The organism is Paraburkholderia pallida (assembly GCF_004524855.1).
In the GTDB taxonomy this organism is placed as follows: Bacteria; Pseudomonadota; Gammaproteobacteria; order Burkholderiales; family Burkholderiaceae; genus Paraburkholderia; species Paraburkholderia oxyphila.
This window is the reverse complement of record NZ_CP038151.1, coordinates 1153433-1267598: the sequence shown is the minus strand read 5'-3', so window position 1 is coordinate 1267598 and position 114166 is coordinate 1153433. Positions and strand designations below refer to the sequence as shown.

The window sequence follows — 114166 nt, the reverse complement described above, 5'->3', positions numbered from 1 at the left end:
ATATGACGAGCGCGGATATCCGGAAGTCGTTTTCGGGCGGATTCATCGGCCGGCTATAGCGAGAAAAACTCAGCCGCGTTGCGGTAGCAAATCTTGCGGATCATCTCCCCAACCAGGCCGAAGTCCTGCGGAACCTCGCCATTTTCCATCCAGCTCCCCACCATATCGCAGAGCAGGCGCCGGAAGTATTCATGACGCGAGTACGAGAGCAGGCTGCGCGAATCGGTGATCATGCCGACGAACGTACCAAGAATGCCCAACTGCGAGAGCTGGGTCAGTTGGCGACGCATGCCATCGAGCTGATCGTTGAACCACCAGGCGGCCCCAAACTGGATCTTGCCTCGCGTGTTGCCGCCCTGAAAACAGGCGCATAACGTCGCGATAACCTCGTTCTGGCTCGGATTGATGGTATGGATAACTAACCTTGGCAGACCGCTGTTCGAGTTCATCGCGTCGAGGAGACCGGCGAGGCCTTCAGATATAGGGCGATCGCGAATCGCATCGAACCCGGTATTCGGCCCGAGCTGGTTCAGCATGGCCGTGTTGTTGTTGAGTTGCGCACCAATGTGCAACTGCATCGCCCAGCCCCGCTCGGCATATTGCCCCGCCAGCCACACCTGGATGGCAGTCGCATACTGCGCGATTTCCTCTTCGCTCAGGCGTTGGCCGGACAGACGCTTCTGGACAATCTGATCGATTACCGATTCGGAAGCGAGCGGTGCATAGCGCAACACCGGGATACCGTGATCGGCAGCAATGCAACCATGCGCACAGAAGTGATCCAGTCGCCTGAGAAGCGCCGCCTTCAGAGACTGGAAATCGTCTATCGCGGTCTCGCTGGCATGTGCCAGCTTGTCGATATACGCAGCGAAGCCGTCGACCTCGATCTTGACGAGGTTGTCGGCCCGCCAGTTTGGACGCACCGCGATATCGCCCATCGACGGATCGCGCGCAATTTGCGCATGAAACTCGAGCGTATCGGTCGGGTCGTCAGTCGAGCCAACGAGGCGGACATTGAACTTGCGCAGCAACCCGCGCGCGCTCATCCCGGGCTGACGCAATTGGCGGCTGGTTTCATTCCAGATCCGCTCCGCGGTCCTGCCACTGATCGGATCGTCGATGCCGAATCCGGCGCGCAACTCGAGATGCGACCAGTGATAAAGCGGGTTGCCCAGGCAGCTCGGCAGGTCGTTGGCCCAGACATCGAATTTCTCGCGATCGCTTGCGTCACCCGTGATGTACCGCTCGTCATTGCCCAGTGCCCGCATCGCACGCCATTTGTAATGGTCGCCCTTGAGCCAGATTTCGGTGATGTTGTTGAAGCGGCGATCGTCAGCGATATCCTTGACGCTCAGGTGGCAATGATAGTCAAAGATGGGTTCCGGCCTGGCATACTCGTGGTACAGCTTGCGCGCGCAGTCGCTGGACAAGAGGAAGTTGTCGCCCATGAATGGGTTCATCAGTCAGTCTCCCGGTTTTAGCGCAGCCGGCTCACTGGCCGGCTGGCGCATGGGGGTTCAAGGTCGTGTCAGGACGATTGCGATTGCAGCTCTTTGCCTGGCACGGCCACCGGATTCGCGCTGCGACACATCAGTGCGCCCAGCACAAGAATCGCAAGTGCGCAGCACAGGAACAGCAGGCGCCCCCACAGCGGATTCGGAATGGCCAGCATCGCGAACAGCCCTGCGCCCATCATCAGCGTGATCCGGCCGAGCTTGTGGCGCTGCAGGCGATCGAATTCCGACTGCGACGCGTCACTCACGACTTCCCTCGCGAAATCGTGGTAGAAGCTGTCCAGCTGCTCGCGGCGCGTTTGCTCCGGCTCCCGGTAGAACAGCATGGTCAGACAGAAGAATCCGCCGGTCAGGAATACATGCGCGGCAATCGCCAGAACCGTATTCGCAGCGGACAACTCACTGGCGCTCAGTGCAATGTGGAAATAGCCGGCGATCTCATGAGCCGTCACCACATTGCTGACGAAATACGACACCACCAGGCCGAATACCACCGTGGCCCAGGACGCCCAGTCCGGCACCTTGCGGATCAACGCACCGAGAAACAGCGGCACCAGAATCGGCACCTGTGCGAGCGTGCTGACGCGCATCATCAGATCGAACAGGCTCATCTGGTTGAGTTGCGAATAAAACTGCGCGGTGAGAATGATCAGCAGACCATTGGTCGCGTTGACGATCTTGCCCGCGACCAGTGCCTCACGATCGCTGACCTGTTTGCCGCGACGGATAACCGGCTGATAGAAACTCCGCACGAAAATGCCGGCATTGTGATTGAGCGCACCATCGGCAGCGGCCATCGTCGCGGAAAAGAGGCCCGCCATGAGCAGGCCTACCGTACCCAGCGGCATCGCGCGCTCGGCGAACACCAGATAGACCGCGTCGCTGGCCTTTTTCCCGAGTTGTGCCGAGTGGGCAATACCCGCGTCAGGAAAGAGGATCGCCGAGGCCCACGGCGGGATCATCCATATCATTGCCCCCGCGAGCATCAGCAGGAATGCGAACAGGGCGCCTTTCTTGGCATCGAACGAATCTTTTGCGCCGAGAAAGCGATACGAGTCTTTCATGTTGTTGATGGTCAGTATCTGCTTGACGACCAGAAACAGAAACAGGCCCGTGAGCAACATGGGGGATTGCGTGTCCGGACCATAAAAGAAGTTCCCCGGAAACCTGTGGACGATTTCGCCGACCCCGCCGACCTTGAACAGCGCAACGGCCGCGCAGGCGATGGACATGACGGCGACCACCATCGACTGGACAAAGTCGGATGCCGCCACGCCCCACGCGCCCCCGATCATCGAGAAGGACAGGACGGCCAGGCCTGTGATCCACAGTGTCGTGCCCAGCTTGATGCCCATCACGGCACTGAAAAAGACCGACAAGCTATTGAGCCACACGCCGCCCTGAATGATCGACAACGGAATGATGGCCCATGTGAAGAACAGCTCCGACGATTCGCCGAAACGACGGCGTACGGCTTCGGTCGGGGTATCGACGCGCATCTGACGAAACTTCTTCGCGAAAAACGCCCAGGCGAGCAGGAACGCAAGCACGTTGCCGATGAACACATAAACGGCGGGGAAGCCGTTTCTGAAAGCCTCACCGGCCGCACCGGTGAAGGTCCATGCGGAGAACTGGATCATGAAGGCCGAGCTTCCGACCATCCACCAGAGCATGCGTCCACCACCGCGGAAGTAGTCGGTGCTGGATTTGGACGCCATGCGCCTGAAAGAAAAGTTGATTATCCCGATCAAAACAAAATAACCCACCACTACGGCTGTATTGAAGTTCACTTGATTTGTCTCCGTGCCCGCGGGCCGGAGCGACAAGCGTCCGCCTACGGAATAATCTATCAGGAAGGCCGTCGACGCCGGCCGCTTCCTTGAGTGATCGACGCGCGCGCCCGGATCGGCTGGGCAATGCGGTGCGGAAAATCCACTATCGCGTACGCGCTTCAAGCAGAGGCGCCTACCACCACGCGTGTTGTCGCGCTGCGTTCAGCGCTTCTTCGAGCGTCGGCAGTTGCGGGTGCCAATGGCGTTCCCATTCGAGGCTCAACACGCCGTCGTACCCGTCCGCGCACAGCGCCGACATGAGCTCGCGCATCGGGAACTGGCCATCGCCTGGGAGAACGTAGCGATATCCGGCCGGAGCCTCGCGGTCGCCGACGCTGTCCTTTACGTGAATGTGGCGCACCCGTTCGCGGATCCGCCACCAGGTATCGATGGGGTGGGTTCCACCCTTGCGCCATGTGTGGTGGGCATCCCACAGGATCTGGCAATCGGGAAGGGCTTCAATGAGACGCAGCAGCGGTGCCTCATTGGCGCAGGCGTCGTGCGTCTCGATCGCGAGATCGACCTGCCAGCCCTCGCCGTCGCGCCGTTCGCGCCACCAGTCCAGCGTCGCACGCGCCTGCGCGATCTCTTCCCGGTCGCCGGTGGTCCCGCCGTCGAACACGCGTAGCGTCGACGCGCCGCAAGCCTCGGCCCAGGGGACGTACTGCAGCAGGGCGTTGCGGCTTTCCCCGGTGTTGCCGACGAGGCGCAATGAAGTGCCGAGGCTCACGACGCGCAAGGGTGACGATGCCATGAACCGGGCAAGCCGGTCGGGACTGCCATAGCTCGCGGCGAGGTAGCGGGGCAGGTCCACGGTCCCGCCCAGCGTGCGCAATTCGGCACACGGGATGCTGTGGCGCGCGGCAAGCGCCACCAGCTCGTGTAGCTCGTTGTGGCCGCATCCGAGCGACGAGAATGCCCGTTTGCCCTTGAAGGGCACTGCCGGTTCGCGACCGGTCAAATCCGTTTCTGCCATGAAGGGTTTCCCAAGACATTGAGGCGCGCGCGCCGGCGCGCGTGGCGACGTGCAGCTGCGCGCGTGCGTACCGCATGGCCTTCTCGAATTGCTGAGGAGGCCGGGATACTAAAACGTGTGTTGAATCCCAACCGCGAACACAAGCTGCTTGGGCCCGTTGGACGGCGTGCCATTCTGGCCGTCGCCGACAGATGCCACGGCATTTTCGATCATGGGTGTTGCAGGCACGGCCGAGCTTGACGGCGGCGCATACAAGGTTTTCCCGGTCGCCAGCTGATAGGCCTGCACGGCATAGAATCTCGTGCGCTTCGAGAGGGAGTAGAGCTCGCCGATAGAAAACTGCTTATAGGTGGCGGAATCCTTGATGCCGTTTGCCTCGCTCGCATGCGTGTAGGCGAAGCCGGCGCCCAGCACCCAGAAGTCTGTCTGGTAGGCCGCGAACGCTGCTGCGGTATTGAATACCTCTTCGTCCTTGAACAATGACTGGCCACCCGGCAGGAACGCGACATTCGACGCACTCACGCCAAGAATCAGTTTGTTGAGGTTGTAGCGAGCCGAGCCGCCAAACATCCGGACGCTATTTGCGCTGAGATATCCGCCGTTGATTGCACTGGTCGAATAATTGCCGAGCGTCGGGCTGTTTGAAATATTTACGCCGCTATTTTTCAGCTCATTGAAACCGATCGCGCCTTGAAAGGGGCCGTGGGTGTACATCAAGGCGGCGCTGAACACGCTGCCCGAAGTGACGTTGCCGGCGATACCCCCCAGCGCATACATCGCCCTGAGCGAAAGACCCGCCATGTCGGGCGATTCATACATGATGGAGTTGTTGATTCTCAGCCCGGTATCCATGGCGTCGATATCGCCTGGGTGCGCCCCCGTCCAGCCGGTGAGCGGGGTGCCGATTCCGAGGCCGGACAGTGCGCCCACCGTATAGAACCACGGCGTGTATTGACGGCCCAACGTGATGGTGCCGTAGTGGCTATTCTTCAATCCCACGAATGCCTGACGGTTGAACATGTAACCCGAGGCGCCTGCCGCACCGCTCAGGCTATTGAAGCCCGATTCCAGGGTAAAGATCGTGGAATAGCCGCCGCCCAGGTCTTCATTGCCCGTCAAGCCCCACCGGTTGCCATTCTTGACGCCCTGCACCATCTCCAGGTTGGATTTGCCCCCTTGATTGTTGACATAAGCCATGCCGGTATCAAGCAGTCCATAGAGTGTGACGCTTGACTGAGCCATTGCACCCGATGAAATAAGGCCTGCCGTGCATAACAGGCATCCCCTGATTGCCTTGAGCTTCATATAGCTTCTTCCTGAGTAGATTGGAAAAGAATCAATGACGGGTCGTGCTATCGACGAATTCGCCCGGATTGGCTCGTGGTGGCGTCTCACGCGTTAAAGGCATCGTCGATCCGGTGGTCAACTCGATGTCGTACGCATCGCGTGAGCTGGAGCGGGACCCAGTCGCATTGGCGGAAAACGTTTTCCAATGATCGTTTCATCGTTCGCGGCAGTCAATCGTTTTCTTTGCTTTCGTGGTAAGTGAAAACCCGTGCTGGACGCGGAGTTGATGCCAGGCTGGGCACCGTGCACGGAAATGCCCTGACCAGCTGGCGCGCCTGTGGACTCGTCAGCGTGACGCGGTGGCTGGCTTCGGCGTGGTCAATCACGGCGCGCGCCCGCGCCGGCTTCGCAGAACCGCGAGAAGGTATCGCCGGGCTATGCGCTGGGTTGCGGGTCGAGGTGAAAGCCCAGTCCCAGTGGCATGGGGCGTTCGGACTCGTTCACCGCGACGAGGGTGCTTGGGCGGAGCGAAGGGATAGCGGTTTCCAATGATAGTGAATGCAGGAGACCTGGCTAACGTTGTTTTCTAGTCGATTGGCCGGAATCGGCCAAATTTTGCGGGTATCCCCTGGAGGAAACAGGAAGGAAAACGTTTGACTTTGACGCGCGAAATGCCTAAAGTTTGCGATGAAAAACGTTTTCCAATCGGTGTGGCTTCAGCGCGAACTTAACTGGCACAACGATGCAGACTCAATTCAATTTCGGCAACAAGGTCGTGGTGGTGACGGGCGCAAGCGGCGCGATTGGCATGGAGATCGCCCGAGCCTTTCATCGTGCCGGCGCCCATGTGATTGCAACGGGCCGGCGCGCTGACGCGCTGGAGGCGTTGGCGGCGGAACTGGGCGAGCGGTGCGAGACCGTCGCAGGCGACCTCGCCGATGCCGTGCACCGGCAGGACATCGTCCGCTGTGCAGAGCAGTGCGGCGGGCTCGACATCCTCGTCAACAACGCTGGGCTGACCCAGACGAAGACGCCTACGCTCGAAACGAGCCTGGACGACTTCGACCGGATTCTCGACGTCAACCTGCGCGCGACCTGGGCGCTAAGCCTCGACGCGATCCGGGGCTGGGTGGCGCGCGAGCACAAGGGCGTGATCGTGAACGTGTCGTCGCCCGGCGCCCAGCGTGCGCATCGCAACAATGCCCTTTACGACGTGAGCAAGGGCGGCATCGATGCGCTGACCCGCTGCCTTGCGACCGATTTCGGACATTACGGGATCCGCGTGAACGCGATCGCTCCTGCACAGATTCCGCACTCGCATACGAGGGCGGTCGATCCGGCTGCGGCGCGCGGCTTGCCTCTACCGCGGCACGGTACACCCGATGAAGCCGCGGGTCCGGTGCTGTTCCTCGCCTCGGACTGCGCATCGTTCATCACAGGACACGTATTGCCCGTCGACGGCGGTCTGCTTGCGCAACTGCGCACCGCAGCCTGAGGCCGACGGCGACCCGCGAGGCCTTCGGCGTCCGCCACAATTTTTTGATCCTGCAAGGGAGCCAGTTATGCAGCCCAACCTGTTCAAGAGACGGTTGATTGCCCGTAGTCAGCAGCTCGGTATCTGGAGCATGCTCGCATCGGGGAACGTCGTGGAAGTGCTGACCCAGTCGGACTACGACTGGATCATGATCGACACGGAGCATGCAGCCAACGAAGTGCCGATGGTGCAGGAGCAGTTGCGCAGCGCCGCGCAATCGCTCATGAGCGCCGTCGTGCGGCCCAGCACGAACGATCCGGTCCAGATCAAGCGGCTGCTCGACATTGGCGCCCAGACGCTGCTGGTGCCGATGGTCAATACACCGGACGAAGCACAGCGGGCGGCCTCGGCGATGCGCTATCCGCCGGCGGGCATACGCGGCGTGTCGGCGGCGACGCGCGCCAACCGATATGGCCGCGACTCGGACTATCTGCACGGCGCCAATGACGAGGTCTGCCTGCTCGTGCAACTGGAAACCGCGCAGGCGCTGGCCAATCTGGAGGCGATCGCGGCCGTGGACGGCTTGTTCATCGGGCCGTCCGATCTTGCCGCCGCGCTCGGTCATCTCGGCGACTTTCGGCATCCCGATGTGCAGGCGGCGATTGTCGACGCACTCGGCCGGGCCCATCGCTGCGGCAAACCGATCGGCATCCTGATGACCGATCCGCTGTTGTCGGCGGCGTACCTGCGCGACGGCTTCGACTACGTCGCGCTGGCCACCGACATCGGCATCCTGCGCAGCGGCAGCGAGTCTGCGCTGAAGCAGGGCCGTTCCGACTCTTCCCACTCCCGCAAAGAATCAGCATGAGCGATATGAACAGCAAGCCCGCTTCATCCGTGCGGCCGTTTCGACGGTTGCTGCTGACCGGGGCGGCAGGCAATCTCGGGCGTCAGTTGCGCGGCGCGCTGGCCGCATGGGCCGACGTCGTGCGCGTGAGCGATATCGCGCCGCTCGGCGAACTGGCGCCTCACGAAGAAGCCGTCGTGGCCGATCTGGCGGACCGCGCCGCGGTGCACGCGTTGCTCGAAGGCGTGGATGCCGTCATCCACCTGGGCGGCATTTCGGTGGAGGCGCCGTTCGACGCGCTGCTCGAGAGCAACATCCGCGGTCTCTATAACCTCTACTCGGCCGCGCAGCATCACGGCGTGCGGCGCGTGATCTACGCCAGCTCCAATCACGCGGTGGGGTTCCATCCGGTGACCTCGGTGCTGGACGTGGAGGCGCCGCTGCGCCCCGACTGCCTGTACGGCGTGACGAAATGCTTCGGCGAGGCGCTGTCGCGCTACTACTTCGACCGCTTCGGGCTGGAGACGGTGTGCCTGCGCATCGGCTCGTCGTTCGAGGCGCCGAGGAATGCGCGCATGCTCGTGACGTATCTGAGCTACCGCGATTTCATCGAACTGGTGCGCTGCGCGCTGTTCACGAACCGGGTGGGGCACGCGATCGTGTACGGCGTGTCGGATAACCGGATCAAATGGGTGGACAACACCAAGGCGGCGTTCCTGGGCTTCCGGCCGCAGGACAGTTCGCTGGAGTTCGAGCCGCAGTTCCCGCCCGGTGCGCCGGACCCCGACTTCGACGACCCGACGCAGCGCTACCAGGGCGGACCGTTCGTGCTGGCGGGCCCGATGGAGCCCCGGTCGTGAGCGGTGTCGCGAGCGCACGCGCTGAGCGCGTTGCGGCGGCGGGCGGCGAGTGTCCCGTGTGGCGGGCCGCGCAAGGCGCGCTGCACTGGGTCGATATCCCGAATTCGCAGGTGCGCTATGACGCCGCGCGAGTCTGAAAAGCGGAGGCCGCGTCGCCGCTTCCTGGGGGCGCTCGCCGCGTTGTGTGCCTGCGGCGCGTTCGCACCGTTTGACCGTGCGCGCGCGCAGAGCGCGCAAGCGACCTTCGTGCTCTCGTCGCCGGCACGCGCCGCCCAGATTCGCCGCCGCGTGCCGGCGCCGCTGGCTGCGGCGCTCAGGGCGCAAGCCGATGCCAGCATGGCGCGCGTGCCGCATCCGCGCGCCGTCGTGCATACCCAGGGCCTGCTGCCGCACGAGCAGGACCGCGACGCGAGCGTGCAGGCGCAGGAGGACTGGCGCCAGACCCTGCTGCAGGGGCTCGCATGGTGCGTGACGGGCGAAGACGCGTACGCGGCGAAGGCCGAAACGTATATCGAGGCATGGATACCCCATTACGTTTCGTCTTCGAATCCGATCGACGAGGCGGATCTCGTCGATCTGCTATTCGGCTTCGACTTCGTGCGCTCGCGGCTGCCCGCTGCGACGATCGAGAAGGCACGCGCGCTTGGCTGCCAGATGGCGCGGGGCTACCTGGGCGAGCGGCGCGTGGGCGACCCGAGCACCGGCTTGAACAACTGGCAGAGCCACCGCGTCAAGCTCGCGACGGCCGGCGCGTTCCTCGCTGGAGATGCCGCGCTGATTTCGGCCGCGCGCGAAGCCTTTTTCGCCCACGTGGCGCGCAACGTCGACGCAGGCGGCCTGACCTATGACTTTGGCCAGCGCGATGCGATCCACTATGTCGTGTACGACCTCGAACCGCTGATGCTGGCGGCGTCGATCGCGGCGGCGCACGGGCAGGACTGGTATGGGGCGCCGCAGATTCAGGGGCGCCTTGCCGCCGCGCTGGGCTGGCTGGCACCCTATGCGAAAGGCGAGCGGGCGCACGAGGAGTTCGTGCACAGCACGGTGCGCTTCGACGCCCGGCGGGCGGCTGCGCACGTCGAGGGGTATTCGGGATGGTGGCAACGCGAGGAGGCGTCCGGCTTGTACGGGATTGCCGCTCGTCTCGATCCGCACTTCGCGCCCGTTGCCGCCGCACTCGATCCGCAACCCGTGGTTCGCGCGCTCTTTGTCTGAGGCGGCATGAGATCGAAGCGATAACTACGCGAAAAAGCAGACACACAAGGAGACAAGGAAATGATCAAGGTAAGAGGGCTGCGCTGGTGGATGATCGGCCTGCTGACGCTCGGCACGATCACCAACTACCTCGCGCGGAGTTCGTTGAGCGTGGCCGCCCCGACCGTGCTGCAACACCTGCACATTTCCACGCATGAGTACGGCTGGATTACGGGGGCATTCCTCGTGATGTACCCCATTGGCGCCCCTCTCACGGGCTACCTGATGGACCGCATCGGCCTGCGGATGGGTTTTCTGCTGTGCGGGGTCGCATGGTCGTTCATCTGCATGGCCCACGGCTTCGTGCAGGGCTGGGTTGGCCTGTTCGTGCTGCGCGGCCTGCTGGGCCTCGTGGAGGCGTCCTTCATTCCCGGCGGCATGCGGGCGGCGGCCTACTGGTTTCCGCCCCACGAGCGCGGCACGGCCGCCGGGGTCTTCAATCTCGGCACCTCGACGGGCGCGATCCTCGCGCCGCCGCTGATCGCCTGGTCGATCCTGCACTACAGCTGGCAGACGGCGTTCATGATCGTGGGCTGCATCGGACTCGTGTGGGCCCTCCTGTGGCTCGCGCTCTACCGCCATCCCAACCGCCACAAGGCGCTGTCGCAGGCCGAGGCCGCGTATATCGGCGTCACTCGAGAACCGGGCCGGAGCATGGCCGACGGACCGGCGCCGAAGGTGCTCGAGATACTCCGGCAGCGCAACTTCTGGGGCATCGCGCTGCCGCGTTCCTTCGCCGACCCGGTGTGGAGCACGCTCGTCTACTGGATGCCGCTCTACCTCTACCAGGCGCGCGGCTTCGACCTGAAGGCGATTGCGCTAACGGCATGGCTGCCCTTCGTCGCCGCCGATCTGGGGTGCATGGTCGGCGGTCCGCTTTCGGCATGGCTCAAGCGCCGCTTCGACATTCCCATTGTCAACGGCAAGCGCATGGTCTTCACGATGGCTGCCGTCCTGATGATCGGCATGACTGGGGTCGGGCTCGTGAGCAATCCGGCGATGGCGGTCGCCCTGCTGTGCCTCGGCGGCTTCGCGCACCAGACGCTGTCGATTACGGTGATCTCGATGTCGGCCGACCTGTTTCCCCGCCGCGAAGTCGGCACCGTCACGGGGCTCGCTTCGCTAGTGGCCGGGATCGGCAATTTCTGCTTCACGATGACCATGGGCTGGTTCGTGAGCCGGATCGGCTACACGCCGTTCTTTGTGGCGCTCGGGCTGGGCGATCTGATTGGCGCGACCCTCTTGTGGACACTCGTCAGGCCATCGAACACCGCTGCGTCCGGGGCCGCTTGCGAGGAAGCGCGGGCCTGAGGCACGGACCGAAAAGCCGCTGAGCGATCAGTGAAATAAAGAGGATAACGAATCAAGGAGGTGCCATGCCGCATATCGTGTTCGAGGCAACGAAGGCCATGGCGAATGCAGTCGATTTTCCCGCTTTGCTGCGGACGATCCACGACCGCTTTCACGAACGGGGCTACGCGCCGGTTGCGGCGATCAGGAGTCGCGTCGTGGTGCTGGACGCGGCCTTGTCCGGAATGGACGCGGACGAACAGTTCGTGATCGCGGCGATGAGGACCACCGTAGCTCGCCAGCCTGAGATGGAGGAGGCGATGGCGCAGGCTATTCATGACGCGCTTTGCGCGGCGATTGCCGAAAGCGGATACGCCGGCCCCTGGCAGTGCGGCGTGTTCCGCGAGTATGTACCGGTCGAGCGGTATATCAAATCGAGCGGAGGCAGGCCACAGGACTTGCCGGCGTAGCACAGGCGGACGGACATCATGCCTTGCGGGAATCACTGCCCCGCCTCCAGTCGCAGTCATGATCCGGAGGGCTCAGTGGATCGAGGTAACGCGCCGCTTGAATCAGGTATTCGCGTCACCTACGCTTGACTTGCGCTGCCGCACCGGCCTTCTTTTCAGTCGGTTGTTCCTCAAGCGGCTTTCTGTGGCCCTTTCATGTCGAGAAACGATCATGCCTGAGTTCATCCTGATGACACGCCTTTCGCCTGAGGCGCTCCGGTCCCCCGTGAACGCAGAGGCCCATGAGGAACGTGCGCTCGAGCGGATCGCGCGCGCGTGCCCCGGCGTCGAGTGGAAGCACAGCTACGCAATGCTCGGACAATACGATTTCCTCGATATATTTTCGGCTCCCGACCTGCAGACAGCCATGCGGGTGTCAGCCTTGATGCGAACCTTGGGGCGGGCCCACTCCGAGGTCTGGCCAGCGATCCCGCGAAAGGACTTCCACACGATCATTGCGGCGATGAGCTGACGGTGCGCAAGCCGGAGGCGGGGCCCGGCGCGGTGCCGGGCGATTGCGTACTTGAAACGTGAGCGCGGGCGGCGCGCCCGCTCGCCCGGCGTGACTGGCTCGAACTGCGCGTGCGGCTAGCTTCGCCCAGGGCGAACATCGCCTGCAGCACCGGATGCACGTCGTCGCGCCAGCGCTCGCCCGTGAACAGGCCGTAATGATCGCAGCCGGCCACGTCGAGGCGCTGCCGTGCGTCCGGCGCGATGCCGCTGCACATCTCCTGAGCCGCATGCGTCTGCCCGGCGCCGGTGACGGCATCGTGCGTGCCCTCCACGGTCAGCAGCACGGTATCGCGCAGCGCAGCCGGCTCGACGAGCGTGCCGCTGCCGCCTGCACCGCTCAATGCCCCTACGCGCCATGTGCCGTGCGCGAGCAGGGCGCGCTGGAACACGATATCCACGGTGTCGAGGAAGTACTCGCCGGGCATGTCGAGCAGCGCGGTGTACTCGAGCAACGCGCGGCGCGCAGCGGCGAGCGCGTTGGCGTCGCCGCGCGAGCTCGCTTGCGCGTAGCGCTCGATCAGCGACACGTAGCGATGCGGGTAGACGATCGCGATCTCGGCCTGCTGCAGCCAGGTTGGAAACACCCGCCGGCCATGCCCCGCAAAACCGGGCGGCACGGTGTCGATCAGATGGCGGCGGCACCAGTCGAGCGAATGCGTTGCGGCGGCGAGACCGAGCGTGCTCGGATTGATGCGTGCATCGAGCGGGCCGCCGATCAGCGTGACGCTCGCGGGCGGCGCGAGAGCGCGCTGCGCGCGCAGCGCGAGCACCCCGAGCGCGGGAAGCGTGGACTGGCAAACGGCCACGATGTGCAGCGGCCGGTCGTCCTGCGTGATCGAGTCGATGAAGCCGTCGAGCATCGTCACATATTCGTCGAGGCCAAAGCGCCCCGCGTCGAGCGGCACGTCGCGCGCGTTGATCCAGTCTGTGAGATAGACGTCGCCGTCGGCGAGCAGCGCCTCGACCGTCTCGCGCATCATCACGGCCGCATGGCCGGCAAGCGGCGTGCACAGCGACACAGCGCGCGTGGTGTTGGGGCGGGAGAAGCGGCGCAGGTCGCAGAACGGCGTATGCGCGACCACGCGTTCCTCGACTTTGCAGCGGCGCCCATCGAGCGCGATGGCTTCAAGCGCGAACGGCGGCTGCTCGGCCTCGAGGCCGAGCAGCGGCTCGTACAGGTCGGCGTAGCAGGACGCCGCGGCGCAGGCCAGCGTTGACGCGGGCCACGCCGCGCAAGCATGGCCTGCGTACTGCGCCGCCGCGCGCCATGCGCGCAGCCATTGACGCTGTTGTTCGACCAGGGCGTACCACATCATGAACCTCGTGGGACAGGTGCGGCGTTGGCTGCCCGCGCCACCGGTGAAAGGCGCGTGCGCGCAAGCATCGTGCGCGCACGCACCGGTCGCGGCCTCGCGAGCGGGCGCGTTCCACACGTCCGCCTTTTCGAAGCACCCCCGGCGCCTGATTCACGCCGTCGCGCAAATTGCTGCGCTCGGCCACGCTGTGCGCGCCGCAATGGGTTCAGACTAGCACGCCGTAATGCCTGGCCATACCGCAGGCGGCGCCGGTCGGCACGATTGCGAACATCGGCGTGCATGGCGCGAGCGCGTCGATCTTTCTCGACGAGCTCTGGCATCGCAACATGGCGATCACGACAAATGTGATGCGAACCCGTTCAAACCGCTTCGATCGCGAGGGCAGTCGCTTCGCCGCCGCCGATACAGAGGCTCGCCATGCCGCGCTTGAGCCCGCGAGCGTGCAATGCGTGTATCAGCGTCACGATGATGCGCGCGCCCGATGCGCCGATCGGGTGGCCGAGCGCGCATGCGCCGCCATTCACGTTGACCTTCTCGTGCGGCAGGTCGAGCTCGCGCATGGCCGCCATCGCGACCACCGCGAACGCTTCGTTGATCTCGAAGAGGTCGACGTCGCGCAGGGCCCAGCCGGTTTTCTCAGCGAGCTTGCGCATCGCGCCGATCGGGGCGGTGGGAAAGAGGCTCGGCTTGTCGGCATGGGTCGCGTGCCCGACGATCACGGCCATCGGCTTCAGGCCGCGCCGCTCGGCCTCCGAGCGGCGCATCAGCACGAGCGCTGCCGCACCGTCCGAAATCGACGACGAATTCGCCGCCGTCACCGTTCCGCCCTCGCGGAACGCCGGCTTGAGCGTCGCGATCTTGTCGAGCCTGGCCTTGCCGGGCTGTTCGTCGATGGCGACCAGCGTTTCGGTTTTGCCCGCGCGCACGGTGACAGGCGCGATCTCCTCCTTGAAGCCACCGCTCGCAATCGCGTGTTGCGCGCGCGTGAGCGAAGCGATCGCGAACGCGTCCTGGGACTCGCGCGTGAACTGGAATGCCTGCGCGCAGTCCTCGGCGAAGGTGCCCATCAGCCGGCCTTTGTCGTAGGCATCCTCGAGCCCGTCGAGGAACATGTGGTCGAGCACCTGGCCGTGGCCCATCCGCATGCCGCCGCGCGCCTTGGGCAGCAGATACGGGGCCTGCGTCATGCTCTCCATGCCGCCCGCGACCATCACGCTCCCCGCGCCCGCGAACAGCAGATCGTGCGCCAGCATCGCGGCCTTCATGCCCGAGCCGCACATCTTGTTGATCGTCGTGGCGCCCGTCGAGAACGGCAGCCCCGCCTTCAGCGCGGCCTGCCGCGCCGGCGCCTGCCCCTGGCCCGCCGGCAGCACGCAGCCGAAGAGGATCTCGTCGATCTGCTCCGCCGCCACGCCGGCGCGCTCGAGCGCGGCGCGAATCGCCACGGCGCCCAGCTCGCTCGCGCTCGCTGCGGCCAGGTCGCCCTGAAAGCCGCCCATCGGCGTACGCGCCGCCCCAACGATGACTATCGGATCGTATGTCGTCATGGTTCCTGTTCCTCCTGTTTTCGCAGTGTTCGCGGGTTTTCCGTGCGCCGGTGCGCTCAACGCGGCGCCATGCGCAGCGCGCCATCGAGGCGAATCACTTCGCCGTTCAACATCGTGTTCTCGGCGATATGACGCACCAGCGCCGCGAATTCCTCGGGCCGCCCGAGACGCGACGGAAACGGCACGCTCTTGCCGAGCGAATCCTGCACGTCCTGCGGCATGGCCGACATCATCGGCGTCGCGAAGATGCCCGGCGCGATGGTCACGACGCGGATGCCGAAGCGCGCAAGCTCGCGCGCCACCGGCAGCGTCAACCCGACCACGCCGCTCTTCGAAGCCGCGTAGGCGGCCTGGCCGATCTGTCCATCGAATGCCGCGACCGACGCGGTGTTGATGATCACGCCGCGCTCGCCCTCGGCATCGGCGTCCTGCTTCTGCATGGCTTCGGCCGCGAGGCGGATCATGTTGAAGGTGCCGATCAGGTTGATCGAGACCGCGCGCGCGAAGCTCGCGAGGCGATGCGGGCCTTCGCGGCCGATCACTTTCTCGCCGGGCGCGACGCCCGCGCAGTTGACGAGGCCGTCGATGCGCCCGAACGCGTCGAGTGCAGCGGCGATGCCCGCCTGACCGTCGGTTTCGCTGGTGACGTCGGCGGCCTGGAAGCGGGCCGAGGCGCCCAGCTCGCGCGCGAGCGCGGCGCCCGCTTCGGCGTTGACGTCGAGCAGCACGGCCTTGCCCTGCTGCGCCACGACCATGCGCGCCACGGCGGCGCCGAGGCCCGAACCGGCGCCGGTGATGACAAAGACTCGATTGGTGATGTTCATTCGTTGTATCCGTTTAAGTATTCGACGTAAGCGACGCCTTTTCGGCTTCCATCTTGCGCAGCATGAAGCGCTGGATCTTGCCGCTCGGCGTCTTCGGCAATGCCTCGACGAATTCGATCGCGCGAGGATAGGCGTGCGCGGAGAGCCGCCGCTTGACGTGCTGGCACAGCTCGTCGGCCAGCGCGGGACTGGCTTCGTCGGCCCGCGACAGCACCACGAAAGCCTTGACGATCTCGGTGCGCTCGGGATCGGGCACGCCCACGACCGCCGCCTCGCACACGGCCGGATGCTCGATCAGCGCGCTTTCCACGTCGAATGGGCCGATGCGGTAGCCCGATGACGTGATGACGTCGTCCGCGCGGCCGATGAAGCTGATGCTGCCGTCGGGCTCCAGTTCGACGTTGTCGCCCGTGCGGTAATAGCCGCCCGCGATGGCCGGCGTGTCCTGACGCCAGTAGCCCGTGAACCAGAGCAGCGGCGAGCGGGCGATGTCGATCGCGAGCTGGCCGGGTTGGTTCGGGGCGAGCTCCTGGCTCGCGTCGTCGAGCACCGCAACGCGGTAGCCGGGCAGGGCGAAGCCCGCGGAACCGGGCTGGACCGGATGCGCGAGGCCGTGATGGTTGTTCACCACCATGCCGAGCTCGGTCTGACCGTACTGGTCGCGGATCGGCGCGGCGAGCGCGGCGTCGAACCAGCGCACGACCTCGGGATTCAGCGGCTCGCCCGCGCTGCTAACGACACGCAGCTTGCCCTTGATGCGCGCGGCGGCGTCGCTGCCGGCCGCCATCAGCAGCCGGTACGCGGTGGGCGAGCCGGCGAGGCTCGTGACGCCGAAGCGCTCGATCAGGTCGTAGGTGCTTTCGACGCTGAAGCTGCCTTCGTAGAGTGTGGTGGCGTGGCCGAGCAGCAGCGGCCCGGTGATCGCGTAGTAGAGCCCATAGGCCCAGCCCGGATCGGCGATGTTCCAGAAGCGGTCTTCGGGGCGCAGATCCACGGCGTCGCGCATGTAGGCGCCGAACGCCAGCAAGGCCCGCAGCGGCACCGGCACGCCCTTGGGCAGCCCCGTCGTGCCCGACGTGGACATCATCATGAACAGGTCCGTGCCCCGGCGCATGACCGGCTCGAACGCCTCGGGCTGCGTGTCGAGCGCGGCGTGCCAGTCGATGTCGCCATCGGCCAGCGGCTGGCCGGGCTCGCGCACCGTGGCGACCGGCGGGCAGCCGGCGACTTCGTCGAGCTTGCCGCGGTTCGCGCTGTTGGTGACGACGAGCTTCGCCTCGCTCATGCGCAGCCGATGCTCGATCGCCTTGGGTCCGAAGGCGGTGAACAGCGGTTGATAGACCGCTCCCGCGCGCCACGTGCCGAGTATCGTCGCGACGAGCTCGGGCGTGCGCGGCAGCAGGCCGGCCACCACGTCGCCGGGCTTCACGCCTTGCGCGACCAGCAGATGGGCGACGCGCGCCGAAAGCGCGCGCATCTGCGCGAAGCTGTAGCGGTGGTGCTGGCCGTTGACGTCGAACCAGTCGAGCGCCGTAGCGTCGCCGGCTGCATGGCGGTCGCAGCATTCGATGCACGCGTTCAGGCCGCGCTCGAGATCGCCGTGCAAGTGGGCGGCTTCCGTTTCGATGCGGAACCGCGCTACGGCCTCTTCGTAAGCCGGTATCGACCGGGTGATGGCTCCGGCTGGCATGGCTGTCTCCTCGTTGGCATGTCCGCCTGCATGCGAATGGGCGCGGCGGATTTGTCCTCGATGGTAGGCAGCTCAAACATTGCAATCAATGACAAAGGGAATCTAGAATTTTGATTGGTTTTGCCATACGAGGAGGCGCTTACGTGGAGCGGCAAACAATTTCACCGGGTTTTGTCGAGGACGCGCTGGCCTGCCTGCGCCGGCAAGGCTTCGCGCCGGAGCCGGTATTGCAGGCGGCGGGGCTGCCGGCCGAGGTGCGCGAGGGTGTGACCGCGCAGGAATACGGCCGGCTCTGGCTCGCCATCGCCAAAGCGACCGACGACGAATTCTTCGGCTTGTCCGCGCACCCGATGCGGCACGGCAGTTTCGCGCTGCTGTCTCACGCGGTGCTGCACGCGGGCACGCTTGCCAAGGCGTTGCGCCGCGCATTGCGATTCCTGCGCGTGGTGCTGGATGAGCCGCACGGCGAGCTGATCGTCGCCGACGGCCAGGCGCAGATCGTCCTGACCGGTGCGTCCGCTTTTTACCCGGCCTTCGCATACCGGACGTACTCGCTGATCGTGCTGGGCCTGGCCTGCTGGTTGACCGGCCGGCGCATCGCGCTGCAACGCGTCGATTTCGCTTGCCCGTGCCCCGAGCAGCGCGCCGACTACCAGCAGTTCTTTGGCGTGCCGGTGCATTTCGACCAGCCGCAGTGCCGCATCGCCTTCGATGCCGCGTGGCTCGATCTGCCCACGATTCGCTCCGAACAGGCGCTGAAGGTTTTTCTGCGCGGGGCCCCCGGCAATTTGCTCGTGCGCTATCGTCACGACGCCGGATGGGTGGCGAAAATCCGCAGCCAGTTGAAGACGGTGCCCGCCGCAAGCTGGCCGGACTTCGACACACTGGCCCGGCAGATGTGCACGACACCGGCAACGTTGCGCCGCCGCCTGCGCAGCGAAGGGCAGAGCTTTGCCGCCATCAAGGACGAGATGCGCAGCGCGCACGCCCAGTCATTGCTGCGCAAGGGCAGCCTCAGCGTGGCCGAGATTGCCATCGAACTGGGCTTCACGGAGCCGAGCGCGTTTCATCGCGCTTTCCGCAAATGGACCGGCGCGAGCCCGGGCGCATTTCGCCGCGATCTGCGCGAAGCAGGGCCTGCGCGCGGCGCGCCCGAATAGCTCCGGCGTCGCCGCATGGAAGGTCACCCAATGTCCCATTGATATTCCATGGATGAAACGCTAACTCGCATTTGAATCTTGCGGTGCGGCGATTCATCGGCATGGAAAGGTGTAATGGCCCGATATTCAAGGACATTGGGCAAAACCTGTAATTTTCGGGCATCGCGCTTCAGGCTAATCGAAAGAGACGATCAGCAACTTTATTGGGCCGTCGCGCCATTGCCGGACAATTTGTCCACCCCAAGAATCTCACTCATCGCCAACCGCTTTCAGGCGTCAGCAAACGGCGACTTCTGGGGAGACAAGCGCATGCAATTCACACTGAACGGCCAGCCATTCGAGTTCGATGGCGATCCGGACACGCCCCTGCTGTGGGTGATCCGCGAAGCCGCGGGACTGAGCGGCACCAAGTACGGCTGCGGCATCGGCGCGTGCGGCGCCTGTACCGTGCACCTCGAAGGCGAGGCCACGCGCTCGTGCGTGCTGCCGGTCTCGGCAGTCGCGGGGCGCGCGATCACCACCATCGAAGGGCTCGCGCCCGGCGCATCGCATCCGGTGCAGCAGGCGTGGATCAGGCAGGACGTGCCGCAATGCGGCTATTGCCAGTCGGGCATGGTGATGGCCGTGGCCGCGCTGCTCAAGCAGCACCCGCATCCCACCGACGCGCAAATCGATCAGGGCGTAACGAACCTGTGCCGCTGCGCGACCTATCACCGTATTCGCGAGGCCATCCATGTCGCAGCGAACGCCTGAGCGCATGCGCGACGTCCATGGCGCATATGGTGCGCAGGGTCCTCATGGCGCCGAAGCCGCGAGTGCACGCGCCCCGCAACGCGAGAGCCGCCGCGCCTTCCTCAAGACCGGTCTTGCGATGGCTGGCAGCCTCGTGCTGCCGCTCGCCTTCAGCGATTACGTGGAGGCCGCCGCGGACGGCACGCGCTTTCGCGAGATCAACGACTGGGTCCGTGTCGATCCCGATGGCCGCACGATCATCGGACTCTCGCAGGCCGAAGTGGGGCAGGGCGTCTACACCGGCCTGCCGCAATTGCTGGCCGACGAGATGGATGCCGACTGGCGTCGCGTGAGCGTGGAATTCGTCACGGGGCGCGACGCCTATCGCATTGCAGCGGCGAACGAGCATCCGCAGCAATTCGTGGGCGCCTCGATGTCGGTCACGATGTTCCAGCAGCGTTTGCGCATCGCGGGCGCCCAGGCGCGCGAGGCGTTTCTCGCGGCCGGCGCGCGGCGCCTGGGCGTGCGGCCCACGCAGTGCGCGACGAAGAGCGGCCGCGTGATTCATCTGCAAACGGGGCGCTCGCTGGGGTATGGCGAGCTGCTCGCGGATGCGGCGCAACTGCCGCTCGATCCGCAGCCGCGTCTGAAGGCACAGTCCGCGCGCACGCTCATCGGCCAGCCGCTGCACAAGCTCGACGCGCCCGCGAAGGTGAACGGCAGCGCCGTGTTCGGCATCGACGTGAAGGTGCCCGGCCTGCTCGCGGGCGCCGTGAAAATGGCGCCCACGCTCAACGGCAAGCCCGTGGCCGTGCGCAACCGCGACACGGTGCGGGCGTTGCCGGGCGTGGTCGAGGTGGTGCCGGCAAAGGACGCCGTGATCGTGGTGGCGAACACCTGGTGGCAGGCGAAGCAGGCGTGCGACGCGCTCGACGTGCAATGGGAAGACAGCGGGCCGCCCGCGGACAGCGCCGCGATTCTCGCGCAACGCAAGGCCGCGCTGATGGCGGAGCATGCGGTGGCGGCCACGCGCATTGGCGACGCGCCGGCGCAGTTCGAAGCCGCCGCGCAAAGCAGAACGGGCTCGCCGGGCACGCACGACGCGCCTGCCGGCGCAAAGGTGATCGAAGCCGACTACCACACGCCGTACATCGTCCACGCGACGATGGAGCCCGTGAACGCGACGGTGCACGTGCGCGAACACGAGATCGAAGTGTGGGGCCCGATTCAAGGCCAGGACAAGGTGCGCTGGACGCTCGGCGCCATCTTCAAACTGCCACCTGAGAAAGTGATTGTGAACACAACTTTCCTGGGCGGCAGCTTCGGACGCAAGTACGTGCCCGATTTCGTGATTCACGCCGCCGTTGCCTCGAAGGCCGTGGGCCGCCCGGTGAAGGTGGTCCGCTCGCGCGAGGACGATATCCGCCACGGCTTCTACCGCCCCGGCGTTTCGGCGCGCATGCGCGCCGTGCTCGGCGCCGATGGCTACCCGAGCGCGATGCATTTGCGCGTGGTGGGGCAGTCGCTGTACTGGTCGATCAAGCGCGACTACTTCGAAAAGGCGGGCGGCTGGGACGAGACCATGCTCGACGGTCTGTATGACCTTGGCTATGCGGTGCCGAACTTGCTCGTCGACTCGGTGAGCGTCGACCAGCCTATTCCCGTGAGCTTCATGCGCAGCGTGGGGAGCACGTCCAGCATCTTCTTCCTCGAGAGCTTCGTGAACGAGCTCGCGCACGCCGCGCGCATCGACCCGCTCGAGTACCGGCGCACGCTGCTGCGCGACGACCCGCTCGCGCTGCGCGTGCTCGAACGCACGGCCGCCAGGGCGAACTGGGCGCGCAGGCCCGCGCCAGGCCTGTATCGAGGTCTCGCGTACTGCCTCTACACGGGGCGCGGCGGCGCATTCACGACGTATGTCGCGATCGTGGCCGAGCTGCGCATGGTGGACGGCAAGGCGAAGCTCGAACGCGTCGTGTGCGGCATCGACTGTGGCCAGGCGATCAATCCGATGCTGATACGCGAGATGGTGGAGGGCGGCATCGGCTTCGCGCTCACCAACACCTTCAAGAGCGAAATCACCTTCAAGGACGGCGCGGTCGTGCAGGAGAACTTCTCCGACTACCCACTGCTGACCCTCTCGCAGATGCCGAAGATCGAAGTCGAGATCGTCGAGAGCGACCGCACGCCGCAAGGCTGCGGCGAGGTGGTGCTGCCGCCCGTTGCGCCCGCCGTGGCCGCTGCGTTGTTCGAGGCGAGCGGCACGCGCCTGCGGACCATGCCGCTCGAACAGGCGCTGGCCTGAGCGTCAAAGCGTATTTTCCCCACAAAAAGACTATCGATCATGATACGGATTCCTTATTTAGTCATCGCGCTCGCGGGCGCGCTGTTTGCCGCCGGCGCACGCGCGGAGCCCCCAGTCGATGTGGCTCGCGCGCGCCAGATCGCCACCCAGCACGCGTGCTTCGGCTGTCACGCGGTGGACAAGAAACTCGTGGGCCCGGCCTGGCGCGACGTGGCCGCGCGCTACGCGGGCAAGCCGGGCGCCGCGGCCACGCTCGTCGCGCATATCCAGAACGGCAGTTCGGGAAGCTGGGGCGCCGTGCCGATGCCGCCCAACGCCATCAGCGCGGGCGACGCGCAAACCGTCGTGCAATGGATTCTTGCGGGCAACAAGACTGAATGACGAAAGTGGCCGCGCGAGCAGTCACGCACGCACACATAGCAATAAGCATTGCTGATCAATATAGGAGACACGTCATGAAAAAGGCCATTGCGGCAGTATTGCTCGCCGGCACGTCGGCGCTCGCGTGGGGACAAAGCAGCGTCGCGCTCTACGGCATCGTCGACACGGGCATCGAGTACTACAACAACGCGGCGAAGGGCGGCTCGTTCGTGGGCATGCCCTCGCTCACGGGCGAGGTGCCGTCGCGCTTCGGCCTGCGTGGCCAGGAGGATCTGGGCGGCGGCTACAAGGCCTTCTTCGTGCTGGAGAGCGGCTTCGCGCCCAACAGCGGCGCGCTCAATTACGGCGGCCGCCTGTTCGGGCGCCAGGCGAATCTGGGCGTGACGAGCGACTACGGCACGCTCACCCTCGGCCGCCAGATGAACATGTCGATGTACGTGCTGTTCAACGCGGACGTGATCGGCCCCTCGATTCATTCCATGGCGAGCTTCGACAGCTATCTGCCGAACGCGCGCAGCGACAACGCCGTGGGCTACCTCGGCAAATTCCACGGCGTGACGGTCGGCGGCACCTATAGCTTCGGGCGCGATGCGGCGGGTCCGGCCGGGCCTTCGGCAACCAACTGCGCGGGGCAGATTCCCGGCGACGCCGTGGCTTGCCGCCAGTACACGATGATGCTCGCCTACGACAACGCATGGGGCGGCGCGGCGGCGTCGTACGACGTGATGTATGGCGGGCCGGGCGCATCGGCGCCGCTCGTGAGCAGCGCCGACACCGACAAGCGCGCGATCGTCGACGCCTATGTGAAGTTCGGCGCGACCAAGGTGGGCGGCGGCTGGATACGCCGCAACACCGCGGCGGCGGAACACGCCCAGTCGGACATCTTCTTTCTCGGCGCGGAGTACTACGTGACGCCGATGTTCGCGCTCGATGCGCAGGCATTGCGCTACATCTTGCGCGATCATTCGAATTCGACGCTGCTGGTCGGGCGCGCAAACTATTTCATCTCGAAGCGCACGACGCTTTATGCTTCGCTGGGTTACATGATGAACAGTGCGCTCGCGGCGAACGCCGTGGCCGCGGCCGGCACGGTGACGCCGGGCGCGAACCAGTTCGGCGCGATGATGGGCATCCAGCAGCGCTTTTGATGCCGCGCGCGCTGAACCCCGCACGCCGCGTGCGGATAGAAAACACCGGAAGGGGAACGGAGAGGGGCAGATGGCGACAGACCTGTTGAGCGCCGCGCTGGCGGATCTGCGCGCCGACGCCGTGGTGACCGGGCACTTCTCGCTCGCGGCGCCGTGGGCGTTCGTGAAGCCGGCGGTCGAGGGCGCGGCGTTCAGGACTGCCTTCGGCGGCCCGTACACCATCATCGTGGAGGGCATGGAGCCGTTGCGCGTCGAGGCGGGCGACTTCGTGCTGCTGCCGCACGGGCATGAGCACGTGCTCGCCTCGGCGCCCGGCGTCGCGCCGGTGCCCTTCGACGATCTCGTCGCGCGCGAGGGCATCCGCCCGAGCTTCGACACGCCCTTGCGGCTCACGGCGGGCGGCGGCGGCGAGGTCTGCGACCTCTATACGGGCATCGTGTTTTACCGCGAGGCGGTGCGCAATCCGCTGTTTTCGGTCCTGCCGCCGCTCATTCACGTGCGCGCCAACGATCCCGCGGTCGGCCCCTGGCTCGCCGATACGCTGATGGCCTTCATCCGCGAATCGATGGCGTGCCAGCCGGGCTGGGCGGTCGCGGCGGCGCGCCTCGCCGACGTGCTGTTCGTGCAGTTGCTGCGCGCGCATCTCGCCTCGGCGATCAGCCACACGGGCTGGCTGCGCGGCCTGATGGACCCGCAGATCGGCCGCGCGATCGCGCAGTTGCACCGCTACCCGGAGCGCGACTGGACCGTCGAATCGCTGGCAGCCACGGCGGGCATGTCGCGCTCGCGCTTTAGCGCGCGTTTCGTCGAGCTCGTCGAAGAAACGCCGATCGGGCATCTCACCGCCTATCGCATGTATGTCGCGAGCGGCGCGCTGCGCGATTCGCGGCGGCGCCTGATCGAGATTGCGACGAGCGTGGGCTATGCGTCGGAGAAGGCGTTCATTCGCGCGTTCCGGCGCTGGTCGGGCATGGCACCCAAGCAGTACGCGCGCAGCATGCGCGATCCGCATGACGCGCCCTATGCGGCTGGCGCGCCTTATGGCGCGTGAGCCGGCATGAACGAGAACGAGGGCGTGGGCACGAACTTGTCCGCGGTTTCGCCGGAATACATCTGGCCGGCGTCGATCGTGAGCTTCATCACCGGTGCACCGGGCTTCAGGTTCAGCTTGTGCAGCGAGACCCAGAACGTATCGGGGCGCGTGGCCGAATCGAAGTAATAGACAAGGTTGGTCTGATCCGAGACCGTGCGCCAGATCGTGGAAGACAGATTGGGCATCTCGGGCGTGCGGATGCCCAGCGGCACGCTCACCGAACGCATCACGCTCATCACGCTCGCGACCTGCTGATACGCGCCGTTCTGCATCGGCACGCCGGCCATGTAGTTCGGATCGGCGCGCTTCGGAATGGCGTCGAGCAGGAACGACGCGCGCACGAAGCGGTCGGCGGCGCGGTTCGTGCCCGGCAGGAAGCTCAGCCCGCCAATGCCCTTCCAGTACGCGTCGAGCGCGAGCTGCTCGCTGTAGATCGGCGAGTTCGTCATGATCCGGTAGGCCTTGCCGTGATGGATCACGAGCTTGCCGTCGAGATATTCGAGGATCGCGGAGTCGCCGCTCGCATCGGAGAGCGAGAGATGGATCGTGACGGGTTTGCCGTCGGGCAGCGGCGGCGCGATGATCTGGAACGGCTCCTTGCCGAGCGCCTCAACCGCCTCGCCCACGTTCGCGTAATTGTCGAGCACATATTGCGCCCACAGACTGATCGCCATGGGCGGACGGCCCGAGCCGGGCTTGCCGTAGTCGGTCTCCGCGAGGTAGAGCGCATTGGCCACGAGGCCGCGCTCGTTCATGCCGTCCACGCTGCCGATGTCGTAGCCCGAGACCACCACGCTGCCGTACTTCGAGCGCCAGCGCGGTGAATGGGGGCCGGCCTCGCCGTCGCGGTCGATGCCGGCGGGGAAGACCCAGAGGTTCGAGCGCATGTCTTCGGACCAGTCCATCGAGCGGCCCGTGATGACGAGACCGTTCTCGCCCACGTAGAGCGCGCGTGTGCAGGCCGGCGCGATGCAGGCCCAGAGCAGCGTGCCCGCGGCGAGGATCGACGCGGCGGCGAAGGTAGCGCCGCGCTGCGGAGAGCGTGCGAGTTTCGGCGTGAAGCGGGGCCTAAAGCGGGACGTCAGGCGGGATGCGACGCGGGGCGCAAAGCGGAACGTGAAGCGGGGCGCAAGGCGGGATGCGACGCGGGGCGCAAAGCGCGACATGAGGCGGCATGCGAAGCGGAATGTGAAGCGGGACATGATTGCGCGCTCCAGAGGCGGGATTGGCCGGGCAGGGCAGCGCCGATCATGCCACGGAAGTAGCGGCGCACGCGTCGTGGGTGGCCACGCAGGCCAGCACGTGCCGCGCTTCACGCAGGGTTCCGCGCGTGACGTCGCGCCGTGCCCGGCATCGGGCCGTTCAGGCCTGGCGCGCCTTGAGCTCGAGCGCGAGGAAATCGACGAACGCGCGAATGCGCGTGGACATCTGATGACGCTGCAGATAGACGGCGTAGATGTCCGCGTTGGGCGTCTCGTACTCGGGCAGCACCTGCACGAGCCGGCCGTCGGCCAGATAATCGGCGATGTCCCATTCGGCGCGCATCAGGATGCCGTGCCCCTCCAGCGCCCAGCGCACGGCGATCTCGCCGTCGTTGGTGGTGAGGTTGCCGTTGATGCGCACCGCCTCGGTCTTGTGCGCCGCGCCGCGCCCCGACGTGAGGCGCCAGACGCCGTAGGCCTCGTCGCCCTGGCGTATGCCGATGCAATTGTGGCGCGCAAGCTCCTGGGGCGTCGCGGGCAGGCCATGCCGCGCGAGATACGCGGGCGCCGCGCACAAAAGGCGCCGGTTGGCCGCGAGGCGGCGCGCCACCACGCGCGTGTCGGGCGGTTCGCCGAAGCGGATGCAGACGTCGAAGGTGTCGTCGGTGAGCGGCGGCGGCGCCACCGAGAGCTGCAACTGCACCGTGACCTGCGGATGCTTCGCCACGAAGCGCGAGATGGCCGGGCCCACGTGGCTGCGCCCGAAGCCGAGCGTCGCGTTCACGCGCAGGAGGCCCTTGGGGCTCTTCTTCGCGCTGCCGAGCAGCTCGGCCAGCTCGTCGATCTCGTCGAGAATGCGCCGCGCGCGCTCGAGGTATAGCTCGCCCTCGGGCGTGAGCATCATGCGCCGCGTGGTGCGGTTCACGAGCGGCACGCCCGCGCGCTGCTCCATCTGAGTGAGCCGCTTGCTCACGGCGGCGGCCGTGAGGCCCAGCTCGCGCGCCGCCGCGCTCAGGCTGCCGGCCGCCGAAAGCGTGGAGAAGAACGAGAGATCGGCGGGATGCACGGCGTCCGTCATGATCCGCACTTGTGAATTTAAGTTAAGAATGCTTTGAGTCTAGCACCGGTTGCGGCGCTTCAGGTTCGGTAAAGTCGGTCCCACAGTCAATCGAAGGACGTGGAGACAGACACCATGAAGACGTATCGCATCGCAACCATTCCCGGCGACGGCATCGGCAAGGAGGTCGTGCCGGCAGGCAAGGCCGTGCTGGAGGCGCTCGCGCGCACGAACCGCTCGTTCGCCTTCGAGTTCGAGAACTTCGACTGGGGCGCCGACTACTACCGCGCCAATGGCGTGATGATGCCCGCCGACGGCCTGGACCAGATCCGCGACAAGGATGCGATCCTGTTCGGCTCCGCGGGCGACCCCGACGTGCCCGATCACATCACGCTCTGGGGCCTGCGCCTGAAGATCTGCCAGGGGTTCGACCAGTACGCGAACGTGCGCCCGACGCGCATCCTGCCCGGCATCGACGCGCCGCTCAAGCGCTGCGGCCCGGACGACCTGAACTGGGTGATCGTGCGCGAGAACTCCGAGGGCGAATACGCGGGCGTGGGCGGGCGCGTGCACCAGGGCCACCCGATCGAGGCGGCCACCGACGTCTCGATCCTCACGCGCGCCGGCGTCGAGCGCATCATGCGCTTCGCGTTCCGTCTGGCGCAGTCGCGTCCGCGCAAGCTGCTCACCGTCATCACGAAGAGCAACGCGCAGCGTCACGCGATGGTGATGTGGGACGAGATCGCCAACCAGATCGCCGCCGAATTCCCGGATGTGAAGTGGGACAAGGAGCTCGTCGATGCCGCGACCGCGCGCATGGTGAACCGGCCCGCCACGCTCGACACCATCGTCGCGACCAACCTGCACGCGGACATCCTCAGCGATCTCGCCGCCGCGCTCGCGGGCAGCCTCGGCATCGCACCCACGGGCAACATCGACCCCGAGCGCCGCTATCCGTCGATGTTCGAGCCGATCCACGGTTCGGCGTTCGACATCATGGGCAAGGGCCTCGCGAATCCGGTGGGCACGTTCTGGTCGGTGGTGATGATGCTCGAGCATCTGGGCGAGCAGGCGGCCGCGCAGCAGGTGATGGCCGCGATCGAGCGCGTAACGGCCGACCCGGCGCTGCACACGGGCGACCTCGGCGGCAAGGCCACCACGGCGCAGGTGACCGAGGCCGTGTGCGCGCTGATCGAAAAGGTAGCCGTGGCGGCCTGAGCCATCGGCCATCGCTGCTGGATTGACTGCCTGACGGCGCGTGCATACACACACACGAATTCACTACGACACACGCACGCGCCGCTTTGAAACCGTGGCCCGCGCCTCGCGCGCGGCACGGCCTCCAAGGAGGAGACACATGCATCCCGAACTCGAAACCCGGGTCTCGAAGAAACTCATGTGGCGCATCATTCCGTTTGTGATGCTGCTGTATTTCGTGAGCTTTCTCGATCGCGTCAACGTCGGCTTTGCCGCGATGTCGATGAACAAGGCCATTGGCCTTTCGTCGGCGGCGTTCGGCCTGGGCGGCGGATTGTTCTTTATCGGCTATTTCATCTTCGAAGTGCCGTCCAATCTCATCTTGCATCGCGTGGGCGCACGCGTCTGGATCGCGCGCGTGATGGTCACGTGGGGCATCGTGAGCGCGGCTTCGGCATTCGTTAGCGGTCCTGCGAGTTTCTATGCGCTGCGCTTCTTGCTGGGCGTCGCGGAAGCGGGCTTCTTTCCTGGCATCATCCTGTATCTGAGCCAGTGGTTCCCGACGCGCCAGCGCGCCGTGGCCGCCGCGTGGTTCATGGCCGCCGCGCCCATCTCGACGGCCATCGGCTCGCCGCTCTCGGGCGCGATCATGCAGATGAAGCCGATGTTCGGTCTCGCTGACTGGCAGATGCTCTACGTGCTCGAAGCGATTCCGGCGGTCGTGCTGGGCTTCGCGGTGCTGCGCTTCCTGACCGACGCGCCGGCCAGGGCGAAATGGCTCGCCGCCGACGAAAAGGCCTGGCTCACGGCCAAGCTCGACGAAGAGGCGAGCGCACGGAGTGCACAGCACGGCCATACGGGCGCGGTGCTCGCGGCGCTGTGCAATCCGCGTGTGCTTGCGCTGGCGCTGATCTACTTCGGCACCTCGGCGGGTCTCTATACGCTCGGCATCTGGGCGCCGCTGATCGTCAGGCAGTTCGGCTACAGCCCGCTCCAGACGGGTTTGCTCACGGGCATTCCGAGCGTGGCGGCGGTGGTGGCGATGGTGGTGTGGGCGCGCCATTCGGACCGCACGCAGGAGCGTACGTGGCACGTGGTGGTGCCGTGCCTGCTTGCATGCGCCGGGTTCGTGCTGGCGGCCGGCGCGAACGGCACGGTTGCCATCGTGGGCGCGCTCGTGCTGGCCAATGTGGGCATCAGCGCGGCCAAGGCCCCGCTATGGGCGATGCCGAGTGCGTTCCTTTCCGGCGCGGGCGCTGCCGCGGGGATCGCGATGATCAACTCCCTCGGCAATTTGGGCGGCTTCGTCGGGCCTTCGGCGATCGGCTGGCTCAAGCACACGACCGGCGGCTATGGCGCGGGCCTGTATGTGGTGGCGGGGACGCTCGCGGTGTCCGCGGTGGTGACGCTGCTGCTGGGGCGCAAGGCTGGCGGCGGAGAGCGTGAGTCGCTGGTTCAGGCGCATCGCTGAAGGCGGGCGCGGCGCGGCCTCGCAGGCGGCGCCGCTGTGCGCAGCATGACGGCCGCCCCATTGAAGCATTGCGTGAACACCGGCTGCCAGGCGAATAAAGCCATCCCGTGCGACGCGCGTCTATATGAAATGACGCATGCTCGAGCCAAGCGACGTGCTTGCAAAACTCCCCGCGCCATAATGCAGTTCTCCTGCAACGGCATCGTGAGCGGATGAATGCCATGCGGCGTCGCTGCCGGGGCTTGTGGCTGCATCAGGCGTCCGGGCGCCCGCTCCCGGACCGCGCGTTCTGCCCAACCGGACGCTGGCTTGCGCCGTTTCCCTCGATGGCAGGTCGACGATCTCCGCCGGCGGGTCTTCCACACTCAATCGAACGCGTTCGCCCAGCCCGCTTTCCGGCGTCGCGGCCGAAGCGCCGGTGCCGACAGTGACGACCAGAAGAAGCGCTCGCAGGAACCGCAAAACGGACCGGCGCGGGGAATCGATTTTTTCGGACTTCATACCATCCCATTCAATCAGTCGTCGGCATCGTGCGACCGGGCTATTGTACTGGTGCCGCAACGCGATCGAGCACCTAAAAGGTGTTGCGCGAAATTTCGATTCATTGTCTTTCGATATCGGGGTAAAGATTCGCCTGTCCCGGTCGATATACCGACGCAGGCATCGCCCACGAAGCGCCAGTTGGCTCTGTCGCTTACACCTGGCTTTCCGTGGTATTCCCGAAGACCATGATTCGATTTGCAAGCTCACTGTTCGCCAGGCCGGCGCTGTTCATTTACGCGGGAATCGGAATCACGCTCGCGACCACGGGAGTCACGGTCGCCTCGCTATACGAAATGAGGCTCGACGCGATGGCGCAGGCACGCGATGCCGCCCAGAACCTCACGATTTCGCTGCAAAAGGAGATCGAGCGCAATCTCGACATCTACCAGCTCGCCATGTGCGACGCCGCGAGGAGTATCGAAACGCCCGGCATCGCAGGGCTTCCCCCGGAGGTCCGGCAGCTCGTCGCGTTCAGTACGGCCACCAATGCGAAGGAACTGGGTGCGCTGTTTGCGACCGACGCAACAGGCAAGCTAGTGCTCGACTCGCGTTCGACTCAGCCGCGCAAGCTCAGTGTAAGCGATCGCGATTACTTCCAGATTCAGCGCCAGCAGAAAAACGCCGGCCTCTACATCAGCGCGCCCTTTCTGCCGTACGCCGCTGGCCCCAGGCTGCCGCAGATCGCGCTGAGCCGCCGGCTCGAGGACAGGAACGGCCAGTTCACGGGCATCGTCGCCGGCACGCTGCGGCTCGGCTATTTCCGGCAACTTTTCGAAGACTCGATACTCGGCCGGCACGACACGATTACCTTGCTGCGCACGGACGGAACGGTCCTCATGCGGCTGCCGTTTCACGCGGGCGACATCGGCAAGTCGCTCGCGGGCGGCCACTCGTTCCCGCCGCTCGTGCAATCCGCTCACGGAACCTTCGTCGATATCGCCGTGCTCGACCATATCGAGCGCCTGTATAGCTTTCGGCGGATCGGCAGCTATCCGCTCGTCGTCGTCGTGGGCTTTGCGACCGACGACATCTTCGCAGGATGGCGCAAGCGCGCGATGGCATTGGGTGTCGTCAGCGTCATTCTCGATGTGCTTCTCATTCTGTTGTCACTGATGTTCAGCAGACAGTTGCGCAAGAGACTCGCCATGGAGCGCCGCTTGAAGCGACTCGCGTGGTTCGACTCGCTAACGGGCCTGCCCAACCGGGTGCAGCTTCAAAAAGAAGCCTTCCGGATTCTGACGAACGCCAACCGGAATGCGTCGACGTTCGCAGTGCTGTTCATCGATCTCGACCGTTTCAAACGCGTGAACGACACCCAGGGTCATGCAGCCGGAGATGAGGTCCTGAGCGAAATCGCACGGCGCCTCCAGAACCAGATCCAGACGGAGGACGTGATCGGCCGCCTGGGCGGAGACGAATTTCTCGCCATTCTGCAAGATTGCGACGTGCTCAAAGCCACGCATGTCGCCGGGCGCATTCTGCAGGCCGTGTACCAGCCCATCCTCATCAACTCGAAGCAAGATACCCGCATCACGATCAGCGCCAGCATCGGCATCGCGCTCTCTCCGCACGACGGAGAAGAAACCGACATCCTGCTGCGCAACGCCGATCTGGCGATGTACCAGGCCAAGAGTGCGGGGCGCAACCAGGTGCGGTTCTATGCGCCAGCGTTCGAGCGTCAGGCGAAGGAGCAACTCGAGCTGGAAATCGCGCTGCAGCGTGCATTGCGAAGCAACGGCCTGAGTGTCGCCTACCAGCCCAAGGTCGACGCCACAGGCGTGCTTCGGGGTGTCGAGGCGCTCGTGCGCTGGGACGACGCCGGGCAAAGCAGCATTGCGCCCGATCGCTTCATCGCTATCGCGGAGGAAAGCGGTCTGATCGTGGAGATCGATGCCTGGGTGATGGGCGAGGCCTGCAGGCAACTTGCCGAGTGGCGAGCCGAGGGCCTTGACGTACCCAACATGTCGGTGAACGTCTGCGCCGCCGACTTCAAGCGTCCAGATTACCCAGGCTTCATCACCCAGACGCTTCAGTCACACGGTCTGGTTGCTGCAGATCTGACGCTCGAAATGACCGAGCGAGTGCTGTTCGATGAATCGGTCGACGACATTCGCAAGTCGCTCGATGCCATCCATCGCCTTGGCATCGCACTATCGATCGACGATTTCGGCACGGGCTACTCGTCCCTGAGCTACCTCCACCGGTTCGCCGTCAAGGAACTCAAAATCGACAGGAGCTTCGTGCAGGGCATCGGCAACGACGAAATGGCAGAGTCGCTGGCGCAATCGCTGATCCACATCGGCAAGATCCTGAAACTGACCGTGACTGCCGAAGGCGTGGAAACGCCTGCCCAGCGTGACTTTCTGGGCAGGCACGGCTGCCATCTGTATCAAGGGTTTCTGTTCTCGCGGCCGCTCGCACCTCGCGACTTCGCGCGCTGGGTGCGTGCGCATCGGCTGTGCCCGTCGTCTGGCGATGCGCACGCTCAAGCCCTCCAACTCGGCACTACCCTCGCGTAAGTGCGCTTGACGTACTCGTGGCTTCGATGGCGGATTGCGAGCCGTAACCGGAGCGCGTGAATCCGCCGCGGTTACGGCTTCGAGAACACGAAATCGCAGCGTCGCGCCGTTAGCCGCGCCCCCGTGCCGGACGTGGCGTCGAAGTGCGTCTCTACCTCATACGAATACGGCATGAGCCGGTCCTTTTAGCGCGAGCGCTTGCGCGTTGCCTTCTTCGCGCCTTCCTTCGCCACGCCCGCGCGCGGCGTTTCCTTTGGCGCCGGCGCCGCGGCGGCGTTCAGGTCTTCGAGCCACGACAACGCGTCGGCATACGCGAGGAACTGGCGCAGATACCCCGGCGAGAGTTCGCGCATGAGCAGGAGCGCGCGGTGCACGAGGCTGCTCGAATTGAGCGGCCCCGCATTCTTCGGTACTTGGTCGAGCGATTGCTGCACCTGCTGATCGGCACTCAGCTTCGACCAGACTTCGCGGAAGTAATCGAGGAGTTCCTCTGGCGGTCCGCTGCGTGCAAGATGGTCCGCATTGCCGATGTGCGCGGCGAGGCTGCCGTGCGTGCTTGTGCCTTGCTGTGATGCGCTATCGACGTGCGTTTGCGGATTCGATGTCGCGCGCTCGATTGCGGTGGCGTAGGAGGCGAGCAACGTGTCGATGCGCGCATCGAGTACACGCCGCGCCGCGCCGGCATGCGCGCTCGCACGCCGGTCCAATGCGTCGATCAGCGCGAAGCGCACGGGATCGAGCCGGTCGGCGCCTTGCGCGCGCCAGGCGTCGAGCGTGACGCGGGCGCGGGTGGCGTCGTGCTCGCCCATGCTCACGGCCACGCTGATGGGCTCGCTGTCGCCCAGGATGTCGCTACCGCTGGGGTTTTCGCTGTCGCTCTCGCTCTTGCGCCGATCCTCGCGTGCATTCCCGGCCTCGCAGGCCACGCCGCCTTGCGCGGCGTCCGCCTCATCGATGCTGACCACCTGCGCAGCCGCGTTGCTAGCGCCGTTACTCATGGCCGTCCTGCGCCCCGGTTTGCGCACGCGCGCTGCTCGCGGGCCGCGGCACCGCCGCGATTTCCACGCGGCGATTCTTCGCGCGGCCGGTTTCGTCGGCGTTCGAGCTCACGGGCTGCTCCGAGCCGAACGCCGCCGCGAACACCGACTGCGCCGGCACGCCCGCATCGATGAACGCGCGCGTCACGGTGAGCGCGCGCTCGGCGGAAAGCTCCCAGTTGTCGGCGAAGCGGCGGTTGCCTGCGTGGACCTGCTGGTCGTCGGCGAAACCGCTCACCATCAGGATCTGGTCGCGGTCGCGCAGATACGCGGTCAGCGGCCCCGCGAGGCTCTTGAGCAGCTCGCGCCCCTGCGGCTGGAGCTGGTCGGAGTTCAGCGCGAACAGCACATTGCCGCTGATGCCGATGCGTCCGTTCACGAGCGTCACGCGCCCGGCCGCGAGCGGCCCGGCCAGCGCCTGCTCGAGCGTCTTGCGGCGCTGCGTTTCGATCTGCCGCTGCTTGACCTCGTTGGCGAGGCGCGTGGACGCTTCGAGCTGCATGCCGATCACGCCGACGAGGATCAGCACGAACGCGCCCAGCAGCGCCGCCATCAGGTCGCCGAAGGCGGCCCAGACCGGCGCGGTGGGTTCTACGCCGCCGTCGATTTCGTCGTTCATGCGGCTTCAGCTCCCGCTTGAGCGCTGAAGCGCTGCAGGTTCTCGACGATCTGCTTCTGCGAGAGCAGGCTCAGGTCGATCACTTCCTTGGCCTGGGCGACGTAGTAGGCGAGCTGGTCGTCGCTGCGCGCGAGCGACTTGTCGAGCGCGGTTTCGATGCGTTGCAGTTGCGTCAGGAGCTTGTCGTTCGACTCGCCGAAGTGCTGTACGGCCGCGCCGAACGCATCGCCGAGGCTCGCCATTTCGACGGCGCTGCCCGTGACCTGGGCCGCCGCGCCTTCGAGCGTGTGCGCGCCGGCTTCGACCTGTTGGTCGAAGCGCGCGCCCACGCGCTCCATGAGGCCCGCCGAGGTCTGCACCAGCGCGTCGATGGCGGTGCGCTGCTCGGTGCTGGCGTGATTCACGGCGTCGAGCAGCGTGGTGACGGTGGAGAGCAGGCGGCTGCGTTCCTCGAGCATCGCGGTGTCCTGGACCATGCTCTCGGAGAGTTTCTGGCGCAGCTCGGCGACCACTTCCGCGGCCACGCGCGGCGCTTCCGATGCGGCATCGACGAGGCGCGCGAGTTCAGCGATGGTGCCGTTGGCGTGCGCTTCCGTTTGCGTGGCGATGTCGTTTGCGGTTTGCGCGAGCGCGTCGCAGGTTGCCTGGTGGCGTTCGGCGGCGTGGGTGCTTGCGGCTTGCCAGGCGCTTGCGTTGGTTTCGGCGGCACGTGCGATTTCGGCGATGGTGCCGCTGGCGTGCGCTTCGGTTTGCGTGGCGATGTCGCTGGCGGTTTTCGCGAGCGCGTCGCAAATGACCTGCTGGCGTTCCGCCGCGTGTGCGCTTGCTGCTTGCCAGGCCGTTGCATTGGCTTCTGCCGCGCGTGCGATTTCCGCAATCGTGCCGCTGGCATGCGCTTCGGTTTGCGCAGCGATGTCGTTTGCAGTTTTCGCGAGCGCGTCGCAAATGACTTGCTGGCGTTCCGCCGCTTGTGCGCTTGCCGCTTGCCATGCCATTGCATTGGCCTCTGCCGCGCGGGCGATCTCGGCGATGGTGCCGCTGGCGTGCGCCTCGGTCTGTGCAGAGATGTCGCTTGCGGTCTTCGTCAGTGCATCGCAAATCGTCTGTTGGCGTTCGGCTGCCTGCGTGCTTGCCACTTGCCATGCAACTGCATTGGTCTCAGCCGCGCGCGCGATTTCCGCGATCGTGCCGCTTGCGTGGGCTTCGGTCTGCGTGGCGATGTCGTTTGCGGTTTTCGCGAGCGCGTCGCAGATCGCCTGCTGGCGTTCGGCAGCCTGTGTACTCGCCGCTTGCCATGCCGCTGCATTAGCCTCTGCCGCGCGGGCGATTTCGGCAATGGTGCCGCTTGCGTGCGCCTCGGTTTGCGCAGAAATATCGTTCGCTGTCTTCGCCAGCGCATCGCAAATGATCTGCTGGCGTTCCGCAGCCTGTGTGCTCGCCGCTTGCCATGCCGCCGATGAGGCTTCGGCCACGCGCGTGATCTCCGCGATCGTGCTGGTCGTGTGCGTGCCGGCGTGCGCGGCGATATCGCTCGCGGTTTTGGCCAGCGTCTCGCACACGGCCTGCTGACGCTCGGCCGCCTCGGTGCTTGCCGTCTGCCAGGCAGCCGTTGCCGCAACGGCTGCACGCGAGATTTCCGCGAGCATGCCGTTCGCGTGCGTTTCGGTCTGGGCGGCGATCGTTTCGGCGGTTTGCGCGAGCGTCGCGCAAACCGTCTGCTGATGCTCCGCCGCCTGCGCGCTGGTCGTGCGCCATTCGTCGCGCAGCGTGTTGCCCATCGCGCCGAGCGTTTCGCTCCACGTCGCGAGACGCGCCTCGTCACGCGCGACGAGCTGCGTCTGCAGATCCGCCTGCGCCGCGCTCACGGCGCGCAGCAGCGCCGCCGAATGCTGCTCGAAGGTCGCGGCAGCCGAGGAGAGCGCCTGCTGGTTATCGTTCGCGAGCTTTTCACCGGCGCGCTCGTGGCGCGCGAGCGCTTCCTGCCACGCCAGCGAAACACCGGAAGCCGAGGCTGCGAGACGCGCGTCGACGTCCTGGACCAGCGTGGCCGAGCGTGCCTCGAAGGTCGCGGTGAAACGCTCCAGCGCGCCCTGCAGGTCGCGCGCGAGCGCCTCGCCCGAGCGGCGCTGGTCCGCGAGGGCCTCGTTCCAGATCCCGGCCACGCGCGTGGTGTTGGCTTCGAAGCCCGCGGCAAGGCCGTCGAGCTGGCGCTCCACGGCCTGCGTGAGCGTGCCGTGCAGGGCCGCGCTTTCGCGCGCGAGGCCCGCCATCGTCGCCTCCACGACCGGCGCGAAGGCCGCGCCGGCGGCGCGCGCGCTTTCGGCGGCGCTCGCCTTGAGCGATTCGCCCACCGACGACGCGAGCCGCGCATAAGCCGCTTCGGCGTTGCCGAGGAAGGCCTGCTGGCTCGCGAGCTGGCGCTCGCCGAGCGCGGCGCCCTGGCGCTCGATGGCCGTCATCATCGCCTCGAGGCGCTCGACCAGCTTGGGCATCGCGTCGGCCTGGCGCTGCATCAGCGCGAAGCTCGTCTCGCGCTGATGCGCATGCGAGAACGGGCGCAGCGAGGTGCCGATCTGCGCGTCGAGGCGCTGGGCGGCCTCGATACGCTCGCGGCGGCACAGCGCCGAAAGCAGGCCCAGCATCGCCGAGCTGGCGACGCCCGCGATCGAGGTGCCGAACGCGAAGCCGAGCCCGCGGATCGGACCGGCGAGCGCGGCGCGGATGCCGTCGAGATCGGTGGCGCCGTCGAGCGCCACGCCGGTGCCGCGCAGCGTCGTCACCATGCCGAGCAGCGTGCCCAGCATGCCGAGCAACACGAGCAGCCCGACCAGATAGGGCGTGAGCGACGGGCCGGGCAGCGCGACGCGCTCGCCTTCGATGCGCGCGCGCACGGCGCTGCGCAGGCTCGGGTGCAAGTGGTCGAGCCACGCGCTGAGCGAAGCGGTGGGCTTGGGCGTCGTGGCCACGGCACGCGTGAGCGTGGCGGTGGCCTGGGTGTAGCGATAGAGCTCGAACGCGCCGGCCACATAGCAGGCGCCGATCAGCACGGTCACGGCCAATGCGAGCGGATTCGAGCCGGCATAGCCGGCGGCGATCCAGCACACTGCTGCAAGACCGGCGAGGAAAACAACGAGATCGATACGAAGTCTGGACATAGCGTTTGGGTTAGCAGGCGCTAGCGGGCACGAAGCGCTGCGAGCAGCCCTTCGACCGGTTGAAACCGAACATCGAGTTCGGCGAGCAAAACGCTCTGGACATCTTTGCGGAACACGTCGAGCCAGGCGCCGGGCGCGGCCGCGCCGGTGAGGCTGGCCCGTGCCGTTGGCGCGGCGGCCGCTGCCGCGGTGGTCGGTACCGCGGCGCCATCGGCTTGTTCGGCGCTTGCGGCGCCGGGCGTGCTATCGGCAGCAGCCTGCGCATCGCGGGCCGCAGCTTCACGGGCCGCTTTGCGCAGACGCTCGAAATGCGCGCCCAGCAAGCCGGGCACCGTGCCGAGCAGACTGCGCTCGCGCGCGGCCAACGAGCGCTCCATGGCGGCGTCGAGCGTCGCGAGCTTCGCCATGGCGGGCGACACCGCCGCGAGCCGGCTGCGCAGACGGCCGCGCACGTCGCCGATATCGGTCTCCATCTTCTGCTGCAGCGCGATGTAGCACTGACGAAAGACCGCGTAGTCGGCGTCCGTATCGGGCGCGTCCGGCACGGGCGCGGGCGGCTGCAACGCGCGCGCGTGACCATAGCCGCCGCCAGCGCGGCGCGCTTTCGCGGGCGCGAGCACGCCATCCAGCGCAATCGCCTTCGAAAGCGTGGAGCGCAGGCTCAGGCAGCGTTGCGCCTCGTCGTCGCCGTTCGCGCGCGCGCCGCCCGCCGTGGCGGGCGTTGGCGCCGGAGCGGCCAGCACCGTCGAGAGCGCGATCGCGTCGGTCCAGCCGAGCCACTGGCTCAGCCGGTCCGCGAGCGGCTGCGGCGAGGCTTGCACCTCGGTCTCGCCGAGACGCGCCAGCAAGCGAACGAGGGCCGGACCGCTCAGGGACGTGCGTTGCGGGGGATGGACCATACCACAAGAGGCAAAAAAGCCAGCAGTTTACACGGCGGCGCGGGGTGGCTCGCGGTTTTGCGTCTCGGGCGAGGGTTTATCAGGGCCGGCCGTGCGGGTGAGTGGGCGGCTGGGCGGGCGATTCAGGGCGATCCAGACCGCTATCGCGCTTGAGTCGCGGGGCTTCTTGCCGTGCTCGCCGTGTTGGGTAATCGTCAGGCGGAACCCACCGCGCGTTAAACTGTGTCTCCCGCGCGGGCGCTGCCGTCCGAGCAACAGGAGATCCCCATGGCGTTTTCCAGTCTGAGCGCATTTGCACTGGCACTTTTGGTGGTGGCCGGCATGCCGGGGCCGAGCGTCGCGGCGCTGGTGGCCCGCGTGCTGACCAGCGGCTTTCGCGACGTGCTGCCATTCCTCGCCGCCATGTGGATCGGCGAGGCGGTCTGGCTGACCTGCGCCGTCGCGGGGCTCGCGGCGCTCGCGCATACCTTTGCGCTCGGGTTTCTCGTGCTCAAGTTTCTGGGCGTCGCGTATCTGATGTTTCTCGCGTGGAAGATGTGGTTTGCGCCCGCCGAGTTGCAGGCGGAGAGTCTGCCGGGCAAGCGCTCGCCGGTGCGCATGTTTATCGCCGGGATCGCCGTTACGCTGGGCAACCCGAAGATCATGATCTTCTATATGGCCTTGCTGCCGACGATGGTCGATCTCTCGCGCGTGGGCGTGCTCGCCTGGTCGGAGCTCGTGCTCACGATGTTCGCGGTGCTGATCGCCATCGATCTCGCCTGGGCACTGTTCGCCACGCGCGCGCGGCGCCTGCTCACGAGCCGCCGCATGGTGCGTGCCGCGAACCGCAGCAGCGCAATCGCCATGGCCGGGGCGGCCGTGACGATTGCGGCGAGGTAGCGAGGTCGGGGCGGTGCATCGTCAGGATCACTGACCATTCGCTTTAACGGCGTCGATACGAACCTGGCGTACTGCCCGTCCATAGCTTGAACGCGCGGTTAAATGCCGTGGCATCCGCAAAACCTAATTCGACCGCCAATTGCGCGACCGGCACTTTGCTGGTGGCCAGTCGCTCGATGGCGAGATCGCGCCGCAATTCGTCTTTCAACGACTGGAACGACGTCCCTTCCAGCGCAAGACGCCGCTGCAAGGTGCTCGTAGAAACGTGGATGCATTTGGCTACCGCATCCAGGTCGAGCCAGTCCGGTTCGCTTTGCCTCAGAATGATCTTCACGCGATCACTGCACGCGTGCTCACCGGGCCGGGGCAGGATGACGTTGCCCGGAGCGTGTCGCAGAGCGGCCCGCAGTTCTTCCTCGGTCCGACGCACGGGTGCCTGAAGAGCGGCGGCATCGAACCAGACCGCGGTAACGGGCTGATTGAACTGCAGGGGCGCAGGGAATATTGCGGAATACGACGCGGCATAGGCAGGCTGCGCGAAGCTGAAGTCGATACGCCGGATCGGCAGCCGGCCCCGGTTCAGCCAGGCCAGCATCTGCCAGAACACCCTTGCCAGCATCTCGAGCAGAAAGGCCTCGCTGCCAGTCCCCGTATGCCTGGCTTCGAGCGCGAATCCGGATAGTTCACCGTCCCTGACGCAGTGCATGGCGAGATCGTGCTGCAGCAGCCGGAACGTATGCGCCCCACGCCGTAGTGCCAGCTCCAGCGAGGGCGCGCTCAGCATGGAGCGGCTGATCAACGCAAAGCTGCCCCGTTGCAGCGGGCGGGAGAGAAAGCCAATGCATTCATCATCGAGTTGCTCGATGAGCAGAGCATAAAGCGCCGCATATTGCCTGGCGGTGATTCTTGCACCGCTTTCCGCCAGCAGCACCGGCGGGATGCCTGCCGCGTTGACCAGCGAAGAGATCGCTTCGTCCGACATGGCGCCATGCTTGCGCGCGCCCGCCAGCGTCCGATGGGCGAGCAGGATGGGCAAGGTGTGGGGCGTGGTCGGCATGGCGGATATTAGAGCCGATCCGCCGCGGTCTGTCGATCCGGACCGTCGTCACGCAATGCGGTATTGCGCAAAGAATCTGACCTGTTTCGCTCTCGTGGCGCGTGTCCCCTTTGGCCTAACATCGGGCAAAAGATCAAACCCATGAGTGGAGACGGACGTGTACTTGACCCAATACCTGCATCGCGCGCTGCAGCAGCATCCCGAGAAGGTCGCGGTGTGCTTTGGTTCGCGCCAGCGCACCTTTCGTGAGTTCGCGGACCGTGTAGCGCGCCTCGCCGGGGCGCTCCAGCGCATTGGCATGGGAGACGGAGACCGCGTGGCCATGCTGGCCCTGAACTCGGACCGCTACCTCGAATACCAGATGGCGGTGCCCTGGGGCGGCGGCGTGCTCAATCCGTGCAATACCCGCTGGTCGGTGCCTGAACTGGTCTACGCGCTCGAAGACTCGGGCACCGCCATCCTGCTGGTCGACGATGCTTTTATTGCCGCCGCGGGACAACTGCTGCGCGATGCGGCGTGCCTGCGCCAGGTCGTTTACTGTGGAGAAGGCGAGGCGCCTGCCGGCATGCTCGACTACGAAACGCTGGTGCGCGAAACCGCACCCGTGGACGACGCGGCCCGGCGCGGCGAAGACCTGTTGGGCATTTTCTACACGGGCGGCACGACGGGGTTTCCCAAGGGGGTCATGCGCAGCCATATCGGTAGTGGAATCGCTGCCTTGTCGCTGCTGTCGATGGGGCTGGCCGAAACCGGCGAAACGTACCTGCACGCCGCGCCGATGTTCCATGTGGCGGATTTCGGCGCCGCGCTGCCTCACTGGATCGTCGGCAACACGCATGCGATCATCCCCGGCTTTCAGCCGCAAGCCGTGCTCAAGGCCATTGAGGCGCATCGCGTAACCAGCACGCTGCTGGTGCCGACCATGATCCAGATGGTGGTCGATCACCCGGCAATCCAGGACGGCTATGACCTGCGCAGCCTGAAAACGATTGCTTACGGCGCTTCTCCTGTTTCGGAGTCCGTACTGGAGCGCACGCAGAAGGTCTTGCCCGGCGTCGGGCTCGTGCAGCTCTATGGCATGACCGAGATCGGGCCGCTGACCGTGAACCCGCCCGATTACCGGCCCGGGATGCTTCCGCTTGCCGGGAAGTTGACCGCGGCGGGACGTACCAGCAACTGCGTGGAGCTCAAGATCGTGGACGCGCATGGTCAGGAGGTTCCCCGTGGCACCGTGGGCGAGATCGTCGTGCGCGGCGATACGCTGATGCAGGGCTACTGGAACAAGCCAGAGCAGACGGCTGAAGCAATTCGCAATGGCTGGTACTACACCGGCGACGGCGGATATTTTGATGAGGATGGCTATCTTTTCATCGCCGACCGTGTGAAGGACATGATCGTCAGCGGCGGAGAGAACGTCTATTCGGCCGAAGTCGAGAATGCAATTTTGAAGCACCGGGCCGTGGCTGCCTGCGCGGTGATCGCGATTCCACATGCGCAATGGGGAGAAGCGGTGCACGCGGAGGTGGTGCTCGCGCCGGGTCAGACGCTCTCGGCCGCGGAGCTCATCGCACACTGCAAAACGCTGATTGCGGGTTACAAATGCCCGGTCAGCGTGGCCTTCGTCGATGATCTGCCCATCTCGGGCGCAGGCAAAGTGCTGAAAAACCGGCTGCGGGAACCGTACTGGAAAGACGTGAAGCGCTGCATTGCGTGAGATTTCGCCGGTTGCTGTGCGGGTGCTCGCGTACTTCAAGCTGCCGGCCCGGGACACGCTCAAACGCGGCGCGTAGATATAAGCTATTTCCAGAAGCGCTGCACGCTGCGGTTCAGCCGGAGAGGCAAGCGCCGTCGAGAGCGCGATTGCATCGGTTCAGCCGAGCCACTAGATCAGCCGGTCCGCTTTAGGGCGACCCGGACCGCTATGGCGCGCGACTTGCGGGGGCTTCTTTCCGTGCTCGCCGTGTTGGACAATCGTCAGTCGGAGTCAACCGCGCGTTAAACTGTCTCTCCCGTGCGGGCGCTGCCGCTCGCTTAACATTCGAATCAACGAGGCGATTTGTACGAACGTCGATTCTGTTCAACAGGAGTAGCCATGCCAATGGTCGACATTCATGAGGCTCAGGACCATCTCTCACGATTGGTCGACGTTGCGGCCGGCGGGGGCGAAATTGTGATTGCCAAGGGCGGCAAGCCGGTTGCCCGTCTGGTTCCCATGGGGACGACAAGAACGTCTCGACGAATAGGCGGCTTGCGAGGCAAGGTTCGTATGGCTGATGACTTTGACGCCTTACTACCTTGCGAGGTCGTCGACACGTTCAACGGCGGTTGACGTGTGTGCTGACTGAAACGCGTATCTATTGCGCGCGCTCGAGAACGATGCGGCCATGGCGTGCTCCCCGTAGGTACATCGCTGCGAGTCCCGCCCTTCGTTCTACGCTGTCGCGCCACCGATTACGCCACTCATCGCCGCCCGCATAACCGCGCTTGCCCGCTCGATCGGAACGAAGCGTCAATAGGAGATCAGGATGCCTTATCGAGTATCGTCATCCGCTCGATCTGCCGCACGACCTCATCGCGCATTGCGTCCGACATGTCCTGATACCCGAGCAGATCCGAGATCCACAGACCATCGGCCGCGAGCCGGCAGATCATGAGCCGCGCCGCCTGTTCGAGCGGCAACGGATCGGGGCGCGTCCATTTGCGCATGGGCGCGGAATAACGCTCGCGTATCTCCGGGTCTGTCATCATCGCGGCCACCAGCACGCGCAGCACATTGGGGCTCGCGGCAGGATTCGTTTCGTCGATGGTCGCGTGCAGATACGCGCGCGCGTTGGCGCCGTGCGGGTCCTCGCGATCCGCCGCCATCCGCGCTTCGATCTGCGATTCGAAGTGCTCGAGCGCCTGATCGAACAGGGCGTCAAGGAGTCCTTGCTTGTTGGCGAAGTGATACTGGAGCGCGCCCTTGGTCACGCCGGCGCGTTCGGCAACGGCGTCGAGCGTCACCGCCTGCACGCTATGGTCGGTGGCGATATCGGAGGCGGCTTGCAGCAGCTGGGCGCGCACTTGCACCGGCGCTTTCTTGCGGCGCGAGCCCGAAGTGGGGGTGCCGGGAGCCTCAGCAGATTTTGCCTCCGGCTGCGGGGCGGGCGTGGCGCTGGGTGCCGCCGGCCGCTGGGCCTCTTCGGGCGCCTGCGCGACGTGGGATGCAGGCTGCCGCGCCGGATTCGCAGCGCCCCCTGGGGCATGTCCTGCGGCGCCAGCTGAGGCTTTGACGGGGGATTTCTTCATGGCTTGATCTTACCACCGCGGGCGTCGATGCAAAACATTCCGTCTGGATGGTATTATTCGCGCCATGAAGAATTCCGACCTGCCAACCAACGTGCAACAGGCGGCGCTGCTCGACGCCGCCATCGTCCGGGGGCGCGATGCGCTCGCGCGCCGGCAACAGCCCGACGGGAGCTGGTGCTTCGAGCTCGAATCGGACGCGACGATCACCGCCGAATACATTCTCATGATGCATTTCATGGGCAAGATCGACACGGTGCGTCAGGAGAAAATGGCGCGCTATCTGCGTGCGATCCAGCGCCTCGAAACGCATGGCGCGTGGGATCTCTACGTGGACGGCGCAGCCGACGTCTCGGCGAGCGTGAAGGCCTATTTCGCGCTCAAGGCGGCGGGCGACGCGCAAAGCGCGCCGCATATGGTGCGCGCGCGCGAAGCCATCCTGAAGCTCGGCGGGGCGGCGAAGTCCAATGTCTTCACGCGCATCCTGCTGGCCACTTTCGGCCAGGTGCCGTGGCGCGCGACCCCCTTCCTGCCCATCGAGTTCGTGCTGTTCCCCAAGTGGGTGCCAATCTCGATGTACAAGGTCGCCTACTGGGCGCGCACGACCATGGTGCCGCTGCTCGCGCTCTGTTCGCTGAAGGCGCAGGCGCGCAATCCGCACAACGTGTCGATCGCCGAGTTGTTCGTCACGCCGGCGGAGGAGGAGCGCGAGTATTTCCCGCGCGGCAAGGGCGTGCGCAAGCTTTTCCTTGCGCTGGACCGCGCGGTTCGCCACCTCGAGCCGCTGATCCCGCGAGCCTTGCGCGCGCGTGCGATGAAGCACGCAGAAGCCTGGTGCGCGGAGCGCATGAACGGCGAGGACGGCATGGGCGGCATTTTCCCGCCTATCGTCTACAGCTACCAGATGATGGAAGTGCTCGGCTATCACGAGAACCATCCGCTGCGGCGCGATTGCGAGAATGCGCTGGAGAAGCTGCTCGTCGAGCGCCCCGACGGCAGCATGTACTGCCAGCCGTGCTTGTCGCCGGTATGGGACACCGCGTGGAGCACGATGGCGCTCGAACAGGCCGTTGCGGTGCCCGATCAGTCGGGCGTCGCTACGTCGGGCGTCGATGCGTCGGGCGTCGCTACGTCGGGTGTTGCATCGACGCCCATCGCGGAACTGCAGCAGAAGATCGCGCGCGCCTACGACTGGCTCGCGACGCGCCAGGTGGACGACCTCAAGGGCGACTGGATCGAGAACGTGAGCCCCGACGTGCCGCCGGGCGGCTGGGCGTTCCAGTATGCGAACCCTTATTACCCCGATATCGACGACAGCGCGGTCGTGGCCGCGATGCTGCATCGCCGCGGCCGTTCGATCCAGCGCGCCACGGGCACGGACCCGTACGCCGCGCGCGTGACGCTTGCGCTCGACTGGATGCGCGGACTGCAGTCGCGCAACGGCGGCTTCGCGGCGTTCGATGCGGATTGCGATCGCCTCTATCTGAATGCGATTCCGTTCGCGGACCACGGCGCGCTGCTCGATCCACCCACCGAGGACGTGTCGGGCCGTGTGCTGCTGTGCCTCGGCGTGACGGGCCGCGCGGAAGACAAGGCGGCGCTCGCGCGCACGATCGACTACATCAAGGCGACCCAGCAGGCCGATGGCAGCTGGTGGGGCCGCTGGGGCACGAACTACATCTACGGGACGTGGAGCGTGCTGGCGGGCCTCGCGCTAGCCGGCGAGGACCCGTCGCAGCCGTATATCGCGCGTGCGCTCGCCTGGCTCAGGTCGCGCCAGCACGCGGACGGCGGCTGGGGCGAGACCAACGACAGCTACGTCGACCCGCGCCTCGCGGGCACGAATGGCGGCGAGAGCACGTCGAACTTCACGGCGTGGGCGCTGCTCGCGCAGATGGCGTTCGGCGACCATGAGTCGGAATCGGTGCGGCGCGGGATTGCGTATCTGCTTTCGGTGCAGGACAGCGAGGGCTTCTGGTGGCACCGCTCGCACAATGCGCCGGGTTTTCCGCGTATCTACTATCTGAAGTATCACGGCTATACGGCGTACTTTCCGCTTTGGGCGCTGGCGCGTTATCGCAGGCTCGCTGCGGATGGGGCGCGGGTGAGTGCGGTGAAGGCGGACGAGGCGGTTATGCTGGCTTGAGCGTCATGCGCGTGCGAAAAACGCCACCTTTCGGGGTGGCGTTTTTTTGTGCGGTATCCGTGATAACTATCGCCGTGATAGTTATTGGCAACTTCAAAACGACGGACGGACGACGGATAGCGAGTAACGACCCAAGTTGACTTCCGCTGTCTGACGGTTCCGCACGCCATTCCGATTGGCGTTATTGATTGCAGCCTGCTGCTTGTCGCTGGCATCCAAAGACCGGTACGTCGTCTCTTCTTGAGCGACTTGCGACCTTACGGCTTCATTGACGGCCACCGGCGTCGATTGGGCGAACGAAGACACCGCCGGGACCAAAATAGATGCAGCAACGATGAGTTGAACGAGTTTCATAACCTTGTCTCCAGGGAGAGTTCCGCGCGCATTTTTTTGCGGATCGTGTTGAGACAGTGTAGGTCGGCAATGGCTCAGAATTGAGCGTAAGGAGAGCAACTCACTGTTGTCGGCGTATGAACAACATTCGCTCAACATTCATTGGGTAGCAGGCTACCTCTCCCGCATGAGCGCGTGGAGATTGGGGAAGCGTGGTCGACCCGGTTATCGCGCAGCAACGAGACATCTCGCGGGGCCAGAGAGCCCCGCGGGCTGACAGCATCATTACCGCCGGTGACGGGGTCGCTAACAACCGGACGGACCCCGTCTTTCACGATTGGGCGGGGTGCTCAGTAGTCGTATAGCTGACTCTCGGAGGAAGAGGGCGAGGCGGTCGCGGGCGAACCCGATGCCGATGACCCGCTCACTACGCCGCCGTACCCGGTTGAGCCGTTATGGGCCGTCACGCGCGCTTCTGCTGCCTGAACGTCTTGCGGGTAGTTGACGTCCTCGCCCCTGGAGGGCGTGTAGCCAGCCTGCTCGAGTTGCTGGAGTTCGGCGCGCACCTGGGCGCGTGTGATGGGCGCCTGCGTGTCCGACTGGGCGACTGCCGCGAGCGATACGGCGAGGGCGGATGCGGCGGTGACTGCGAGGATGACCGATTTCACGATGACCTCCTTTTGCGCGTTGCACGCACGTGGTGCATTGAAATTTCCAACGCGGCACGCCGGCATTGATGACTGTATTCGCCGACCCAATGCGCATGAATAAGGCAAGTGTCCTAAAAGGCGCTCGGGGATTGCCCTATTCCGTGAGCCGTTCCGCCCGATGGGTTCTCGATCCATGAAGTCGTGAGTAGATCGGCAGAAGCCCACGGGTCGTGTCGCGCTGGCACCCATGCCCCTCGGGGTGCAATCAGCGCGGCAACCGGTAGAATTGCGGTTTTAGCCCGGAATATGCCCCATGTCTTTTGCCTCGCTTGGCCTGATCGATCCCTTGCTGCGTAATGTGCAGGAGCTCAATTACCAGACACCTACGCCGGTGCAGGCCAAGGCGATTCCTGCGGTGCTCAGCGGCAAGGACGTCATGGCTGGCGCGCAGACCGGCACGGGCAAAACGGCGGGCTTTGCGCTGCCGCTGTTGCAACGGCTGGTGCAACACGGCCCGGCGGTGTCCAGCAACCGCGCGCGTGTTCTGGTGCTGGTGCCCACGCGTGAACTGGCTGAACAAGTGCTGCAAAGCTTTGTCGCTTACGGCAAAGGTCTCGACTTGCGTTTCCTGGCGGCCTACGGCGGCGTGAGCATCAACCCGCAGATGATGAAGTTGCGCAAGGGCGTGGACGTGCTCGTTGCCACGCCGGGCCGATTGCTGGATCTCAATCGCCAGAACGCCGTGCAGTTCGATCAAGTCCAGACGCTGGTGCTCGACGAAGCGGACCGCATGCTGGACCTGGGCTTTGCGCGCGAGCTCAACGCCGTTTTTGCGGCGTTGCCGGCTCAGCGCCAGACCTTGCTGTTCTCCGCCACGTTTACCGATGACATCCGCGCCATGGCGGCGAGCATTCTGCGCAGCCCGGTCAATATCAGCGTCAGCCCGCCCAATGCCACGGCCAGCAAGATCAAGCAGTGGGTGGTGACGGTGGATAAGCGGAACAAGCCCGAGCTCTTCATGCACCTTGTGGCTGAAAACAAGTGGAAGCACGCGCTGGTGTTCGTCAAAACCCGCAGCGGCGTGGATTTCCTGGCGGCCATGCTGGATGACGCGGGCTATGCGATCGACACCATCCACGGCGACAAGCCGCAACCCGCGCGCCTGCGTGCGCTGGAGCGCTTCAAGACGGGCGAGATCCAGATGCTGGTCGCCACCGATGTCGCTGCGCGTGGGCTGGATATCGACGACTTGCCGCTCGTGATCAACGTCGATCTGCCGATCGTGGCGCAAGACTATGTGCACCGTATTGGCCGAACCGGTCGCGCGGGCGCCAGCGGCGTGGCGGTGTCCCTCGTGTGTGCCGATGAAGCGCCGCAACTGGCCGCGATTGAAGCGCTGATCCGGCAGACGCTGCCTCGTGAAGAGGAGCCGGGTTTCGAAGCCGAACACCGCGTGCCGGAAACCAGCGCAACGGGCCAGATCATCAAGAAACCGAAAAAGCCCAAGAAGCCCAAAGTGCCGCAAGCCGCACCGGCCGCCGTGCAGGTGCCCGGCAAAAAACCGCACCCGCAAAGTGGCGAAAGCAAACGCAAGCCTGCGGCGCCGCACGCCGTGGCTGCCGGTAAAGACGCAAGCTTGATCAGCGGTAGCCCATTCAGCGTACAAAAGCCACGCAGCAAACCCGCCGGCAAGCCGGCTGCAGGTTCACGCAAGCCGGCTGGCAAACCCGCCGGTGGCCGCGGCAAACGCCAACCCTGATCCGGGGATTTGTGCGCCGCTCAGCCGGCAAACCGCGAATGGCAGTTACACTGGACGCCCCCTCTTCATGTGCGTGGAGTCCCTATGAGCAAGCCTACTCTTGTATCGACCGCCGCCACGTTGCTGTGCGTGGGCGCCCTGGCGGGCTTGAGCGCCACTCCGGCTCAGGCAGGCAGCGCGCCGGTGAAATGCCGTCTGACCTTCAGCATGTCCGGATGGTCGGCGATTTATCAGCATGCCGAAGGGCGCGGCCATGTCACTTGCAGCAACGGGCAAAAGGCCGCCGTCAAGATCAGCGTGCACGGCGGCGGCCTGACGGCCGGCAAATTCCGCGTCAGCGGCCACGGCGATATCACCCATGTCTACAGCATCAAGGAGGTGTACGGCAGCTATGCGCAGGCCGGCGCCTCGGCCGGGGCGGGTAACGGCGGTACTGCCCAGGTGCTGACCAAGGGAACGACGTCGATGACGTTGAGCGGCACCGGTGAAGGCGTGGACCTTGGCCTGGCGGTCGATGACTTCAAGATCGAACCGGTGCACTGAGACACCCGGGACGCGCCGATCTACTCCCTGCGCCACGTAACGCGCGTTCGAATGAAGCCGTGCGCCCTTGCCCTGCTGCTTAAGCAGCAGGGCAAGGGCGCACGTTAGTCATGCCGTAAGGGTCTGTCGCGCGCTGGCGTCAGCTCTTCGGGGCCTTGTCGAGAACCAGGCCCGTCTGCGGGTCGAGGAACAGCTTGTGTTCGTAGCGGCCTTCGCCGCGGCGGTTGAAATCGAACATGCCCATGATGCTGCCCGCCGTAGCGTCGAACGAACCGCCACCCAGACGCTTCCCATCAAGCCAGTTGTCTTCGATGAAGCGCACCACCGATGCCTGGTCGATCTGCGTGTGGTCGACGTAGTTCTCCTTCGCCCACGGCGAGATCACGACAAACGGAATGCGCGTGCCCGGACCGCAGCGGCCGTTCACAGGCTTGCCGCTCAGGCCATTGGGCGCCGAGCCGGTGCCGCAGGTTCCGGGGCCGTTCAGCTGGTCGGCAACCGGGTCGAACGAAGCGCTGGTCGGCTGCGCGTAAGCGTGGTCGTACCAGCCATCCGAGTCATCCCATGCCACGACAACGGCGGTGTCCTTCCAGTCCTTCTGCTCCTGCAGGAAGTTCACGACCTTCGTGACGAAAGCCTGCTCGTCGAGCGGGTCCGAATAGCCTGCGTGACCATCCTGGTAGGCCGGGGCCTTCAGGAAGCTCACGGCCGGGAAATTGCCGGCGCTCACTGCGTCGTAGAAGTCGTCGACGTCGTATTCGTGATTGGCCGGGTCGGGGGTGTGGCTATGCCGCTCCATCGTGTGCCCGATCGCCTCGATCGAGCTCGGGCGCAAATGGTTCGGATTCGACGTCGACGCGTAGTACTGGAACCAGTTGTGGTGCGGAATATAGTCGGCCGTGGCTGCACCGACGACCGGCGACACCGTGCTGCGCAGGCACCCGGTCGTGCCATTGCTGTTCTTCGTGGCGAGATTGAAGCCGCCCATGAAGCCGCCCCACGTAATGTTGCGGGCGTTCAGCAGGTCGCCGATATTCTTGCCGGTCATCATCGAGGTGTTGGTCTTGCTCGAGCAGAGGTCGTTGCCCGGGTCCACGTCGTTGATCATCGTGTACCCGCCCTGACCGTCTTTCACGTAGTACGAGGCGGGCGTCGCAGGCGCCGGCGACGGCAGCACAACCGTCATGCCGTTGGTTTGCCCCGAGACCACTTCGAGCGCACCCGGCGTGGACGGTCCGTAGGTCGCCGTGTAGGCGTTATCGCTCATCGCGAAGCGCTGTGCGTAGTTCCACAGCGCCGTGACCGTGTTGCCGTCGTAATAGCCCATCACCTGGCCCGTGGTGCCGAAGGCGCCGGCCCCGCCGCTCGTGCCCTTACCCGTGTACTTCGGGAAGAGGTCGGCCTTGCCGTCGTCGTACGCTTCCTGCTCGGGCGTGTACGCGTGGTTCTGGTCGGCCGTGGCGGCCTGCGTGCGGTCCAGACGGAAGGGATTGGACGCGCCCGCGCCGTTGGCCGGATTCAAGTTCGGGTTGCTGGTGAGCAGCGCGCCCGAAAGACCGTTCACCTCGGGCGTGCCCGCCTGCGCGTTGAATGCGGGCTCGCCTGACGGGTTGGTCGCGTGCGGATAGGTGCCGAAGTAATGATCGAACGAAACGTTCTCGCCGTAGATCACGACCAGATGCTTGATCGGCGTGGCCGTGTGAACTTCGTCTGGATGATTCCAGTCGTGATCGTCGCCAGCGCTCCATGCGACTGTCGATGCGAATGCTGCGACGGTGAGCGATCCAAGTGCTACGTGACGCCATTGCATATCGGGCTCCTGGTTGAATTCGTTTTGCCGGATTAACCGCGGAGCCGAGGCGTGGCGATGATCAGATTCGCATCATGTGCTTGTGCCAAATTTGGGGGCCACGCGGCAGTGCGATTAGAGCATCGACGCATGAATGCTGAGCGTCAGATTCCTTACGGAATATTTTCATCCGAATGAATCGGTCATCGGATGATGCGCGATTTTATTCGGAGGCGCGTGCGCAGCGCGTCACGCGCAACGCATGGGCCCTGAAAGGTGGAGGCGGTAGTATGCGGCGATTGACTGATGCGCGTGCCGCCGGGCTTCGCCGGCAAGCGCTCGGGCGTCATTAGCGCAACAGTATTCAGGAAACGAAATGGAAACGTACGTGTTGATTGGCGGTGTGTTTGGACTGGGTTTGCTGATTGCTGTCTTCGGGCTCTGGAAGCTCAGGTGAGTCGCGCGCACCGTCACGGGAGGTGTCGCAACCCGGGCGTCCCTGACCGGGCGTCGCTAACCGGCCGTCCCTAACCGGGCGTCCCTAACCGGGCGTCCCTGACCTACACTGGTTCGACAGTTGCCAAATTTTTCCACGTCGGGGAGACCGCAATGACTGTCGAAAACAAAGGCTCGAACGAGCCAATCCAGCTTGGGCTATTGACCGTGCGGTATCTGATCGATGGGTCCGCAACCGGCGGTATGGGCGTATTCGAGTTGACGGTCCCGCCGGGCTCGCGTGTTCCGCCGCCCCATAGCCACACAGGCAACGAAGAATGCGTCTATGTGCTGGAGGGCGTGCTTCGGTATGGCGTCGATGGCGTCATCCGGGATCTGGCGCCAGGCGACTGGCTGCACACCCCCAAGGGATCGGTCCATCAGTTCAGCAATCCTCACGATGAGGTGGCCCGTGCCCTTGTTGTCCTTTCACCCGACATCGGCGCGCAGTATTTCCTCGACGTCGCGGCCATCATCAATGCCGGCGACGGCGCCGATCGCGCCAGGCTTGGCGCGGTCATGTCCAGGTACGGTCTGGTGCCCGCGCAACCTCAGTGATCGCGCAGGGTTCTCCGCTAGCGAAGGAATTGCCCTGTATCGGCAACGATGACGACTACGCTGCACGGCCCGCCGGAGAGCGGCGGGCCTGCACGAGCGATCAGAGTCCGCTTACCGTCTTCACCGTCACCCACTGGCCGTTCTTCACCTGATAGACGGTGGACGAGCCGTTCTTCAGCGAGCCGTTCGCGTTGAACGAGATATGGCCGGTGATGCCGTCGAAGCTGATGCCTTGCAGTTTCGCGCGATAGTCGTCGGGCTTCGTCGAATTGGCGGCCTGCATCGCCTTGATGGCGGCCCATGCCGCGTCATAGCCGAACGGCGCGTACGAGAGCACGTCCTCGCCGTACTTCTGCTTGAAGCGTTCGGCGAACTTCGCGCCTACCGGCGTGCTGTCGAGCGGACGGCCGTATTCCCATGCCATCGCGCCTTCGGACACGTCGCCCGCGAGCTTGATGAAGTCGACGTCCTTCACGCCGCCGCCGCCCACGTACTGCGCCTTGATGCCGAGCTGGCTCATCTGCTTCATGATGCCGGCCGCCTGCGGATTGAGCGCGCCCACGAAAATCAGATCGGGGTTCTTGCTCTTGATGGTCGTGAGCTGGGTCTTGAAGTCGGTCGCCTGGTTCGTCGTGTACTCGCGATCGACGATGTCGCCGCCGTGCGCCTTGACCGCCTTCACGAACTCGTCGGCTTCGCCCTGGCCGAATGCCGTGCGGTCGTCGATAACGGCGATGCGCTTGGCCTTCGTGGTCGTGACCGCGTAGGCGCCCGCGGTGCCCGCGTTTTGCGCGTCGCTCGAGATCACCATGAAGATGTTCTTGAAGCCGCGGCCGCTGATGACCGGGTTCGTGGCGGCCGGATCGATGTCGGGCAGGCCGGCCTTTTCGTAGAGCTCGGAAGCGGGGATGGTCGTGCCCGAGTTGAAGTGGCCGACAACGACGGAGACGCCTTCGTCCACGAGCTTTTGCGCGACTTGCACGCCGACGCGCGGGTCGGCCTGATCGTCTTCGGCGACGAGTTCGAACGAGACGGGCTGGCCGTTGATCTTCACGCCTTGGGCCTTGGCATCGTCGAGGGCCATCTTGACGCCGTTCTCCAGATCCTTGCCGTAATTGGCGTTGGGTCCGGTGAGCGGCGCGGCAAAACCGATTTTAACGACGGTATCCGCGTGGGAGGCGAGCGGCGCAACGGCGAGAAGTGCTCCAACTGCAACTGCGACAGGGGTGAGAGTCTTCGCAAAGCGCATGTTGTTTCCTTTGTCGGCAAAGTAGGCGTGGTATCGATCGAACCGCTCCGAATGAGGAACGCCGCGGCAATCGCAGGAAGCGACTATATGAAGCCAATATCGATCCGTCTTGACCGTTTGCGACGTTCCATATGCGCATTTCGGCACAGCCGGCCGAATCGAAGCAATTAGGGCAAGTACGCCCGCCCGTGCGCGATGCCACGTTCAGTCTTGCTCAATTGTGCGATTGATAGCAAACGTTTAGTGCAGCATGCTCTGCGCGATCCCGGTCGCGACGCAGAAACCCACTACAACAAGCGGCGGCATTTTCCAGCGCACCAGCAGAATGAAGCCGATACAGGCGATGGCGAAATCGGCTTGCGTCTGGACCGCGCTCGTCCAGACCGGCGAGTAGAGCGCGGCGGCCAGCAGGCCGACGACGGCGGCGTTGACGCCGGCAAGGGCCGCCGCCATGGCCGGCCGGCTGCGCAACGCGTGCCACCACGGCAGCGCGGCCAGCACGAGCAGCAGGCCCGGCAGAAAGATCCCCACCGTGGCGAGCAGCGCGCCGCTCCAGTGGTTGGGGGGCGTCGCCATCATCCAGCCGAGAAAAGCCGCAAACGTAAACAGCGGCCCCGGCACGGCCTGCGCCGCGCCGTAGCCGGCAAGGAAGTCGTTGGGCGCGACCCAGCCGGTTGCGACCGTCGCGTGCTGGAGCAAGGGGAGCACCACGTGTCCGCCGCCGAACACGAGCGCGCCGGACCGATAGAACGCTTCGAACACGCGCACGCCCTGCGCGGCCGCGCCAAGCAGCGGAAGTCCGAACAGCAGCACGCAAAAGACGACCAGCGCGGCGATGCCCGCCTTGCGCGACACGGGAAACTCGCCGGAATGCCCGGGTGCGGCGCGTGTATCGTCCGCGGTTTTCGTGCGGCACAGCGCGAGGCCGAGCAGGGCGCCCGCGGCGATCGCGATGAGTTGCGCATAGGCCGAGGTCAGCAGGCTGAGCAAGGCGAGCGAGGTCAGCGCGATGGCCGCGCGGCGACGGTCGGGGCACAGACGCCGCGCCATGTCCCAGACGGCCTGGGCCACCACGGCCACCGCGACGAGCTTCAGGCCATGCACCACGCCTGCGCCGACCGGCCCGCCCAGATCCGGCGCGATGGCCGCGAAGACCAGCATCGCGAACACCGAGGGCAGCGTGAAGCCGCACCAGGCCGCGAGCCCGCCGGCCCAGCCGGCCCGCAGCAAGCCGATCGAAAAGCCGGTCTGGCTGCTCGCGGGTCCTGGCAGGAACTGGCACAGCCCGACCAGATCGGTGAAGGCCTCGTCGTCGAGCCAGCGGCGGCGCTCGACGAACTCGCGGCGGAAGTAGCCAAGATGCGCAATCGGGCCGCCAAAGCTCGTCACACCGAGCCTGAGAAAGACCAGCAGCACTTCAAGCGCGCGGCCTGTGGAGGACGAGCGCGGCGATGACATATCCGTGTGCATGGAAGACGGGCAAGGTTCGAAAGCTCTCGATCTTAGCTGCGGATGCCGGGTGTTGCGAGGCGCGTCATCCTGCGCAACTGGCGCGGCAGGACGATATACATGCTCCAGAGCACGACGAGCAGGGCCCGGCACACGGTAGAGACATGATGGGGAAGCGGCGCTGCCACGTCGGCAATCGCGAGGCTGCCCGGAATGGACCACACGTAGGTCGTCCAGCCAAGCAGCGTTGCGTGCCAGAGGCCGAGCCGCGCGGGCGCGGGCATTGCGTGCGCAACCAGTCCGCCGCGTACCATGTAGCCCGCGAGCGGCAGGCTCAGCAGCGCATACAGCACGAGGGCCACGATGACGGGCAGCAGGTTGGCCACGACGCCCGACAGGACATCGAGCGCCACGAGCCACGTGGACGACACACCCGCCGGGCGCGGCCTGCTCAGTTCGGCTGTCCAGTGCGCGAGCGGCAGGCCGGCCTGCGCCATCAGAAAATGAAAGGCGAACAGGCCAGCGATGAAGAGCAGCGTGTTCGCGAGCCATTGCCGCCAGGCACAGGACCACCAGACGTACAGGCGCCGGCCGAAGCTCATGCCCCGGTCGAGCCTGAAGAGCGCCCGACGGTCGGTGAGCGCGGCGCACAACACGAGCACGGCAAAGAGGACGGCCGCGAGGATGAGGGCCTCGAAGTTCCACGGGAAGAACCCAGCATGCTGCCCGGTGACAGTCATGGGCTCGTGGGGCGTGGAGAAGTTCTGCAGATGGTGGGCGATATAGTCCGAGGGGGAGGTCAACTGCGAAGCATTGCTTGCTGTCATGTCGTCTCCGTATTGCGCGACACCCCGTCGAATGCATGGTTTTTTGCCGCCATTCTAGACTCGATCGCCTGAGCGGGCTCCCGCGCTGCTATTTCGGTATGCTTTTCGAGCCTGAACTACGCGCTCACTGCCACCGCAGCAGAACTCATGCCCTCACGCAACGATCATCGCAAGCCGCCCCCTGTCTCGTCGCCCGCGCCACGCAGCGCCGAGGCGCTGGAAGACCCGGCCCTGCTGCGCCGCCTCCTGCGCGCGCGCGACCGCATGGACGCCGCCTCGCACGAAGCGTGGCCCGTCAAGCGTCTGGCCGAAGTCAGCGGCGTGTCCGAGGCGCATTTCGCCCGTTCCTTCAAGCGGGCCTTCGGCGTGCCGCCGCACCGCTACCTGCTGACCCGGCGCATCGAGCAGGCGACCACGCTGCTGCGCGACACGGAGCTCGGCATCACGGATATCGCGTTCGCCACGGGCTGGGAGAGTCTGGGCACGTTTGGGCGCATCTTTCGCGACATCACCGGCATGAGCCCGAGCGCGATGCGCCGCGAGGCGCGCGCGAGCATGTCCGAGCTCGACCGTGTGCCCGCCTGCGTCCTGAAGGCCGCGCAGCGCCCCGACCTCACGATGGCAGTTTTGGAGAAGCGCCGCCGGGTGGTCCACGATACAGTGCGGCCATCAACCAAGGAGGTCAAATGAACAACGGGATCAATGTAGTGGGCCTGTACGTCGACGATCAGGATGCGGCGCTCGCGTTTTACGTCGACAAACTCGGATTCCGCGTCCATACGGACGTGCGTAATGGCACTTACCGCTGGCTTACGGTCCAGCATCCGGACCAGCCGTCGTTTCAGCTCGGCCTGTTCGCGCCCGGGCCGCCCGTGCACGACGAAGCGACCGCGCAAACGCTGCGGGCCATGGTCGCCAAGGGAGCCATGCCGCCGCTCGTGCTCTCCGTGGCCGACTGCCGCGCGAGCTATGCCGCGCTCAAGGCGAAGGGCGTGGAATTCACGCAGGAGCCGGTCGACCGCTATGGCAGTATCGACGCGGGCTTCCGTGACCCGGCCGGCAATGGCTGGAAGATGATCCAGGCGCCGCAGAACGGCAAGTGAACGGCAGCTGAGCGCCTCATGCCGGAAGCGCCCGATTGCATCGGACATCGGATGAACGGCAAGCCGGTCCGTCGACATTGACGGACCAAGCTGGGCGACGCGCGCTGTCTGGCGCGCGTCGCTGCCTTAGAATGACCTCCGCGAACTTGTTCTTGCGCCTGGCGATGGAAGTCGCGAGGCGTCAGCCCGTTACCGGAGTGACCCGATGTCCGTCGATCTGAAAACAAGCGCCGCGTCTGGCGAAGTCTGGCTGATTCGCCACGGCGAAACCGAGTGGAGCCGCAGCGGCCAGCACACGGGGCGCACCGATATCGCGCTCACCGAGCATGGCCGCGATCAGGCGCGTGCGCTCGCGAGGCCGCTCGCCGCGCAGCACTTCGATGCGGTGCTCGCGAGCCCGATGTCGCGCGCCATCGAGACCTGCCGGCTGGCGGGCCTCGGCGACGAGATGATCGTGTCGGGCGATCTGCACGAATGGGATTACGGCATCTACGAGGGCCGCACCACGGCCGACATCCGCAAGACGGAGCCGGACTGGAATGTCTGGCACTCGCTGATCCCGCACGGCGAGAGCCTCTCGCAGATCGAAGTGCGCGCTCGCGGCGTGGTCGAGAGTCTGCTGGCGATGCTCGCGCAGAGTGGATCGAGCGGCGCGGCCCGCCGCATCGCCGTTTTCTCGCACGCCCATTTTCTGCGCGTGCTCGCGGGGTGCTGGATCGGCAATTCGGCGGCGCTGGGCGCGCATCTCTACCTGGATACGGCAACGATCAGCATGCTCGGCTTCGACCGCGAGAATCGCGCGATCCGGCGCTGGAACGCGCGGCCCGAAGGGTGTGAGTAGGGGGCGAGTCGGGTGCGCGCTCATCATTGAGCGGGCTTGGCCGACGTCCCGTTGGTCCGGAACCGAAACGCCCGATTCAATCAGAACTGCAAACTATTTTTGCATCGAGCCGATCCGGTGTTTGCTCGTCGATCTCGGCCATGGTCAGCGTGGCCGTCTCCTTCAGCGCATACGAGCAGAACGCCACCAGCGCGAGCGCCAGCGCGCCATAGAGCGCAACGGCAAGCGCGTTGTGATGCGTGGCGATCAGGATGGCGGTGGCCGCGCTCGATGCGGTGCCGCCGCCCAGTGCCGCGCCGATCTGGTAGCTCGCGGAAATACCCGAGTAACGCATCGCCTGCGGAAACTGCTCGCCGAGGAAGGCCGGAATCGGGCCTTGCGTCATGCCCATGAACGCGCCCACGAGCACGTAGGCGAGGAACGCGAGCGGCACGCTTTTCATGCCCACGAGCGCGAAGAACGCGAACATGCCGGCGGTCATGACCGCCGCGCCGCAAATCATGACGGTGCGCCGCCCGAGCTTGTCCGAGAGATGGCCGAAGAGCGGCGCGGACAGCACGATGGCAACGGAGAGCGCGAGGTCGAAGACGAGCGCCTGGGTGCTGCTATAGCCGATATCGGTGGCGTAGGCGAGGAAGAAGGTGCTGCCGATATAGGCGATCGTGATGTAGCCGAACGCGATGCCCGTGCACAGCAGCAACTCGCGCGGGCGCTGGCGGATGGCTTCGAGCAGCGGCATCTTCGCGTCGTGCGCGTGGCTGGCGGCGGCATGCGCCCCGCTTTGCATGCGCGCATAGAGGCCGACCAGCACGAGCAGCCCGCCGAGCCAGAACGGAATGCGCCACGCGAAACTGGCGAGGTCGCCGTGCGCGCCCGCGCTCACGGCGCCGAACACGATGTCGCCGATGATCCCGCCCACGCCAATCCCCATGCTCGTGAAACTGCCCCACAGGCCGCGCCGGCCGGCGGGCGCGTGCTCGATGCCGAAGAGCGCCGCGCCGCCCCATTCGCCGCCGGCCGCGAAGCCCTGGATCAGCCGCAACAGGATCAGCAGGACCGGCGCCGCCGCGCCGATCGACGCGTAGCCGGGCAGGCAGCCGATCAGGAACGAGCTGGCGCCCATGAGGAGCAGCGTCGTGACGAGCACCTTCTGGCGCCCGACCTTGTCGCCGAAGTGACCGAACAGGACGCCGCCGAGCGGCCGCGCGAGGAAGCCCGCGCCAAACGCGCCGAACGCGACCAGCGTCGCGGTCAGTCGGTCGAGCGAGGGAAAGAACACCTGCGGGAACACCAGTGCGGCGGCCATCCCGTAGATCACGAAATCGTAGAACTCGAGCGCCGTGCCCATGCCGGACACGCAAAATGCCCTGAGCGCCGCCCTCGCGGAGAGGGCGCGCGAAGTGTCTCCAACCATTGTTTTTTCCTTGATTTTTTCTTGCCTCGGCGCGCGGATTCGGTGGCCCGCGCCGCGCGTATCAGAAGCGCGCGCTGCCCATCTTCAGGAGAACTTGCGGATTGCCAGCGGCATAGTCGAGCGCGCCGGCTTCGGTATCGATGCCGATCGTGAGGAGCGTCTCCCAGTGCTCCGTATCGGGCCGGCTGGGGTCCGGGCGCACGCAGACCGGCGCGTTCGCGCCCGCGCTGCCGCACATCGCTTCGGCGCGGCTGCGCAGGTCGCTGGCGGTCATGCCGGCCACGGCCGCCTTCAGATGGTCGAGCCGCACCCAGGTGGTGGACGTCTCCGGGGCGCGCTCGCCCATGGTGAGCCCGTCGTCGAGGAAATGGTTCGTGTGCAGCAGCCAGCCGTCCTCACGCGGCGGCACGACCGCGACGCCGCTCGGGCTCAACTCGATGCTCGCGGCGCGCAGGCCCGAAGCCGCGGAGGCGTCGCGCGCGAACACGTTCAATACCGTCGATGCGCTTAGTGGCGCGGAGCGCGCAAGGTCGATGGCCTCGTCGACGCTGGCCGCCTCTTCGAGCAGCCGCCGCGCGATGGCGTGCACCGGCACGCCGCCCGCAGCGTTGTCGCTCGCGTGGTGGAGGATGTTGAAATGCATGCCCAGCCCCGCGCTGTTCACGCCGATCTTGCCCAGCATGCCGAATTCGGTGAACTGCTTCACCGTGATGCCGCGCCGGGTCGTGAGCTGAAGCATCAGGCCATGCGGCGCGAGCGCCTCGTGCCAGTCCCAGGTCTGGATCGAGCGCGGCACGCGTGTGTCCGGCGCTGCGTACACGGCGGTCGAGCACTCGCCTTCTGGCGCCGGCGGCTTGATCGCGAGGATCTCCGTGCGGGCGCTCACGCAAGCGAGCTGCCACAGTGGCAGCCGCGCGCCTTCGGCCATTGCCGCGACTTCGGCTGCCAGGTCGGGGCACCAGGTTTCCAGCCGGCTCTGGCACGCCTCGCCGATGGCGCGCGCCTGCTCGGCGGGGACCCCCATACGCGGGAAAAAGCCGAGGTAGCGCGCAGCCGTTTGCTGGATTTCCCGCGCCCATCGTTCTCCGATCTGCCGCCCGCGAAGCTCGGGATTTGCGGTTTCGGTCACGAAGGTATGAATTTTCACGTCGAATGCTCCCAGTATTTGCTGCGGCGGCCAGGTTTTTCACCCTGGCCGTTTCCCATGAGGCACAAATTCGCAAGGCGGCGTGTGGGATGCCGAAATCCCGCTAGACTCGCCACCTCACATTTTTCCGCCGGATTTCGTAGATTAGCGGATGTTCGCCACGCGCATCGTGGCCCGTTTTGACACAAGTTTTGTGCCTGCCAGGAACAGATCCATGGACAAGATGACCGCGCTCACCATGTTCGTCGCGACCGCCGACTTCGGCGGCTTCAGCCGCGCGGCCGAGCAACTGGGCAAGACGCCCTCGGCCGTCACCAAGGGCGTGATGCAGCTGGAGGCCGAGCTGGGCGCGCGCCTGTTCGAGCGCACCACGCGCCGCATGACGCTGACCGAGGCGGGCCAGCTCTACCTCGAGGGGGCGCGCCAGGCGCTCACGCAATTGCAACTGGCCGCCGAGGCCGTCGACGATCTGCAGCACGCGCTGCGCGGCAGTTTGCGCATCGTCGCGCTGCCGCCGTTCGGGCCGGCGTTCCTGAACGGCGCATGTTGCAGCTTCCTGCGCGAGCATCCCGAGTTGCGGCTGGAAGTCGATCTGAACGACAGCATGAACGACGAGGCCTACGATCTCTCGTTGCGCGACGGGCCGATCGACCTGCCCGGCCTGATTGCGCAGCCCCTGCTCGAGAATTGCCTGATGCTCTGCGCGAGCCCGGCCTATATCGCGCGCAAGGGCGCGTCCGTGACGCTGGAGAACTATCAGTCGCATGACTGGCTGATTCTTCATCATCCGCTGCTCAACCGAAACTTCTGGTGGGTGGAGCACGGCGGCGAGCGCATGCGTCTGAAGCAGCCGGTGCCGCGCCTCACGAGCGACAACTTCGACTTCCTGCTGGCCTGCCTGCTCGACGGACAGGGCCTGCAATTCTTGCCGAAGTGGAGCGCCGCGCCCCATATCTCGCGAGGCGAGCTCGTCGAACTCGACTCCGACTACTGGCGCGAGCAGACGGCGCTCGGCCCCTCCGTTTACGTCCTCTACCAACCGCACCGGCGCAACACGCGCAAGGTGCGCGTCTTCATCGAACACCTGCGACGGCACCTCGACGGACTCGGGATCGGCGTGCAGGCCATCGCCTGAACGTCGCGGTTTTCTCTCCTCATCGCACCTGCCCCCCTGAAGGGGGGGCATACCGCCGCAAATCGAACAGTTAACGTTGTCGCCGGTTTGGACGAGTGGCCGTTACATCGATGCAACCCGGCGTAAACATCACTCGTTAGTCATGCAAAGCAAATGAACGCTGTGTGAAATCCTGCATGTAGGCCGCGCAGGCCGCGCAGGCCGCGCGAAAAACACAAGGAGACACGCGCGCCGGGCAGGGCGCGCACGACCGGCGATGGGCGGGGCCGCCTTGCGGCGCCTCGGCTGCCTCTTCTCGCCAGCACGACTGCGCATGCGTCGGCCTTTGCGCGCCGTGCGCGCGGTAATCGATTCTTCCGAACACGACGTGACGCCGGTGCCGATGGCGGTCTTTCAGTACTACCAGGTCAAGGAAATGGAGGGCCGCAAATGATCAAACCCAATCGCACGCTTTCCACTGCCGTGCTCACGTTCGGCTTTGTGTTCCTGTATATCCCGATCGTCAGCCTCGTCGTTTATTCGTTCAACGAGTCGAAGCTCGTGACCGTGTGGTCTGGCTTCTCGCAGGCACGCGAGCGCAGGCGTCTTGCCGAGATCCAGCGGGCCTTCGCGCCGGCGGAAGCGGCCGGCGTGGCCCCGCAAAGCACCGGAAGAAAGACGCAAAAGGCATTCGACCCCGCCAGTGTCTGAACGACTTCAACGCAAATAAAACGCTTCGCAATATGACCAATCAGGAGAACGTAGAATGAGAAAGAAGCTTGTCTGCCTCATGGTGGCGGGAGCGCTGCCTGGCCTCGCCGCAGCGGACACCACGAGCGATCAGATCAAGGCGCTGCAGGCGCAACTTCACGCGCTGCAAAACGAGGTGAAGACATTGCGCGAGCAGCAGGGCGCGGCGAAACCCGTAGCTGCGGCGGCTCCGTCTACGCAGGCGCAGGCGGTGGACGCGTCCTCGCCCGACTACGGCAAGGCGCCGGCCCATCTGACCAACGACGAAGTCGACCAGATGAAGCAGCAGCTCGCCAATCAGCAGATGAAGGTGGACACGCTCACCGACGCGGCTACCACAGGCCCGATCGCGGGCCTTTCGGTGACGGGCTATCTTGACCCAACCTATATTTACAACCGCGACCTGGGGACTTCGTCGTTCCTGTTCGCGAACCACGAGAACGTTTACCAGTACTTCAACAGCTCGTTCGGCGACTTGTACCTCGACATCAAGAAGACGTTCGGCGTGGGCCCGACGGCGCCATCGGCGGAAATCTCGCTGATGCCCAACCGCGGCAACGGCATCACGCAGTTGATGAACGAGCACGGCAGCAGCACCTCGAATATCCTGAACACGGCTTTCTTCACGGTGCCGCTCTCGATGACGACGTCCGTCACGGCGGGCTTGATGCCGAGCTTCGGTGGCTATGAGGTGCAGCAGTCCAACTTGATGCTGACGCTTACGCACGGGCTGCTCTATGACTTCTCCGATCCCGGCAGCTATGTTGGGGTGGGGGTGAACTACATGGGCGAGGGGAGCAACTGGATCTGGAAGTTCATGCTTGGCAATGAGCAGTTCCGCACGGCGGGCGCGCAGTTGCAGACCGGTACCAATGCGTTGGGTGATCCGGTCACGACTAGCAACCGTGTGCCGACCTTTACGGCGCGTGTTGATTACACGTGGTCTAGCGCGCTTGACATCGGCGGCTCGTTCAACATTGGCCGGCAGTCGCTCATGCAGGGTCTTGATGCGAACGGCAACACGTTGCCTGGCGTCTATGGCGTGGGTGGTCAGGCGTCCAGTCCGTTCGGGGCGTTCTTCTTTGGGGAAGCGGATCTCACCTATACGACCGCCGATATTCAGTACAACGCGGAGGTCGACTATGGCCAGCAGCAGCACGCGGCCTACAACGGCGGTCAGGCGCAGTGGTATGGTCTATCGTTGCTGGCGAATCGTAAATTCCGCTTGCCTTATGTCGGCCGTATGGGGGTGACCGCGCGATACGATGTGCTTGCCAATCAGAAGAATGGCGGTGGTGCGAGCAGCATCGTGCTTAACGGCAATGGTATGGATCCGTATAACGGATTTGGGATTGGCGCGAGTTGTCTCGCGGCTTCGAAGGCGGCCGGTGGATATGGCTTCGAATGCAAGGGCGCGGTGCGCCAGGATGTGACGCTCGATTTGCTGTTTTATGCGACGCAGCAGCTTACCGTTAAGGTCGAGTATCGGCATGACTGGTCGACGCAGGATACCTTCCTGCGGAGCGATGGGTCTTATAGCAAGTCTAATGACTTGTTTGGTACGCAGCTTATTTACTCGTTCTGATGGGGTGTATGCCGGGCTCCGCGTCCGGCTTTTTTATGGCTGTGTTGGCCTTAACTTGTATTCGCGGCGGGCCGCAGGCGTTGCCCCTGTGCGGGGCGGCACCTACTTTTCTTTGCCGCGGCAAAGAAAAGTAGGCAAAAGAAAGCCGCTCAAACCGCCAGTGTGACGCCGTTCACCACTGCCCTGTATTTCGGAGCGGCTCCGGAGCGTCTGTCACCACTCGACGTCACCCGGAGTGACTAAGGGCTCATTCATCCGGCGGCGCTGCGCGCGCCGTTGGGTATAACAAAAACCAATGGGATACACGCGTTTAGTAGGACTCCAACGTATTCGATCGGCGCCCGCCCACGCATTCGCCAGCCAGCACGCCCGTGCGTTCGCCGGTTAGCACCCCAACGAATTCACCGAATAATACCCCCAGTGCATTCGACGGTTAGCACTGCCGCGCATTTTCCGGGTGGCATCCATAACGCAATCGCCGGCCTGCCGCTGGTTTTCCTTGCATACCCTTCCGCCCGCGCGCAGCGCGTGGCGGGAAGAATGAGTCCTTTGTCACTGAGGCGGAGTGTGCGAGGAGACGGATGCCCCGGAGCCGCTCCGAAGGACAGGGCAGTGGGGGACGGCGTCACACTGGCGGTGTGAGCCGCTTTCTTTTGCCTACTTTTCTTTGCGGCTGCAAAGAAAAGTAGGTGCCGCCCCGCACAGGGGCAACGCCTGCGGCCCGCCGCGAAACCAAGTTAAGGCCAACGCCTGATCAGGAACCGGCAACTGAGATACCAACGACCGATTGTCGTCCGAAGAAGCCACCGAGAGACACACAGAACGCGTAAAGCGAGAGAATTCAGCCAGTGCTCGGCACGCGATGCTGAAACGGGCTGCGAGAATTGCAGGGAGCAGCAAAACCCGCCCCCTAAATCAGGGGGCGCCCCACCGCCCCCTCCCTTCTCACTTATTCAGTCTTAAGCTTAGCCCAAAGACGATTCTGCAACCGCGTCAGTTCCGCCGTCATAGGCGTACTAATAAACAGCTTCCGATAAACCTCCGGCGGCGGAAACACGGCCGGATCAGCCATCACTTCGGGCCGCACCAGCGCCCTCGAAGCCGGAACCGTCGACGGATACGACGTATAGTTAGTCAGCGCCGCGGCCTCCTTCTCCGAGATCACGAAGTTGATGAACTTCATGGCCGCCTCGGGATGCGGGGCATCCTTGGGAATCGCCATCATATCGAACCAGATAGCCGTGCCGACATCAGGAATCAAGTACTTGATGTGATACGACTTCTTCGCATCCAGCGCGGCCACGCGAGCCGAGTTCACATCGCCCGACCAGCCAAGCGCAATACAAATGTCACCACCCGCCAGATCGTTGATATAGCTGGTGCTATTGAACTGCGTAATATAAGGCCGGATGCCCTTGAGCACCTGATAAGCAGCTTCGTAATCGGCAGGATTATTGGTGTTAGGGTCCTTCTTCAGATAGACAAGCGCCATACCGAACGCATCAACCGGCGAATCGAGCACGGAAATCCCGCAGCTCTTGAGCTTCTGCGCATTCTTGGGATCGAACAGCAGCGACCAGCTATTGAGCTGGACATCATTGCCAAGCGCCGCCTTGACCTTCTCCACGTTCACGCCGATTCCGTCCGTGCCCCACGACCACGGCACGCCATACCGGTTGCCCGGGTCTTCTTGCGCGACGATCTTCATGATCTCCGGATCGAGGCCGGCCATGTTCGGCACTTTCGAATGGTCGATCTTCTGGAAGATGCCGGCCTGCACCTGGCGGGCCCAGTACATGTCGGACGGCACCACCACGTCGTAGCCCGAGTTGCCCGAGAGCAGCTTGGCCTGCAGCGTATCGTTCGAATCGAACTCCTGATAAACGACCTTGATGCCCGTCGCCTTCTCGAAGTTCGCGATCGTGTCCTTGCCGATCGAGTTGCCCCAGTTGTAGACGTTGACCACCTGATCGTCGGCGTGTGCCGCGGGCATGGTCTGCCATGCGGCGCCCGCGAGCGCCAGCGCCGCGCAAATCGCCTTCAGCGTGCCTGAAAATCTCCGTGCCACTTGTCGTTCCTCCATAGTTGAGTGGTGCCGTCCTCGTCGGGACGTATCGTTTCGATTGCTTCAATGTAGCCGGGCGCAAGCAGCCGGTCTGCCCCCCCAGCGGCACGGCATCGCGCGATTGATTCAGGCCGCTATGCCGTGCCGGTGCTTGTGTGTCGCGATCAGGTTTTCTCCTGTCGCCTCGCTCAACCGCCGAGATGGCGTGCGATGGCCCTGAACGCGGCGAGCACGATGTTGTCCATCGGCTCGTCCACGGGCAAATGCTGGGACGAGAGCTTCACGATCACCACCGCCGCGCGCGGATCGACGTAGATCCACTGGCCATGAATCCCGATCGCGATAAACGGCGCGCCCGCCGCGCCCGTGAGATACCACTTGCTGCGGTAGCAGCCGCCCGGCAGGAAGTCGGCCCATGTCGAGCGCTGCCACGCTTCGCGGCTGCCGTTGTTCATGATGTCGTCGATCCACCAGCCCGGCACGATCTGCTTGCTGTTCGCGACGCCGCGGCAACGCACCATCTCCGCGCAACGCGCGAGGTCGCCGAGCGTCGCGCAGAGTCCGGCCGCCGCGCGCGGGGCGCCAAGGCGGTCGAGCGTGATGCAGGCCTCGTGCTGCGCGCCGAGCGGCATCCAGAGGTGCTGCGAGAGCAGCGCGTCGAGCGGTCTTGCCGCCGCGCGTTCGATCACCCAGCCGAGCACGTCCGTCGTCGGCGAGTTGTAGTGAAAGACCTCGCCGTGCGCGCGTTCGCCGGGGCGCAGCTCCGTGAGGAAGCGGCGCAGGTCCACCGGGTCGTCGGGCAGGGGCGGGTTCCAGCCCATCGCGCGGCGGTAGCGCAGGAAGGCGCCGCGCGTGTCGAGATAGTCTTCCGCGAACGTCACGCTCGCGGTCATATCGAGCAGGTGGCGCACCGTCGCGCCATGATCGTATGCGCTGCCGCGCAGCTCGGGGAGATACTCGACGACGGGGGCGTCGACATCGAGCACGCCTTGGTCGGCCAGCACGCCGCACAGCAGTCCAACCAGCGACTTGGTGATCGAGAACACCAGGTGCGGAGTCTCGGGCGTGAGGCCGTGGCCGTACCACTGCGTCACGATCTGGCCGTGTTTCATGACGAGGAAGCCATCCGCGTTGGACATCGCGAGCATGCGGTCGATGCTCGCGGTCTCCCCGGCGGGTGTCGTGAAGGCGAGGGTGCCCAGGTCGTCGCAGCGCTGCGGCAGCGGCGTCGCCGCGCGCGGATCGTGTGCGATCGCCGCCGTGGGCAGCAGGCGGCGCACGTTGCGAAACGACCACTGGCTGTAGGGCTTCGTGCGCCAGTTCTCGAGCGTGACCTGGTGTTCGGAGGCAACCGGCGCGCCGGTCATGATGCGTGACATTATCGGTGTTCCTTGTTTCGGTATCCTGACTGGATGAGACGGGTCAGGCAAGCTTTGAAGCCGCTTCCAATACGAATTGCGGCGGCCGGCGCGAGGCGGCCGCCGCCGTGCTCAGACCGTCGCTTCCAGATCGAACGCTGTGCGCATCGTACCGGCCGCATGCGTGACGCCGCCATTCATCATCGTGAGCGCGATGTCGATTTTGCCGATCTGGTACTTGTTCACCTCGAAGAGGTTGCTCTCGAGGACGATGAGGTCGGCGCGCTTGCCTACGGTGACCGAGCCAATCTCGTGCTCCAGCCCGAGCTGCCACGCTCCGTTGATCGTATAGGCGGCGATGAGCTGCGGAACGCCCAGGCGCTCGTTGATGTCGGGCAGCGCCGGCGCGTCGGGCTCGCCCGCTAGCTGGCGCGTATGGCCGGACTCGATATGCTCGACGGGGCGGTGCTGGCAGCGGCACTGGCAGGCGAGGCCGTCCATGCCGATCGACACCGTCACGCCCTGCTCGATGAACGTGCGGAACTTGTACATGTTGCTCCAGCGTTCTGTGCCGTAGTGCTCGCGCAGCAGTTCGGTGTACAGATCGACTACACCCCACTGGAGCTGCGTATTGGCCATCACGCCCAGCTCGCGAAAGCGCGGGATGTCGTCGGGATGCGTGAGGAACGCGTGCGTGATGACGTGGCGGCGGTCGCGCTGCGGGTTCGTGCGGTTCACGCGCTCGAAACCGTCCAGCGCCGCGCGCACGGCGGCGTCGCCCACGCAATGCACCATCACGTTGAAGCCCGCCTTGTCGGCCTCCAGCAAGTGCTGGTCGAATTCGCCGACGGGCATGGTGGGCGCGCCGCAGGTATCGGCGCGATCGGCGTAGGGCTCGAGCAGCCACGCCGTGTGGTTCGCTTCGGTGCCGTCGAGAAACAGCTTGAGCGCGCGCGCCTTGACGAGCGGCGAGTCATAGCGCGTGCGGAACTCGCTCAGCATCTCCACGGGTTTCTCGACCTCGCCCACCACGGCCACGCTGCCGACCACGCGCAGCTTGAGGTCCGCGCGCCGCTCCATGTGCTGGAGCGTTTCATAGAGCAGCGACTGGTCGCCGCTCGGGTCCATGAAGCCCGCGTCGAACACGGTCGTGATGCCGGCGGCCGCGAGCTTGTCCTGCCACGCCGTGAAGGAGCGCAGGTACAGCTCCATGCCCTTGGGCAGATAGCCGGCGTCGCTGATTCGCTTGAGCAGCAGCGAGTAGGCCGCGCCGTCGACGATCACGCCGGTCGGCTCGCCCGAGACGGGGTCCTTCTCGAACCAGCTCGCGCCGGGCTGGACGGGCGGCGTGGCGGCGTCGATGCCGGCGATCTCCAGCGCCTTCGAATTGGCCCACGCCGTGTGGAAGTCGGTGGACAGCAGGCACACCGGGCGATCGGGGCAAATGGCGTCGAGCGTTTCCTTGCACAGCAGTTCGGGCGGAATCGTCGCCTGAATCCAGCCCATGCCGGTGATGGCCTTTTCTTCGGGATGCGTCTCGACGTAGGCGCGCAGCGCGCTGAGCACCTTCTGCGGATCTTCGTAGTTCACGAAGGCCTGAAAGGCCGCCGCCGTCGTTTCGAAGTGCCAGTGCGACTCGACAAAGCCTGGCAGCATCAGCCGGCCGCCGGCGTCGATGATGCGCGTGTGCTCGCCGGCCCAGGCTCGGGCCGCGCGTTCGTCGCCGACGAAGACGATGCGCTCGCCTTTCACCGCGACGGCCTGCGCCCAGGGTTTGTGTGGATCGACCGTATAGACTTTTGCGTTCGTGAACAGCACGTCCGCTGCTGCGTTGCCTGTTTCCTGTGTGCTCATCGCTGCCTCTTGGTGCGCAAGTGTGACTGATCGCGGGTCACTATAGTGAGCGCCTGGAGGCGGGTCTGCCCCCCCTTGCAGGGGGCAAGGGTGCTTTGCGCCCGCAACCGGCGGGCGCGGGGGGATTTACGCGTCGGCCCGCGGCGGCTCGGCCGGTGTCGTGCCAGCCTGGGGCGAGGACGATGCAGCGGGCGATGCATCGGACGATGAAGCGGGCGATACGGCGGGCGCGGGATTAGGCACCGCAACCGCAGCGGGCGCTTCGAGCGCCCATTTGGCCAGATCGCGCTTGGTCCGCACGCCGAGCTTGGCGAACGCCCGCTGGATATAGGACTCGGCGGACGACTGCCGTACGCCCAGAATGGCCGCCGTCTCGGGCACGGTCCGGCCGACGATCAGGTGCTTGCAGCTTTCGTATTCGCGCTTGGAGAGCGTGATGCCTTCGTGCGCGACGCGGGCGTCGAACAGCGCGAGCGGGTCCGTGCTGGTGGCAGTATTGGCGACCTTTCTGGCGGCCGACATCGACGAATGCAATTCGAGCAGCGGAAACAGGAAGTCGCCCAGATGGCGCAACTGGCTCAGTTCGCTCAGCGAGAAAGCGGGCAAATGCTTGCGGCGCACGATGGCGAGCGAGTATTGCGCGTGGCTCGCGTCCTTCGTGAGCACGCATTCATGGGCGATTTGCCGTTCGTCGAAGATACGCTTGCGAAATTCGCCGTCGGGAATGGTGCTCATGTCGCGCACCACGAGGTGCGTGCCGGTCGTGCCCCGAATCGCGGCGAACAGCGGGTCGGCGGCCTGATAGCGCTCGTAGTAGAGCCCCATGACGTGATCGAGCTCGGCCTGCTCGTCGTCCACGGCGCCGCTGCCGAGCCATTCGCAGCTATAGCCAGGCGGCGCGGCGCCGCCAAAGCGCGAGCGCTCCACGTGAACGACATCGAGCGGAATGATCCCGTTCATGAACGACGTGAGCCGGTGAACGAAATGCGGTGTGCCGACCGACTCGATGATGTCGCCGAGCGCCTTGATGGGCACGTCGATATGGCGGCTTTGATGATTGAAGGGGTCGACGTTGAGCAACATGGTGCACCCTGATCAGGAACGGGTAGGGGTTCTGCGTGGGCCTGGCAAGCGCTTTTGTGTGGGCGCGCTGCGCGTTTGCCCGGCAAAAAAGCATAACAGAAGCGCTCCGGCGTTCAAACGCGCGGCCTGACGGGACGATAGCGACGCGGCGGCGCTGTGCCAATGGCGAAACAGGAAACTCGCGGTGCCCCCCATTGCAGGGGCATACCGGAGACAGCGGTCAACGCGGTGCGCGTGTTCCCGAACGACATCGACCAGGTGGAGCAGTTCGGCCAGCGCAACCTGGACGGCTTCGAGGCCACGCTCAAGCGCTATGGCATTGATGCGGACATCGAATGGAATGGCGAAATGACCGTGGCCGTCGACCCGGACCATCTCGCCCATCTGCGCGCCGACTACGATCACCACCGCAGCCACGGCCACGACGTGGTGCTGCTGGGCGAGCAGGCCACGCGCGAGCAGTTGAACTCGCCGCTGTTCGCGGGCGCGCGCTGGTCGCGCAACCGCAGCGGCATCGTGCATCCGGCCAAGCTCGCATGGGGGCTCAAGCGCGCGGCGCTCTCGCTGGGCGTGCGGCTCTACGAACATACGCCCCTCGTGAGCGTGAAGGACGAAGGCGACACGGTCCGATGTGCGTTTTTCGCATGCGTGGGGCGGGCCGATCGACTATTGCTCGCGCGGCTCGGTGTTCGCGAAGCGCTACCTCGGCGGCAAGGGCGTGTTCGTTGCGGGCTATACGGGCTTCGGTGTGGCCGCGAGCCGCTTCGGCGCGTTCATGGGCCTGAACATCCTGTTCGATCGCGACAGCCCCGAGCGCGGGCTCGACATCGCGAATCAAAGCCCGATCTATATCCCGCCCGAGCCGTTTCGCTGGATAGGCGCAAAGATCACGTTCCACGCCTTCGACGGCACCGATGCCCAGGGCGGCTGGAAGCGCGCCTGGATCAACGGCCTCAAGTCGATGGGTTTTCCGATGTGACCACAACAGCGGCCTTGCCCGGCCGCCGGGGCATGCATGAGGAGACCACGCGCACGCCATGCCAGGAGGAGACGAAACCATGTTCAAGCAATCAGACTCCCGCAAGATGTGCAACTTCTTCGAACGTGTTCATCGAGCAAGCCGTATGGCATGCCGCGAACTGATGTCCATACTGCAGTTACGCGATTGTTCAAGTTCAACTTTTCCGACTGGAGGGCATCATGAATCGCTTCGAAGGCAAGACCGTTCTGATCACGGGCGGCAATAGCGGCATCGGTCTCGCGGCCGCCCAGGCATTCGCAACGGAAGGTGCGCGTGTGGTGATTACGGGCCGCGATGCCGCGGCGCTCGAGACCGCTCGCGCCACCCTCGGCAATAGCGCTGTAGCCATCCGCAACGAAACGGGCACCGTGCAGGCCGCGCGCGATCTGGCTCGCGAGCTGGCCGAAGCCGGCATTCGCCTGGACGCCGTCTTCATCAACGCTGGCACCGCGAAGTTTGCTCCACTTTCCGATGTGGACGAGGCGCTGTGGGATGCCACCTTCAATGCCAACGTCAAGGGCGCTTACTTCCAGATCCAGGCGCTGGTGCCGCTGATGAACAAAGGCACCTCTATCGTTCTGAACGGTTCGATCAACGCGCGCATCGGCATGCCGGCATCGTCGGTTTATGCCGCCAGCAAGGCCGCGCTGATCTCTCTGGCCAAGACGCTGTCGAGCGAGCTGATTGGCTCGGGCATTCGCGTGAACGTGGTGAGCCCCGGTCCGGTGACGACGCCGCTGTACGGCAAGCTGGGCCTCGATGCCGACACCTTGTCGGCCACCGCCGCGCAAATCCAGAGCCAGATTCCGCTGGGCCGCTTTGGCCTGACAACCGAGATTGCCTCGACGGTACTGCATTTGTCGGCACCGGAATCGGCCTTCATCGTCGGCACCGAAATTATCGCCGACGGTGGCATGAGCCAGCTATGAGGCAAACGTTGCGAGCCAGAGCGCTCGCACGCTGAACCCGAGCGGCGTCGTGCCGCTTGGGCCGATGCCCGATTTCAATGTCCCGCAGGGGCTCGTCCGTATGACCTCCACGTCGCCATCATTGCCCACTTGAGGAGTCCGCATCATGCCCGCAACCCAAATTCCTGCTGCGCCGGCGCTCCGGTTGAATAACGTGGCGCTGGCCGTGGCCGATCTCGACCCCATGATCGGCTGGTATCAGAACGTGCTAGGCCTGCGCGTCGAGGAACGCGGCCATTTCGATCCTGTCGATGCCGATTTCGCGATGCTGACCGGCGACGGCTTCCGGCTGGAGCTCGTCTCGCGCAAAGGCGGCGAGCACCGGCCGGCCGACCGGTCGGCGCCGCCGCAGCACCTGCATGCGTTAGGCTGGAAGGCCATCGTGCTCGAATCCAGCGACCTGGCCTCGACCACTGCAGCGCTAGTGGCACACGGCGTCGAGATTGTCTGGGCTGAACAGCGGCTCACCCCAACGCTAGCCTCCACGATGGTCCGCGATCCTGAGGGCAATCTCATCAACATCTTCGGCAAGCTCGCATAGCGACGCCCAAGGAGCTCGCCTCGCGCTCGCCTGTATAGAGGTGGTTCGAGGCCGTTTTCAGGCAATGCCGTCGCTCGCGAGATGCGTGCGGTTGGTCGGCGCGAGAAAGTCGAGCGCCGGCCCGACCGGCACGATGCCGGTTGGATTGATGGTGCGGTGGCTCTCGTAATAATGTCGCTTGATATGCTGGAAATTGACCGTCTCCGCGACTCCCGGCCATTGGTAGATATCCCGCGTGTACGCGGAGAGGTTCGGGTAGTCGCCGATACGCCGCAGGTTGCACTTGAAGTGACCGACGTACACGGCGTCGAATCGCACGAGCGTAGTGAAGAGACGAATGTCCGCTTCGGTCAGCGTATTGCCAACGAGGAAGCGTTGCTGCGCGAGCCGCGCTTCGAGCCAGTCGAGCGTGTCGAATAGCGGGCGGACTGCTTCGAGGTACGCCTCTTCGGTGGTCGCGAAGCCGGACTTGTAGACCCCGTTGTTGACGGTGTCGTACACACGGGCGTTGACCTCATCGATCTCGGCGCGCAGCGCAGCGGGGTAGTAGTCGCCAGGCGTTGCACCGAGGTCGTCAAAGGCCGTGTTGAACATCCGGATGATCTCGGACGATTCATTGTTCACGATGGTTTTTTCCTGCTTGTCCCAGAGCACCGGCACGGTCACGCGCCCGGTGTAACCGGAATCGGCGCACGTGTAGACGTTGTGCATGAACCGCGCACCGTTGATGGTGTCAGGCACCACTCCGGGGCCCGGTTCGAACGTCCAGCCGTTTTCGAGCATCAGCCAGTGGACCGACGAAACACTGATCATCGCTTCGAGGCCCTTCAGCGCGCGCACGATCAGCGTGCGATGCGCCCAGGGGCAGGCGAGGCTCACATAGAGGTGATAGCGGCCCGCTTCGGCCTTGAAGCCGCTACGCCCGCTGGGGCCGGCGGACCCGTCCGCCGTGATCCAGTTGCGGAACGCCGCATCCTTGCGCACAAATCGGCCGTTGGTCGATTTGGTTTCATACCAGCGGTCTACCCACTGGCCGTTGACGAGAAGACCCATTGTGATGCTCCTCAGTGAGAACCTGCGGTATTGGTGAAGTTGACGATCAGCGGAATCGTCTGGTCCGGCGCCTCGGACAGGAGCCAGTGACCCGAGCCTTTGATGATGTGCCCCTGGACATGGGTGTCGACGAGACGTGCCTGATCGATCAGGAACGTGCCCGACGCTTTTTCGCCGGTAAGGACGAGCATCGGCATCGTGAGCGGCGTCTTCGCGAACTCGGAGAAGTCTTGCGCGTCCTGCGTGAATGCATGGAAGTATTCGAAGCCCGCGCGCATCCGGCCAGGTTGGGCGTACGCGTGCGTATAGTATTCGCGGTCTGCCTCACTGAGCGAATGTTTCGGGTCCGCTGCGAAATCGTTCCAGAAATGCTCGAAGTAAATCCGTTCACGGCCTTGCACGAGCTTCAGCGGCGTTTCTCCGTAGAAGTTGTAGTGCCATTTGTCGCGCAACAGCCAGACTTTCTGCCAGTCGCCCACCCCGGGAAGGAAGGCATCCATGAGCGTGACGGTGTCCACTTCGTCGGGATATTGCGCCGCATAAGCGTAGCTCACCATCAAGCCGATGTCATGGCCGACGATCTTCACCTTGTGGTAGCCGAGCTGCTGGACCATGGCATGAATGTCCTGCGCCATCGCCTTCTTTTCATAGCCGCTTGCGGGGATCGACGAGGTGCCGGCGCCGGGCAGATCGGGCGCGATGACGACACGTCGGTCGGCAAGCTGCTCCATCAAAGGCACCCACATGTGGCTGGTTTCGGTGTAGCCGTGCAGCAGGATGACCGGCATGCCATCGCCGTGTCCGGCTTGCAGATAGTGCAGCTTCAGGCCGTTGACGGTAACCGTATGATCTTCGATGGGAATGGGCGTCGCGCTATGAGCCACGCCGGGCAGTGCGCCCGCCAGTATCAAAGCAGCGGCCGCCTTGCCGGCTGTACGTTGAAACAGGTTCATCTCGTTCTCCAGTATCAGTAAGGACGTGCTGCGACGGGTGCCGATGACCGGGCGTGAGCGTCGCAATGACGTGACCCTATGGTGGACGAACGACACGCTTTTGCCGTTCGATCTGGCCGATGAACTCGTTCGAAGGGATTGCACATTCAGGCGGTTGGGGGACCGACCGGCCGCCGCCCGTACGAGGATGTTTCCCGGGTTGCGTGTGCTAGCGAGGCCCGTGCGCTCGGGCGGAGAGGGGGCAGCGCGTACGTCACGCAAACCGGTCGATGCCTCGCACGAGTCGCTTCGCCAGCCGCGGCTGCTTCAACTGCTCGATCCACCATTGCAGCGCACGGCCCTCCTGTTCGCCGCGCCACGCGACATACAGCACGTTGGGTTCGCGCGGATCGAGCGTGTCTTTCGCGACCAGTTCGCCGCGCGCGAGCAGTGACGCTATCCGATGCCGCGGCAACCAGCCGACGCCCAGGCCGTCGCGCTGGGCGAGAATCTTCGCGTGCATGGTGGGCAAGGCCAGCGAGTCCTGCCCGCCGACGATGCCATAGGCGCGCCCTGCGGACATGCGCGCCGAATCTCCTACCACGACCGAGCGGTACGCAGCGATGCGCTCGCGCCGAAGGGCCGCTTTTTCGGCGGCCAGCGGATGCCGCGGCGCCACCGCGAACACCCATTCGACGACACCCAGTTCGAACCAGCGCAATCCGGGAATGGCGGGCGGCTCATTGGTGGCGCCGACGATCAGGTCCGCTCTGCCGTCGCGCAGCGCCTCCCACGTTCCGCTCAGCACCTCGTGCGTCAAACGCAGTCTGACGCCCGATTGCAGGCCGTCGAACGCGCGAATCACGGGCATCATGGTTTCGAACTCGAGCAGTTCGTCGGCGACCACCCAAAGGCGATCCTCCCAGCCGCTCGCGACCTGTTTGACGCGCCGTGTCATGCGGGCCATGTCCAGCATGAGCCGGCTTGCTTCCTCGGCGAGCAGATGCCCGGCGGGCGTCAGTTGCAGACGATAGCGACGCCGGTCGAACAGCAGCGCATCGAAGCGCGTTTCCAGTTGCCGGGCTGCGTGGGAGACGGTGGAGGGGGCTTTGCCGAGCCGCGCCGCGGCGCGCGAGAGGCTGCCGGTTTCCCGAATCGCGTCGAGCAACGCGAGTTCTTCCTCTGACAACATATTCGACTCCATCGAACAAGTGCGTCGGTCAAATCGTACGGCAATCGGCCGGCGATCGTCCACTATGCCGCTATCGCGCTGGCGTGCGCTTTCTGGCGGCCCGCGCGGTTCCATACGACACCTGTTTCCCTGTTGAAGGAATTGTCATGCTCCAGATTGATTTCCATCCTTCGCCCAATCCGCTGAAGGCCGCGCTGCTGCTCGAAGAGCTGCAAACGCCGTTCGAACTCATCGCGGTCGATACCTTCGAGGGTGAGCAGCACCTGCCGTCGTTCCTGAAGATCAACCCGAACGCCAAGGTGCCGGCGACGCGCCGGCCTTCAGGCAGAGGCTTGCACTACCGCTGTTTGCTCAGGTGGACGAAATTGCGGGAATGGTTGCCTGGCTCGCGAGTCCCGAAGCCGCATTGGCTACGGGCGCCAGCCTGACGATTGACGGCGGGTTTAATGGATAGGATGCCTATGTGATCAAGGTGCGCTTCCCCCTCGCTACCCCCTTTACCAGCTCGTATTGGAAGACGTATGAGGCCGAGATTGCGGATGCTTTGCGCGAGGAGCGGTCAATCGAAGCTCTCGACTACGTTCAGCGCTACCAAGTTTTCGAACTGCCATCGAGAGATTCATGCTGAGTTGCTTCGCGCGGGCGAGTTCACGCGTTCGCTGATAAGGCGATACGAACAGGCACACAATACCGGCGCGACGATCCCACAGGCTCCCGCCAGGATCAGCGGAGGATCAAAGCGCCATGCCACCGTCGATGGTGAGGCTGGAGCCGGTCATGTAGCCTGACTCCTTGCGGGCGAGGTAGGCGACCAGACCGGCAATCTCATCCGGATCGGCAGCGCGCTTAAGTGGAATGTGCGGCTTGATCGCGTCGATATGAGCGGCCGTCATATCCGTTACAGTTGGCCCAGGTTGAATGTTGTTGACCGTAATGCCCCGTCCTGCCAGATCGATGGCGACGCCTTTGACCATTACCGCAACGGCAGCCTTCGTCATCGAGTAAACGCTCGACCCCGGATGGCCGCTTCGCACCGCGTGTTGCTGCCAATCGTGATGATCCGGCCGCCGTCAGTGAGGCGCGCGGCGGCGGCCTGGATGGCAAGAAAGACGCCACGCACATTGACGTCCAGCATACGGTCAAGATCTTCCACGCTCACCGTCGCGACGTCACCGAGCATCAAGATGCCAGCGTTGACAATCGCGATATCCAGCTTTCCGAAATGATCTACCGTCTGCGCGACAGCTGCCTTAATCGCTGCTGGATCCGCGCTGTCGGCCTTGATGGCAAGACCGGATCGCCCGATAGTCTCAATCGCCCTGACCGTTTCGGCGGCGCGCTCCGGCGCCGAAACGTAGGTAATCGCCACATCGGCGCCTTCGCTTGCGAGGCGTCTCGCTGCGGCCGCGCCAATGCCTCGCGAGCCACCGAAGACAATGGCAACCTTTCCAGTAACTCCGCAGTGTTCGTTCATCAGTAGCTCCATTTTTGATAGATCAGTCCATAATAGGGCGAACGTCAACCACGCCAGGCTTCTGCTGCCTAGCGAGGTCTCATACGGCTGATTGCAAATCTCACCTGGCTGAGCAAGCTCCTGGCGTCGTGACCTGCTCGTGCGCCGAGCTGAATACCCTGCATCGTCATCTGCAGAAAGGCGGCGGCTTCGCGAGCGTCGATGCCTGCGTCAATTTCGCCGCATGCCTGTCCTTCACGAATGCGCTCGACCAGACGCCTGAAGAGCTTCGGGCCCACTTTGCTTCTCAGCATCACCAGCTCAGGATCGGAAGCGCCAAATTCACTGACCGCGCCGACACCCATGCATCCGAGTGCGCGCACACAGTCATCTTCGGCAATGAGGCCAAGCAAAAGTGCTTCGATGCCGGCTATAGGTGATGGACGGCTATTCAGACGCTCCAGGTGGCCGGCGGTCGTTTCCTGTTGATATCGTTCCAGCGCTTCAAGGTAGAGCTTTCGTTTGTCGCCGAACGCGTTGTAGAGACTCTGCCGCCCGATGTTCATGGCCTTGAGCAGGTCCTCGGTTGAAGTCGAGGCATAGCCTTTCTCCCAGAACACGCGTGTAGCGCGCTCTAGTGCCTCGTCACGATCGAACTCTCTGGGTCTAACCATGGCTGCAGAATATTCATTCTGGACTGACATGTCAATAACGATTCATGCTGTTGCCATTGCAGATGCCGCAGAATCGGACATGGCTCGTCAAAGGGGACACAACCAGGCGATAATTTCTCTTGACCTGGAGTGCACTCGAAGTCCCACCATCACGCATGTCGTTGAGGGAAAGCACATGAAGATTGGCGATCTGGCAAGCGTGACGGGGCTCTCCGTCCATACGATCCGTTATTACGAGCGCATCGGACTGATTCCGTTCGCGCTGCGCGACGCGTCTGGGCAGCGTGCCTACGACCGGTCGATTCTCGACTGGCTCGCGTTTCTGGGCCGCCTGAAGAAAACCGGCATGCCGATCCAGGGCATGTTGCGCTACGCACAGTTGCGCGCGCAAGGCGCCGCCACCGAAGGCGAGCGCTGCGAGCTGCTGGTGGCGCACCGCGAAGCCGTGCGTGCGCATATTGCCGAGCTTCAATCGTGTCTTCTCGCTCTCGACGCCAAGATCGAAGGCTATTCGACCGTCCGATCATCTTCGCGAGGCAAGACACATGCAGAACCACACGAATCGGCAGAACCGGGTCAACCCACAGAACGAAGCGCCCGCGCACGACGCGGCACAGGAAAGCCGGCTCGCGCGCGGTCAGCGCATGCTCGCGGCGATTGACGGCAGCGCGGGCGAGCACGTCGTCGCCGCGCTCGCGGACATTGCGCCCGACTTCGCGCGCTATTTGCTGGAGTTTCCGTTCGGCGATATCTACGCGCGGCCTGGGCTCGACCTGCGCTCGCGCGAGATCGCGACCATCGCGGCGCTGACAGCGCTCGGCCATGCGCAGCCGCAGCTCAAGGTGCATGTCGCCGCCGGGCTGAACGTGGGCTTGAGCGAGGAGGAGATCGTCGAGACCATCATGCAGATGGCCGTTTATGCGGGCTTTCCTGCGGCGCTGAACGGCTTGTTTTCGGCGCGTGAAGTGTTCGAGGCGCGGCGTGCGGGTGCTGGGGAAGGCGCGCCGCCGGTGGCATCCGCTCATGAAGAGGCGATGAGCGCGTCTTGAGCCTGTGTGAATTGCGTGGGCTGGGTGCCGGCGGCATGCGCCACTGCGTTCGCGCGCGTGCAGGCGGCACGGAAAGCGGGCTCAGACAGTCGCCGCAATCTGCTCGCGCAGCCACTGATGAGCCGGGTCGCGATGCACGCGCTCGTGCCACAGCATGCACACCTCATAGCCCGGTACTTCGACCGGCGCCTCGACCACCTTGAGCGCGGGGTTGTCGCGCACGAGCCGCCACGGCAGCATCGCCACGAGATCGGACTGCGCGAGCGCCGACATCACGAAAAGGAAATGCGGCACGGAGAGCACGACGCGGCGCGCGAGCCCGGCCTCGGCGAGCGTCTCGTCGGTCACGCCGCGAAAGCCGCCGCCGTCCGGCGAGACGATCACGTGCTCGAGCTCGCAGAACTGCTTCGCGTTGGGGCGACGCTTGAGCCGTGGATGCCCCGTACGTCCCGCGAGCACATACCGCTCCTTGAACAGCACGCGCTGGCGCAGGCCCTCGGGCGCGTCGCTGGTGATGTGGAACGCGAGGTCGATCTCGCCTTGCTCTGTCGCCTTCGCGATGCGCGGCGGGACGAGCTCGACAATCGCGAGGCGCGTATGCGGCGCCGCCGTGCGCAGGGCGCGCAGCATCGGCAGGACGACGGTCGATTCGCCATAGTCGGTGGCGGCTATGCGCCAGGTGTGCTGCGCGGCGGCCGGATCGAAAGGGCTGGCGGGGGCCACCGCGCGCTCCAACGCTTCGAGCGCTTCGCGCAAGGGCTCGCGCAGCGCCTGCGCGCGCGTCGTGGGCCGCATGCCGCGCGGGCCCGGCAGCAGGAGCGGGTCGCCCAGCAGCTCGCGCAGCTTTGCCAGGTGCACGCTCACCGCCGGCTGCGAGAAGTTCAGGCGCTCGGCGGCGCGCGTGACGTTGAGCTCGGCGAGCAGCACGTCGAGCGTGACCAGCAGATTGAGATCGAGGCGACGTAGATTAAGCATCGTAATACCTGTCATTGCCGATATTCATTTCAAATATAGCAGACGGGTCCTTATGCTGAGAGCCATTCACCCGATCGATTCAACCACCGGAGCTTCAGCATGAACGTACTTATCGTCTACGCCCATCCCGAGCCGCGCTCGCTCAACGGGGCGCTCAAGGATTTCGCGCACGACCGTCTCACGCAGGCGGGCCATACGGTCCGGGTTTCGGACCTCTACGCAATGAACTGGAAGGCGGTCCTGGACGCGCAGGATGCGCCCGGTCGCGACGCCGCCGCGCCGTTCAATCCGTCGCTCGAATCGAAGCACGCTTTCGCGAGCGGCACGCAAAGCGCGGACATCGAGCGCGAGCAGGACAAGCTGCGATGGGCCGACGCGGTCATTCTGCAGTTTCCGCTCTGGTGGTTTTCGATGCCCGCGATCCTCAAGGGCTGGATCGAGCGCGTCTATGCCTACGGGTTTGGGTATGGAGTGGGAGAGCATTCCGACCGGCGCTGGGGCAGTCGCTACGGCGAAGGCACGCTCGCGGGCAAGCGCGCGATGCTGGTCGTGACGACGGGCGGCTGGGAGTCGCACTACAGTGCGCGCGGCGTCAACGGGCCGATCGACGACATCCTGTTTCCGATCCAGCATGGCGTGCTCTATTACCCCGGCTTCGACGTGCTGCCGCCGTTCCTCGTCTATCGCACCGGCCGCATGGACGAAGCACGCTTCGCGGCCACGCGCGAGGCATTGGGCGAGCGGCTCGATACGCTATGGAGCACCGCGCCGATTGCGTTTCGTCCGCAGAATGCGGGGGCGTACGAGATTCCGGCGCTCACGTTGCGCGACGAGATCGCACCGGGCAGCACCGGCTTTGCCGCGCATATCGAGCAGGCGGTTACGGCCGGCGCGCTATCGGACGCGTGATGGTGGTGGCGGGCGGGTGCTTCAGTGCCCCGGCCCGTTTTCGCGCACGCAGCTCAGCACGAGCGTGTCGCCGGGCGACGCGCCTGCGCTGAGCGATGCGTCATGAAACTCGCGGCTGCCGCATCGCCATTGCGCGCGATAGTCCACGCGGCACGTCTCGAAGGACGTCATCTTGCGGCCGGAGAGCAGCGGCTTCGGCGCGGGAGTCGATGGGGAGCCCGGCGCGTGCGCGCCGAGCACATACCCACAGGTGAGCAAGCCATTGCAGTGCCGCGCGAGATCGCGCGTGGCATTGCCGCGTGGCGCGCCGCAATTGGCACCCCAGGTGCCGGAAACGATGGCGATCGTCGGTGTGGCTGCGGCTTGCGCGACCGGCATGCCAGTCGAGGACGAGGCCGCAACGGGCTTCGCGCTGTTCGCTGCGACGCTTTCCGACCACACGGCGAATGCGACGAAGGCCAGCGTGCCCAGCAAGATCCATCCAGCGGGTCTCATGATGCGCCTCCAGTGCGAGGCAGAGCACTTCGCTCGCTTCAATAATAGGTCGCCGCGCGGGCGGCACCTGCGCCCGGCTCTGGTGCGCGGCTACGCTGCAGTGCACCAGCAGCTTTCGTGAACCGCACATCAACGGTGTGTCGCACGGATCGATGCGCGTCCCGGATGTTCCGTCACGAAAACGCAGCCGCCCGCGAGCGGCCCGTCACACAAGCCGTTGCGGCGATCACATTTCATTTCCCCCGCCGCTGGCATACGTATTGCTAAATAATCCGCGAGGCCAACGACGGCCTCGACGATTTCAGTTCGTCACGCACACGCGGGACGATGGCGACGAACAAGGCGGGGCAACGGCGTCCCGAGGTGGCATCCCATGGAGCGGAACAGCTTCATGCGGATGCGCTTCGGGACGCTTTTTTATTTGCGCACTTGAATCGGACTACGAAATAACGGAACCGGGGCGCCGTTGGCGTGCCGAGACTCATTACCTGGAGAGAGCCTCGTGAAAGCACTTTTGAGTTCGCTAAAGAGCGGCAACTGGCGCGCGCTGGTCGCGTGTTTCCTGTATTTCGACACCGGTTTCACGGTGTGGGTGATGTTCGGCCCGCTCGCGCCGTTTATCCAGAAGGACATCAAGATGACGCCGGCCGAGCTCGGCCTGCTCGTCGCGGTGCCGGTGCTGGGCGCGGCCATTCTGCGCGTGACGCTCGGCAACCTCTACCAGGCCTGCGATGGCCGCAAGGTCGCGCTGATGGGCATCGCGCTTTCGGCGATTCCCGCGCTCGTGCTGCTGCTGATGCCGGGTGCGCCGTCCTATACGCTGCTGCTCGTGCTCGGCGTGCTGCTGGGCGTGGGCGGCGCGAGCTTCGCGGTGGCGCTGCCGATGGCGGGCAGCAACTATCCGCCGAAGGTGCAGGGCCTCGTGCTCGGGCTCGCCGCCGCCGGCAATATCGGCGCGGTGCTCGACGGCTTCCTGTTTCCGGGGCTCGCCAACAGCCACGGCTGGATGCATGCCACGGGCGCGGCGCTGCCGCTGCTCGGTCTCGCCGCGACGGCCGTGTGCTTCTGGGCTCGCGATCTCGGCCAAAAGTCGGGCAGCACGGCGCAGGCGCTGCGCGCGTTCTTCGTCACGCTCGCGGGTCTGATCGCGCTCGTGCTCGCCGTGCATGCGGGCGTGTTCGGCGCCGGCAAGACCGGCGTGCTGCTGCTGCCCGTGATGGGCGCGCTGCTCGCGATTGCCGTGCTGCCGCGCCACTATCGCGGCGTGCTCGGCGAAGGCGACACCTGGGTCATCATGCTCGTGTACAGCATCACGTTCGGCGGCTTCGTGGGCATGTCGTCGTACGTGACGACGCTGCTCGTCTCGCTCTATCAGGTGCCCAAGCTCGAGGCCGGCGTGATCATGTCGCTGCTCGCGCTCGCGCTCGCGCTCACGGGCGCGATGGTGCGCCCCATCGGCGGTCTGGTCGCCGACCGCATCTCGGGCGTGCGCGCGCTCGTGCTGCTGCTCGCGGCCATCTCGCTGTGCGATTTCGCGTTCGCCGCGTGGATGCCGCCGCTTGGCGCCGGCATCGCGCTGCTCGCACTCACCTACGTGTGCTTCGGTCTCGGCAACGGCGCGACGTTCCAGCTCGTGCCGCGCCGCTGGCATGGCCGCACGGGCCTGATGTCGGGTATCGTGGGCGCGGCGGGCGGCATCGGCGGGTTCTATCTGCCGGTGATCATGGGTATCGCGCGAGAAAGCACGGGCAGCTATCAGATGGGTTTTGCGACGTTCGGCGCGCTCGCGGCGCTGGCGTTCATGCTGGTGCTCGCGCATCGTGCGCGCTGGCTCGGCTGGGCGCTGCCGCAGGAGGGTGCCGTGGCGCATCCGGCCGTGCAGACCGTGGAGGCGAGTGCGGGGAATTGAGCGGGAGGGGGCTGCTGAGGTTTGCGGACGCTTCGGGACCGGCCGGGGCGTCCGTTTTGTTTTGTGGCGCTGCGAAACCGGCAGCGTGCGGAACTGCAGACGCAATCTCGACTCTCTCGCCGCGTGGGTCCAGCCGGTCACCGATGTGCGTCTGACTCAAGTTGCCGACACACCCGTCCCGTACCCAGTCGTTGCTGTCGAACGATTCTCTTGATCTCGCGAGCCCGGAGGCGGACCGGAGTTCTGTTACGCTGCCCCCCACCTTGCTCGCTCGTGGTCGATGGATATTCCCTCCAACTAGCGTGGTGCGCCGCCCACGCGCGCTGTCGGTCATGGACCACGTGTTTCTGCTGCACGACGCGGCCGATCTGCGTGTTGTCACGATCCGCAAAAATTTGCCCTTCCGCACCGAGTAAAGGAGATGCGCATTGACGCACCGTTCCATTATCTTGCTTGGCGACGTGACCGATCACGCCGGACAAGTCATCACCGGCGCGCCTGCGACAAAGTACGCTGGCCATCCGGTCGCCCGTGTCGGCGATCTCGTTTCCTGCCCACTGCACGGCAACAACGCGATCGTGGGCTCGTCCACGTTCAACGTCGACGGGCAGCCGGTGGCGCTGGAGGGCATGCATAGCGCATGCGGCAGCACGCTGATCGCCAGTCAACATATGTTCAGCACGATGGAGTCGCCACGGGATAAAGACGGACGATTCACACCGCAGTGGTATCGTGAGAACCGAGGCCAGCCCGTCATTCCTGGTACCGAGGATTCCGGCACCACGGCCTGGCCAGGCTTGTCGCCACAGCCGCCCGACAACAGCGCCGTTTGATGCGCGTCCTGCGCCGTCGGGGATTACGTTTTTGGTGATTTCTGCGCGCAGGCTGCTGCCTATGCTGCACGCCTGGTCCTATTAGCAGCTGCGTGCCATATGGCGCTGCGTTGGCGTGAATTTGGGGCGCGATGGCGGCTGTCCACCCGATATCCACTCCCTGCCTGACCGGCGCTGGAGTGCGACGCGTGCGACGAGGCTTCGCTGTGTCAAACCACGCTGCCTCGAAACGAGGCCAGAGCGGGGCAGGCCTGACCCGATTTGCCTAAAATCCCGCCCAAAAAGCGCCTTTCCAACACGATTTCTGTCGGACCCAGGGGGCCAGCCCCCGCGCATCGGGTAAACTATGCGCCTGGTCTATGTCCTCCATTCAACGGGTTTTGTCGATGAGTACGATTCTTGAAAGTGTTCCGGTTGGTCAAAAAGTAGGTATTGCGTTCTCGGGCGGCCTCGACACCAGCGCCGCGCTGCACTGGATGCGCAAGAAGGGCGCCGTGCCGTACGCGTACACCGCCAATCTCGGCCAGCCCGACGAAGACGACTACGATTCGATCCCGCGCCGCGCGACGGAATACGGCGCCGAAGGCGCCCGCCTGATCGACTGCCGTGCGCAGCTTGTGGCCGAAGGCATCGCGGCGCTGCAAAGCAGCGCGTTCCATGTCTCCACGGGCGGCGTCACCTACTTCAACACCACGCCGCTCGGGCGCGCCGTGACGGGCACGATGCTCGTCGCCGCGATGAAGGAAGACGGCGTCAACATCTGGGGCGACGGCTCGACCTACAAGGGCAACGACATCGAGCGCTTCTACCGCTACGGTCTGCTCGTCAATCCGGATCTGAAGATCTACAAGCCGTGGCTCGACCAGCTGTTCATCGACGAACTCGGCGGCCGCTCGGAAATGTCGGAGTTCATGCGCCAGTCGGGCTTCGCGTACAAGATGTCGGCGGAAAAGGCCTACTCGACGGACTCGAACCTGCTCGGCGCCACGCACGAGGCGAAGGATCTGGAAAGCCTCGAGTCGGGCATCAAGATCGTCAACCCGATCATGGGCGTGGCGTTCTGGCGCGACGACGTCAAGGTCGAGCGCGAGGAAGTCACGATCCGCTTCGAGGAAGGCCAGCCGGTCGCGCTGAACGGCAAGACGTTCACGGACGCAGTCGAGCTGCTGCTCGAGGCGAACCGCATCGGCGGACGCCACGGTCTGGGCATGAGCGACCAGATCGAGAACCGCATTATCGAGGCGAAGAGCCGCGGCATCTACGAGGCCCCGGGTCTCGCCCTGCTGCACATCGCCTATGAGCGCCTCGTCACCGGCATCCACAACGAAGACACCATCGAGCAGTACCGCGAGAACGGCCGCCGTCTCGGCCGCCTGTTGTACCAGGGCCGCTGGTTCGACCCGCAGGCGATCATGCTGCGCGAAACGGCCCAGCGCTGGGTTGCGCGCGCGATCACGGGCGAAGTGACGCTCGAGCTGCGCCGCGGCAATGACTACTCGATCCTGAGCACGAAGTCGCCGAACCTGACGTACCAGCCGGAACGTCTCTCGATGGAGAAGGTGGCTTCGACGTTCTCGCCGCGCGACCGTATCGGCCAGCTGACGATGCGCAATCTCGACATCACCGATACGCGCGACAAGCTGCGCGTCTACGCGCAAGTCGGTCTGCTCACGCCGGGCGAGGCGTCGGCGCTGCCGCAGATCAAGGACGAAAAGAAGTAAATCGGCTGGCGGATTGAACGGCGCCTGGCGCCGTTGCGGTCTGCGAGTCGAACATCCCCGCGTTGCCGGCCGTTCGCCATGAACGGCCTGGTGCGCGGGGATTTTTGTATCTGGCACCGTCCCGCGTGGTCCAGCCGCTCGCCGTGAGCGGCGTTCGCGTGGCGCGCGTGGGGCGTTCAGCCAGCCATCAGCTTCAAGCCCGCCGGCAGCGCTTCGCCGAACACGCGGCCCGTATCGGCGCCATCGAGCGTCACGACTTCGCGCACCATCTCGATCCACGTCTGCGGGGCGTTCGCGCCTTCGAGCCGCCGCAGGACCGTCTCCCGCACGGCGGGATCCAGATCGCGCGAGCGGTCGCCGGTCATGCGCGCGATCTGCGCAGCGGCGAACATGGCCGGCTCGACCTTCTTCCAGTCGAGCGCGAGGATCGCGTCGAGCCAGCGCGTGGCCACCTCGGGCGCCACGACGCCGTGCGCGCTGCCGTAAAAGGGCAGGCGCGCGCCGATGCGGCCCACGGCCCACCAGCTCTGATGATTCTCCGCGGGCTTTTGCAGGCGCGTCAAAAGCTGCTCGCCGATCTCGATCTTCCGTTCGGCCGAGATCCGTTCGAGCGAAGCGTAGAGGCGCACCATGTCCTGATGTCCGAGCTTCGCGGGATCGAAGGGCAGCTTGTGCTGCTTCGAGCTCGCCGCTTCTTCGAGCCAGCGCATCGCCTCGAGCACCTGCTCCTGCGCGGCGTCGTCGAGACCGCCCGCCGTGCGCCGCCACAGCGTCCACCACTCGGACCACACCTGGCCTTCGTTGACGTGCTGGATGCCGTCGTCGAAGAGGGTCCAGAGCTGCTCGACGCGCCACTCGTCGAGCGGATAGCCGAAGCCGGGCCGCACGCAGAAGCCCGCGAGGTTCAGCCACAGGCGCTCGTGGTCGGGCGAGCGGCGGCGGCGTGCCGCGCGCTCCCACAGCGCGCCGAACAGCTCGCGCAGCAGCGGGCCGTCCCAGTTCTGGCGTGGCCCGAGGCCGTGTTCGAGCTGCGCGCGCAGGCGCTTGACCTCCTTGGGGTCGACCTTCGCCGACTTCGGGCCGAACACGCGGTCGATCAGGGCGATGGCTTCGTCGAGCCCGGCGTGGCGCGCGCCCTGGCTCGCCTCGGTGCCTGAGGCCTCGTCGCGGCGCAGCTGGAATTCGAGCAGCCAGCGTTGGGCGTCGTCATCGGTGGCGAGGCAGCCGACTTCCAGTGTGCCCACCTCGGTCAGTTGCGCTGTGAGCTTCACCGGCCGTTCCTGTTCCGCGCGAGCAGCCTGAGCGCCTTGGGCGCCTTGTGTGCCCTGGGCAGCCTGGCGCTGCACCACAGTGGATAGCGGCGGCAGCCGCACGAAGTCCGCCGACGAAATCTCGGCGATCTCGCCAGGCCGCCAGGCCGTATCGGCGACCGTCGAGACCAGGTGGAATTGCACGGGATGGCCCAGACGCAACGCGAACACGCGGTCGTCGAGGCGCACTTCGTGGCCTTCCTCGGTGCCGCGCGGCAGCAGGCAGACGCCGCGCGTTCTTGCATCGTCGTCCGCGCTTTTGCCGTTCTCATTGTCGAGCACGAGGAAGTAGCTGCGCGGCGAGCCGCCGCCGATGCGCGGCGCACGCCCCGAGCGCGCCAGCGCGAAGGCGACCGCGCCGCGCGCGACCGCCACGTCGGGCTGGTCGTTTTGCAGCACGGTGAGGGGCGCTTCGCGCCACGCGCTCATCGTCTCGTGCAGTCGCCCGGCCAGCGCTTGCGCGCGGAATACGCCGCCGTTGAGCAGCAGCGTGTCGGGCACGGGCAGGGGCGTTGCCCCGCTGTTCGCCACGCCCAGTGCCTCGCGCGACTGCGCGGCGAAGCGATGCAGGAACGCCGCGATATGGCGTGTGACCGCCGCGTCGGCGGCATAGGGCAGGCCGAACTCGACGATCGCCGCGCGCGAGCGGCGAGGCAGGTCGTCGGGGCCGCCTGCGGGGAAAAAGCCGTCCACGACGATGCGCTCGGCCTCGTCGCGCGTGAGCTGCGTCGTGCGCGCGCCGCCGATCAGCCGTGAGCCCGCGCCGAGCAGCGTCACGCCGACCGCGTCGGGCGCGGCGTCGCCCAGCAATTGCTCTTTCGCGACACGGCAGCGCTCGACGAGCTGCGAGAGGCTCGCGGCGGAGAGGCGCGCGTTCTCGCCCGCGAGCCGGCTCTCGGCCAGATGCGCGAGCGCGAGGTCCATGTTGTCGCCGCCCAGCATCAGGTGGTTGCCCACGCCGATGCGGCTCAGCTGCGGCTCGCCGTTCTCGACCTGGACCTTGATGAGCGTGAGGTCGGTGGTGCCGCCGCCCACGTCGCAGACGAGCACGAGGCGCGTTTGCGCAAGCTCGGCCTGCAAGGTTTCGCGATGGTGGAACAGCCAATCGTAGAACGCGGCCTGCGGCTCTTCGAGCAGGCGCAGCGCGGGCAGCCGCGCGCGCCGCGCCGCTTCGAGCGTGAGCGCGCGCGCGCCGTCGTCGAACGAGGCGGGCACGGTGAGCACCACGTCCTGGTCCTCGAGCGGCGCGTGCGGGAAGCGGTGGTTCCACGCGGCGCGCACGTGCGCGAGATAGCTCGCGCTCGCGTCCACCGGCGAAACCTTGCCGACGTCGTCGGGTGCGCCCCACGGCAGGATGGGCGCGAGCCGGTCCACCGAGGCGTGCGAGAGCCAGCTCTTCGCGCTGGCGACGAGCAGGCCCGGCACCTGGGCGCCGAGCGTGCGCGCGAGACGGCCGACGACAGGCGGCACCGCACCTGCCACGGCTTCCGGCGCCGCAGCCGTGGGCCAGGGCAGTTGCACGGCGCCCGGCGCGAGTTCGCCCGGCGCCGGCTGGTAGCGCGCCGAGGGCAGGAGCGGCTGCGCGCTCACCTCGCCGGGCGCGGTGAGCTGCTCGATATCGAAGACGCGGATCTCGTCCGCGCCCGCTTCGGCGTAGGCAACGACGGTGTTGCTCGTTCCGAGGTCTATGCCTACGACGTATCGCTTCATCGTGCTCAAGTGACGGTTGGGCCGCTTCAGGCGCTAGCGCCGCCGCGCACGTCGAATTCGACCTTCCAGCGCTCGTTGCTGCCGCTCGGCACGGCTTCGAGCTCGAGCGTCCCGGCTTCGGTCACACGCGCGTGCAGCTTGACGGGCACGACTTCGCCGGGCGTACGGCCCTCGCTTGGCAGCGTGGCCTGGATCTCTTCGAGCTCCTGAAGCTCTTCCGCCGACCAGTAGTCGAGCAGCGTGCCCACCTGGTCCTGGCGGCGCACCGAAGAGCCGAAGAAGCGGAAGTGCACCGGCTCGCCCACCACGAGGCCGAATTCCTGCGGCGGCAGCGCCGCGTCCGTGCCTTCCTCCATGCCGAAGGGCGCGACGCACAGCGCCGAGACCGGCGGCTCGAGGCCCGGCACCGCGGGCATGGCCGATTCGATCGCCACGTAGTACGCGCGCGCCGTGCCTCCGCGGATGCGCACGCCCTTGCCGCGCTTCACATAGCCGTAGTACGCCGCGCCGCGCGCGACCGCGAGGTCGAGGTCCGCGCCGCCCAGCAGACGGGCGGCCGGTGCGCCTTCGGCCGCGAGCCAGCCATTGAGGATCTCGAGCACGCGCTCCGAAAGCAGCGACGACTTGAACACGCCGCCGTTGAACAGCACCGCCGTGGGATGCAGGAAGCTCGCGCCCTGGGCACTCGCCACGGGCGCGCCGAGGCCTTCGAGTTCCGCGAGCGCGCCCACCTGGCGGCCGAGGAACGCCGCGAGGTGGCGCGTCACGCCGGCGTCCTGCGCGTAGGGCAGGCCGAGCTGCGTGAGGCCGGCGCGGGCGCGCGTGACGGGCCGCGCCGCCGCATCCACTTGAGGGAAGAAGCCTTCGAGGATGATCTGCGTGAGCTCGGTGCGCGTGAGTTCGGTGCGGATCGAGCCGCCGATCAGCTTCGAGCCGCGGCTCGGCACGACGAGCGGCACGGTCTCCACGCTCGGGTCGGAGAGCAGCGTCTCCTTGGCCGAGCGGCACGCATAGGTGAGCGCGCGCAGCTGCCACGGGTCGGCCTGGGTGCCCTGCGCCGCGAGCTTGCGCGCGACCACGTGGGCGAGCGCGAGATCCATGTTGTCGCCGCCGAGCAGGATGTGCTCGCCCACGGCCACGCGGTGCAGCTCAAGGTTGCCCTCGCGCTCGACCACGGCGATCAGCGAGAGGTCGGTCGTGCCGCCGCCCACGTCCACCACGAGGATGATGTCGCCGACCTTGACTTCCTTGCGCCATGCGCCGCCGCTCTTCTGGATCCAGCTATAGAGCGCCGCCTGGGGTTCCTCCAGCAGCGTCATGCGCGTGTAGCCGGCGGCCTGCGCGGCTTCGGCGGTGAGCTCGCGCGCGGCCGGATCGAACGAGGCCGGGATCGTGACGGTGACGTCCTGCTCGGCGAACGGCGTGTTGGGGTGTGCGTGATCCCACGCCTCGCGCAGGTGCGTGAGGTAACGGATCGAGCTTTCGAGCGGCGAGACGCGCGCGACTTCGGGCGGCGCGTCGTTGGGCAGGATCGCGGCGCGGCGGTCCACACCGGGATGGCAGAGCCAGCTCTTCGCGCTCGACACGAGGCGGATGGGCGTGCCGGCGCCGCGGCTGCGCGCCATTTCGCCCACGGCGTAATCGCGCGTGGCGGTCCAGGGCAGCGTGAGGTCGCCCGGCGTCAGCTCGCCCGCGTTGGGCAGGTACAGGAACGAGGGCAGCAGCTCGGGCGACTCGATCGCGCCGGGCGCGGTCAGTTGCGTAACGGCGAGCACGCCCTGGGTGGCCTTTTCGCCGTCACTGCCGGCGAGGTCCACGTAGGACAGGGCGCAATGCGTCGTGCCGAGGTCGACGCCAATGGAATAACGCGCTTCGCTCACAGTTCCACCTCCGCCGGTGCGAGGACCTTGGCGTCGTGCGACTTCACGAGCTTGGGCAGCTTGACGTCGTCGACGCGCCAGCCGCGGTGGCTGATCGTGCCGTTGTACGGCGCCGCGCCGACCACGTTGCCGGTCAGGCGGATGGCCGTGGCGTCGAAGCCTTCGGCGATGGTCACGCGGCTGCCTTCGGCCTCCGTGCGCACCGGGCGGATCGTGAAGTGCTCGCGCAGCGTCGCGCGGCAGCCCTCGTGCACGAGGCGCGCGGCCGCGCCGATGTCGGCGTCGCCATAGTTGGCGATGTCTTCCTCGACGAAGTCGACGAAGCGGGCGTTGCGCTGGAGCAGGCCCAGCAGCTGCAGCGCCGACTGCGGACTGGCTTCTTCGATGGCGGGCGCGGGGGCCGGGGCGGCTGCGGGCGCGGGTTTGGCGACGGGCGCGGCGGCCGGAGCCGGAGTGCGCGGCGCGGCAGCGGGTGCGATGGTTTCGCCGTTGCGCAGGCGGCGCACGCCGGCGGCCAGCTCGGCATTGCCGAGGATCGCGAAGAACGATCCGAAGGCAAGCGCGAGCCTGCCTGCGAAGGAAATCTTGGTTTCGGTCATCAAAACAGCTCCAGTGGGCTCGCTCGCTTGGGCGAGCGGTCCAGCCGGCCTCGCGTCGAGGCGCTTACGGTACGTCATGGGGACGTCCAGCGTGTGACGGCGGGGAGCGCGTTCGAGCCCCCGCGAGCGGCAGCCGGCAGGAAAAACATGAGCCCGGCGCGGGCTCAAAACCCGTATTTTGCCTTGTCGCGGGCGCAAGACGGGAAAATTGGCCGTTCGGGGGAGGGAATTAGCGGGTTTGAGGCGGGGTTGAAGGCCGCTGGCGGGGCGTCAGGCGTGCCATCACGGCATCAAGTCTCGGTCTTTCCCGATTCCCGGCTGCTTTCGTCCTTGTGGAACACGCGCTTCGTGGTGCGCTTGGTGGCGTCCCAGCCCTCGCGCGAGGCGTTCGCGATGCCGTGGCCGACCGTCTTCGCCGCGTGCGCGGTGGCGTGGCCGAAGTCGCGCGCGGCGTGGCCGGTCTTCGCTGCGGCCTCTTTCGAATCGCGCTTGATGTCCTCTTTTACCTCGTGGAGGTCGGCGTAGGCGGCCGAACTCATCGTGCCGAGCAGCAGCGCGGCCAGCACGAATTGACGTGCGGATTGACGTATTTTCATGTCGTTTCTCCCTTGAGACTGTTATCGGTGGCCCTGGCGAGCGCGCCGGACGCGTCGAGCATCACGGCGGCGCGCCCGGTCAGCAGCACCGCGTCGCCGCAGCGAAGCGTGAAGCCGTACAGGACGGTGTTGCCGTCGCCGCTCATGCGCTCGGCTTCCACGGTGAGCGGCGCCTCGAACGTATCGAGGCGCGACACACGCGCTTCGACGCCGCGCACGCTCGCGAGAAAGCCCACGCGCGGCCGGCCAACTTCCGGCTGGTTCTGCACGCCGTCGCGCATGCCGCAGAGCGCGCCATGCACGGCCATCGCCTGCGCCGCGTACTCGATGCCGCAGACCGAGGCCAGCCGGCCCTGCGAACGCAGCGGGTTATGGGTGTCGCGGTGGCTCGTCGCCGTGCAGCGGATGTGTGTGTCGTCCCAGGCGTCGACAGTCTCGAGCAGGCACATCGCACCGCTGTGCGGAATATGCGCGGCGATCCACGCGTGCCCGAGCGGCGCGGCATGGGGCGCCGAAGCTGTCGAGGACGTTGCGGCCGTAGTGTCGGGTGATGCCACAGACGGCGCGCCATGCAAAACGTCTTGCGTCATCGCGAGCGCTCCGCGTGCGTGCCCGCTGGCGTCACGTCGATGCGCACGCGCGTCTCGGGCAGATAGTCGATCACCACGCTAGCCGCGCGCCCCGCCGCAATCGCTTCGAGCAGCGGCAGCCCGCGCGCGGCGGGATTCTCGGCCCGCAAGGCTTCGAGCTCGGGGGAGGCGAGCGTCGTGACCGGCGCGTCGGTGAGCTTCACTTCGATGCACGCCAGCGCGTTTGCAGGCACTTGCGCGTCGGCATCGTCATCGCTTGCCGGCGCGAGCACGAGCGCCACGCCGAACGCGTCAGCGATCGGCCGCACCGTGTGCAGCGGTTCGGGATAGTCGGTCTCGTAGGCGATCAGCAGGCTCGGCACGCCGTCCACGACGATCTGGCACAGGCTCTCCAGCAGGCCCGCGGCGAAGCTGCCGTCGTGCGCGCAGAGCACGTTCGACGTGGCGCGCGAGCGCGCCGCGATGCTCCAGTAGCCGGCCGCCGCGTTGTGCACCGAGTTGTGAAAGCGCGTCGGTGAGATCTGGCGGTCGTCGCCCGCGAGCATTTCGCAGATCGCGTGGCAGTTCTGGCCGTCGCCGCCCGACGCGGCGAACACGGTGGCGAGCGTCGCGCCGTCGCGGCCGCTCGCGGCAACGGCTTCGTGGCCCACGGCCAGCGCGGTTTTCACGACCGGCGCGGCGCGGCGCCGCTCGGCGCTCGGCAGGCCCGCGGCTGGCGGCAGCTCGGTGCGCGCGTGCGTCCACGGCGCGCGGCCCGCGAGGACCTCGGCGGCCCGCGGCCAGTCGGCGAGGCCGGGCCCGATCAGGCCGATGCTTTCGATGATGGCTCGCAATTTCATGACGGGTTCACGCTCGCGGTTCGCGCAGCGCGTGGTCCGCGCGGCCAAATATCAGGCTGCAATTCGTGCCGCCGAAGCCGAACGAATTGCTGAGGACGGTGTGCAGGTCGGCGTCGCGGCTTTGCAGCACGTAGTCGAGACCCAGCGCCGGATCGGGCTGCGTCGTGTTCACGCCCGCGGGCACGAAGCGGTGGCGCAGCGCGAGCGCGGCCACCACGGCCTCCAGCGCGCCCGCCGCCCCCAGCGTGTGGCCGGTCGCGCCCTTGGTCGAGCTGCACGGCGTGCCCTCGAAGAAGGCGCGCACCGCGAGGCTCTCGGCGGCGTCGTTGCTCGGCGTCGCGGTGCCGTGCAGGTTGATGTAGCCGATTCCGGCCGGCGCGACGCCCGCCATCGCGAGCGCCTGCTCGATGGCCGCGCGCGCGCCGAGCCCTTCCGGATGCGGCGAGGACATGTGATGGGCGTCGCTCGATTCGCCCACGCCGAGCAGCAGCACGGCGTTTTCATCGACCGCCTCGCGCGCCTCGGGCAAGCGCTCGACGAGCGCGAAGGCCGCCGCCTCGCCGATCGAGATGCCGTCGCGCGCCACGTCGAACGGCCGGCATGGCTTGCGCGAGAGCAGTTCGAGCGAATTGAAGCCGTACAGCGTCGTGAGGCACAGCGAATCGACGCCGCCCACGACCGCGGCGTCGATGAGCCCCGCCTCGATCATGCGGCGTGCGGAGCCGAACACCTTCGCGCCCGACGAGCACGCCGAGGAGATCGCCATGGCCGGGCCGCGCAGCGCGAAGTACGCGCGCACGAACGAGGCCACGGAGTAGGGGTTGTGGGTTTCCGCGTAATGGAACCCCGCGGGCAGCGCGCCGGTCTGCGGGTCGCGCCGGCGGTAGGCGTCCTCGGTTTCGAGGATGCCGCTCGTGCTCGTGCCGACGAACACGCCTACGCGGTCCGCGCCATACCGCGCGATGGTCCTCTCGACGTGCGCGGCGAAGCCGTCCTGCGTGAGGCCGAGCTGCGCGAGACGGTTGTTGCGGCACGCGTAATCGGCCAGATCGGCGCGCATGGGTTCGGCTTCGACGCCCTCTACCGCGCCGATCCAGGTGTCGAGCTCCGCGCGCTCGAAATCGCACGGCGCGAGGCCGCCGCGTTGGCGGCGCAGCGCGTCGAGCGTCGCGTCGAGCCCGCGCCCGAGGCAGCTGGTGGCGGTGTAGTGCGAGAGCAGTAGAGGTTTCACGAAGGTCGAATCCGGTGACTGAAGTGCGCGCCGCACGGGCATCTCAAACAGAGGCCTCGCGGAACATTGATTCTCATCAAATTTTATCAAATGGGGGGCGACTGGCCCCATTCCGGCCGGGGACCCCGGCTGGCGGGCGGCCGCCTTCGGTCTGCCGCGAAAGAGGCGCGCCGCCCGCGGGTGACAGTGCGGGGTCGAGCGCCGCGTCGAGCACCGGGCTGATCGCAGGGTTGAGCACTTCGCGCAGCGTCGTCCAGCGCAATTGCGCGCTGGCGGCGGCGCGCAGGACCTCGGGCAGCGCTTCGAGCACCACGGGCTGGCCGTGCGGGCCGCGCGCGGCGTGGCCGTCGTGCATGAGCAGGATGTCGCGAGGCGCGAGGCCGTGCAGCAGGCGCTGCGCGACCTTGCGGGCGTCGCGCTCGCGCGTGTCGAAGCCGCGTCGCGTCCAGCTCGCGAGTTGCAGGCCGAGCCCGCACAGCACCGGATCGAGAAACGGATTGCGCAGGCCCGCCGGGGCGCGGAAAAAGAGCGGGCGCATCCCGCTGATCTCGGTGAGCGTGCGCTGCGCGGCTTCGATTTCACGCCGCAGCGCGCCGGGCCCCGAGAGCGAGAACGTGTGCCGGTGCCGCTGGCTGTGATTTTCCACGGCGTGGCCGCGCGCGACGATCGCTTCGATGCAGCGCGGGTGCCGCCGCGCCAGGTCGCCGATGCAGAAGAACGTCGCCCGCGCGCCGTATTGGTCGAGCAGGTCGAGCACGCGCGGGGTCACGTCCGGATCGGGGCCATCGTCGATGGTGAGCGCGATGCGGCGGTCCGCGCCGCCATCCGCCTGGTCCTGCGCGAATTCGGGCGCCATTGCGCGGATTTCGGGCAGGCGCGTCCAGTTAGGACCGAGCAGCGCGCTCTTCGGCCAGAGTCCCGCCGCGGTCAGCGCGAGATGCGAGGCGATCACGCCGCCCGCCGCCCACGGCCACGTGGACGGTTGGGCGAGCAGCGCCGCCGCCGCGCCCGCGTGCAGCGCCGCCGCACCCGTGATCAGCGGCGTGGGGCGCCAGCGGCGCGCGGCGCCAGGCGCGGTGGCGCCTGGGTGCGAGGCAAGCGGCGAGGGCGTGTTCATACGCTTCCTGCCTTGTGGCTTGGCAGGGCTGCGGCAGAGGTGCCTGCCTGCAAGGCAAGCGGTTGCGGCGAATTCATGCGCGTCCTCCCTCGCTGCGGGGCAGCGCGGCTTCGGTGGCGCTCGCGTGCGCGGCGCGCGGGGCCTGCGGCGCGAGTATCGCGGCGAAGGCGAGCGCGAGCATCGCGCCCGGCCCGACCGTGAGGCCGAAGGTTTCGAGCAACGGCACATGCGAGAGCGCGAGCAGCCCGAAGCCCGCCACCGTCGCGAGATTGGCAACCAGCAGCGAGACCAGCGTCTGGGGCGTGATGCCCGGCGCGCCCGCTTTTTCGCCCACGCCGCCGCCCTCGGGCTTGCAGAAGAACAGCGCATAATTCGAGCCCACCGCCACGATCAGCAGCATCCCGACCAGATGCAGGATCGTCATCGGCACGCCCGCGAGCGCGAAGCCCGCGGCCACCACGAGCACGGCGGCCACTAGCGGCGCGAGCGCGCGCGCCGCGCGTAGCGGCGAGCGCAGCGCGAGCGTCAGCAGCACGGCGATGGCTGCGAATCCCGCGAGCGAGAGCCGGATGTCCTCGTGGACGTAGTTCACGTAGAGGCGGTCGGCCTCGGCCTTGAGGTCGACGAACAGCGCGCCGGGCACGCCCGCGCGCGCGACGGCGGCGCTGATCGGCGCGGTGTCGAGGCTCGGGCCGCTGGCGGTTGTGCCGTTGCGCGAGGGGTTGGCCGCGTTGTTCGCTTGCGTGCCCGGTCCGGCAGCGCCGCCACTGGCAACCTGCGCCGCTTGCGTAGCCGCCGCGCCGTCAGTCGAAGTCGCACCCTCAATCGAAGTCGCACCCTCAGTCGAAGTCGCACCCTGAGTCGAAGTCGCACCGGCAGCACCCGCAGGCGCGCGCAGCGCGAGCATCGCGCTCCAGCGGCCGTCCCGCTCGGTCAGCAAGGCGTCGACGGCCAGCGCCATTGAGGTGCCGCGCAGGTCCGCACGCGTGATCAAGGGCGCCTTGCGCGCCGTCTCGACATCGGCGATGAACGGCGCGAACACTTCGGGCTTGATGCTGATGGGCTGGTCGGCCACCGCCTCGCGCATGCGCGAGGCGAGCTCGGCCGCGTCGGGGAGGCTCGCGGCGCGCGCACGCTGTGCGGCGTCGCTCGGCAGATAGCGCGCCGGGCTTTCGAAGCCCGCGAGCACGCCCTGGTCGACGAGCGGCTGCAGTTGCGCGCCGATCTTCTCGGCGCCTTCGAGCGCGGCCTGCTCGCTCGCCGCGGGAATCTCCACCAGATAGCGCACGTCGGGCGCGCCCACATCGGCGCGCAGCCGTGTGTCGAGCGCCTGGCTCGCCGCCGGCACCGGGCTCAGCGAAGCAAGCTCGCGGCTCCACAGGTCGTCCCGATGCAGCGCGAGGACCGCGACGGCGGCCAGCGCCAGCGCGGCGAGCGGCCTGCGCAGGCGCGGCGCGGCCTGCGCGGCGCTGGCGAGCCAGGCGCCGACGCGCGAGACGTCGCGGATCGCCACGGCGCCGCCTTGCAGGCGCGGCAGCACGAAGCGCGTGACGAGCGCCGCCGTCACGAGGCCCGCGATCGAGTAGGCGCCTAGCTGCACGAGGCCCGGAAAGCCCGAGAACAGCATCGAGGCGAACCCGCACACCGAGGTGAGCACGCCGAGGCGGATCGTCGGCCAATACGCGGCCACCCACGCGCGCAGGGTGTCGCGCGAGCGCGGGTCGGGGCGCGCGTCGCCGGACTGGACGAACAGATAGATCGAATAGTCGACGGCCTCGCCGATCAGCGTCGTGCCGAAGCCGAGCGTGAGCCCCTGGACCGTGCCGAACGCGAGACTCACCGCGGCGACGCCCGCGGCCACGCCCGAGAGCACGGGCACGAGGCCCAGCGCGAGCGTGCGCGGCGAGCGGTAGAGCGTGAGCAGCAGCGCGACGATCAGGACGAGGCTCAAGACCGAGATGCGCTCGACGTCGTGACGGATCGCGTCGCGCGTATCGACGGAGAACACGCCGGGGCCGGTCATCTCCAGCCGGTACGGCGAAGCCGAAGCCGACGCCGACGCGGCGTTCGCCGGCGCGTGCGTGGCCGCGTCGAACGCGCGGCGCACGGCGTCGATGGCGCGCGCCTGCGCGTCGGTGTCGGAGCCCGCGGCGGTGGTTTGCGCGACCAGCACGGCGCGCGTGCCGTCGCGCGAGGCCCACACGCCATCGAGGCTTTGCGGCTGCGCGGCGCTGTCGAGCTCGCCTACGAGGGCGGCGACTTCGCCAGTCGGATCGCGGGGCAGCAAGTCCTTGGCGACGAGGCCCGCCGACGAGCTCAGCAAGTCGAGGCTCTCGCCCAGCGCCTCATGCAGGCCGGCGGCCGTGAAGCGCTGCGGCGTGACCGCCGGGCTCAACGCATAGCGATGCATGAACACGAACTGCTGGTCGCGCGCGTCGTTCACGGCCTCGCCGTTGTGGACCGCGGCGAACTGCGGGTCGGCGCGCAGCGTGGCCGCGACTTGCCGCGAAAGCTGGGCGCGCGTGGCCGGATCGCCGCCTTCGATGGCGACGAGAATCAGCCGCGAGACGAGACCGTCGCGCAACTGATCGACGAGCACACGCTGGCCGGCGCTCGGCGAGCGCGGCAGGAACGCGGAGAGGTCGGTGCTGAAATGGGCGCGCGCGATGGTTCCCGCGCACGCGAGCAGGAAGACGAGCCATACGAGCACGGCGCGGCGCTGCAGGGCCGCGCCGAAGGCGCGCAAGCCACGGGCTTGCTGCGTGGGTTGGGTCGGGTTGTCCATGCGTGCTGCTACCCGCGAAGGTGACTCAGTCTGCCGCCGCGTCGGCGGCCAGCGGGCGCAGGCGCATCAGCGAATGGTCGCCGCCCGCCTGCTGGATCGCCACGCTGCGCAGCGCGTCGCCCGTGCCTTCGAGCGTGATCGTGCTGACCGTCTTGAGCATGCGCGAGTCGCGCGGCGTGAGCGTGAGGGTCCAGTTCTCGCCGCTGCCGGCGAGCGCGACCTGGTACGTCTGCTCGAGCGCGAGGCGGTTGCCTGTGAGCGTCGCGCGAATGCTCTCGATGAACGCGCCCAGCTCCGGATAGCGCGCGAGCGCGAGCGTGTACTTGTGGTTGTTGCGCTCGACGGTGAGCATGTCGCCGTCCACCACGAGGTGCTCGGGTTTGGGCTTGAGCGTGTTTTTCTCGAGATGATCGGGCGCGACGAACACCAGCTCGCCCGACGACTCGATGGGCTGCGAGGCGATGGCGAGGTACTTGGTTTCCGTGAACGCGGCGCGGCCCGACTTGTGCTGGGCGAGCACGGCCATCAGGCGGTCGAGTGTCCAGGCCGGGGCAGGTGTCTCGGCGGCTTGTGCCGCGGCGGCGGGCGTGGGTGCGAGCGCGCAGAGGGCGGTCGTGCCGAGCAGCGCCAGCGCGGCGGCCATGCACGCTATGGCAGGCCGTACACGCGACACACGCTGCACGCGTTGCGCACGGCGAAGGAAAGCGAAAAGGCGAGTGGCGCTCATGCGTCGGAGGTCTCCCGGGCGGCAAGGCTCGCATGCGCCGCTTCGCTGCGGCGCGGCTCGTCGCGGCGCGTTCGGGCAGCCCCAGCGGTTTCGGCGCGGCTCGCCGCGTAGGCGTTCCTGGCGACGCGCGCGGCAACGTCCGCGGGCTTGGGCGCGTGCATCGGTCCTGCCGCTCCTGCCGCTTGAGCCGCTTGAGCCGTTTGAGCCGTTTGAGCCGTTTGCGCGGGTCGCGCCGCTCCTGCCGCTTGTGCCGCTTGAGAGGTCCGGCTCGCTTGTTCAGCCGCTTGCGCGCTCTGCCAGAAGTCGAAGTAGTTGAACCAGTTGTACGGCGCCGCGCGGCAATGCCGGTCGAGCAGCGCGACGTAGCGCACGAGCGCCGCGTCGATGGCGGCCTGGCGCGACTCGCGCGGCGTGTGCGTGAAGTCGGCGAGCATCTCGAAGTGCACGTCGTAGCGGTTGCCGCCGCGATAGAGGCCCGTCATGAAGATCACCGGACGCTTGAGCATCGCGGCCATGTAGAGCGGCCCGAGCGGAAAGGCCGCGGGCTCGCCGAGAAAGGCCATGCGGCGCATCGAGCTGGCGGCGTCGGCGAGCAGCGTGCGGTCGGCGAGCATGCCCACCATGCAGTTCTCGTCGAGCCGCTCGTTCACGCGCAGCATCGAATCGATCTGTCCCAGCGCGATCACCTCGGGTTGTGCGGCCGGGTTCACGGCGGCGATCGTCGCGTTGATCTTGCGGGCGTTCTCGTCGAACATCGTGACGACCACGCGCATGTCGGGCCGCGTGCGGCCGAGCGCCCGCACCACCTCGAAGCTGCCGAGGTGGCCGCCCATCAGGAACGCGCCGCGTCCGTTCGCGAGCGCGGCATCGACGAGCGTCTGCCCCTGTGGGCGGATGTCGAACAGGTCGAAGCGCTCGTTCATCAAATAGATACGGTCGTGAATGGTGGTCGCGAAGGTAAACACGTGCCGGTAGACATCGCTCCAGCCCACCGGCCGGTCCAGCACGCGGCGCAGGTAGTCGCGCGAGGCGGCCCGCGCGCGCGGCGAAAAGAGCACGTAGTAGAGCGCGATCAAATGCAGCAGGCCGCGCGCGGCGGAGCGCCCGAGGCGTAGCGAGAGCCAGGTCATCACGCGCAGCAGCAGCGCGCTGCCGCGCTCCTGACGCTGGGCCCAGTCGGTGCGCTTCGTCATGGTTGCGGCCCCTTCTGCGAGGAGGCGTGCGCGGCGGACGGCGCCGGCGCGCCGGGTTGAGGCGGCGGGGTGGTCGAGAGCGTGCCGCTAGCGACGTCGCGCGCGCCCGCGCGCACGGTGAAGCGGATCGCGCCGCTGGCCGCGGCGTCGAACGCGAGATCGAGCGTCTCGCCGGGCTTGACCGGGCTCAGAAACTTCGCGGCGCTCAGGCGCCAGGCCTGCAGCGGGCGGTTCAGCGCCGCGCCGATGGCGTCGATGGCGTGATCGAGCAGCACGACGCCGGGCACGACCGGATGGCCGGGGAAGTGGCCCGGCAGCGCGGGGTGATCGGCGGGAACGCTGAAGGTGAGGGAGGACGCGTTGCCGGTGGTGCTGGCTCCGTCCACTGTGCCCGACTTCCGCGCGGAGCACGCACCGCTTGCTTGCGCGGCGTCTGCGGCATTCGCTTTCGCGGCGCTCGCGCCATGCGCGTGTGCCGCCGCAGTCGCTTCAACCGCGCCGTGCGTATGCTGTGCAACCAGCGCGGCGAGCACCTCGTGCGGCAGCTTGCCGGTCTCGTTGCGCGGCAGCGATTCGACGAACACGAGCGGGCGCGGCATGAACGCGGCGTCGATGCGCTCGCGCAGCGCGCGCTGCAGGCCGGCGGCCGTGAGCGTGGGCGCGACTACGAGCGCGACGAGGCGCGTGACCGCGCCGCTGCCCGCGGGATCGGCGCTGTTCCCGTTTGCGCCGGCCTGCGCGCCACCGGTGGCCTGCGCGACATCGCCCGGCATGAAGAACACGCCGTCGGCCACGCCCGGGACCGCATTGATTTGATGATTGAGGTACGAGAGCGAGGTCCGCTTGCCGGCGATGTTGATGAGGTCCGCCTTGCGCCCGTGCAGCAGGAAACGGTGCGCGTCGAGCAGCTCGAGCGCATCGCCCATCGGCACCGGCTCTTCCACGTGACCGCCCGAGACCCAGACCGTCGGTCCTTCGTCGCGATCTTCGCCAGTGGCGTTGCCGTTGCCGGCGGCCGCGCGCGCCTCCATGCGGATGCGCGGAAACAGCGACCAGGTTGCGCCCTGCGCCGTGCGGCGCGTCGCGATCTGTCCGGTCTCGGTGCTGCCGTAGATCTCCACGAGCGGCGCGGCGAGGCGCGCCTCGGCCTCGCACGCGAGTTTTTCCGCGAGCGGCGCGGTCGCGCAGAGCACGAGCGCCGCGCCCGGCAGCGCCGCTTCGGTCGCGAGCAGCGCGCGCAGGTGGATGGGCGAGGTCACGAGCACACGCGGTTGCGGCACGGCCTCCAGTTCGGCGCGGATGTCGACCGGATAGAACGGCTGGCGGTTGCTGAACGCGAGGCCGCCGATCAGCGCGAGCAATACCGTCGATTCGAAGCCGTACATGTGCTGCGCGGGCACCGTGCCGATCAGGGTATGCGTGTTGACGGGCGCATCGGCCCCGGTCCCGGCTTCGGCGCGAGTCTCCGCGCGAGCCTCAGCGTGGACTTGGGCGGACGCATCGAGCAGCCCGAGGCGCTCCGCCGCCGCGCGCACGTTGGCCACGAGGAAGCCCCAGGTCTTGCGATGCGGCACCGGCGCGCCGGTCGAGCCCGAGGTGAAGACGTAGGCCATGATGCGCGCGGCATCGATCTGCGGCACCTCGAACGGGGTGTCGCGCGCAATAGCCGAGTCGTACGCGTCGTGCGGCGCGGCCTCTGGGTAGCGAAAGCGCGGCAAGTCGATCGCGCAGTCGGCCGTGTCGTGCAGGCAGAACGCATCGGGCGCGAACGTCGCGAGCTGGCGGACCATCTCCGGCGTATGCGTGGACGGCAGCAGGCTGATGCGGCCCGCGACGAGCGCCGCGCACAGGCTCACGGCAAAGCGGTAGCGGTCGCGGCAGACGTTGAACACGTGTCCGCCCTGCGGCAACGCGGCGGCCACGCGCGCGACGTCGGCGAGGAACGCGTGCACCGTGACCGGCGAGCCGTCGCGCCAGGCGATGACCTGGCGGGGCGAAGCGTGAAAGACCAGCGGATGAGTCGGCATAACTTCAGTTGATTCGGAAACAGGGGCCGGCGATGCAGCGCGCCGCCGGCCGTTTATTCATGGCATGGGTCTGACTGTGCGGCTCGCGTTCGGGCGGCCTGGCGTCGCGCGGTTTGCCTGGCTCGCGCGGCCCACAGGGTCCTTCTGGCTCACCTGGCCCGCGTTGTTCTGCGCCGACGCCTGCCGGTATGCCCGGATCGCGTCTAGCATGCCGGAGCGCCGCTCGTGGCGCAGCGCAAAGCGGCGGCACACATGCTCGGCGACGAACATCGCGCCCACCAGTGGCAGCGCCAGATAGTTGGCGAAGGTCGCCCACGCGACGATCGGCGCGGCGGCGAACATCAGCGTCGAAACGGCGGCGATGGCGACGAAGAACGCCGTCCACGCCACGGTGATCTGCCGCGTGTAGCGCGCGACGGCCGGCGTCAGCGAGCCGTGGATCATCGACGCGAACTGCGAGCAGAGCGGCACGCGCCCATGCACGAGCGTGCGGCCGAACAGCAGCGCCATCCCGAGGTTGAAGCTCACGTGCTCGAGGTACAGGCCCCATTCAAAATGAAGAGCAAGCGGCGTGTGCGCGGCCCAGAGCGCGGCGGCCGCGAGCGCCCAGAGCGGCAGCAGCCAGCCCCGGCGCGGCGAACGGGCTGCCGCGGCCAGCGCGATCGCCATCGGCGGCACTAGCGCCATGGCGAGCCCGAGGCCGTGTTCGCCGGGCGTGGCCACCGCGTGATGGGCGAGCAGCTGGTACGCGGCCACCGCCACGACCACGAGCGCTGCACGTGCGACACCGGCGAGCGCGCTCATCGTGCTGCTCCGGGCCGGCGCTGCGCGCCTTCAGACGTCCACACGCCACGTGCGCCGCGAGCACCTTTGGCATTTCGTACGCCACGTGCGCCGCGAGCACCCTGGGCACCTTCGGCAGCTTGGGCAGCTTGGGCACCTCGTGCGCCGGCTCCGCCGCGCGCGACGAGGCGGGCCGGCAAGTGTACCGGAGCGCGGTCCGGCGCGAGGCGAAGGTGCATGGGTGGGCAGGGCACGGCTTGTTTGGCTCCGTTGGCTTGGGCGGTTTTCAGACAGCTTTCATATGGCGGGTGGCGCTGTGTCGGGCACTCTGGCACCGGTCGCGAGGCATACGTCACATGAATAGCGGGCCGCGCAAAGGCGGCAGGCATATTTTAAGATGGCGACGGAGCAGCGCCGGAATGGCGCGCCGCCGGTTTGTAACCGTTTGTATGCCACCGCGCGGCGTGGCGCGGGCATCCGAACCAATTGCGCCCAATGCCGTGCAAGCGTCTCGCGCGTTCGCGTCCCAAAATTCGGGCGCCGCGTGCCCGACCCCTTGTAACCTTTCGGCGGCGCTCACCGTATACGCACCGATACCCATCGTCTAGAATCCGCGTAACTTTTACTAAACGAACCCCAAAATCAGGCAGGCGGGACAGCGGGCAGGCGCCGGGAGGGACGGCGGGGAGCACGTGCGATGCGTGCGCCAGATCGCCGTTCGCGCGCCGCGCTCGCGCCGCCTGCAACCCACGCATGATGAACGCACTGGAAAAAGAGCTTGCCGCGCTGATCGTCGGCGAACTGAATCTCGAAGACGTCTCGCTCGACGACGTCAGCGCCGAGACCCCGCTCTATGGCGAGGGCTTCGGGCTCGACTCCATCGACATTCTGGAGATCGCGCTGCTGATCTCGAAGAAGTACGGCTTCGAGCTGCGCTCCGACAATCCGGATAACGAAAAGATCTTCGCGACGCTGGGCGCGCTGGCCGCCTATGTGGAGGCGCATCGCGTTCGCTGAGGGCGCTCGCGCTGGATGCGATGCGTTTGACCGAGGCGACGCGGCGGCACGCGCAGGATCGCGGCGCCGCTGTCCTGATCGTCCTGATGAAAGGGAAGCGCGAATGAAAGGAGAAAACCGATGCGGGCGCTCGTGACAGGCGGCAGCGGCGCGCTCGGGCAAGCCATCTGCATGGCGCTGGCGCAGGCGGGCCACGAAGTGTGGGTGCACGCGAACCGCCATCTCGGAGCGGCCGAGGAGGTCGCGCGGCGCATCGGCGAAGCGGGGGGCGCCGCGCAGGCGATCGCCTTCGACGTGACCGACGCCGATGCCGCGCAGGCCGCGCTCGAAGGCCTGATCGAAGACGCGCCGGTGCAGATCCTCGTGAACAACGCGGGCATCCATGACGACGCGCCGCTCGCCGGCATGACGCGCGAGCAATGGCGCCGCGTGATCGACGTCTCGCTCAACGGCTTCTTCAACGTCACGCAGCCGCTCTTGCTGCCGATGATCCGCACCCGCCATGGGCGCATCGTCAATATCGCCTCGCTCGCGGGCGTCATGGGCAATCGCGGGCAGGTCAACTATTCGGCCGCGAAGGCCGGCTTGATTGGCGCGACCAAGGCGCTCTCGCTCGAGGTCGCCTCGCGCGGCATCACGGTGAACGCGATCGCGCCCGGCGTCATCGCGTCGGCCATGGCCGAGCGCGCGTTTCCCGCCGAGCGCATCAAGCAGCTCGTGCCCGCTCAGCGCGCCGGGCAGCCGGAAGAAGTGGCCGGCATGGTCGCGTATCTCGTGTCCGATGCGGCCGCGTACGTGACCGGGCAAGTCCTGTCGATCAACGGCGGGCTCGCGTAGGCGCGAGCGCGTAATTTGTCCGTCGACGATTTCCTGAGGAATTTCGAGTGTCTGTGCAAACTGTCGACGCCGGCTGGCGTTCGCAATCGATGACTTCTGCGCCTGTGGCGCCGCACGGCCACGCGCAGCAAAGCGCGCTGCGGCTCGTGCAGATCGATCATGCGCGCCTTGCAGCGTTGCTGGGCGGCGCGCAGCACGGTGCCGGCGAAGCGGGTCCCGCCGCGGCCTTCGAGCGCGCGTTTCCGGGCGCGATCGGCGCGGTCTGCGTGGGTGCGTCGGCGCATTGGCCGCTGCTGGCCGACGCCGTGCCCGACTTGCCGCTCTCGCCGGTGCACATGACGCGCCTTGAGCCGCGGCACGCCGCCGGTGCTCCAGACGGCACGCCTGGTGCAGGCCACGACGCATCCTGTTACGAAATCTGGCAATGCGCAGCGGACGATCTGCGCAGCGTGCAGCGCGGCGCGCTGCACTACCGCTATAGCGAGGCGGCGGGACTCGTGTTCGGCAGCATCGTGCTGAGCGAAGCCGATTTCGCGGCCGAGCCGGGAACAGACGCACCCGCGCACGCACAAGCGCCGCTCGAACGCGCGACCGACGCCGCCTATCGGATGCTGTTCGATCTGCTCGATACGCTGGACATGCCGCATCCGCTGCGGATCTGGAACACCGTGCCCGCGATCAACGTCGAGCAGCATGGCGCCGAGCGCTATCGTCAGTTCAATGCGGGACGCCAGCACGCTTTCGAAGCGTGCCGCCGTGCGCTCACCGGCAGCGTGCCGGCGGCCTGCGCGCTCGGCTCGGTCGGGCCGCTATCGGCGCAGGGCGTGCCGAGCGAACCGCTCGCGGTGTATTTCCTCGCGAGTCGCACGAGCGCCGATGCCATCGAGAACCCGCGCCAGGTGAGCGCGTTCCACTACCCGGCGCAATACGGCGCCCGCGCCCCGACATTCGCACGCGCGGCCGCCTGGTCCGGCGCGCCCGGTGCATGCACCGCGCCGGTGCTGTTCATTTCCGGCACGGCGAGCATCGTCGGGCACCGCACCGTGCACCACGGCGACGTGCTGGCGCAAACGCGCGAAACGCTCGCGAATCTCGTGGCCGTGCTGGACCAGGCTGCGCGGCAGGGCCATGGACCGTTCGCGCTGGCGGATCTCGCGCTCAAGGTCTACGTGCGCGACGGCGCCGATGCGGCCATGCTCGCCGCCATCGACCGCCTGCTGCGCGAAGCCGCCGGCCCGCACGTGCGCCCGCTCTATCTGCACGCGGACGTGTGCCGCTCGGACCTGCTGATCGAGATCGAGGCGAGCGCGGGTCACGCCGTGGCGAGCCTCTCATGATGCGCGGAAGGCCCGTAGAGATGCGTTGCATTGCCATGGCCGCGCGCGCACGATGTCGAAGAGACATGTGCAGGGTCGTCGGCGAGTCATAAAATTTTGTCAGTATCCCGTTCCATGCAATCGGCCGCTTCCATGTCCACGCCCCCCGCTTCGACCACGCACCTCGTCCTGATCCCGAGCTACAACCCGGGCCTCAAGGTCGATGAAACCGTGCGCGCCGCGCGTGCGCAGTGGAACCCCGTGTGGGTGGTGGTGGACGGCAGCACGGACGGCAGCGTCGAGCGCCTGCAGGGGATGGCGATGAACGATCCGGGGCTGCATGTAATCGCGTTGCCGACCAACCGCGGCAAGGGCGGCGCGGTGCTCGCGGGCATCGAGGCCGCGTCGGCGAGTGGCTTCACGCATGTGCTCACGATGGACTCGGACGGTCAGCATCCGGCCGAGCTGATTCCGCGCTTCATGGCCGCTTCGCAGGCGGCGCCCGATGCGATGGTGCTGGGCCTGCCGAAATTCGACGCGAGCGCGCCGCAGATTCGCGTGCAGGGGCGGCGCCTGTCGAACCTGTTTGCGGACATCGAGACGCTGTGGGCCGGCATTGGCGATTCGCTCTACGGCTTTCGCGTCTACCCGATCGAGCCGCTCAGGACGATCATGCGGCAGCAGCCATGGATGCGCCGTTTCGACTTCGACCCCGAAGCTGCCGTGCGCCTGTGCTGGGCCGGTGTGCGGCCAATCCAGATCGAGGCGCCGGTGCGCTACTTCCGGGCGCACGAGGGCGGCGTTTCGCATTTCAACTACGCGCGCGACAACCTGCTGCTTTCGTGGATGCATCTGCGGCTCGTGGCTGGGTTCGGCGTGAGATTGCCGCTGCTTGCCGCGCGGCGTGTGCTGGGGCGCGAGACGGTGTAACGCCGATTCTCCTGGCGCTTCGCGTGGGTGCACGTGAATTTATTTCGTTATCGAAAGTGTTGGTACAGGTGAATACATTTTCCATTGACGATAGCGGTAATATTCTTCGTTACCTTGATCTGTATTCCGGGGAAAAGGCGTTTGAACCCCTCCTTTTTATTCACGGCTTGGGCTGCGCATCCAGCATCGATTACCTGCCGGTTGTGACCTCCGATTCTTACTCCAAATGCAGATCCATTCTCGTCGATCTCATGGGGTCGGGCCTTAGCGACAAGCCGCAAGACGGAAAATACGACTCCGCGACGCAGGCAACGGTTCTATCGAATTTTGCGGTCAGCCAGGGTTTCTCGAACGTGAACCTGTTCGGCCATAGCGCCGGGGCGTTCATTGCCTTGAAGCTCGCGCAGCAGTTGCCCATTCAGGTCGACACGCTTGTGCTTTGTGAGCCTGGGCTGACCGACTACGGCGTCGCCATGTTGTCGGAGATTGCGTCCCAGACCGAGCAGCAATTCGTCGATAGCGGCTTTTCACAATTCCTGGCGCAATTGAAGGCCCAAGGCGGTAACGATGTCTGGTTGGGGCCTTTTTCCGTGGCGTCACCCTACGCCATTTATCAATGGGCGAGATCGGCTATAGACGACAATTCGACCAATTGGCTCGATGATCTGACCAACCTGAACGCAACCAAAGGCGTGATTCTTTCGGATACGGCAATGAGCGACGAGATTGCGAAATTCGAACAAGCCGGTTGCACGGTCGAGCTAGTTGCCAACGCCGAACATATGATTGCGTACGACAATCCAGATGGTCTGGCGTTGGCAATTTCGAATATTCTCAATCTGAGCCGATAAAACAATATCCATCGCTACGCGCTTCGTAGTACCGGTAGCCCCGCCGCGTACGCCTGGGCATCCTCATCGAACGCATTCAGCGTAACCGCTTCCCCAATTGCATCGCCCACGAGAATGATGGCCGGGCTGCCGAGCCCGGCTTGCGTCGCAATGGCGGCGATGGTGCCGAGCGTTCCCGTCACGCGGCGCTCGTTCGCACTGCCGGCCCATTGCACAACGGCGGCCGGCGTCTCATTCGAAAGCGCCTGCGCGAGCGTCGCGCATAGCCCCTCGATGCGGCTCATGCCCATATAGATGGCGAGCGTCATGCGCGTCGCGGCGAGCGCCTGCCAGTCCGGTTCGCTATGGTCGCGCAGATGCGCCGTCACGAAGATCACGCCCTGGCAGTGGTCGCGATGCGTGAGCGAGACGCCCAGGCCCGCCGCCGCCGCGAACGCCGACGACACGCCGTTGATGATCTCCACCGCGATACCCGCGCGCCGCAGCGCCGCGAGCTCTTCGCCCGCGCGGCCGAAGAGCAGGGCGTCGCCGCCCTTGACGCGCACCACGTCGAGGCCCTTGCGCGCATAGCGCTGCATGAGCCGCTCGATGAACGCCTGCGGGGTGGAGCGGCAGCCGCCGCGCTTGCCAACCTTGATCACGCGCGCCTGCGGGGCGAGCGAGGCAATCTCGGGATTCACGAGGTCGTCGAGCAGCACGACGTCAGCGCGGGCGAGCGCCTTCGCAGCCTTCAAGGTCAGCAGTTCGAGGTCGCCAGGTCCCGCGCTCAATAAAGTGACCTTTCCGGTTGCGTTCATGTTGATCCTTTCGCGTTCTTTCATATTCTGCGCGCTGTTACGCGCGCCATCAAAACAAACGGCGTCCGCTCGTCGTGTGTGACGAGGGGACGCCGTTGTCCGCCAATGCATGAAGGGGTTGCAGCATGGCCCGCGCATCGAAGCCGATGGTGTGGGCGCTCCGGCATCGTTGCCGGATGGATGGCTCTACGCAAGTTCCAGACCAGCGCACGCGTCGGACCGGTGTGCATCGCGCTCGCCGGCGCCAGCGGGGCACGCACCCATTGACAAGTTTTTCGAATGCATCGCGGTGGCGCACCGAAATCGCACAGCGGGCGTGCTGCACGGCACCAAATTTGTGCCTGGCTGCCTCGCGGCGCACCGCACCAACACGCACGGCGAGCAGGCCCGAGAGCTCGCTCGCGCCCTGTGGCGTGGGGTTTTCGGCCATTTCCGGCGGACTGGCACAGTGCTTGCGTAACGATCCGCAAACAGGATCAACGGCGATCCGGCGGCCGGCGATCCGGCTGCAACGCAGCATGGCAGTGCAAATCGATTGAATCTCAGGGCAACGGCGTCCCCCGAATCTGGCTCCTCGCGAGCTGGATCCGCGGGACGCCTTTTTATTTGGCAGGGTGCATAAGCATGACGCAATCAACGCTCGCAGTGAATGGTCTGGACGTCGTGGTCATGGGTCACGGCATGGTGGGCCACAAATTTCTGGAGTGCGTGCTCGCGGACGCCGCGCAAAGTGCGCTGAACGTGCGCGTGACCGTGCTCTGCGAAGAGCCGCGCCCCGCTTACGACCGCGTGCATCTCTCCGAATTCTTCGCCGGCAAGTCCGCCGAGGATCTTTCGCTCGTGAGCGAAGGTTTCTTCGAGCGCGACGACGTTCGCCAGCGCGTGCGCCTCGTGCTCAACGCGAAGGCCGTGTCGATCGACCGCGTGGCGCGCACCGTGAGCGTGTCCAATGGTGAGACGCTTTCGTACGACAAACTCGTGATCGCCACGGGGTCGTCGCCATTCGTGCCCCCCATCGCGGGCAATGATCGTACGGACTGCTTCGTTTATCGCACCATCGAAGACCTCGAGGCCATGCAGGCACGCGGTGCGAGCGCGAAGTCCGGTGTGGTGGTGGGCGGCGGCCTGCTGGGCCTCGAATGCGCGAAAGCCCTGCGCGATTTGGGGCTCGAGACGCACGTGGTCGAATTCGCGCCGCGCCTGATGACGGTTCAGGTCGACGAAGACGGCGGCCGCATGCTGCGCAGCAAGATCGAAGCGCTGGGCGTGACTGTGCATACGCAGAAGAACACCACGTCGATCGTGGATGGCGAAGGCGCGGCGAACCGCATGGTGTTCGCCGACGGCACGCACCTCGAAGCCGACATGATCGTGTTCTCGGCCGGCATTCGTCCGCGCGACGAGATTGCGCGCGCGTGCGGGCTCGAAGTGGGTGCGCGCGGCGGCATTGTGATCGACGACGCCTGCCGCACGAGCGACCCCGACATCTACGCGATCGGCGAATGCGCGCTGTGGCAAGGCCAGATCTTCGGTCTCGTGGCGCCGGGTTACGACATGGCGCGCATCGTCGCGAAGACGCTCGCGGGCACGGCGCAGGACGCCAGCGCGGCGGCACGCTTCGAAGGCGCGGACATGAGCACGAAGCTCAAGCTGATGGGCGTGGATGTGGCGAGCATCGGCGACGCGCACGGCAAGACGCCGGGCAGCCGCTCCTATCGCTTCGCCGACGAGCGCCGCGAGGTCTACAAGAAGATCGTGGTCTCGGAGAGTGGCAAGCATCTGCTCGGCGCCGTGATGGTGGGCGACGCAGGCGAGTACGGCACGCTGCTGCAGATGATGCTCAACCGCATCGAATTGCCGGAGGCGCCCGAGTTCCTGATCCTGCCGCAAGCCGATGGCAAGGCGAAGCCCGCGCTCGGCGTGGAGGCCCTGCCCGAGGGTGCGCAGATCTGCTCGTGCAACAACGTCTCGAAGGCGCAGATCTGCGCGGCGGTGCGCGACGGCGCGACGAGCATCGGCGCGATGAAGTCTGCCACCTGCGCGGGCGCGTCGTGTGGCGGCTGCGTGCCGCTCGTCACGCAGATCATGAAGTCGGAGATGCAGCGCCAGGGCGTGGCCGTCAACAATCACCTCTGCGAGCACTTCCCGTATTCGCGCCAGGAGCTCTACCACCTCGTGCGCGTGGAGAACATCAAGACCTTCGGCGCGCTGCTCTCGAAGCACGGCCACGGGCTCGGCTGCGAAATCTGCAAGCCCGCGGTGGCCGGCATTCTCGCGTCGTGCTGGAACGAGTTCGTGCTCAAGAAGGAGCACGCGAGCCTGCAGGATTCGAACGACTACTACCTCGCCAACATCCAGCGCGACGGCACCTATTCGGTCGTGCCGCGCATGCCGGGCGGCGAAGTCACGCCCGAGGGCCTCATTGCCGTGGGCATGGTTGCGAAGAAATATGGCCTCTACACGAAGATCACGGGCGGCCAGCGCGTGGACCTGTTCGGTGCGCGCGTCGAGCAACTGCCGTTCATCTGGGAGGAGTTGATCGACGCGGGCTTCGAATCGGGGCACGCCTACGGCAAAGCCGTGCGTACCGTGAAGTCGTGCGTGGGCTCGACGTGGTGCCGTTATGGCGTGGGCGATTCGGTTGGCCTCGCGATCGAAGTGGAGAACCGCTACAAGGGCCTGCGCGCGCCGCACAAGATCAAGTTCGGCGTCTCGGGCTGCACGCGCGAATGCGCGGAGGCGCAGGGCAAGGACATCGGCATCATCGCCACCGAGCGGGGCTGGAACCTCTACGTGTGCGGCAACGGCGGCATGAAGCCGCGTCACGCCGAACTGCTCGCGTCCGATCTCGACAAGGACACGCTGATTCGCTACATCGACCGCTTCCTGATGCTCTACGTGCGCACGGCGGACCGCCTGCAACGGACGAGCGTGTGGCGCGACAACCTCGAAGGCGGCCTCGACTATCTGATCGACGTGGTCGTGCACGACAAGCTGGGACTCGCCGCCGAGCTCGAAGCGGAGATGCAGCTCGTGGTGGACACCTACGAGTGCGAGTGGAAGAAGGCCGTGACCGATCCGCAGACGCGCCGGCGTTTCCGCCACTTCGTCAACAGCGACGCGGGTGACCACCACGTTTCATTCGTCGAGGAGCGCGGCCAGATTCGTCCGGCCACGCCCGAGGAGCGCCAGCAGATCCCCGTGCGCACCGACTACGAGGCGCTCGCGCAGATTCCCGTCGTTGTCGAAACCGTTTGAGTTGGCCTGAACCTGTTCACTTATGAGGAGTACGAAATGAGCCACGTCGCTAGCCATGCCATTGCGCAAGACACCTGGGTGCCCGTGTGCAAGCTCGATGACATCGTCCCCAATACGGGCGTGTGCGCGCTCGTGAAAGGCGAGCAGATCGCGGTGTTCCATATCGACGACGGCGACGCGCGTGTGTTCGCCATTGGCAACTATGACCCGAACTCGCAGGCCGCGGTGCTTTCGCGCGGGCTCGTGGGCAGCCTCGGCGAGCGCATCGTCGTGGCGTCGCCCATCTACAAGCACCACTTCGATCTTTCGACCGGCGAGTGCCTTGAAGATCCCGTGCGCTCGGTGAATGCGTTCGCCGCGCGCGTGGAGGACGGCCAGGTGTGGGTGTCGGCCTGAATCAGGCCTTTTCCCCTTGTTTGCAAGTTTGGGCTGCGCAAGACCGAACAGACCGTCAAGTCCGTTTGTCCGTATTGCGGCGTGGGCCGCGGCGGTGAGCGCGGCGCGCCGGTCGTGACGGGATTGACACGGCGTATTAGTGCGTCTTGCGCCGCCAGATCTCGTGGCCGGCGCAAATCGCGAGGAAGACGCCGAACAGGATCGCGGCCACCGAGGCCGACTGATCGCCGGCGTTGGCCTGCGGGCCGGATTGCACCGAGTGAAGCCACAGCCCCGCGCCCGCTGCCACGGCCACGAGGCCCAGCACGACACCCAGCGCCAGCGCGGCAATGTGCTCGCGCGGACGTTGCCGATTCGTCATCTCGCTCCCCAACGAGCGTGTCCTTGCTCGTGCGGGCGGCGTCGGGCGCCTCCCGCATGGGGTAACGATACGCCGTTGCGCGCGCCGCCGCATCATCAATCGATGACAGGCAACGCCGCCGGCATGCTCGAAGCAAATGAAAGGGCGGCCGGCAGGCTTAGAGCGGCCGCATCGCGTCAGCGCCGCTCGCACCCCGTCGCGCGCTTTTGCCGATACATCGCGGCATCGGCGAGCGCCAGCAACTCGTCCACGGACGATGCCGCGTCGGCACGGCTCACCGCGTTGCCCATGCTGCTGCGCAGCGCGTAGGGTTTTTGCGCCGCGCGATTGAAGCGCTCCAGTTGCGTGCAGATGCGATCGGTCGCCTGCGCCGCGCCGGCCTCGTCGGCGTCGGGGAGCAGCACCGCAAACTCGTCGCCGCCCAGCCGGCCGATCACGTCGCCCTCGCGCACGGCCAGGCGCAATATCGTTGCGAACGCAACCAGTGCGTGGTCGCCTTCGGTGTGGCCGTAGGTGTCGTTGATCTGCTTGAAGCCGTTGAGGTCGAGATAGAGCAGCGAGACCGGCCGCTGCGCGCTACGGCACAGACGCACCGCCTGCTCGGCGAGCGCCTTGAAGCCGCGCCGGTTCGCGAGGCCGGTGAGCTCGTCGGTGCTCGCCATGCGCGTGGCCGCGATCTCCTGCTCGGCCATGTCGGCCAGATCGCGCAGCACGGCGCGCTCCTCGTCGCCGAAGCTGCGCGGCGCGCTGTCGATCAGGCAGAGCGTGCCGAGGCGCATCTGGTTCGGAACCGAGAGCGGACAGCCCGCATAGAAGCGGATGTTCGGCGCGCCGGTCACGAGCGGGTTGTCGGCGAAGCGCACGTCGGCGCTCGCATCGTTCACGAAGAAGAGGTCGTCGCTCAGAATGGCGTGGCCGCAGAACGAGATGTTGCGCGGCGTTTCAGAAGCGTCGAGGCCCGGGTGCGACTTGAACCATTGGCGCTCGGAATCGACCAGCGTGACAGCGGCGATGGGGACGTTGAACAAGCGTCGCGCGAGGCGCGTGATGCGGTCGAAACGTTCCTCGGGCAAGGTGTCGAGGATATTGCACGACCGCAGAGTCTCCAAACGCTTGGCTTCGTTCTCCGGCAAAGAAGGTTGAAGCATGGGTGATGGACGCGTTGGCGAAAAGGGTTTTCATTCTAGCGCGAAGCGCGCGAATGTTGTTGCCTATGCAGCCAGCATGATGCGCGGGGCGCCGGGCGGCACGCCCCGTGCGAGCTTCAGCCGATATGCGCGCGCGCGACCCGGCACGCAGCAAGATCCCAGGCGGCGCAGCCAACGCTCTTGAAAAAGACCGGTGCTGCGGGGTTGAGGGTTCCCTTGATGGCATCGGCTAGCGCATTCACGTTGGCCCAGTCGACGCCCGCCTGAATCAGATCGCCCGCTTCGTGCTTCGCGCCGGCGGGATCGTCGACAACGAGGAAGCTGCTGTCCACGGTCGCTTTGCCGACTTCGGCCGCGGCCGGCGTGAATGCGCCCACGCCGATCACAAGACGTCCGGCCCGTGCGGTAGCGGTGTAGACGGGCGATTGACTCGTAGTAACCGTCACGACGACATCGACAGAGTCGGGAATATCGCCCTCCAGAACGCTGAGAGTGGGCGCAATCGCGCGCAGCGATTCCACGAAACGTTGCGTGCTCTCCAACGTCGAGCCTCGCGCGA

The 114166-nt window shown here is 66.1% G+C and carries 97 protein-coding genes and 5 pseudogenes (2 of these 102 cut by a window edge); 48 read left to right on the top strand and 54 right to left on the bottom strand.

Annotation, left to right across the window (positions count from 1 at the left end):
* The 5 genes from E1956_RS40390 to E1956_RS40370 all read right to left on the bottom strand — a co-directional run.
* Positions 1 to 46: the 5' portion of an MFS transporter gene (locus E1956_RS40390; RefSeq protein ID WP_134758885.1), read on the bottom strand. The gene continues 1352 nt to the left of window position 1, outside the view; 46 of the gene's 1398 nt are visible here — the first part of the coding sequence; its start codon is at positions 44 to 46; its stop codon lies beyond the left edge, outside the window.
* 7 nt (positions 47 to 53) lie between these two features.
* Positions 54 to 1460: a glucuronate isomerase gene (uxaC, locus tag E1956_RS40385; protein ID WP_134758884.1), complete on the bottom strand. Its 1407-nt coding sequence runs from the start codon at positions 1458 to 1460 to the stop codon at positions 54 to 56.
* A gap of 68 nt (positions 1461 to 1528) precedes the next feature.
* Positions 1529 to 3304 (bottom strand): sodium:solute symporter family transporter, encoded by a 1776-nt coding sequence (locus E1956_RS40380; RefSeq protein WP_134758883.1) that lies wholly within the window; start codon positions 3302 to 3304, stop codon positions 1529 to 1531.
* A gap of 175 nt (positions 3305 to 3479) precedes the next feature.
* The gene (locus E1956_RS40375) at positions 3480 to 4322 is read right to left on the bottom strand and encodes a sugar phosphate isomerase/epimerase family protein (RefSeq protein ID WP_134758882.1); all 843 of its coding nucleotides are present in this window, start codon (positions 4320 to 4322) and stop codon (positions 3480 to 3482) included.
* 108 nt (positions 4323 to 4430) lie between these two features.
* A complete protein-coding gene (locus E1956_RS40370; RefSeq protein ID WP_134758881.1) occupies positions 4431 to 5627 on the bottom strand; it encodes a porin in 1197 nt (398 codons plus the stop codon).
* Between the two features lie 724 nt (positions 5628 to 6351).
* On the opposite strand from E1956_RS40370, the gene E1956_RS40365 reads away from it, so the two are divergent.
* The 8 genes from E1956_RS40365 to E1956_RS40330 all read left to right on the top strand — a co-directional run bounded on the left by E1956_RS40365 (position 6352) and on the right by E1956_RS40330 (position 12315).
* The gene (locus E1956_RS40365; RefSeq protein WP_134758880.1) at positions 6352 to 7104 is read left to right on the top strand and encodes an SDR family NAD(P)-dependent oxidoreductase; all 753 of its coding nucleotides are present in this window, start codon (positions 6352 to 6354) and stop codon (positions 7102 to 7104) included.
* Positions 7105 to 7171: 67 nt separating this feature from the next.
* Positions 7172 to 7951, top strand: coding sequence for an HpcH/HpaI aldolase family protein (locus E1956_RS40360; protein ID WP_134758879.1), 780 nt, complete (start codon positions 7172 to 7174; stop codon positions 7949 to 7951).
* A 5-nt stretch (positions 7952 to 7956) separates the two neighbouring features.
* Complete coding sequence (locus tag E1956_RS40355; protein WP_418789370.1) at positions 7957 to 8790, top strand: NAD-dependent epimerase/dehydratase family protein; 834 nt, start codon at positions 7957 to 7959, stop codon at positions 8788 to 8790.
* Complete coding sequence (locus E1956_RS40350) at positions 8787 to 8927, top strand: hypothetical protein (protein ID WP_197732994.1); 141 nt, start codon at positions 8787 to 8789, stop codon at positions 8925 to 8927. The genes E1956_RS40355 and E1956_RS40350 overlap by 4 nt, the downstream gene beginning before the upstream one ends.
* Entirely contained in the window at positions 8908 to 10005 is a 1098-nt protein-coding gene (locus E1956_RS40345; protein WP_134758877.1) for an alginate lyase family protein, read from the top strand. Before E1956_RS40350 ends, E1956_RS40345 begins: the two co-directional genes overlap by 20 nt.
* A 60-nt stretch (positions 10006 to 10065) precedes the next feature.
* Positions 10066 to 11355: an MFS transporter gene (locus E1956_RS40340; RefSeq protein ID WP_134758876.1), complete on the top strand. Its 1290-nt coding sequence runs from the start codon at positions 10066 to 10068 to the stop codon at positions 11353 to 11355.
* A gap of 65 nt (positions 11356 to 11420) precedes the next feature.
* Positions 11421 to 11804 carry a tautomerase family protein gene (locus E1956_RS40335; protein ID WP_134758875.1) on the top strand — a complete coding sequence of 128 codons (384 nt, stop codon included), beginning with the start codon at positions 11421 to 11423 and terminating at the stop codon, positions 11802 to 11804.
* A gap of 211 nt (positions 11805 to 12015) precedes the next feature.
* Positions 12016 to 12315 carry a GYD domain-containing protein gene (locus E1956_RS40330; RefSeq protein WP_134758874.1) on the top strand — a complete coding sequence of 100 codons (300 nt, stop codon included), beginning with the start codon at positions 12016 to 12018 and terminating at the stop codon, positions 12313 to 12315.
* On the opposite strand, the gene phaZ is transcribed toward E1956_RS40330, so the two are convergent.
* The 4 genes from phaZ to E1956_RS40310 all read right to left on the bottom strand — a co-directional run bounded on the left by phaZ (position 12296) and on the right by E1956_RS40310 (position 17733).
* Positions 12296 to 13669, bottom strand: coding sequence for a polyhydroxyalkanoate depolymerase (gene phaZ / locus E1956_RS40325; protein WP_134759716.1), 1374 nt, complete (start codon positions 13667 to 13669; stop codon positions 12296 to 12298). The two genes, E1956_RS40330 and phaZ, sit on opposite strands and share 20 nt — an antisense overlap.
* A gap of 362 nt (positions 13670 to 14031) precedes the next feature.
* Positions 14032 to 15219, bottom strand: coding sequence for an acetyl-CoA C-acyltransferase (locus E1956_RS40320; protein ID WP_134758873.1), 1188 nt, complete (start codon positions 15217 to 15219; stop codon positions 14032 to 14034).
* Between the two features lie 56 nt (positions 15220 to 15275).
* Positions 15276 to 16043 carry a 3-hydroxyacyl-CoA dehydrogenase gene (locus E1956_RS40315; protein ID WP_134758872.1) on the bottom strand — a complete coding sequence of 256 codons (768 nt, stop codon included), beginning with the start codon at positions 16041 to 16043 and terminating at the stop codon, positions 15276 to 15278.
* Between the two features lie 13 nt (positions 16044 to 16056).
* Positions 16057 to 17733: an acyl-CoA synthetase gene (locus E1956_RS40310; RefSeq protein ID WP_134758871.1), complete on the bottom strand. Its 1677-nt coding sequence runs from the start codon at positions 17731 to 17733 to the stop codon at positions 16057 to 16059.
* Between the two features lie 143 nt (positions 17734 to 17876).
* Between E1956_RS40310 and E1956_RS40305 the strand changes: the two genes are divergently transcribed.
* From E1956_RS40305 to E1956_RS40280, 6 genes are all read left to right on the top strand, one after another.
* Positions 17877 to 18893, top strand: a complete 1017-nt coding sequence (locus E1956_RS40305) for an AraC family transcriptional regulator (protein WP_134758870.1) — start codon at positions 17877 to 17879, stop codon at positions 18891 to 18893.
* 309 nt (positions 18894 to 19202) lie between these two features.
* The gene (locus E1956_RS40300; RefSeq protein ID WP_134758869.1) at positions 19203 to 19646 is read left to right on the top strand and encodes a (2Fe-2S)-binding protein; all 444 of its coding nucleotides are present in this window, start codon (positions 19203 to 19205) and stop codon (positions 19644 to 19646) included.
* 4 nt (positions 19647 to 19650) lie between these two features.
* A complete protein-coding gene (locus E1956_RS40295; protein WP_134759714.1) occupies positions 19651 to 21930 on the top strand; it encodes a xanthine dehydrogenase family protein molybdopterin-binding subunit in 2280 nt (759 codons plus the stop codon).
* A 39-nt stretch (positions 21931 to 21969) separates the two neighbouring features.
* On the top strand, positions 21970 to 22311 hold the full coding sequence (locus tag E1956_RS40290) for a c-type cytochrome (RefSeq protein ID WP_134758868.1): 342 nt from the start codon (positions 21970 to 21972) through the stop codon (positions 22309 to 22311).
* 74 nt (positions 22312 to 22385) lie between these two features.
* Positions 22386 to 23459, top strand: coding sequence for a porin (locus E1956_RS40285; RefSeq protein ID WP_134758867.1), 1074 nt, complete (start codon positions 22386 to 22388; stop codon positions 23457 to 23459).
* 70 nt (positions 23460 to 23529) lie between these two features.
* Positions 23530 to 24510, top strand: coding sequence for an AraC family transcriptional regulator (locus E1956_RS40280; protein ID WP_134758866.1), 981 nt, complete (start codon positions 23530 to 23532; stop codon positions 24508 to 24510).
* On the opposite strand, the gene E1956_RS40275 is transcribed toward E1956_RS40280, so the two are convergent.
* Both E1956_RS40275 and E1956_RS40270 read right to left on the bottom strand, forming a co-directional pair.
* Positions 24498 to 25754 (bottom strand): linear amide C-N hydrolase, encoded by a 1257-nt coding sequence (locus E1956_RS40275; protein WP_232072246.1) that lies wholly within the window; start codon positions 25752 to 25754, stop codon positions 24498 to 24500. The two genes, E1956_RS40280 and E1956_RS40275, sit on opposite strands and share 13 nt — an antisense overlap.
* A 160-nt stretch (positions 25755 to 25914) precedes the next feature.
* Positions 25915 to 26832 carry a LysR substrate-binding domain-containing protein gene (locus E1956_RS40270; protein WP_134758865.1) on the bottom strand — a complete coding sequence of 306 codons (918 nt, stop codon included), beginning with the start codon at positions 26830 to 26832 and terminating at the stop codon, positions 25915 to 25917.
* A 114-nt stretch (positions 26833 to 26946) separates the two neighbouring features.
* Between E1956_RS40270 and E1956_RS40265 the strand changes: the two genes are divergently transcribed.
* Positions 26947 to 28029: a tartrate dehydrogenase gene (locus E1956_RS40265; RefSeq protein ID WP_028216572.1), complete on the top strand. Its 1083-nt coding sequence runs from the start codon at positions 26947 to 26949 to the stop codon at positions 28027 to 28029.
* A 139-nt stretch (positions 28030 to 28168) separates the two neighbouring features.
* Positions 28169 to 29479 carry an MFS transporter gene (locus tag E1956_RS40260; RefSeq protein WP_134758864.1) on the top strand — a complete coding sequence of 437 codons (1311 nt, stop codon included), beginning with the start codon at positions 28169 to 28171 and terminating at the stop codon, positions 29477 to 29479.
* Positions 29480 to 29599: 120 nt separating this feature from the next.
* Here the strand turns inward: E1956_RS40260 and E1956_RS40255 are convergent, their stop codons facing one another.
* Entirely contained in the window at positions 29600 to 29980 is a 381-nt protein-coding gene (locus E1956_RS40255; protein ID WP_134758863.1) for a hypothetical protein, read from the bottom strand.
* 227 nt (positions 29981 to 30207) lie between these two features.
* On the opposite strand from E1956_RS40255, the gene E1956_RS40250 reads away from it, so the two are divergent.
* Positions 30208 to 32541 carry a putative bifunctional diguanylate cyclase/phosphodiesterase gene (locus tag E1956_RS40250; RefSeq protein ID WP_134758862.1) on the top strand — a complete coding sequence of 778 codons (2334 nt, stop codon included), beginning with the start codon at positions 30208 to 30210 and terminating at the stop codon, positions 32539 to 32541.
* 185 nt (positions 32542 to 32726) lie between these two features.
* Here E1956_RS40250 and E1956_RS40245 read toward each other — a convergent pair whose 3' ends face one another.
* From E1956_RS40245 to E1956_RS40230, 4 genes are all read right to left on the bottom strand, one after another.
* Positions 32727 to 33350 carry a DUF2894 domain-containing protein gene (locus E1956_RS40245; RefSeq protein WP_134759710.1) on the bottom strand — a complete coding sequence of 208 codons (624 nt, stop codon included), beginning with the start codon at positions 33348 to 33350 and terminating at the stop codon, positions 32727 to 32729.
* 181 nt (positions 33351 to 33531) lie between these two features.
* Positions 33532 to 34197 (bottom strand): OmpA family protein, encoded by a 666-nt coding sequence (locus E1956_RS40240; RefSeq protein ID WP_028216576.1) that lies wholly within the window; start codon positions 34195 to 34197, stop codon positions 33532 to 33534.
* Positions 34194 to 37352, bottom strand: coding sequence for a DUF802 domain-containing protein (locus tag E1956_RS40235; RefSeq protein WP_134758861.1), 3159 nt, complete (start codon positions 37350 to 37352; stop codon positions 34194 to 34196). Before E1956_RS40235 ends, E1956_RS40240 begins: the two co-directional genes overlap by 4 nt.
* Positions 37353 to 37372: 20 nt before the next feature.
* Complete coding sequence (locus E1956_RS40230) at positions 37373 to 38251, bottom strand: DUF3348 domain-containing protein (RefSeq protein WP_134758860.1); 879 nt, start codon at positions 38249 to 38251, stop codon at positions 37373 to 37375.
* Positions 38252 to 38518: 267 nt separating this feature from the next.
* Here E1956_RS40230 and E1956_RS40225 point away from each other — a divergent pair, with 267 nt between their 5' ends.
* Positions 38519 to 39130: a LysE family translocator gene (locus E1956_RS40225; RefSeq protein WP_134758859.1), complete on the top strand. Its 612-nt coding sequence runs from the start codon at positions 38519 to 38521 to the stop codon at positions 39128 to 39130.
* A gap of 43 nt (positions 39131 to 39173) precedes the next feature.
* Here E1956_RS40225 and E1956_RS40220 read toward each other — a convergent pair whose 3' ends face one another.
* Positions 39174 to 40187, bottom strand: a complete 1014-nt coding sequence (locus E1956_RS40220; protein ID WP_134758858.1) for an AraC family transcriptional regulator — start codon at positions 40185 to 40187, stop codon at positions 39174 to 39176.
* Positions 40188 to 40344: 157 nt separating this feature from the next.
* On the opposite strand from E1956_RS40220, the gene E1956_RS40215 reads away from it, so the two are divergent.
* Positions 40345 to 41901 (top strand): long-chain-fatty-acid--CoA ligase, encoded by a 1557-nt coding sequence (locus E1956_RS40215; protein ID WP_134758857.1) that lies wholly within the window; start codon positions 40345 to 40347, stop codon positions 41899 to 41901.
* 378 nt (positions 41902 to 42279) lie between these two features.
* Positions 42280 to 42516: a type II toxin-antitoxin system Phd/YefM family antitoxin gene (locus tag E1956_RS40210; protein ID WP_134758856.1), complete on the top strand. Its 237-nt coding sequence runs from the start codon at positions 42280 to 42282 to the stop codon at positions 42514 to 42516.
* 191 nt (positions 42517 to 42707) lie between these two features.
* On the opposite strand, the gene E1956_RS40205 is transcribed toward E1956_RS40210, so the two are convergent.
* The gene (locus E1956_RS40205) at positions 42708 to 43475 is read right to left on the bottom strand and encodes a TetR/AcrR family transcriptional regulator (RefSeq protein ID WP_134758855.1); all 768 of its coding nucleotides are present in this window, start codon (positions 43473 to 43475) and stop codon (positions 42708 to 42710) included.
* 64 nt (positions 43476 to 43539) lie between these two features.
* Between E1956_RS40205 and shc the strand changes: the two genes are divergently transcribed.
* Positions 43540 to 45618, top strand: a complete 2079-nt coding sequence (shc, locus tag E1956_RS40200; protein WP_134758854.1) for a squalene--hopene cyclase — start codon at positions 43540 to 43542, stop codon at positions 45616 to 45618.
* Between the two features lie 93 nt (positions 45619 to 45711).
* Here the strand turns inward: shc and E1956_RS40195 are convergent, their stop codons facing one another.
* The gene (locus E1956_RS40195; RefSeq protein WP_134758853.1) at positions 45712 to 45972 is read right to left on the bottom strand and encodes a hypothetical protein; all 261 of its coding nucleotides are present in this window, start codon (positions 45970 to 45972) and stop codon (positions 45712 to 45714) included.
* A 329-nt stretch (positions 45973 to 46301) separates the two neighbouring features.
* On the bottom strand, positions 46302 to 46619 hold the full coding sequence (locus E1956_RS40190; RefSeq protein ID WP_134758852.1) for a DUF4148 domain-containing protein: 318 nt from the start codon (positions 46617 to 46619) through the stop codon (positions 46302 to 46304).
* Positions 46620 to 46914: 295 nt separating this feature from the next.
* On the opposite strand from E1956_RS40190, the gene E1956_RS40185 reads away from it, so the two are divergent.
* Positions 46915 to 48360 carry a DEAD/DEAH box helicase gene (locus E1956_RS40185; protein WP_134758851.1) on the top strand — a complete coding sequence of 482 codons (1446 nt, stop codon included), beginning with the start codon at positions 46915 to 46917 and terminating at the stop codon, positions 48358 to 48360.
* An 84-nt stretch (positions 48361 to 48444) separates the two neighbouring features.
* Positions 48445 to 48903, top strand: a complete 459-nt coding sequence (locus E1956_RS40180; protein WP_134758850.1) for a hypothetical protein — start codon at positions 48445 to 48447, stop codon at positions 48901 to 48903.
* Positions 48904 to 49042: 139 nt separating this feature from the next.
* Here the strand turns inward: E1956_RS40180 and E1956_RS40175 are convergent, their stop codons facing one another.
* A complete protein-coding gene (locus E1956_RS40175) occupies positions 49043 to 50713 on the bottom strand; it encodes a phospholipase C (protein ID WP_134758849.1) in 1671 nt (556 codons plus the stop codon).
* A gap of 588 nt (positions 50714 to 51301) precedes the next feature.
* On the opposite strand from E1956_RS40175, the gene E1956_RS40170 reads away from it, so the two are divergent.
* Positions 51302 to 51745: a cupin domain-containing protein gene (locus tag E1956_RS40170; RefSeq protein WP_134758848.1), complete on the top strand. Its 444-nt coding sequence runs from the start codon at positions 51302 to 51304 to the stop codon at positions 51743 to 51745.
* 100 nt (positions 51746 to 51845) lie between these two features.
* Here the strand turns inward: E1956_RS40170 and E1956_RS40165 are convergent, their stop codons facing one another.
* The 3 genes from E1956_RS40165 to E1956_RS40155 form a co-directional block, all read right to left on the bottom strand.
* Positions 51846 to 52994 carry a branched-chain amino acid ABC transporter substrate-binding protein gene (locus E1956_RS40165; protein WP_134758847.1) on the bottom strand — a complete coding sequence of 383 codons (1149 nt, stop codon included), beginning with the start codon at positions 52992 to 52994 and terminating at the stop codon, positions 51846 to 51848.
* A 240-nt stretch (positions 52995 to 53234) separates the two neighbouring features.
* A complete protein-coding gene (gene chrA, locus E1956_RS40160) occupies positions 53235 to 54464 on the bottom strand; it encodes a chromate efflux transporter (RefSeq protein WP_134758846.1) in 1230 nt (409 codons plus the stop codon).
* 32 nt (positions 54465 to 54496) lie between these two features.
* Positions 54497 to 55270 carry a hypothetical protein gene (locus tag E1956_RS40155; protein WP_134758845.1) on the bottom strand — a complete coding sequence of 258 codons (774 nt, stop codon included), beginning with the start codon at positions 55268 to 55270 and terminating at the stop codon, positions 54497 to 54499.
* 147 nt (positions 55271 to 55417) lie between these two features.
* Between E1956_RS40155 and E1956_RS40150 the strand changes: the two genes are divergently transcribed.
* From E1956_RS40150 to E1956_RS40140, 3 genes are all read left to right on the top strand, one after another.
* Positions 55418 to 55960: a helix-turn-helix domain-containing protein gene (locus E1956_RS40150; RefSeq protein WP_134758844.1), complete on the top strand. Its 543-nt coding sequence runs from the start codon at positions 55418 to 55420 to the stop codon at positions 55958 to 55960.
* Positions 55957 to 56373: a VOC family protein gene (locus tag E1956_RS40145; protein ID WP_134758843.1), complete on the top strand. Its 417-nt coding sequence runs from the start codon at positions 55957 to 55959 to the stop codon at positions 56371 to 56373. Before E1956_RS40150 ends, E1956_RS40145 begins: the two co-directional genes overlap by 4 nt.
* A 205-nt stretch (positions 56374 to 56578) precedes the next feature.
* Positions 56579 to 57214: a histidine phosphatase family protein gene (locus tag E1956_RS40140; RefSeq protein WP_134758842.1), complete on the top strand. Its 636-nt coding sequence runs from the start codon at positions 56579 to 56581 to the stop codon at positions 57212 to 57214.
* A gap of 76 nt (positions 57215 to 57290) precedes the next feature.
* On the opposite strand, the gene E1956_RS40135 is transcribed toward E1956_RS40140, so the two are convergent.
* Both E1956_RS40135 and E1956_RS40130 read right to left on the bottom strand, forming a co-directional pair.
* Positions 57291 to 58628 carry an MFS transporter gene (locus E1956_RS40135; protein WP_134758841.1) on the bottom strand — a complete coding sequence of 446 codons (1338 nt, stop codon included), beginning with the start codon at positions 58626 to 58628 and terminating at the stop codon, positions 57291 to 57293.
* Between the two features lie 61 nt (positions 58629 to 58689).
* Positions 58690 to 59775 carry a C45 family autoproteolytic acyltransferase/hydolase gene (locus tag E1956_RS40130; protein WP_134758840.1) on the bottom strand — a complete coding sequence of 362 codons (1086 nt, stop codon included), beginning with the start codon at positions 59773 to 59775 and terminating at the stop codon, positions 58690 to 58692.
* Positions 59776 to 59989: 214 nt separating this feature from the next.
* Here E1956_RS40130 and E1956_RS40125 point away from each other — a divergent pair, with 214 nt between their 5' ends.
* The 3 genes and pseudogenes from E1956_RS40125 to E1956_RS40115 all read left to right on the top strand — a co-directional run bounded on the left by E1956_RS40125 (position 59990) and on the right by E1956_RS40115 (position 63224).
* Positions 59990 to 60910: a LysR family transcriptional regulator gene (locus tag E1956_RS40125; protein WP_134758839.1), complete on the top strand. Its 921-nt coding sequence runs from the start codon at positions 59990 to 59992 to the stop codon at positions 60908 to 60910.
* Between the two features lie 429 nt (positions 60911 to 61339).
* Positions 61340 to 61474: pseudogene (locus E1956_RS40120) on the top strand (putrescine ABC transporter permease PotI); the annotation flags it as partial.
* A gap of 181 nt (positions 61475 to 61655) precedes the next feature.
* Positions 61656 to 63224: a DUF3138 family protein gene (locus tag E1956_RS40115; RefSeq protein ID WP_134758838.1), complete on the top strand. Its 1569-nt coding sequence runs from the start codon at positions 61656 to 61658 to the stop codon at positions 63222 to 63224.
* A gap of 949 nt (positions 63225 to 64173) precedes the next feature.
* On the opposite strand, the gene E1956_RS40110 is transcribed toward E1956_RS40115, so the two are convergent.
* The 4 genes from E1956_RS40110 to E1956_RS40095 form a co-directional block, all read right to left on the bottom strand.
* A complete protein-coding gene (locus tag E1956_RS40110; protein ID WP_134758837.1) occupies positions 64174 to 65307 on the bottom strand; it encodes a polyamine ABC transporter substrate-binding protein in 1134 nt (377 codons plus the stop codon).
* A 170-nt stretch (positions 65308 to 65477) separates the two neighbouring features.
* The gene (locus E1956_RS40105) at positions 65478 to 66668 is read right to left on the bottom strand and encodes a serine hydrolase domain-containing protein (protein WP_134758836.1); all 1191 of its coding nucleotides are present in this window, start codon (positions 66666 to 66668) and stop codon (positions 65478 to 65480) included.
* 111 nt (positions 66669 to 66779) lie between these two features.
* On the bottom strand, positions 66780 to 68501 hold the full coding sequence (locus E1956_RS40100) for an amidohydrolase (RefSeq protein WP_134758835.1): 1722 nt from the start codon (positions 68499 to 68501) through the stop codon (positions 66780 to 66782).
* A gap of 126 nt (positions 68502 to 68627) precedes the next feature.
* Positions 68628 to 69584, bottom strand: coding sequence for a helix-turn-helix transcriptional regulator (locus E1956_RS40095; protein WP_134758834.1), 957 nt, complete (start codon positions 69582 to 69584; stop codon positions 68628 to 68630).
* 201 nt (positions 69585 to 69785) lie between these two features.
* Here E1956_RS40095 and E1956_RS40090 point away from each other — a divergent pair.
* The 3 genes and pseudogenes from E1956_RS40090 to E1956_RS40080 form a co-directional block, all read left to right on the top strand.
* A pseudogene (locus E1956_RS40090) lies at positions 69786 to 70563 on the top strand (NAD(P)/FAD-dependent oxidoreductase); the annotation flags it as partial.
* Positions 70564 to 70784: 221 nt separating this feature from the next.
* The gene (locus E1956_RS40085; RefSeq protein WP_134758833.1) at positions 70785 to 71534 is read left to right on the top strand and encodes an SDR family oxidoreductase; all 750 of its coding nucleotides are present in this window, start codon (positions 70785 to 70787) and stop codon (positions 71532 to 71534) included.
* Between the two features lie 145 nt (positions 71535 to 71679).
* Complete coding sequence (locus E1956_RS40080; RefSeq protein WP_134758832.1) at positions 71680 to 72114, top strand: VOC family protein; 435 nt, start codon at positions 71680 to 71682, stop codon at positions 72112 to 72114.
* A gap of 57 nt (positions 72115 to 72171) precedes the next feature.
* On the opposite strand, the gene E1956_RS40075 is transcribed toward E1956_RS40080, so the two are convergent.
* From E1956_RS40075 to E1956_RS40065, 3 genes are all read right to left on the bottom strand, one after another.
* Positions 72172 to 73167, bottom strand: a complete 996-nt coding sequence (locus E1956_RS40075; protein WP_134758831.1) for a glutathione S-transferase family protein — start codon at positions 73165 to 73167, stop codon at positions 72172 to 72174.
* An 11-nt stretch (positions 73168 to 73178) separates the two neighbouring features.
* Entirely contained in the window at positions 73179 to 74120 is a 942-nt protein-coding gene (locus E1956_RS40070; RefSeq protein WP_134758830.1) for an alpha/beta fold hydrolase, read from the bottom strand.
* A 253-nt stretch (positions 74121 to 74373) separates the two neighbouring features.
* Positions 74374 to 75291, bottom strand: a complete 918-nt coding sequence (locus E1956_RS40065) for a LysR family transcriptional regulator (RefSeq protein WP_134758829.1) — start codon at positions 75289 to 75291, stop codon at positions 74374 to 74376.
* 146 nt (positions 75292 to 75437) lie between these two features.
* On the opposite strand from E1956_RS40065, the pseudogene E1956_RS40060 reads away from it, so the two are divergent.
* Positions 75438 to 75599: pseudogene (locus E1956_RS40060) on the top strand (glutathione S-transferase N-terminal domain-containing protein); the annotation flags it as partial.
* 65 nt (positions 75600 to 75664) lie between these two features.
* The gene (locus E1956_RS40055) at positions 75665 to 75745 is read left to right on the top strand and encodes a hypothetical protein (RefSeq protein ID WP_418789369.1); all 81 of its coding nucleotides are present in this window, start codon (positions 75665 to 75667) and stop codon (positions 75743 to 75745) included.
* Positions 75746 to 76025: 280 nt separating this feature from the next.
* Here the strand turns inward: E1956_RS40055 and E1956_RS47800 are convergent.
* A pseudogene (locus E1956_RS47800) lies at positions 76026 to 76765 on the bottom strand (SDR family NAD(P)-dependent oxidoreductase).
* Positions 76766 to 76833: 68 nt separating this feature from the next.
* Entirely contained in the window at positions 76834 to 77448 is a 615-nt protein-coding gene (locus E1956_RS40045; RefSeq protein WP_232072243.1) for a TetR/AcrR family transcriptional regulator, read from the bottom strand.
* Here E1956_RS40045 and E1956_RS40040 point away from each other — a divergent pair.
* Together E1956_RS40040 and E1956_RS40035 are read left to right on the top strand one after the other, a co-directional pair.
* Complete coding sequence (locus E1956_RS40040) at positions 77447 to 78079, top strand: MerR family transcriptional regulator (protein WP_197732993.1); 633 nt, start codon at positions 77447 to 77449, stop codon at positions 78077 to 78079. The two genes, E1956_RS40045 and E1956_RS40040, sit on opposite strands and share 2 nt — an antisense overlap.
* Positions 78063 to 78467: a carboxymuconolactone decarboxylase family protein gene (locus E1956_RS40035; protein WP_197732992.1), complete on the top strand. Its 405-nt coding sequence runs from the start codon at positions 78063 to 78065 to the stop codon at positions 78465 to 78467. Before E1956_RS40040 ends, E1956_RS40035 begins: the two co-directional genes overlap by 17 nt.
* An 81-nt stretch (positions 78468 to 78548) precedes the next feature.
* Here the strand turns inward: E1956_RS40035 and E1956_RS40030 are convergent, their stop codons facing one another.
* The gene (locus E1956_RS40030) at positions 78549 to 79442 is read right to left on the bottom strand and encodes a LysR family transcriptional regulator (RefSeq protein WP_134758827.1); all 894 of its coding nucleotides are present in this window, start codon (positions 79440 to 79442) and stop codon (positions 78549 to 78551) included.
* Positions 79443 to 79541: 99 nt separating this feature from the next.
* On the opposite strand from E1956_RS40030, the gene E1956_RS40025 reads away from it, so the two are divergent.
* Positions 79542 to 80351 (top strand): NAD(P)H-dependent oxidoreductase, encoded by an 810-nt coding sequence (locus E1956_RS40025; RefSeq protein ID WP_134758826.1) that lies wholly within the window; start codon positions 79542 to 79544, stop codon positions 80349 to 80351.
* A 21-nt stretch (positions 80352 to 80372) separates the two neighbouring features.
* Here E1956_RS40025 and E1956_RS40020 read toward each other — a convergent pair whose 3' ends face one another.
* Positions 80373 to 80846, bottom strand: a complete 474-nt coding sequence (locus tag E1956_RS40020) for a hypothetical protein (protein ID WP_232072240.1) — start codon at positions 80844 to 80846, stop codon at positions 80373 to 80375.
* Positions 80847 to 81348: 502 nt separating this feature from the next.
* Here E1956_RS40020 and E1956_RS40015 point away from each other — a divergent pair.
* The 3 genes from E1956_RS40015 (at position 81349) to argG (ending at position 85309) form a co-directional block, all read left to right on the top strand.
* Positions 81349 to 82755, top strand: a complete 1407-nt coding sequence (locus E1956_RS40015) for an MFS transporter (protein WP_134758825.1) — start codon at positions 81349 to 81351, stop codon at positions 82753 to 82755.
* A 428-nt stretch (positions 82756 to 83183) separates the two neighbouring features.
* Positions 83184 to 83588: a PAAR domain-containing protein gene (locus tag E1956_RS47600; RefSeq protein ID WP_134758824.1), complete on the top strand. Its 405-nt coding sequence runs from the start codon at positions 83184 to 83186 to the stop codon at positions 83586 to 83588.
* 386 nt (positions 83589 to 83974) lie between these two features.
* Positions 83975 to 85309 carry an argininosuccinate synthase gene (argG, locus tag E1956_RS40005; protein WP_134758823.1) on the top strand — a complete coding sequence of 445 codons (1335 nt, stop codon included), beginning with the start codon at positions 83975 to 83977 and terminating at the stop codon, positions 85307 to 85309.
* A gap of 176 nt (positions 85310 to 85485) precedes the next feature.
* On the opposite strand, the gene E1956_RS40000 is transcribed toward argG, so the two are convergent.
* The 13 genes and pseudogenes from E1956_RS40000 to E1956_RS39940 all read right to left on the bottom strand — a co-directional run bounded on the left by E1956_RS40000 (position 85486) and on the right by E1956_RS39940 (position 102717).
* A complete protein-coding gene (locus tag E1956_RS40000) occupies positions 85486 to 88329 on the bottom strand; it encodes an Hsp70 family protein (RefSeq protein WP_134758822.1) in 2844 nt (947 codons plus the stop codon).
* Between the two features lie 26 nt (positions 88330 to 88355).
* Positions 88356 to 90209 (bottom strand): Hsp70 family protein, encoded by a 1854-nt coding sequence (locus tag E1956_RS39995; protein WP_134758821.1) that lies wholly within the window; start codon positions 90207 to 90209, stop codon positions 88356 to 88358.
* Complete coding sequence (locus E1956_RS39990) at positions 90206 to 90808, bottom strand: DUF2760 domain-containing protein (protein ID WP_028216615.1); 603 nt, start codon at positions 90806 to 90808, stop codon at positions 90206 to 90208. The genes E1956_RS39995 and E1956_RS39990 overlap by 4 nt, the downstream gene beginning before the upstream one ends.
* A gap of 290 nt (positions 90809 to 91098) precedes the next feature.
* Complete coding sequence (locus E1956_RS39985; RefSeq protein WP_134758820.1) at positions 91099 to 91404, bottom strand: hypothetical protein; 306 nt, start codon at positions 91402 to 91404, stop codon at positions 91099 to 91101.
* Entirely contained in the window at positions 91401 to 91994 is a 594-nt protein-coding gene (locus E1956_RS39980) for a hotdog family protein (RefSeq protein WP_232072238.1), read from the bottom strand. Before E1956_RS39980 ends, E1956_RS39985 begins: the two co-directional genes overlap by 4 nt.
* The gene (locus E1956_RS39975; protein ID WP_134758819.1) at positions 91991 to 92833 is read right to left on the bottom strand and encodes a beta-ketoacyl synthase chain length factor; all 843 of its coding nucleotides are present in this window, start codon (positions 92831 to 92833) and stop codon (positions 91991 to 91993) included. The genes E1956_RS39980 and E1956_RS39975 overlap by 4 nt, the downstream gene beginning before the upstream one ends.
* 7 nt (positions 92834 to 92840) lie before the next feature.
* Positions 92841 to 94064, bottom strand: coding sequence for a beta-ketoacyl-[acyl-carrier-protein] synthase family protein (locus E1956_RS39970; RefSeq protein ID WP_134758818.1), 1224 nt, complete (start codon positions 94062 to 94064; stop codon positions 92841 to 92843).
* A gap of 76 nt (positions 94065 to 94140) precedes the next feature.
* Positions 94141 to 95181 (bottom strand): polysaccharide deacetylase family protein, encoded by a 1041-nt coding sequence (locus E1956_RS39965; protein ID WP_134758817.1) that lies wholly within the window; start codon positions 95179 to 95181, stop codon positions 94141 to 94143.
* Positions 95182 to 95254: 73 nt separating this feature from the next.
* Positions 95255 to 97966 carry an MMPL family transporter gene (locus E1956_RS39960; RefSeq protein ID WP_134758816.1) on the bottom strand — a complete coding sequence of 904 codons (2712 nt, stop codon included), beginning with the start codon at positions 97964 to 97966 and terminating at the stop codon, positions 95255 to 95257.
* Between the two features lie 25 nt (positions 97967 to 97991).
* Complete coding sequence (locus E1956_RS39955) at positions 97992 to 98693, bottom strand: outer membrane lipoprotein carrier protein LolA (RefSeq protein WP_232072236.1); 702 nt, start codon at positions 98691 to 98693, stop codon at positions 97992 to 97994.
* 239 nt (positions 98694 to 98932) lie between these two features.
* Positions 98933 to 99886: pseudogene (locus tag E1956_RS39950) on the bottom strand (LpxL/LpxP family acyltransferase); the annotation flags it as partial.
* Positions 99883 to 101913 carry an ApeI family dehydratase gene (locus E1956_RS39945; protein WP_134758815.1) on the bottom strand — a complete coding sequence of 677 codons (2031 nt, stop codon included), beginning with the start codon at positions 101911 to 101913 and terminating at the stop codon, positions 99883 to 99885. The pseudogene E1956_RS39950 and the gene E1956_RS39945, both read right to left, overlap by 4 nt.
* Before the next feature lie 57 nt (positions 101914 to 101970).
* Positions 101971 to 102717 carry a COG4648 family protein gene (locus E1956_RS39940; protein WP_232072234.1) on the bottom strand — a complete coding sequence of 249 codons (747 nt, stop codon included), beginning with the start codon at positions 102715 to 102717 and terminating at the stop codon, positions 101971 to 101973.
* 735 nt (positions 102718 to 103452) lie between these two features.
* Between E1956_RS39940 and E1956_RS39935 the strand changes: the two genes are divergently transcribed.
* The 5 genes from E1956_RS39935 (at position 103453) to E1956_RS39915 (ending at position 107647) form a co-directional block, all read left to right on the top strand.
* On the top strand, positions 103453 to 103713 hold the full coding sequence (locus tag E1956_RS39935; RefSeq protein WP_134759696.1) for a phosphopantetheine-binding protein: 261 nt from the start codon (positions 103453 to 103455) through the stop codon (positions 103711 to 103713).
* A gap of 120 nt (positions 103714 to 103833) precedes the next feature.
* Positions 103834 to 104550: a 3-oxoacyl-ACP reductase FabG gene (gene fabG / locus E1956_RS39930; protein ID WP_134758814.1), complete on the top strand. Its 717-nt coding sequence runs from the start codon at positions 103834 to 103836 to the stop codon at positions 104548 to 104550.
* A 47-nt stretch (positions 104551 to 104597) separates the two neighbouring features.
* Positions 104598 to 105887 (top strand): chorismate transformation FkbO/Hyg5 family protein, encoded by a 1290-nt coding sequence (locus E1956_RS39925; RefSeq protein WP_134758813.1) that lies wholly within the window; start codon positions 104598 to 104600, stop codon positions 105885 to 105887.
* Between the two features lie 132 nt (positions 105888 to 106019).
* A complete protein-coding gene (locus E1956_RS39920) occupies positions 106020 to 106796 on the top strand; it encodes a glycosyltransferase family 2 protein (RefSeq protein ID WP_134758812.1) in 777 nt (258 codons plus the stop codon).
* Positions 106797 to 106819: 23 nt separating this feature from the next.
* Positions 106820 to 107647, top strand: a complete 828-nt coding sequence (locus E1956_RS39915; RefSeq protein WP_232072232.1) for an alpha/beta fold hydrolase — start codon at positions 106820 to 106822, stop codon at positions 107645 to 107647.
* A gap of 14 nt (positions 107648 to 107661) precedes the next feature.
* On the opposite strand, the gene cobA is transcribed toward E1956_RS39915, so the two are convergent.
* Positions 107662 to 108444 carry a uroporphyrinogen-III C-methyltransferase gene (cobA, locus tag E1956_RS39910; RefSeq protein WP_134758811.1) on the bottom strand — a complete coding sequence of 261 codons (783 nt, stop codon included), beginning with the start codon at positions 108442 to 108444 and terminating at the stop codon, positions 107662 to 107664.
* A gap of 654 nt (positions 108445 to 109098) precedes the next feature.
* Here cobA and nirB point away from each other — a divergent pair.
* Both nirB and nirD read left to right on the top strand, forming a co-directional pair.
* Entirely contained in the window at positions 109099 to 111702 is a 2604-nt protein-coding gene (gene nirB / locus E1956_RS39905) for a nitrite reductase large subunit NirB (protein WP_167760317.1), read from the top strand.
* 36 nt (positions 111703 to 111738) lie between these two features.
* Complete coding sequence (gene nirD, locus E1956_RS39900) at positions 111739 to 112098, top strand: nitrite reductase small subunit NirD (protein ID WP_134758809.1); 360 nt, start codon at positions 111739 to 111741, stop codon at positions 112096 to 112098.
* A gap of 136 nt (positions 112099 to 112234) precedes the next feature.
* Here the strand turns inward: nirD and E1956_RS39895 are convergent, their stop codons facing one another.
* From E1956_RS39895 to lhpI, 3 genes are all read right to left on the bottom strand, one after another.
* A complete protein-coding gene (locus E1956_RS39895) occupies positions 112235 to 112459 on the bottom strand; it encodes a hypothetical protein (protein WP_134758808.1) in 225 nt (74 codons plus the stop codon).
* Between the two features lie 176 nt (positions 112460 to 112635).
* The gene (locus E1956_RS39890) at positions 112636 to 113607 is read right to left on the bottom strand and encodes a sensor domain-containing diguanylate cyclase (protein ID WP_134758807.1); all 972 of its coding nucleotides are present in this window, start codon (positions 113605 to 113607) and stop codon (positions 112636 to 112638) included.
* Positions 113608 to 113723: 116 nt separating this feature from the next.
* A protein-coding gene (gene lhpI, locus E1956_RS39885) for a bifunctional Delta(1)-pyrroline-2-carboxylate/Delta(1)-piperideine-2-carboxylate reductase (protein WP_134758806.1) crosses the window boundary here: on the bottom strand, positions 113724 to 114166 show its 3' portion. The gene runs 472 nt beyond the window's last position; 443 of the gene's 915 nt are visible here — the last part of the coding sequence; its start codon lies off the right edge, out of view; the stop codon is at positions 113724 to 113726.

What these genes read in the sequence shown, in the direction of transcription:
- E1956_RS40280 (WP_134758866.1), top strand. Translation starts at nt 23,530, where the DNA reads ATGGCGACAGACCTGTTGAGCGCCGCGCTGGCGGATCTGCGCGCCGAC.
- E1956_RS40330 (WP_134758874.1), top strand. Translation starts at nt 12,016, where the DNA reads ATGCCTGAGTTCATCCTGATGACACGCCTTTCGCCTGAGGCGCTCCGG.
- E1956_RS40000 (WP_134758822.1), bottom strand. Translation starts at nt 88,329, where the DNA reads ATGAAGCGATACGTCGTAGGCATAGACCTCGGAACGAGCAACACCGTC.
- uxaC (WP_134758884.1), bottom strand. Translation starts at nt 1,460, where the DNA reads ATGAACCCATTCATGGGCGACAACTTCCTCTTGTCCAGCGACTGCGCG.
- chrA (WP_134758846.1), bottom strand. Translation starts at nt 54,464, where the DNA reads ATGCACACGGATATGTCATCGCCGCGCTCGTCCTCCACAGGCCGCGCG.
- E1956_RS40270 (WP_134758865.1), bottom strand. Translation starts at nt 26,832, where the DNA reads ATGACGGACGCCGTGCATCCCGCCGATCTCTCGTTCTTCTCCACGCTT.
- E1956_RS40365 (WP_134758880.1), top strand. Translation starts at nt 6,352, where the DNA reads ATGCAGACTCAATTCAATTTCGGCAACAAGGTCGTGGTGGTGACGGGC.
- E1956_RS40125 (WP_134758839.1), top strand. Translation starts at nt 59,990, where the DNA reads ATGGACAAGATGACCGCGCTCACCATGTTCGTCGCGACCGCCGACTTC.
- cobA (WP_134758811.1), bottom strand. Translation starts at nt 108,444, where the DNA reads ATGAACGCAACCGGAAAGGTCACTTTATTGAGCGCGGGACCTGGCGAC.
- E1956_RS39990 (WP_028216615.1), bottom strand. Translation starts at nt 90,808, where the DNA reads ATGACCGAAACCAAGATTTCCTTCGCAGGCAGGCTCGCGCTTGCCTTC.
- nirD (WP_134758809.1), top strand. Translation starts at nt 111,739, where the DNA reads ATGAGCCACGTCGCTAGCCATGCCATTGCGCAAGACACCTGGGTGCCC.
- E1956_RS39935 (WP_134759696.1), top strand. Translation starts at nt 103,453, where the DNA reads ATGAACGCACTGGAAAAAGAGCTTGCCGCGCTGATCGTCGGCGAACTG.
- E1956_RS40205 (WP_134758855.1), bottom strand. Translation starts at nt 43,475, where the DNA reads ATGAAGAAATCCCCCGTCAAAGCCTCAGCTGGCGCCGCAGGACATGCC.
- E1956_RS40110 (WP_134758837.1), bottom strand. Translation starts at nt 65,307, where the DNA reads ATGGAGGAACGACAAGTGGCACGGAGATTTTCAGGCACGCTGAAGGCG.
- E1956_RS40335 (WP_134758875.1), top strand. Translation starts at nt 11,421, where the DNA reads ATGCCGCATATCGTGTTCGAGGCAACGAAGGCCATGGCGAATGCAGTC.
- E1956_RS40340 (WP_134758876.1), top strand. Translation starts at nt 10,066, where the DNA reads ATGATCAAGGTAAGAGGGCTGCGCTGGTGGATGATCGGCCTGCTGACG.
- E1956_RS40020 (WP_232072240.1), bottom strand. Translation starts at nt 80,846, where the DNA reads ATGAGACCCGCTGGATGGATCTTGCTGGGCACGCTGGCCTTCGTCGCA.
- E1956_RS40080 (WP_134758832.1), top strand. Translation starts at nt 71,680, where the DNA reads ATGCCCGCAACCCAAATTCCTGCTGCGCCGGCGCTCCGGTTGAATAAC.
- E1956_RS40105 (WP_134758836.1), bottom strand. Translation starts at nt 66,668, where the DNA reads ATGTCACGCATCATGACCGGCGCGCCGGTTGCCTCCGAACACCAGGTC.
- E1956_RS40220 (WP_134758858.1), bottom strand. Translation starts at nt 40,187, where the DNA reads ATGCCGACCACGCCCCACACCTTGCCCATCCTGCTCGCCCATCGGACG.
- E1956_RS40165 (WP_134758847.1), bottom strand. Translation starts at nt 52,994, where the DNA reads ATGCGCTTTGCGAAGACTCTCACCCCTGTCGCAGTTGCAGTTGGAGCA.
- E1956_RS40245 (WP_134759710.1), bottom strand. Translation starts at nt 33,350, where the DNA reads ATGGGCGAGCACGACGCCACCCGCGCCCGCGTCACGCTCGACGCCTGG.
- E1956_RS40095 (WP_134758834.1), bottom strand. Translation starts at nt 69,584, where the DNA reads ATGTTGCTCAACGTCGACCCCTTCAATCATCAAAGCCGCCATATCGAC.
- E1956_RS40345 (WP_134758877.1), top strand. Translation starts at nt 8,908, where the DNA reads ATGACGCCGCGCGAGTCTGAAAAGCGGAGGCCGCGTCGCCGCTTCCTG.
- argG (WP_134758823.1), top strand. Translation starts at nt 83,975, where the DNA reads ATGAGTACGATTCTTGAAAGTGTTCCGGTTGGTCAAAAAGTAGGTATT.
- E1956_RS40275 (WP_232072246.1), bottom strand. Translation starts at nt 25,754, where the DNA reads ATGTCCCGCTTCACATTCCGCTTCGCATGCCGCCTCATGTCGCGCTTT.
- E1956_RS40320 (WP_134758873.1), bottom strand. Translation starts at nt 15,219, where the DNA reads ATGACGACATACGATCCGATAGTCATCGTTGGGGCGGCGCGTACGCCG.
- fabG (WP_134758814.1), top strand. Translation starts at nt 103,834, where the DNA reads ATGCGGGCGCTCGTGACAGGCGGCAGCGGCGCGCTCGGGCAAGCCATC.
- E1956_RS40310 (WP_134758871.1), bottom strand. Translation starts at nt 17,733, where the DNA reads ATGCCAGCCGGAGCCATCACCCGGTCGATACCGGCTTACGAAGAGGCC.
- E1956_RS40290 (WP_134758868.1), top strand. Translation starts at nt 21,970, where the DNA reads ATGATACGGATTCCTTATTTAGTCATCGCGCTCGCGGGCGCGCTGTTT.
- E1956_RS40265 (WP_028216572.1), top strand. Translation starts at nt 26,947, where the DNA reads ATGAAGACGTATCGCATCGCAACCATTCCCGGCGACGGCATCGGCAAG.
- E1956_RS40180 (WP_134758850.1), top strand. Translation starts at nt 48,445, where the DNA reads ATGAGCAAGCCTACTCTTGTATCGACCGCCGCCACGTTGCTGTGCGTG.
- E1956_RS39895 (WP_134758808.1), bottom strand. Translation starts at nt 112,459, where the DNA reads ATGACGAATCGGCAACGTCCGCGCGAGCACATTGCCGCGCTGGCGCTG.
- E1956_RS40025 (WP_134758826.1), top strand. Translation starts at nt 79,542, where the DNA reads ATGAACGTACTTATCGTCTACGCCCATCCCGAGCCGCGCTCGCTCAAC.
- E1956_RS40185 (WP_134758851.1), top strand. Translation starts at nt 46,915, where the DNA reads ATGTCTTTTGCCTCGCTTGGCCTGATCGATCCCTTGCTGCGTAATGTG.
- E1956_RS39955 (WP_232072236.1), bottom strand. Translation starts at nt 98,693, where the DNA reads ATGAGCGCCACTCGCCTTTTCGCTTTCCTTCGCCGTGCGCAACGCGTG.
- E1956_RS40240 (WP_028216576.1), bottom strand. Translation starts at nt 34,197, where the DNA reads ATGAACGACGAAATCGACGGCGGCGTAGAACCCACCGCGCCGGTCTGG.
- phaZ (WP_134759716.1), bottom strand. Translation starts at nt 13,669, where the DNA reads ATGTGGTACGCCCTGGTCGAACAACAGCGTCAATGGCTGCGCGCATGG.
- E1956_RS40035 (WP_197732992.1), top strand. Translation starts at nt 78,063, where the DNA reads ATGCTCGCGGCGATTGACGGCAGCGCGGGCGAGCACGTCGTCGCCGCG.
- E1956_RS40175 (WP_134758849.1), bottom strand. Translation starts at nt 50,713, where the DNA reads ATGCAATGGCGTCACGTAGCACTTGGATCGCTCACCGTCGCAGCATTC.
- E1956_RS40260 (WP_134758864.1), top strand. Translation starts at nt 28,169, where the DNA reads ATGCATCCCGAACTCGAAACCCGGGTCTCGAAGAAACTCATGTGGCGC.
- E1956_RS40030 (WP_134758827.1), bottom strand. Translation starts at nt 79,442, where the DNA reads ATGCTTAATCTACGTCGCCTCGATCTCAATCTGCTGGTCACGCTCGAC.
- E1956_RS39890 (WP_134758807.1), bottom strand. Translation starts at nt 113,607, where the DNA reads ATGCTTCAACCTTCTTTGCCGGAGAACGAAGCCAAGCGTTTGGAGACT.
- E1956_RS40115 (WP_134758838.1), top strand. Translation starts at nt 61,656, where the DNA reads ATGAGAAAGAAGCTTGTCTGCCTCATGGTGGCGGGAGCGCTGCCTGGC.
- E1956_RS39960 (WP_134758816.1), bottom strand. Translation starts at nt 97,966, where the DNA reads ATGGACAACCCGACCCAACCCACGCAGCAAGCCCGTGGCTTGCGCGCC.
- E1956_RS40170 (WP_134758848.1), top strand. Translation starts at nt 51,302, where the DNA reads ATGACTGTCGAAAACAAAGGCTCGAACGAGCCAATCCAGCTTGGGCTA.
- E1956_RS40040 (WP_197732993.1), top strand. Translation starts at nt 77,447, where the DNA reads ATGTCAATAACGATTCATGCTGTTGCCATTGCAGATGCCGCAGAATCG.
- shc (WP_134758854.1), top strand. Translation starts at nt 43,540, where the DNA reads ATGAAGAATTCCGACCTGCCAACCAACGTGCAACAGGCGGCGCTGCTC.
- E1956_RS40145 (WP_134758843.1), top strand. Translation starts at nt 55,957, where the DNA reads ATGAACAACGGGATCAATGTAGTGGGCCTGTACGTCGACGATCAGGAT.
- E1956_RS40135 (WP_134758841.1), bottom strand. Translation starts at nt 58,628, where the DNA reads ATGGTTGGAGACACTTCGCGCGCCCTCTCCGCGAGGGCGGCGCTCAGG.
- E1956_RS39980 (WP_232072238.1), bottom strand. Translation starts at nt 91,994, where the DNA reads ATGACGCAAGACGTTTTGCATGGCGCGCCGTCTGTGGCATCACCCGAC.
- E1956_RS40155 (WP_134758845.1), bottom strand. Translation starts at nt 55,270, where the DNA reads ATGACAGCAAGCAATGCTTCGCAGTTGACCTCCCCCTCGGACTATATC.
- E1956_RS40085 (WP_134758833.1), top strand. Translation starts at nt 70,785, where the DNA reads ATGAATCGCTTCGAAGGCAAGACCGTTCTGATCACGGGCGGCAATAGC.
- E1956_RS40375 (WP_134758882.1), bottom strand. Translation starts at nt 4,322, where the DNA reads ATGGCAGAAACGGATTTGACCGGTCGCGAACCGGCAGTGCCCTTCAAG.
- E1956_RS39975 (WP_134758819.1), bottom strand. Translation starts at nt 92,833, where the DNA reads ATGAAATTGCGAGCCATCATCGAAAGCATCGGCCTGATCGGGCCCGGC.
- E1956_RS40315 (WP_134758872.1), bottom strand. Translation starts at nt 16,043, where the DNA reads ATGAACATCACCAATCGAGTCTTTGTCATCACCGGCGCCGGTTCGGGC.
- E1956_RS40295 (WP_134759714.1), top strand. Translation starts at nt 19,651, where the DNA reads ATGCGCGACGTCCATGGCGCATATGGTGCGCAGGGTCCTCATGGCGCC.
- E1956_RS40070 (WP_134758830.1), bottom strand. Translation starts at nt 74,120, where the DNA reads ATGAACCTGTTTCAACGTACAGCCGGCAAGGCGGCCGCTGCTTTGATA.
- E1956_RS40100 (WP_134758835.1), bottom strand. Translation starts at nt 68,501, where the DNA reads ATGAGCACACAGGAAACAGGCAACGCAGCAGCGGACGTGCTGTTCACG.
- E1956_RS39945 (WP_134758815.1), bottom strand. Translation starts at nt 101,913, where the DNA reads ATGCCGACTCATCCGCTGGTCTTTCACGCTTCGCCCCGCCAGGTCATC.
- E1956_RS40300 (WP_134758869.1), top strand. Translation starts at nt 19,203, where the DNA reads ATGCAATTCACACTGAACGGCCAGCCATTCGAGTTCGATGGCGATCCG.
- E1956_RS40285 (WP_134758867.1), top strand. Translation starts at nt 22,386, where the DNA reads ATGAAAAAGGCCATTGCGGCAGTATTGCTCGCCGGCACGTCGGCGCTC.
- E1956_RS40140 (WP_134758842.1), top strand. Translation starts at nt 56,579, where the DNA reads ATGTCCGTCGATCTGAAAACAAGCGCCGCGTCTGGCGAAGTCTGGCTG.
- E1956_RS40055 (WP_418789369.1), top strand. Translation starts at nt 75,665, where the DNA reads ATGGTTGCCTGGCTCGCGAGTCCCGAAGCCGCATTGGCTACGGGCGCC.
- E1956_RS40150 (WP_134758844.1), top strand. Translation starts at nt 55,418, where the DNA reads ATGCCCTCACGCAACGATCATCGCAAGCCGCCCCCTGTCTCGTCGCCC.
- E1956_RS40210 (WP_134758856.1), top strand. Translation starts at nt 42,280, where the DNA reads ATGCCAATGGTCGACATTCATGAGGCTCAGGACCATCTCTCACGATTG.
- E1956_RS40255 (WP_134758863.1), bottom strand. Translation starts at nt 29,980, where the DNA reads ATGAAGTCCGAAAAAATCGATTCCCCGCGCCGGTCCGTTTTGCGGTTC.
- E1956_RS40360 (WP_134758879.1), top strand. Translation starts at nt 7,172, where the DNA reads ATGCAGCCCAACCTGTTCAAGAGACGGTTGATTGCCCGTAGTCAGCAG.
- E1956_RS40075 (WP_134758831.1), bottom strand. Translation starts at nt 73,167, where the DNA reads ATGGGTCTTCTCGTCAACGGCCAGTGGGTAGACCGCTGGTATGAAACC.
- E1956_RS40045 (WP_232072243.1), bottom strand. Translation starts at nt 77,448, where the DNA reads ATGTCAGTCCAGAATGAATATTCTGCAGCCATGGTTAGACCCAGAGAG.
- E1956_RS40065 (WP_134758829.1), bottom strand. Translation starts at nt 75,291, where the DNA reads ATGTTGTCAGAGGAAGAACTCGCGTTGCTCGACGCGATTCGGGAAACC.
- E1956_RS39965 (WP_134758817.1), bottom strand. Translation starts at nt 95,181, where the DNA reads ATGAACACGCCCTCGCCGCTTGCCTCGCACCCAGGCGCCACCGCGCCT.
- E1956_RS40370 (WP_134758881.1), bottom strand. Translation starts at nt 5,627, where the DNA reads ATGAAGCTCAAGGCAATCAGGGGATGCCTGTTATGCACGGCAGGCCTT.
- E1956_RS40230 (WP_134758860.1), bottom strand. Translation starts at nt 38,251, where the DNA reads ATGGTCCATCCCCCGCAACGCACGTCCCTGAGCGGTCCGGCCCTCGTT.
- E1956_RS39920 (WP_134758812.1), top strand. Translation starts at nt 106,020, where the DNA reads ATGTCCACGCCCCCCGCTTCGACCACGCACCTCGTCCTGATCCCGAGC.
- E1956_RS40355 (WP_418789370.1), top strand. Translation starts at nt 7,957, where the DNA reads ATGAACAGCAAGCCCGCTTCATCCGTGCGGCCGTTTCGACGGTTGCTG.
- E1956_RS40195 (WP_134758853.1), bottom strand. Translation starts at nt 45,972, where the DNA reads ATGAAACTCGTTCAACTCATCGTTGCTGCATCTATTTTGGTCCCGGCG.
- E1956_RS40225 (WP_134758859.1), top strand. Translation starts at nt 38,519, where the DNA reads ATGGCGTTTTCCAGTCTGAGCGCATTTGCACTGGCACTTTTGGTGGTG.
- E1956_RS39940 (WP_232072234.1), bottom strand. Translation starts at nt 102,717, where the DNA reads ATGAGCGCGCTCGCCGGTGTCGCACGTGCAGCGCTCGTGGTCGTGGCG.
- E1956_RS40250 (WP_134758862.1), top strand. Translation starts at nt 30,208, where the DNA reads ATGATTCGATTTGCAAGCTCACTGTTCGCCAGGCCGGCGCTGTTCATT.
- E1956_RS39985 (WP_134758820.1), bottom strand. Translation starts at nt 91,404, where the DNA reads ATGAAAATACGTCAATCCGCACGTCAATTCGTGCTGGCCGCGCTGCTG.
- E1956_RS40235 (WP_134758861.1), bottom strand. Translation starts at nt 37,352, where the DNA reads ATGTCCAGACTTCGTATCGATCTCGTTGTTTTCCTCGCCGGTCTTGCA.